Genomic DNA, 115,343 nt, shown 5'->3' on the forward strand with positions numbered 1-115,343 from the left:
CGCGAGGCCGCCGGTCCGACGCCGTGCGCAACGCCGAGAAGGTCTTCGCCGCCGCGCTGGATGTCTGCGCGCGCCGCGGCCTCGACGTCGGTCTGCCCGAGGTGGCCGCCGTCGCCGGCGTCGGCCGCACCACCGTCTACCGCAGCTTCGCCTCCCGCGACGACCTCCTCGCGGCCGTGATGGCGCACAAGCTCGCGGCGCTCGCGACGCGCATTGCGGACGTCAGCCGGCACGAGAACGCCTGGTTGGGCGTCCGCGAGATGATCCTCATGCTGATGGAGGACGTCCGGACCGACCGCCTGCTCGGCGAGGCCCTGCTGCTGCGCACCGACCTGTTCCCGGCCGGCGCTCCCGCCATCGACCGGCTCGGTGCGCTGCTCGAACGCGGCCGCGCGCAGGGAGCGCTCGCACCGGGCCTCACCGGATTCGACCTGCGCCTGCTCGTCGCCGGGGTGAGTCACTCGATGCGCATGAGTGGCGCCACCGATCCCGCGGCGTGGGAGCGGGCCGCCGAGCTGATCGCCGCTGCCGCCCGCGGCCCGGGGCCGCCCCACCCCTGACATCCCCACCACTGAGATCCCCGCCCCGGCGACCACGTGCCGTACCCACCACAAGCCGTACCGATCCCCTGCCGTATCGATCACAGCGGGCCGATCGGAGGATGCGAGAGCCCATGGACGCGTCGCCCCACGACACCGACCGCATCAGCGGCACCCGATCCGCCGGAGCAACGGCGATCAGTACCCGGACGACCGGCGTCCCGTCCGCCGGCACCACCCGCTCGACAGGCGCAGGTACCCCCTCCGCGACCGGCACCCAGAGCGTCACGCGGGCGCTGTCGATCCTGCGCTCCTTCTCCCCCAGCTGCGGCGGGGTGACCGGCCCGCAGATCGCCGAACGGTTCGGCTACTCGCTGCCGACCGCGCACCGGCTGCTGCGAGCGTTGGAAGCCGAACGGTTCCTCGTGCTCGACCCGGTGACGCGCCGGTACCGGCCCGGGCCGGAGTTCCTGCGCCTGTCGGCCGTGATCGTCGACCGCGACGGCGGGGTCGCGCCGGCGTTCGCCGCCCTGCGCCGGCTGCGCGACCGGACCGGCGAGACCGCGACGATGTTCTGGCGGTTCGCCGACGAACGGACCTGCGTGCGCGAGGTTCCCAGCGACCACGCCCATCGCGTCACCCCCGGAGTGGGCCGGCGCTACCCACTGGCCCGGGGCGCAGCGGGTCTGGTGCTGCTCCTCGGCGAGGACGAGCGGGCGGTCCGCGACCGCCTCCGCAATGAGCGGCCCGGGCTGCTGGCCGACCTCTCCGCCGCTCGGGCGCGGGGCTTCGCCGTGACCGTCGGCGAGACGATCCCCGGCGCCGTCGCGGTCGCAGCACCGGTCCCGGGTCTGCGCCGCGGCCTGGTGGCGATCTCCGTCGTGGGCCCGGCGCAGCGATTCGGTCCCGCCGAGGCCGAGGCCGTCGGCGGGCTCGTCGCCGAGGAGGCCCGCCGGCTCACGGCGACCTTCCGCCACTGACCCGACCCGCGTCTGTGAGAAGGGCGGCACGACCATGGGACATCGGACTCCGGTCCGCCCCGCACCGGACACCCCAGCCGTCACGGGTGCCCGCAGCGTGTCACGGGCGCTGGGCATCCTGCAGCTCGTCACCCCGGCGACGCCGGGTATCACCGCGTCCGCGGTGGCCGCCCGGTTCGGGTACTCGCTGCCGACCGCTCACCGGCTCCTGCGAGCACTGGAGGCCGAGGGATTCCTCGTGTTCGACCGCGCTTCACACGAGTTCCGGCCGGGCCCGGAGGTGCTGCGGCTGACCGGCCTGATGCTCGACGACCTCATCCCGCGCGTCTACGCCAGCCTGGCTCGGCTCCGCGATCTGACCGGTGAGTCGGCGACGCTGCACTGGCGACTCGGCGACGCGCGCTCGGCCGTGCACGAGCTGCCGAGCACGCAGCCGCTGCACATCGCGGTCGGGCTGGGCCGCCGCTACCCTCTCACCCGCGGCGCGGCGGGCAAGGCGCTGCTCTCGGTCGCCTCCGACGCCGACGTGCAACGGGTACTCGCCGACCCCGGCACAGTCGCATCGGCAGCAGGCCCCACCGCGCTGCTGGCGGAGCTGCGCGCGGTGCGCCGCGACGGTGTCGCCCGCAGCCAAGGCGAGAACATCCCCGGCGCCGCCTCCGTCGCGGTGCCGATCGAGTGGGTCTACCGGGGCTTCGCCGCGCTCGGTGTGACGGGCCCGGCGGAGCGGTGGGGGCCCGAGCAGCAGGACACGGCTGCCCGGGCGCTACTGGCCGAGGTGCGTGGCCTGCGGGAGTCCACCACGGTCACCTGACCGACCGCGCAACCCCGGACCCCGCCGGCAGGACCGGAGCGCCCGCGGCCGGGCGGATCCCCAGCGCGTTGGCGAGGAACGCGACTAGCCGGTGGTTCCCGACCGACGCCAGCAGCTCCAACACCGTCGGCTCGTCGTGGTGGCGGACGAGTACCGCCCAGGTCCCGGCGCTCACGTCGCAGGTGTCGTAGAGCTCGTCGGCCGCCGCGAGCAACGCGGACTCCGCCTCGCTCCATCGCGGTGCCCACGGCCCGGTCCCGACGTCCTCGACCTCATCGGGGGTCAGACCGGCCGCCGGCGCCGCGGCTCCGTGGTGGGCCCACAGCAACGCGCAACGCGACCGCCATGCCGTCCGCAGGCCCAGCAGGTGCCGCTCGCGGGGGGTGAGCATGCCGTCCTGCAGGAGCTGGTCGAACACGCTCCACGTCCGGTAGATCTCGCGGTGGCGGACCCACGTCCGGTGCAGATCGGTCCCGTCGCCCGACGACGGCCCGGACCCGACACGCTGCTCGTCCCACTCCGCCCAGGGCAGCGGGAGGATCCGCGGCTCACCGGACCCGACACGACCCGGGGCGCGGCTCGCTGCCCCTCCCCGGCCGGTCGGCACGGTGGGCAGCCCGGCCGCGGGCGCGATCCGCGATGCGTTGGTGATGCCGGCGACGAGCCGGTACTGCCCGACGACGGTCAGGATCTCGATCAGCCGTTGCTCGTCGTGGCGACGACGCAGCGCCGCCCAGGTGGTCTCGGTGAGGGTCGAGGCCTCCTCGAGCTCGTCGACCGCCATGAGCAGGGCCACGTCTTCGTCGGCCCATGCCGGGTCCCGCGCCCCGGCCACACGACTGATCTCCTCCTCCGAGAGGCCCTCCCGTCGGGCGAGCGGCACGTGGTAGGCCCACTCGAAGGCGCAGCCGGTCAGCCACGCGACGCGCAGCACCACCAGCTCGCGTTCGCGCGCCGCAAGGCCGCCGTGCAGGACGGTGCGGCCGAACTCGCCCCACACCCGCAGCAGCTCCCGGTGCCGGGCCAGTGTCCGGTACAGGTTGTTGCGGTTGCCCGGTGGCGGCCCGGACCAGTTCTGTCCGATCAGGACACGTTGGCCCTCGTCCCACTCCGTCTCGGGCAGCGGCGGGATGCGCGGACCGCTCACCCGTCGTTCACCACACCGGCACGCCGCAGCTCGGCGATCTCCTCGGCGTCGAACCCGAGCTCGGTCAGCACCTGCGCGGTTTGGCCGCCGAGGCCGGGCGGTGACCGGAAGCCCTCCCCCGGGCTGCGCTCGGACTTCACCGGCGACCCGAGTGTCACGAAGTCGCCGCCGCCGCGGTGTGGGGCGCGCACCACCATGTCGCGGTGCAGCACCTGGGGATCGGCGAAGACGGCGTCGACCGGGTTGATCGGCGCGGCGGGTACCCCGGCGTCCACCAGTGCGCCGTACAGCTCGTCGGCCGTGTGCCTGGCCATCTCCTCCTGCAGCAGCGGGACGAGGTCGTCACGGTGGGCCAGCCGGGCGGCGTTGCCGGCGAAGCGCTCGTCGTCGAGGAGATCCTCGCGACCCAGCACCTGACACAGCGACCGCCACATGCCCTCGGTGTTCGCCGCGATCACGATCTCGCGGCCGTCCTTCGTGACGAAGGTGTTGTAGGTCGGGATCGAGACGTGGGCCTTGCCCTGGTGGCTCGCCACCATCCCACCGGTGAGGTAGTACTGGGCCAGGTAGGACAGCAGGCTGACCTGGCAGTCGAGCATCGAGATGTCGACGTGGGTGCCGCGCCCGGTGGTGCGTAGTGACTGCAACCCGCCGAGGATGCCGATGGCGGCGTAGAGGCCGGCGACGATGTCGCCGATCGGGACGCCGGCCCGCACGCTCGGACCACCCACCGGCCCGGTCACGCTCATGATCCCGCCAAGCGCCTCGACGATGAGGTCGTAGGCGGGTCGGTCGGAGTAGGGACCGTCCGAGCCGAACCCCGTGATCGAGCAGCACACGATCTTCGGGTTGATCCGCTCGAGGTCTTCGAACGACAGCCCGAGCGAGGCCCGTTGCGGGGCCCGCAGGTTGTCCAGCACCACGTCCGACCCCGTGACGAGCCTGCGCAGGATCTCCTGCCCGGCGTCGGTGCGCAGGTCGACGGCGATGGAGTCCTTGTTGCGGTTGACGGCCATGAAGTAGGCGCTGTCGCCCTGGTGGAAGAAGACCGGGTTGCGGCGGATCGAGTCGCCCGAGAGCTGTTCGAGCTTCAGCACCGAGGCGCCCATGTCGGCCAGTACCATCGATCCGAACGGACCAGCGAGGAAGTGGGTGAGGTCCAGGACCCGCACGCCCTCCAGCAGCGAGAGCCGGCGTCCGGGGCCGACGGCGGCCTCGTCGAAGTCGGGCGGCGTGCTCACCTCGCGCCTCCCGTCGTCTCGCCTTGCTGGGCGCCCGGTTCGGCCACCACCGCGAAGCGGACGAGCGTCACCTCGGGCGTGACCGGGTCGAACACGGCCCGTACCGCCGCGCCGATCTCCAGCGCATCGAGCTCGCCGACGATCGCGGCGTACAGGCGGGGACCGGAGTCGAGCTCGACGTACCCGACGGCGTAGGGCACGTCCGCGGCGAACCCCTTGTGGAACGCGCGGTGGTAGACGCAGAAGGTGACCAGCCTACCGGTGGGCTGCACCGGGATCCATGCCGCATCCCTCGACAGGCACTCGGGGCAGACCGGGCCGGGCGGCCAGCGCAGGTAGTCGCACTCCCCGCAGCGCTGCACCCGCACCTCTCCCTCCCGGGTCGCCGCCCAGAACGGTGCGGTGCCCGGATCGTTGACGTCGGGCAGGGGCTTGTCGTAGGTCGTGGCGGTCACGAGTCGTCTCCCGTCGAAAGGACCGTCGCGGCGCCCTTGAAGAAGTCGTGGGTCTGCGAGTGCAGTGCCGTGCGCGCCCCGGCCACCTGCCGGTCCCCGCACTCCCCCCGCAGCTGCCGCACGGCCTCGTACAGGTGCATCCAGTTCCAGGTGTAGGACTCCGAGAGCTGCCCGCCGTGCGTGTTGACCGGCAATGACCCGCCCGGCCGGGTGTGCCCCTCGGCGAGGAACGGGCCCGCCTCTCCCGGCTTGCAGAACCCGAACTGCTCCAGTTGCTGCAGTACCCACACCGACGTCGCGTCCTGGAGGTAGGCGATATCGATGTCCGACGCGCCCACCCCGGCAGCGCGGTAGACCCGGTCGGCGATGTCGGCCATCCACGGGCGCTGGAACCGGTCGGGGTTCTGGTCGTTGCGCAGCGCCGACTGCTGGGCCATGCCGAGCAGGTACACCGGACGGGCCCGGGTGTCGCGGGCGCGCTCGGCCGAGGTGAGCACGACCGCCGTCCCCCCGTCGGAGACCATCGTCAGGTCGTGGCGGCGCAGCGGCGCAACGGTGTACGGGCTGGCCAGGTAGTCCTCGATGGACAGCGGGGAGCGGAAGATCGCGATGGGGTTGCGCTGCGCCCACTCGCGCTGCGCAACGGCAACCCACCCGAGCTGCTCCTCGGTGGTGCCGTAGCGGTGCATGTGCTGCTGGGCGGCCATCGCGGCGGGTCCGGCCACGTGCAGGAATCCGGCCGTCGCCGCCCAGCTCGCGCCGCCGCCGATCGGCACGCCGAAGTTCGCCTTCGCGGACCGCTGGTTCGTCCCGTAGGTCAGCAACACCGTCGTTGCGAGACCGCTCGCGATCGCCATCGCCCCCAGGTGCAGCGAGAACCCGCACGCGCCGTAGTGCAGGGTCGAGCTGAACGTGGGGTTGATCCCGAGCAGCTGACCCATGTCGTCGTCGATGCCGGCGCGTTCGGCCGACAGCGGGGGCGGGCAGGTCACCAGCCCGTCGACGGCGGACTTGTCGATGCCCGCATCGGCCAGCGCCAGTGCGGCCGCCCGCACCGCGATCTCGTTGGCCGACTGACCGGGTATCTCACCCTGCTCCGTCGCACCGACGCCGATGATCGCCGTCCTCGCTCGTGGGGACACGTGCCCCTCCTTGTCCTGTCGTGGTGTCGGATCAGTCGTGTCGGATCAGGTGGAGTCGCTCAGGGGGTCCAGGTCTCGATGAGCCACGGGCTCGGCCGTTGCACGTACGCTCCGGCGCCGCGGACCGTCGTCGACCCGGCCAACGCGCGTGAGCGGGGGCTCGGCCCGGCCCGCCACCGGGTGAACCCCCCGCCGGAGAGCACCTCCGCGGACGCGAGGTCGTAGACGTCCATCCGGTCCGGCTGGGTGAGCCCCTCGGAGCCCGGCACCGGCGTGAGCGGCGGACCCGCCTCGAACCGCTCGCAGTGCAGGAAACCGGGGCAGGACAACAACTCCGGCACCACCTCGCCCTCGACGTGGTGATCGACAGCGGCAACGTGCGCCGGGGCGATGTCGTAGAGCACGACGAACAGCGCCCGCGGCGGAGGGATGCGGTAGGAGATCGCCCCCAACCAGGGGCTCGCCCGGCGCCGCCATCCCGTACGCAGGGCGCGGCTGGGCAGTCCCGTCCCCGCGTGGGCACGGGCCCGCGCCCACGGGCTGCCCTCGTCGAAGGCGTGGCGAGCCGGGGAGGTGAGCGCGTCGAGCGAGTCGACGGCGTGCATGTAGAGGAACTCGGTCCAGCGCGGCAGGTCGTCGCCGGGGACATCGGCTGGGGCATCGACACGGGCGAAGCGCTGGGCCTCCCGCCAGCCCGAGCAGGAGAGCCGGTCGGGGACGTGGTCGAAGTCGTAGAATCGGTGTGCCTCCTCGGCCGTGCCGTGCGCGTGGTCGTGCATCAAGGCGAACAGGGCCGCTCCCGCGCCGCTCATCCGAACCCCCGCAGCCCGGTCGCCGCGTCGGGCCGGCCGGGGCTGGCGATCGCGTGCTCGACCCGCTCCCCTGCCTGCCGCCACGCGAGGTGGCGCACCACGGACGCGCGGAGGTTCTCGGGGCGCTCGAGGTGCATCAGGTGCGGGCCGCCGACGATCTCCAACCGGCTGCGCGGGATCAACCTGTGCAGGCGCTGCCTGCCGTCGAAGCCCGTCGAGCGGTCGTGCATGCCGGCGACGACGGTGACCGGACAGTCGATCGCGGCGACCTGCTGCTCCGTCGGCAGCGGGGACCGCGCGAGCGAGAGCCAGGAGTCGGCCCACGCCGCGGAATCGGTGTCGCGCAGCAGGTTCCGGGCGTACTGCACCCCCGGGTGGTCGGTCCGCACCGCGAGCGGGGTGAACCAGCGCCGCAATGTGTCCTGCTCGACGGCGCCCATCCCGCTGTCGAGGGCAGCGGTCGCGCGCGCCGTCGCGGCCCGCTCGATCGCGGGGGCCCGGACGGGGTCGGCACCGGCGTCGCCGCCGCAGGCCAGTACTGCCGAACGCACCCGGTCCGGGTGCCGGACCAGCAGGTGCAGTCCGACCAGCCCGCCGAGCCCGACCCCGACGACGTCCAGCGGGCCTGCCACCTCGGCGACGACCTCGTCGGCCAGCTCCTGGTGCGTCCATCCGGCGCGCCGCGTCCGGCCGCCGTGGCCCGGGTAGGTGACGACGGCGGCGCCCTCGGCGCCGAACGGGTGCCACGCCCGGTCGTCGGCGGCCAGCGAGTTGAGCAGGACGAGGGTGGCCCCCGGGGCGGGCCGCCACGTCGGTTCCAGCACCAGAGCGCGCGGCACGGTGTGGGCGGCGGTCGGAGCGGCGACGGTGGGCTCCATACGGGTCGGCACGGCAGCCTCAGTCCGCGACGGCGGCGGGGTGGTCGCGCTGCGCGGTCCCACCCACCGCCCCGGCCTGCGGGCTCGGCGTGTCCCGGTTCTCTGTGTCCCGGTTCCGTGAGCCGGTCCATCGCAGCAGCGCGAGTCCGGCCAACCCGAGTACGGCCAGTGCCATCACCAGCAGGCTCAGCGGCGCGGTGCCGGCGGTCCCGCTGAAGGTCAGCGCCACTGCGAGCGGAGGGACGACCGCGCCACCGACGGCGGTGCCGGTCTCGATCCCCACCCCCATCGCCGTGTAGCGGTAGCGCACCGGGAACTCCTCGGCCATGAGCCGGCCGCTCGGGCCGATGAGGGCTGCGATCCCGACGCCGTAGGCGAGCACCAGCCCGACGGCGAAGCCGGCAGGCCAGTCCGGACGGATGAACCACCAGAACAGCGGGAAGGCCATCAGGGCGATCAGCAGCAGGCCACCGGCGAGGATGCCGAAGCGGCCGACGGCGTCCGACAGCCTGCCGAAGACCGGGATCAGCAACGGGTTGACGATCTGCGCGACGAGGACGCCCGCGAACGCGGCCGCCGCTGCCAGCCCGACCTTCCCGACGGCGTGGGAGACGAGGAAGACGATGAGGAAGTAGGCCAGTCCGGTCCGGCTGGCGAACAGCAGCACCGACCCGGTCAACGCACGCGGGTAGCGGCGCAGCGTCTCCCGCAGCGGGGCCCGCGACACCGACGTCGCGTTCACGAACTCCGGGGTCTCGGGCAGGCGGCTGCGGATCCACAACCCGTAGGCCAGTATCGCGCCGCCGATCAGGAACGGGACCCGCCAACCCCAGGCCAGGAACTGCTCGCGGGTGAGCGCGGCCTGCGCCAGCAGCAGGATCAGCGTGCCGGTCAGGGTGCCGAGTCCGCCGCCGAGCCCGGGCAGCGAGCCGAGCAGCCCGCGCCGGTTCGTCGGCGCGAACTCCACCGCGACCAGTGTCGCGCCGCTGTACTCGGCGCTGGCCCCGACGCCCTGCAACACCCGCATGGCGATGAGCAGGGCGGGCGCGAGCGTGCCGATGCTCGCCACCCCGGGGATCAGCCCGATACCCACCGTCGCGACGCCCATCACCATCATCGAGAAGAACAAGAGCTTGCGCCGTCCCAGCCGGTCACCGAGGCTGCCCAGTAGCGCGCCGGAGAACGGCCGGATGACGAAGGCGATCGAGAACGTCGCGATCGAGAGCAAGGTCGCCATGAACGGCGACGCGCCGGCGAAGAAGACGGTCGGGAACACCGTGGCGGCGACGAGACCGAACAGGGTGAAGTCGTAGTACTCGAGCAGGGTGCCGATGAAGGCGGCGCGGCCGGCGCGGCGGCGGTTGCGGGCGTCCTGCTCCGCTGCAGCGGACGGCGGCGCACTCGGGACCGGCGTGGTGGGGGTTGCTGACATGGCGCACTCCATGTGCTCGGGAGGCGTGCTGGGGGCGGGGATGTGGCGCCGGGATCTGGCGCTGGGATCTGGCGCTGGGATCTGGCGCTGGGATCTGGCGCGGATGCGTTGCGCGCGGAGCACTAGCTGGCGTCCTCCGATCCGACGACGCCAGGCGCGACGGGCGCTACCGGCGCCCGGCGCGGAAGCAGTGCCAGCCCGGCCACCCCGAGGGCCGCGACCGCGATCAGCAACAGGCTCAGCGCGGTCGTCCCCGCACCGGGCAGATAGGCCAAATAGACCGCGAGGGGAGGCACGACCGCGCCGCCGACAGCGATCCCCGTCTCGTTGGCCAGACCCATGGCCGAGTACCGGTGTGTCGCGGGGAACAGCTCGGTGATGAGGCGCCCGACCGGGGCGACCATGGCCGCCACCGCGACCCCGTTCCCGATGATCATCGCGAGCACGAGGCCGAACGGCCAGCCCGGCCGGACGAGTGCGAACAGCGGGAATGCCGTCACGGCGACCAGCCCGAGCCCGCCGAGGATCACCGGGATCCGGCCGGCCCGGTCCGACAGTGCCCCGAACGACGGGGTGAGGACGACGTAGACGACGGTCGAGACCAGGTTGGCCACGAGCACGGTGGTGGCCGACAGGCCGACCTGGCGGGCCGCGAACGACACCAGGAACACGAGGAAGAAGTAGGCCAGGCCGGTGCGCGCCAACACGATCAGCATGACGGCGAGGATTGCCCGCAGCCCGGTCCGCAGCGTGTCGCGCAGCGGGGTCCTGGACGTCTCCCCCGCCCGGCGGGCCGGCTCGAACTCCGGGGTCTCCGGCAGCCGGACGCGCAGCCACAAGCCGTAGACCAGGATGACCCCGCCGAACAGGAACGGGACTCGCCAGCCCCACGCGTGGAACTGCTCGGCCGACAGGGTCGTGCTCGCCACCAGCATCGCGAGGGTGCCCACCATGCCGCCGATGCCGTTGCCGGCGGCCGGTAGCGCACCGAGCAGCCCACGTCGGTGCGGGGCCGCGAACTCCATCGCGACGAGCGTCGCGCCGCTGTACTCGGCGCTGGCGCCGACGCCCTGCAGGACCCGCATGGCCAGCAGCGCCAGCGGGGCGGCGCCGCCGATCGTCGAGGCGGCCGGGATGAGCCCGATGACGACGGTCGCGATCCCCATCAGCGTCATCGACAGTACGAGGACCCGGCGCCGCCCGATCCGGTCCCCGAGGCTGCCCAGCAGCGCCCCGCTGAAGGGCCGCACCAGGAACGCGACGGAGAACGTGGCGATCGACGACAGCGTGGCGACGAACGGTGAGGCGCCGGCGAAGAACACGGTCGGGAAGACCGTCGCAGCCGCGAGGCCGAACAGGGTGAAGTCGTAGTACTCGATCGTCGTGCCGATGATCGCGGCACGGGAGGCCCTGGCCGCGGTTCGCCGGTCGACGACGGGTGCGGCAGCGGGCAACGGGCTGGGGGCAGTGGACACGGTCGGGCTCCTCGCCTCGGGACGGGCGTACCGGCGCCGGACCGCGCGGTGCCGGACCGCGCAGTTCTCGGGTGCACAGATGTCCGCCGCGGCGCCGGGGCGGTGCACAGGTGTCCGGCAGCTCAGCCGGTCGCGACGAGTCCGGTCTGCGCCGCAGCACCGGCCTCGACGAGCGCGGCCTCCAGCGCGGCGCGGTCGACACGGTCGGCGAGCTCGCCGGCTCCGGCGACGGCGAGCATGTCGGCCGCACGTTCGGCGAGCGAGGCCAGCGCCCATGGCACGAGGTCGCCATTGGCGACCGGGTCGAACCAGACAAGCGTGTGCGAACCGTCGGCCCGCAGGTAGTGGTAGTGCTGCTTGCCCGCCAGGTCGTCGAAGCGCAGGTGCTCCACACCGGTGGCCGCATCGAAGACGTGGATCGAGATCCCGCCTGCGATCGGCTCGCTCGCGGAGGCCGGCGCGGCGTCGAACCGCTCGGCCATGATCGTGGCGGCGCGCTCGGCGCCGTACACGGCGGCGAGGATCTCCTGGCTCAACGTGCGGTACTCGACACCGATCGACAGCGGTCCCGCGGGGAACAGCAGCGTGTTGGCCGGGAGATGCGGGACGGGCGGGTTCGTGAACTCCTCGCCGTAGCGCAGGCTGGGCACAGGGGCTCCTCTCGGAAGATGAGGTCAGGTCGGGTCCGGTCAGGTTCGGAGGTGGGCCCGAACCTGTTCCAGGACGGCACCCGGGTCCTCCAGGTGCAGCAGATGACCGATCCGCGGCAGGACCGACACGGTCGTGGCCGCGGTCAGCCTGGCGCGGAACAGCTCGGCGTAGACGGGGTCGACGATGCGGTCCTCCGCACCCCACAACAGCAACGTCGGGGCGGTGATCCGGTAGAGCCGCCGCGCCAGGCCCTTCTCGGCAATGGGCCACGAGAACTGGTTGATGCTCGCGGCGTTCAGGTCGGCGTGGAAGAGCGCCTCGTGGTCGGTGACGTCCGGAGCGAGCAGGCCCGGCAGCGGCCGGGTGGGGTCGGCCAGCAGGCGCGACGGCCGGTCCGCCCGCGCGATCGCGTCGATCTCGGCGACCGGGTGGCGGTCGTCCCAGAGCCCCAACGGTGCCAGCAGCGCGAGGCTGGTCACCCGTGCGCGCAGGTGGGCGGCGACCTCCGCCGCGACCATCCCGCCGAACGAGTGCCCGACGAGCGCGGTTGAGGTCAGCCCGAGCTCGTCGAACGCCTCCTCGTAGTGCCCGACGAGGTCCCAGAAGTCGTAGAGCTCCTCGATCCCGGTCGACTCACCGGACCCGACGTGCTCGATCGCGTAGACGGTGTGGTCGGCGGCGAGCCCGTCGTGGAGCTCGCTCCAGTGCAGCCCCTCCAGGCCGTGCAAGTGCACGACCGGAGGGCCTTCCCCGCCGATGGCGACACGGGTCTTCACCGCGCCGTTGCGGGTCTGGATGATCTGTTCGCGGACGCTGGTCACGAGGACGCTCCTGCCGTGGGTCGGGGTTCGACGCCGCTCGGCCACCACTTGTGTTCGTAGCCGTGGCCGTCCCACAGTCCGCGCACCTTGGGGATCACCTTCTCACCGAAGAGCGTGATGTTCTCCCTGGTCAGCTCGTCGGGCATGTTCCCGATGTGCAGGATCGCGAGGAAGTTGCCGATCCGCAGGTCGCTCGAGGCGGTGCGGATGCGGTCGGCGACGGTGTCGGGGCTACCGGCGATGATCAGGCCGTTCTCCACCATGCTGTCCCAGTCCCGGGCGGTGTTGGCCTGGTTGGCGACCGCGGCCATGGTGCCGGACTTGATGGCGAACTCGGCGCTGCGCCGGGTGCGGTAGCCGGGCGTCGAGCGGAAGTGCAGCGGTGTGTGCTGCAGGTTCTCGAAGAAGTACTTCACGTGCGGCTCGTAGCGGCGCCGCGCTTCCTCGTCGGTGTCGGCGACCAGGACGATCTGGCAGTAGCCACCCTGGTAGGGGTTGTACTCCAGACCCATCTGCTCCTGGGTGTCCCAGAAGTCGAGCATGAACTTCTTGCCGGTCTGGAAGCCGAAGAAGCTCGTCCAGCTGTAGACGTAGTCGTTCTTCAGCGCCATCTCGTAGGTCTCGAGGGAACCATTGCCCCCCAACCACACCGGCGGCATGGGCTTCTGGATCGGCTTGGGCCACGGGTTGACGTAGCGCAGCTTGTTGAACCGGCCGTTGTAGGGGAACGGCCCGGGTTGGGTCCACGCCCGCGTGATGAGGTCGTGGGCCTCGGCGTAGCGCGGCCGCGTCTCGCCAGGGGTGATGCCGTAGCAGTGGTTGACGTCCATCGAGGTGCCGACGGGGAATCCGGCGATGAGCCGGCCCTCGCTGAGGCAGTCGAGCATGGCGAACTCCTCGGCCACCCGCAGTGCGGGCTGGTAGAGCACGAGGGTGTTGCCCATCACGCAGATGGCGGTCGAGCTCGAGGTGCGCCGGGCCAGCGCGGACGCCATCAGGTTGGGCGAGCTCATCATCCCGTAGGCGTTCTGGTGGTGCTCGTTCACGCCTAGGCCGTCGAACCCGACGCGGTCGGCCAGCTCGAGCTGGTCGAGGTACTGGTTGTAGTACGTGGCCACCTTTCGCGGGTCGCACAGCTCGTCGTTGGGCGGCGTGACCCAGACGCTGTCGTAGCGGGTGCCGAAATCCGCGGGGAGGTCCTGGTACGGCATGAGGTGGAAGAAGATGAACTTCACGAGCGCTCCCTCGGCGAGCGACGATGCATCAAGCGTGACGCGCGTCTACTGTATGGCTCATTAATGTCATTGGTACCACAGAGTTCATGGCGTGGTCCAGACCCGTTCCAACCTGCGCCAACGGACGGATCTGCGCCGCAACACCTCGGCAGTCCTGCAATACAGTATTGTTGCATACAACACTGATCACCTCGAGAGGAGCATCCGTCGATGGCGAGGCTGGATCTGCAGGGAGCGGCGGCGATCGTGACGGGCGGCGCGTCCGGGCTGGGCGAGGCGAGCGCGCGCCGGCTCGCCGAGCTCGGCGCGCACGTCGTGATCGCCGACCGCCAGGAGGAGCAGGGCAAGCAGGTCGCCGACGACGTGGGCGGCGTGTTCGTCGCCTGCGACGTCACCAGCGAGGACGACGTCGCGACCGCCGTCGCCGCCGCAGGCGAGCTCGGCCCGCTGCGGGCGCTGGTGAACTCGGCCGGGGTGGGTCGGGCCGGGAGAACCGTCGGCCGGGACAACGTCGCGCTCGCGCAGTCGGCCTTCGAGTTCGTCATCCGGGTCAACCTGCTCGGCACGTTCAACGTGCTCCGCCAGGCCGCGGCGGCCATGGCGCTGATCTCTCCGGTCGACGCCGACGGCAACCGCGGCGCCGTCGTCAACGTCGCCTCCGTCGCGGCCTTCGACGGCCAGATCGGCCAGGCCGCCTACTCGGCGTCCAAGGGCGGTATCGTCGGCATGACCCTGCCGATCGCGCGCGACCTCGCCGCCGTCGGGATCCGGGTGAACACGGTGGCCCCCGGACTCGTCGACACCCCCATCTACGGCTCGGGGGCACGCGCCGAGGAGTTCAAGGCCCGCCTCGGGGAATCGGTGCTGTTCCCCCATCGCCTCGGCACGGCCGACGAGCTCGCGTCGATGATCGTCGAGTGCCTGACCAACTCCTACGTCAATGGCGAGGTCGTCCGCGTCGACGGCGGCATCCGCCTCCCCCCGAGGTAGACCATGACGACAACGATCGGAGCCGGGTTGAACTCCGTCCTCATCGAGGCGCGCGGCCCCGTGCTGCTGGTGACGCTGAACCGGCCCGAGGCGCGCAACGCGATCGACGGCGCGCTCGCGCACGGGCTGGCGGTGGCCGTGGCCCAGCTCGACGACGACCCGGAACTCGCGGTGGGCGTGCTCACGGGCGCCGGCCGCGGGTTCTGTGCCGGCATGGACCTCAAGGCGTTCCGACGCCGTGAGGACATCTCGCCCCTGGTCGCCTACCTGCGCAACGGCAGCCGCAAACCGATGATCGCGGCCGTCGAGGGGTTCGCGCTGGCCGGCGGGCTCGAGCTGGCGCTGGCCTGCGACCTGGTCGTCGCTGCGGAGGGGGCGCGGTTCGGCATCCCGGAGGTGACCGTCGGGCTGTTCGCGGCCGGCGGCGGCCTCCTGCGGCTCCCTGGCAGGGTCGGGTACGGCACGGCGATGGAGATGGCCATCACCGGCGACCCGATCACCGCTGAGCGCGCCCACGCCGCCGGCCTCGTCGCCAGGGTCACCGAGCCGGGGGGCGCGGTGGCCGAGGCCCTGCGACTGGCCGAGCAGGTGGCCCGCAACGCACCGCTGGCCGTCGCCACCTCCAAGGGCCTGCTGCGCACCGCGCAGAGCACGTCCGAAGTGGACTTCTGGACCCGGCAGCGGTCCCTCGAGACGGCGGTGTTCACCTCCGACGACGCCAAGGAGGGCGCGCGGGCGTTCGCCGAGAAGCGCCCGCCCCGCTGGACCGGCACCTGAGCGACGGCCGACGGAACCACCCGCTCGTCGGGTGGTCCCGTCGGTACGGGCCCTCGTGGTCAGCAGCGGGCCGATGCCCGTCCGCGAGATCAGCTGGCGAGTGCGTCACTGCGCAGGCGCACGTCGATGAGCGCGGCGACGAGCGCGGCGACGCCCACCGCGACCAGGCCGTGCGCCGCGGCGAACTCCTCGGCGTTGGTCCCGCAGACGAGGTCGGTCCCCTCCGCGGGCACCAGTTCACTGAGCACCGCACCGGGGCGCAGGCCGGCGAGCCGGACGAGATCGACGGCCGCCTCCGCCGGTGCGGGCAGCCCGAGCACCCCGTCGTCGTGCACGCGCACCGCCGGTACGTGGCCGGGCCGGGTGAGGTCCGACGCGTGGGTCGCGGTGTCCACCATGGCCATCGCAGTCAGCGAACGGTCCCGCGCGGAGATGCCGGTGGTGGTCCCATGCACGTAGTCGGCGCTGACGGTCAACGCCGCGGCGCGGCTACCCGGGTCCGGGACCATCATGTCCCGCAGCGCCAGCTCCGCCGTCCGCTGCGCGGGAAGCGCGACCCGCACGAAACCGCCGGTGTGGCGCACCACGAACGCCATGACGTCGGTCGTGGCGTGCTCGGCCGCGACGACCAGCAACCCCGTTCCCGCGCCACGGACGTCGTCGAGCACCACGATCGGCTCCGCACGGCGCAGTGCCGCGACGGCCGCGCGCACCACTCCGGCCTCGGTTGCGGCCTCCAGGCATGCGGTCATGACGTCGTCCTCTCGGTCGGGACGGGCACTGGCCCGTCGAGCAGGTGTCGCTTCTCGGACTGCACATCCACCGGGCGGACCGCTCCGACCGGATCGAGGATCCGGTCGAGGTTGTCGCGAACCCCCTCCGCCGTGACGGCCCCGCCAGGCGGGACCCGCCAGCCCTGCGTCGTGACGCTGAAGGTGTGCGCGACGGTGCCCCCGGCCGCGGTCAGCACCTGACCGTTGACGGAGCAGGCCGCTGACGCCAGGTACACCACGACCGGCGCGACGTACGCCGGATCCAGCCGGGCGGCGTCGACGGCGACGCGGCCTGGTGTGGTGCTGGTCATCGGGGTGCTGGCGAAGGGACTGACCGCGTTGGTGCGGATGCCGTGCGGGGCTCCCTCGACGGCCAGCGCCCGCAGCAGGCCGGCGACGCCGCCCTTGCTGGCGCAGTAGTTCGCACCCAGCCCGTGGCCGTAGATCCCGGCGGAGGAGGTGACGAGCACGATCCGGCCGGACCCCCGCTCGCGCAGCACGGGAAACGCCGCGCGGGTGAGCCACAGCGCGCCCTCCAGGTTGACCGTGAGCACGTCGCGCACGTCGGCAACCGACAGCTCGTCGATCCCGCCACGCCGCACGATCCCGGCGTTGGCGACCACGCCGTCGAGGCCGCCGAACGCATCCATGGCCGCGTCGACGATGGCCGCGGCACCATCCGGGGTGGCGCCGGTGTGCCGGTCTGCGACCGCCCGCCCGCCGTCCTCCCGGATCCGGGCCGCCAGCTGGTCCGCGGTCCAGCCCCCGGCGTCGCGCCCGATGTCGTTAACGACCACAGCCGCGCCGCGCTCGGCGAGCCCGCGGGCATAGCTGGCGCCCAGGCCGGCCCCCGCGCCCGTCACCACGATCACCCGCCCGTCGAGCCGGACCGGCTCTCCTGCTGCCTCCACAGTGACCTCCCGAACGTCGATGTCCTTGTCCCGTAACGGCTGTCGGTGCTGCCCGACCGTCAGTGCTGCGTGACCCGTCAGTGCTGCACGACAGACCCACCGTCGACGTTCCAGGCCTGACCGGTGACCCACGCGCCCTGCTCGGAGCACAGGTAGAGCACCGTCGCGGCCACGTCGTCACCGGTCCCGGCGCGGCCGAGCGGGATGCCCGCAACCGTTCGTTCCCAGGCGTCGCCCCGGCCGACGGCGTCCATCCTGGACGTGTCGATCACGCCGGGGCAGATCGCGTTGACCCGCACCCCGGCGGGCCCGACCTCCTGGGCCATGCACGCGGTGAGCGCGTGGATGCCCGCCTTGGACGCCGCGTAGGCGCCGGCGAAGGGCGAGAGCCGCTTGCCGGCGATCGAGGAGATGTTGACGATGCACCCGCCGCCCCGGCCCACCATGAGCCGGCCGAAGACCTGCGACGCCAGGAAGGTCCCGGTGAGGTTCACGTCGATCACCGTCCGCCAGACCGCCGCATCCAGGTCCACGACCGCACAACGGTCGGCCCCCCGTGCGGCGCCGGCGTTGTTGACGAGGATGTCCACCCGACCGAACTCGTCCACGACCCGATCGGCGAGGCCGGCGACGGCGGCATCGTCGGCCGCGTCGGAGACCAGCGCCAGCGCCCGGCGACCACTGTCGCGGATCTCGTCGGCGACGGATTCCACGTCCCGCCAGCCGGCGGCGCGCTCGTCCTCGGGGTAGGTGTGCGGCGATCGCCCGGTGCCGGTGACGACGACGTCGCACCCGGCCTCGGCCAGCCGCACGGCCACGGTCCGCCCGATCGAGCGCATCCGACCGGCTCCGGTGACGACGGCGACCTTGCCGTCGAAGCCGGTCAGCGGGTATCCCATGGGGTTCTCCTGTGCGGTCATCGGTAGGCCAGCAACTCGTCGACGACGAACGGCTCCCCGGTCGTCACGGCGCCTGCTGCCAGCAGGTCGTCGATCTCGACGGGGCCGAGACCCGCCTCGGTGAGCACCTCCCGGGTGTGTTCGCCGAGGCCGGGCGCGGTGAGCCGGCGGGACTGCGGGGTGCGCCCGAAGTGCGCGATCCGGCCGGGTGTGAGGTAGGGCCGACCGTCGGCGCGGTGGTGCTCCTGGAACGCCTCCGCGGCGCGCAGGGCCGGATCGGAGGGCACCTCGGCCGGGCGGCGGGCCGCCGTTGCGGCGATTCCCCGGCAGCGCAGGAGCGCGACGATCTCGGCGGTCGCGCACTCCCCCGCGAGGAGGCGCTCGACCTCCGGCGCGGCTGACTCCCACTGCTGCGGGGTGGCCTGCACCCGCACCCATCCGTCGCGGGTGCGGTGATGCCGGTCGCCGGTCGCGGGCCCGCGGTAGTCGTCGCCGCCCCGCCGGACCGCCGCGCGTCCGGGGAACTCGACGAGCTCTCCGGACTGCATGAAGACCGACATCGCCGCGAGCGAGCTGCGGATCGCCTGCCCGCCGCCCCCACCGAGCCGGTGTAGCAGCCCCAGGCAGCTCGCCAACGCACCCATGACGGCGGCGGCGATGTCGTTGACGGCGACCGTGAGGAACACCGGCTCCCCGTCGCCACCCTGGGCGGCCATCATCCCGCTCACCGCCTGCAGGATCGGGTCGAATCCGGGACGCCCCGCCAGCGGGCCGCGGTCCCCGAAACCGGTGAGGGAGAACGTCACGACGTCGGGGTTGAGCCCGTGCAGCGTCGCGTGGTCGATGCCGAGGCGCTCGACGACCCCTGGCCGGAAGTTGTCGATCACGACGTCCGCGGTGGCGGCCAGCCGCCGGAAGGCCGCCCGACCGCCCGGCGCGCGCAGGTCGACCGCGAGGCTGCGCATGCCTCGGTTGTAGACGAACCCACGGGTCCGGAACGAGTCCCCCTCCAGTGGTTCGACCTTGACCACGTCGGCGCCGAGCTCGGCGAGCAGGCACCCGGTGAACGGGCCGGCCAGCACCGTTCCCAGGTCGAGGACCCGGACACCGGCCAGTGGGCCCCCGGCCCGCTGCGGCACGAGCGCGGCCGCGGGATCCGACGGTGCGGCCGGGGCCATCGATCCAGGCGGGCGTTCTCGTTCCAACCCGCGCACCGCGGCCGGACTGCCGTCGAGCTCCAGTGCGAGGCCCGGCATCACGACCCGGCCGAGTTCGGGGTCGTCGAGCTCCAGGCGCAGCCCGAGCGCCCGGATCTGCGGATGGTCGAGCCACTCCCCCGGTGCGGCCACCGGTCCGGCCGGGCAGTCCACGGCCTCCAGCAGCTCCAGCCACTGCGCCCGTGGCCGGGCGCGGAAACGGTCGGCAATGCGGTCCCGCACCCACTCCCGGTTGCCGGGCAGCACGATCCGGTCCAGCTGCCCACCCAGCCGCGGATCGTCGGCGAGGTCGGCCAGATCCAGCACGGCCAGCGCGTTGAGCTGGAACTTCGCGGTCAGGCCGCCGAGGAAGAGCCAGGTCCCGTCGCCGCATCGATACCGGGTGTAGAGGGGGTTCGTGCCGCCCGGTCCGGCCGGGGCGGGCACCGGATCGGCGTACGGGTCGATCAGGTAGGTCGCGGTGCCGGTGACCAGCGCCGCATGGGCGCCGGTCACCGTCACGACCTGCCCGTGGCCCGACCTCGTCCGCTCGACGAGTGCGGCCACAGCACATGTCGCCGCCCAGGCGCCGTGCACGTACGCGACGTGCGGGTGCACTGCGTCGACCGGGCCGTCGTGGTGCGAGGACTGGCGCATGGCCAGCCCCATGGCCGCTCCGAGCAGCTCGCTCGACTCGGCTCCACCCACCCACGGGGTGGCCCCGCCGTAGGCCGGCATCACCAGGAAGACGGTGCGCGGGTGGCGCCGGGCCAGCACCTCCGGCGGGTCGGTGAACACGGGGTCACCGGGACCGAGGATGCAGACGTCGGCGGCGGCGAGGAGCGCGTCGAGCACGGCCTGATCCCCGTCGGCGCCGGTGTCGACTTCTGGGACCACCCGCTGCTTGCCGCGATGCCACACGACCACCCCGGGCTCCTGCGCCGGGAGCGGCGGGCCCTGCGGGGCCCAGCGCGTCACGTCGGCCCCGTGGTCGGCCAGCAGCATGCCGGCGACCGCGGAGCCCACGCCGCGTCCGGTCTCGAGGACGGTCACGCCCGCGAGCGGTCCGGCGGCCGGCGCGCTCACCACCGGCCCGCCCAGTCGAGGTGCTCACGGACCGCTGCGGCGAACTCCGCGGGCCGCTCCAGCGGCGCCATGTGCGGGCCCTCGACCGTCGCGAACCGGGCGCCGGGGATGCGCTCGGCCATCGCGCGCCGACCCTTCGGTGACCCGGTGGGATCCTGCGTCGCGTGCAGCACGGTGGTCGGGACGGCCACCGACGGCAGGTCGTCCCACGCGTCGAGCTCGGCGAGTGCCCGCCACGACGCGGCGACCGCACCGGCGCGGCCCGCCAGCAGCCGCTCACGTGCGTAGGAGGGGCCCGGGTGTCCCGAGGCGCCGAGCGCCTCGGGGGTGAACCAGCGTCGGAGGCTCTCCTCCACCGTCGCGGCCACACCAGAGCGCTCGACGTCGTCCGCGCGTGCGCGGAGCACCTCGCGCACCGCCACTCCACCCGTTCCGGAGCAGGCGAGCAGCGCCGAGCGCACCCGGTCCGGGCGCAGCAGCGCCATCCGCAGTGCCACGGCCCCGCCGAGCGACAGGCCGACCAGATCGAGCTCGCCCGACACCGTGTCCAGCACATCGCGGGCGAACGTGTCGAGCGTCAGGCCGTCGCCGGGGTCGGGCCGGTCACCGTGTCCGAGCAGGTCCGGGTGGACCGATCCGGGCGGCATGTCCGCGCCGAGGAACCGCCAGCACGCGCCGTCGAGGGCGATCGGGTGCAGCAGCACGACGGTCACGCGTCGCTCCCTCGTGGCTCGGCGAGCCGGGCGGCGAGCTCGGTGGCCCAGCGCAGGTCCGACTTCCCTGCGGGGGTGCGCCGGACGCCGTCGACGATGTGCAGCGCCTTCGGCACCTTGTAGCGGGCGACGTGCTCGGCGCAGGTCGCGAGCACCGCGTCGGGATCGAGCACGATGCCGGGCCGCGGCTCGACGAGCGCGACGACCTCGCTGCCCCACCGCGCGCTCGGCCGGCCGCAGACAACCGCGTCGGCGACGCCGGGATGGGCCTTGACCGCGGCCTCGACCTCCTCAACGAAGATCTTCTCGCCGCCCGAGTTCACTGTGGTGGCGTCTCGCCCGAGCAGCTCGACGCGGCCGTCGGCGTGCAGCCGGGCCCGGTCACCGGGCACCGTCAGCCGTCGACCGTCCACGACCGGGAAGGTCCGCGCGGTCTTCGCCGCGTCGCCGAGGTATCCCAGCGGGATGCGTCCCCCGGTGGCCAGCCAGCCCGTCCCGGTGTGGCCGGGGGTGAGCGCACCGCGCAGGTCCTCGTCGAGCACCACGGTGCCGGGTCCAGGTGCGAAGGTGCGGGCGGTCGCTCCGTGGTCTGCGGCGGAATCGTCGGCGGAGCGCCCCTGGGTCCCCGACTCCGATGATCCGATCGTCTCGGTCACGGTCAGGTGCGGCAGCGCCGTGGTGAGCCGGCGTCGGTGGATCGTGGACAGCGCGGCGCCGCCGCTGAACAGGTACTGCAACGCCGGCAGGTCGCGGGGCCGGGCCTCGATCGCGTCGGCGAGCGGGCGGGCGAAGGCGTCGCCGACGATGCTGATCATGGTGACTCCGTGCCGGGCCGCGGTGTCCCACGCGTCGTCGGGGTCGAACCGGCGCGGCTGCGACGGCAGCACCACGGTGTTGCCCTCACACAGTGCCTGCAGCGCGAACCACTGCGCGGCACCGTGCATGTAGGGCGCGAGCGGCATGACCCGTTGTGGGCGCCGCGGGATCGCCGCGAGCCGTTCGTCCAGGGCCGTCCATTCTCGGTCCGCACGCCGGTTGCGCACCCCGAGCGCGGCCACGACCACGTCGGCCTGCCGCCAGAGCACACCCTTGGGCATGCCGGTGGTCCCGCCCGTGTAGAGGACGTAGAGGTCATCGGGTGCGACGACGACGTCGACCTGCGGCGACACGCTGCCGAGCGCCTGCTCGTAGTCGACGGCGCCGGGCAGCAGCGGCTCTCCACTGCCGTCCTCGACCTGCAACAGCAGCGGCGCGGTCGGCAGGTCGGTCAGGACCTCGGCCAGTACGGGAGCGAAGCAGGCGTGGAACTGGATCGCGGCCGGGCGGGCGTTGCGCAGCAGGTTCCGCAGCTCGTCGGCGACGTAGCGGTGGTTGACGTTGAACGGCGCGACCCGGCCGCGGAAGGCGCCGATCAGGCCCTCCAGGTACTCGACGCCGTTGTGCAGGTACTGCGCCATCAGGTCCTGGCCGGACTCGTGGCCGGCCAGTTCGGCGCGTTCGCGATGCGCCCCGAGCCCATGGTCGGTGAGATAGCGGGCCAGCCGCCGGGACCGGTCGACCAGCTCCGCGTAGGAGAAGGCCGTCCCGTCAGCGACGATCGCGGGCCGGTCCGGCACCCGTTGCGCTGTCGTCTCGACGAGCGTCGCGATGGAGAACTCGACGCCCGCTGCCGGGGTCTCGACGACGTCCGTGTCGAACGCTGGATCCGCGCGCACCCGCACCTCCGGAAGAGAGTTTGTATGTCTCCATACTGCTTACTGCAACACTGTATGCGCAATAGCGGGCCGCGAAACGCAAAACTGCCCCGCCCGACCTGGTCGGCCGAGCGGGGCAGCGGGTGGCTGAGGGGTGGACGTCTAGGAGTCGAGCACCCTGGCGAGGTTCTCCTGCAGGCGCAGGAGAGTAGCGGCCAGCTGTTGCCGCTCCTCCCGGCCGAGCCCTTGGCGCAGCTCGACCCGCAGCTCGGCCTCGACGTCGGCGACCTGCGCGGCGAGCTTGAGGCCCGCCCTCGTCCCCGAGAGCATCCAGACCCTGCGGTCGGCCGGGTCGGGCGCGCGGACGAGCAGCCCGCGCTTGCTGAGGTTGTCGACGATGGTTCCCGCGGGCGCCCGGCCCATGCCGATGCGCTCGGCGACCTGCGTCTGCGTCAAGGGCCCGTGCTCCACGACGTACGCGAGCAGGCAGGCCTCCGACAGGTTCAGGTCGACCCGCTCGAGCCGGTCGTCGTAGGCGCGCCGGATCTGCCGCGACGTCGCCATCAGCGTGGACTCGAACCGCCGCCATGGCGGTGCGTCGAGCTCATGCTGAGCGTCACCGCCGCCGTCAGCGGCCCCGTCGTCGACACCGCCGCTGGGCGATCCGGGATCGTCCGGCGACACCTCGACCTCAACACTGGGCACCGCAGGCGCCGTCGCCGTGCCCCCCACCCGCCGGCGACCCGACCGCACCGCCATCGACCACTCCCTCGTGCCCGCGCGACGGGTGTCCGTCGCAACTCCCCGTTACGCTTGTCCCATACTGTAACAGCACGGAGCATCGTCACATGGTGACCGACACCTCCCCCAGCAGCGGCGACCGGGGGCACCACCGCGTGGGCCGGCCGTCAGGCGGCGCCCACGGTCGAGCGATCCAGCCACTCGGCAGGCGGTGCGGGGTGACGGTAGAGCGCCGCCGCGGTGCCGAAGGCGATCTTGCGCACCGTATCGGGCGGGAGGTGGCCGAGGTCCTTGGCGATCAGCACCTGCGTCTCCGGCCAGGTCGAGTCCTGGTGCGGATAGTCGGACTCGAGCAGGATGCGGTCCTCCCCGATGAGCTCCAGCATCTTGAACGCCGACGGGTCCTCTATGGAGGTGAACCAGAAGTTCCGGCGGACGAGGTCGTTCGGGTGCGGATCCGACGCCGACCACACGTCCGACGACTCGACGTGGCGGTACCCCCGCGCGAGGCGCTCGCTCATCATCGGCACCCACGACACCCCGGCCTCGGACAACGTGATCTTGATGTCGGGGAAGTCGATCGGGATCCGCGCGTAGAGCCAGTCGACCATCGCCATCAGCCCGTTCACCGGGAACAGGGCGACGGTGACGTCGAGCGGGCTCTCAGCGGAGGGCCGCGCGATCAGCCCGGAGGACCCGACGTGCAGGTTGACGACCGTCTCGGTCTCCTCGCACGCGCGGAAGAACGGCGCCCACCGGCCCGAGTAGATCGACGGGAAGCCCAGCCGGTCGGGGGTCTCGGGGAACGTGACGGCACGGAAGCCCCGGTCGGCGTTGCGGCGGATCTCCGCCGCGGCGACCTCCGGATCGGCGAGCCACGGGAGCTGGCACGGGACGAACCGGTCGGGGTGGGCTCCGCACCAGTCCTCGAGCATCCAGTCGTTGTACGCGCGCAGGCAGGCGAACCCGACCTCCGCGTCGGCCATCATCGAGAACCGCCGCCCCGCGAACCCCCAGATCAGGGAGGGGAAGCAGAGCGAGGCCCAGACGCCGTTGAGGTCCATGTCCCGCACCCGCGCCGTCGGGTCACCGACCCCGGGCCGGAAGTCCTCGAACTTCTGCGCCGAGTTGCCCCACTCGCCGGGTGGACGACCGGCCGACCCGTTGGCGACCACGATCGGGTAGTAGAGCCCGTCCACCCGCCAGAACGGCACCCCGTCCTCGTCCTCGACCAGCATCGGCGCCCGCTCGAGCAGATGCCCAGGGAGGCGCCTCGCGAACAGGTCTCCCGGCTCCAGCACATGGTCATCACCGGAGATGATCGGACACCACAGCTCGCTCGCCGGGGGGTCCGGCAGCAGGGTCGGCGTCCCCCGGGGCCGGAGCCTGCTCGTCACGTCCCCGATCTCCATGGACGCACGCGGTACCCGCGGACGCTCTACAGCTCGCACGGCGGTCATCTACGGCCTCCTTGAACTCCATTATTCCGTCTAGAATATTACTGTAATCTAGAAGACATTACTAGGCGGGCGGGTCGAAGTCACCCGTGTCGGGCCGGCGAGATCGACCATCCGGTCGAGATGCCGGGCGGCACCGCCGAACAGCGCCGCACTCGCCCGCGCCCGCCGGTGGTAGAGGTGCGCGGGGTGCTCCCAGGTGAACCCGATCCCACCGTGCAGATGGATCGCCTGGGCCGACACCGACTCGAAAGCCCGCGAACAACACGCCTTGGCCAGGCTCGCTGCGATGCCGATCTCCACAGCGTCGACCGCTGCGGAGCCGGCGGACTCGGCGTCGGCCACGGCCCAGACGGCGTGGTAGGCCGCCGACGCCGCCTGCTCGACGTCGAGGAGCATGTCCGCACAAGCGTGCTTGACGGCCTGGAAGCTGCCGATCGGCCGCCCGAACTGCTCCCGGACCGCGGCGTAGGCCACGGTGGCCTCAAGGCACCAGCGCGCTCCACCCACCTGCTCGCAGGCGAGCGCGACCACGGCCCGGTCGAGCATGCGCCCGACCGCGCCCGCCGCGCTTCCCGGTTCCCCGATCAGGCGCGCCGGCACGCCGTCGAAACGGAGCCGGGCCTGCCGCCTGGCGAGGTCGACGGTGCGCATCGGCGTGACCTCGTACCCGCCGTCGACGCTCAGCACGGTGAGTCCCTCCGGCGCGCGAGCGACGACCAGCAGCAGGTCGGCGGCCTGCCCGTCGGACACGTAGAGCTTCTCCCCGTGCAGGGTCCAGCCTGTACCCGAGGGCCGGGCCTGCAGCTCGACACCGGCCGGATCCCAGCCGCAGCCCTGCTCCGCCAGCGCGACCGTCGCCACCCGCGAGCCGTCGACCAGCCCGGGGAGGTGTTCTCGGCACGCCGCGTCGTCACCGACCGCGAGCAGCAGGTTCTCCGCGAGCGCGACCGTCGAGAGGAAGGGCAGGCCGACGTTGGCCCGTCCCAGCTCCTCGAACACCACTGCCTGCTCGACGATCCCGTGGCCGGCCCCGCCGTACTCCTCCGGCACACCGATGCCCTGCAGTCCCAGCCCGGCGCCGAGCTCGCGCCACACGCGGGGGTCGTGGCCGAGGTCGTCCTCGACGAACCGGCGCACCTGGGCCTCCGGACAACGGTCGACGAGGAAGCCGCGGACGATCGCGCGCAGCTCCTCCTGCTCGTCGGTGAACACGAATCGCAACGGGCCTCCCGGTCAGGTAACTGCACTCGACATTATAGTAATGTTCAGTACAGTCTCTAGTGCGTCGCAGGAGCACCCGCGGCGATCACACGACGGGAGGAGCCTCGGTGCGCGAGGTACTCATCACCGACGCGACACGATCGCCCTTCGGGCGGCGTCGCGGCAGCCTGGCCGGAATCCACGCGGTGGACCTGCTCGCCCGGATCCAGCAGGCGGTGCTCGAACGCACCAGCCTCGACCCGGGCGCGGTCGACCAGGTCATCACCGGCTGCGTCGGCCAGATCGGGATGCAGGCGATGAACGTCGGCCGCACCGCATGGCTGGTGGCCGGCCTGCCCGCGCACGTGCCGTGCACCACCGTCGACGCACAGTGCGGATCGTCGCAGCAGGCCCTCACGATGGGCCACGCCGCGATCGCCGCCGGTACCGCCGAGGTGGTTCTCGTCTGCGGGGTGGAGGTGATGAGCCGGGTCCCGATCGGCGCGACCGTGCCTGCCGACGGTGCGCTGGGCAAACCGATCACCCGCGCCTACTGGCGGCAGCACGAGTACACCACGCAGTTCGAGGGCGCAGAACGCGTGGCGGAGCGGTGGGGCATCACCCGCGCCGAGGCCGACGCCTACGGCAAGCTCTCCCAAGACCGCGCCGCGGCCGCCCGTGCCGCGGGCCGGTTCGCCGGCCAGATCGTGCCCGCCGCCGCACCCGTGCTCGACGCCGATGGACGTCCGAGCGGCGAGACCCGCACCCTCACCGAGGACGAGTGCATCCGGGAGACCTCGCTCGCGGCCCTCGCCGGACTCACGCCGACCGGCCGCCCCGACGGCGTCCACACCGCAGGCACCTCGTCGCAGATCTCCGACGGGGCCGCGGCAGTGCTCCTGATGTCGACCGAAGCGGCGGATCGCCACGGGATCGCCCCGATGGCCAGCGTCGCCGGCACCACGCTGGTCGGATCCGATCCGGTCCTGATGCTCACCGGCCCGATCCCGGCGACCCAGGCGTTGCTCGAAAGGTCCGGGCTCGCCGTGTCCGATCTGGACGTCGTCGAGATCAACGAGGCCTTCGCCTCCGTCGTGCTCGCGTGGGAACGCGAGTACAAGGTCGACATGGCCACCGTCAACCCGAACGGCGGCGCCATCGCGCTCGGCCACCCGCTCGGTGCCACCGGGTGCGGCCTGGTCGTCAAGGCCGTCCACGAGCTGCGACGGGTCGACGGCGAGCACGCACTGGTCACGATGTGCTGCGGCGGCGGGCTCGGCACCGGAACCCTGCTGCGGAGGGCCGGGTGACACTCACCTCCACCGATCCCGCCGCTACCGGCCCCTCCCCCGCCCCGACCGTCGAGGAGTTCGCCGCCGAGGCCGAGGCGTTCCTCGCCACTCACGCACCCCGCCGCGAGCCGGGTGGGCGTCGCTTCGTGTGGGGCGAGGGCAGCGACGTGGTGGAGCTGTTCAAGACGACCGGGGACGCGGAGATCGCCGCGGCACGCCGCTGGCGCCGCACCCTCTTCGACGGCGGCCTCGGCTGGATCACCGGTCCGGTGGCGCACGGCGGTCGCGGCCTGGGCCGCGCCCACCAGAAGGCCTTCGACGCGTTGGAGAACCGGTTCAACGTCGCCCCGCGAGCGCTCTTCTCCATCAGCCTCGGCTGTGTCGCGCCCACGATCGCCGACTTCGGCTGCGACGCACAGCAGCAGCGCTGGCTGGCTCCGATGCACCGCGGCGACGTACTGGGCTGCCAGCTGTTCTCCGAGCCCGGGGCGGGCTCGGACCTCGCGGGCGTGCGCACCGCCGCAGTCCGCGACGGGGACCACTGGCGACTCACGGGCCAGAAGGTGTGGACCTCGCGGGCCCGCTTCAGCGACGTCGGCCTGCTCCTCGCCCGCACCTCCCCTGGACCACGGCACGGCAACCTGACCATGTTCCTCGTACCCATGGACGCGCCCGGGGTGCTGGTCCGACCGCTGCGCGAGATGACCGGCGGCGAGGAGTTCAACGAGGTCTTCCTCGACAACGTCGTCGTCGAGGACACGCACCGCATCGGCGCCGTCGGAGAGGGCTGGCACGTGGCGCGCGGGACCCTCGCCCACGAACGCAGCGCGACCGGCGGCGGCGGCGCCGGGGGCGGCGGCATCATGCGCATCGACCGGTTGATCGCCCTCATCGAGGAGTTCGGGATGCAGGACGATCCCGAGACCCGTCGGCTCTTCGGCGAGGCCTACCTCGGCCTCGTGACCGCCCGGGTGAGCCGCACCCGCACCGAAGGGGCTCTGCGCCACGGCCGCCCACCCGGCCCCGAGGCATCGGCCGGCAAGCTGGAGATGACCCGCAACCTCGCCCGGATCGCCGACCTCGTCCGCCACGTCCTCGGCGACAGGCTGGTTGCCGACACCGGCGAGTGGGGCACCTACGCCTGGTCGGACATGGTGCTCGGCGTGCCCGGCCTACGGATCGCCGGCGGCACGGACGAGATCCAACGCACGATCATCGCCGAGCGGGTGCTGCACCTGCCCCGGGAATGACGGCGGAGGTCGCACCGGCTCAGTTGTCGAGGAAGCGATCACGGTACGTCTCGTAGGACTCCGTGGGTTCGATGTCGAGCACGGTCGAGATGCGGCCGAGCATCCAGTAGTAGCCGAGCACCTGGAGGAGCTCCACGATCTCGCGCGCCGACAGCTGTGCGCGGACGGTGTCGAAGAGCTCGCCGGACACTGCCGGACCGGCTGTGACGGCCGCCGTGAACTGCCCGACGGCTCGGTCTGCTGCGGACAGCGCGGGGTCGTCGAAGGTGCCGGCGCGGATCGCTGCACGGGTCGGATCGTCGATGCCAGCTGCCACCGAGATCGGGATGTGCTGAGTCCACACGAACGTCGCGTCTGTCGCCTGCGCGAGGGTCAGGATCGCGACTTCGCGGAGTCGGTCGGACAGCGCCAGACCGATGTAGAGGGATCAGGCGAAGTCCAGCAGCGGCTCGATGGTGGTCGACGCGTGGGACAACATGCGGAACATCGGGTCCGGCGGCAGGTTCGCGAGGAGTCGCACGACATCGTCGGGACTGGCTTCGGGTTCGGGTTCGTCCAGTCGCTGCACGGTCATTCCTCTCGATCAGCGCTTGCTCACCAGATGACCGACGAGCTCGACGACGTTCGGTTCGCCATCAAGGTGCTCGACGATCCGCCTGAGCTCGTCGCTCCCGGCCGAACCGAGGATCTCGGCGGTGAGGTCGGTGAACTTCGCGGCGACGGCTTCGGCGCGTCCCGGATTCGCCGGGTGTCCGCGGAATCCGTTCTGCCGGTGTCGGTGGACCCGGCCGTCGGTGAGCACGACCTCGATCTCGGCGCTGAGATTGACGCCGGGGCCGAAGTTCGCGGCGTAGGGGACGACCCGGTCGATGACCTGCCGGATGCGGTCGTCGTCCCAGAGCTCGGCGTTCATGTAGTCGGCGAGGTTCGCGTGGCCGAGGACGAGGAGCAGCCCCACCCCGAAGGCGGTGCTGAACTGCGCGGATATCGCGTCGGTGGGGTGGGTGTTGGAGGCACCGTGGCCCACCGCGATCTGGGGCAGACCGATGCGCACTTCCGCGACGTCGTCCCACTTCAAGCGTGTGGTCTCGAGGATGGTGTCGAGCCCCTCCAGCACGGTGGCCGCGGACCCGATGGTCGGGTACATGCGGAAGATGGTGTCGACGATGTGGAAGTGCTCCCCGATCTCCGTGGTCTCATCCGGGGCCGGGGCGCCCGTGAACAGCCGGTAGAAGCCGCGCTTCCCTTCGAATATCGTGAGCGGCCCGGTCAGCCCGGAGCCGGCGAGCTGCGCGGCCTGGGCGCCGTGGCGCGCGGCCGAGCCGGAGTGCATGCGCTTCACCTCGCCGCCGTTGAACTCGTACTCCATACCCCCGCCCGCGTCACTGCCCGCGATCGCGAGCGCGTGTGCGAGCTGGGTCGGATCGAGGCCGAGCAGCTTCCCGGCCGTGGCCGCGGCACCGAATGTACCGAGGATCTTGGATCCGTGCCATCCGCGACCGACCATGGCATCCACCGAATGGCGACCGGTTACCGATCACCACAGCCTCCTCGCAGTGGATTTCCCGGGCCGCCATCCCGGCCCGGGTGTTCGTCGGCGCGCTCGCCGGCGCTCGTGTCTGCCGACCACACCCCACCCTTCCGCGATACAGGCCGAAACGCCGTCGACGAGGAGCTGGTCAAGGTGGAGCGCCCGCAGCGAAGCGATGACGAACGACCTTGACCAGCGACGAGCGACGGCCACACTCACGGCCACCCGAGGGAAGGACAACCCCACATACCGTCTAAGCGGTGTCCGCGGCGGCAGGGATCTCGTGGACGGTGAGCGCGTCGATGATGCCGTGCTCGCGGGCAGCGCCCATGTCGTGTCGTGCACCGGGCAGCGGTGGGGAGATCCACACCAACCGTCCGATCGGGTCGGCGATGACCTGCACGTTCAACCCATGACACTTGTGCTTGCCGCTGTAGAACGCCCGGTCATATCCCGAGGCCATGCCGACCCGATCGATACGCAACCAGCGTCCCATCCAGGATCACGAACGCCTTGCGCTTCGCGACCTCGATCGCCTGCTCGAGCGTGGGTGCCAGCGTGGCCAGCAGGTCGAGTGCTTCGCGGAGGTAGCGGTAGACCGTCGAGGTCCCGACCCCGAACCCGCAGGCCAGATCGGCGTAGGTCTCGCCTTTGCGCAGGTACGCCACCACCATCAGCGCTTGACGACCAGGCGTCAGCTTGCGCCAGCGGATCGCCCGCTCGTTTCGCCGGGCACGCAACGCGTCGGCGAGCAGGCCGAGGGCGCGATTGGACACGGTCATCCCGGACGGGTAAGACAGCACGTTGAAGCTCCTGGTCAGGCGGATTGATCTCAGCAATCGCCCGTCTACCAGGAGCTTCACCCATTCGAGGTCACGCCACGCCGACAGCCCGCTGACCAGCCCATCCACCAGGTTGGCAAAGGCTCAGTGCTCCTCTACCTGATGGACTGCGACTTCAGCAATCCCAGTTTCCCCTGGTAGCGGGGCACTTTCGTCTATCCGGACGCGGACACGCCGGACCTGTCATGAAGAGCCGGGGTTAGCCACTCCCACCTGCCGAGGACGGATGCACATCTTCGACATGAAGCCGAACCCCGCGCCGCAGTCGGCGGAGCGCCGGTAGTTGTCGTCATCGTAGATGTCGGCGGTGGCACCGTCGATCAACACGTCGAGCTGCTTAGGAGTGTCGCCCTGGCCTGCGGAGTCGGCGATCTGACGTGCGCCGGTCAGCCGGACAAACTGCCATTCGGCGGCGATCGCCGCTGCGATCGCCGGCGTCGTGGGCGGTGCGACGATCAGGCGGTTCAATCCAGGATCTGCGCCGACGAGACCGACGGCGCGGCACGAAATTCGAGATGTGATGTCCATCGGCGGGTGACGTCGTCGATCGAGGCGATGATTTCGGTGGTGCCACCGAGTGGAGCGACATCCACGGGTCAGACCGACCAGTCCAGAACCTTTCGCACCGCACGCCCCAGCATCCATTCCTTCTCCGAGGAGGAGAAGGCACCGCAGTCCAGCAGGTAGTGCAGGCTGTGGGAGTAGGGCGCCGGATGCGGCGAGAGCCCTGCCTTCACCGCCTGGGTGTGGTCGCTGGCCCACAAGATTCGTTCTGCCCCGTAGGAGTCCACAACCTTTCGGAAGTGGGGAATCAGGTCTGGATACGGGTAAGGATCATGGGCGAGACGCTCGACGTGCGACCACTTGAGGTGCAGATTGCCGTATTCAGAGAGTCGGCGGATCTTGTCGAGTCGAGCGTATCGCTCGGTGGGCGCCACATCGAGGTCTGGCCAAGCAATGCCGATATGGTCGATGACGAACACCAGGTCGGGGAACTCCAACAGATAGCGCTCCAGCGTCTCCGAGTGCGGCGTCACCATGATGAAGACCGGCACCCGCGCGTCCTGGCAGGCCGCGAACAGCCGACTGTAGCCACCAGCCTCGAAATCCAGATCCCGCCAGACGTTGCCGTCGAACCCGGAATGCACCCGAATACCGGCGCAGCCGGGTTGCTTGCGCAGCCCCGCAACGACCTCTTCCAGATCGGGATCCTTGTGGTCCACACGGCTCAGCCAGACGAAGCGGTGGGGATACCTGCTGACCGCGAGCTGGGAGAACGGACGCTCGGGACGCCAGGCACCGTTTGAGTGCCGACCACCGGGGAGCATGTGGAACTCCTCGTCGAGCCCGGTGAACTCGTCGATAACGGCGGCATTGACGCCGACGGCGTCCATCGCAACGATGGTTGCGTCCACCGTGCTGTCGAGATCGGAATCGCGCCAGTTCGGCCCGATCTGGTTGGCGTGGAGCTGGCCATCGACGATGTCCACGGAAATCTCCTTGCTGTAGCGAGGAGCGGGTGCGCCTCCTGGGCCGACAGCGGCAGGTTGCCGCGCCGGTCGTCAGCTGTGTGGGCCGCCCGAGAGCCCGGGCATGTGAGCGGTGAGGCCGCCGTCGATGGTCAGCACCTGACCGTTGATGTACGAGCCTGCGTCGCTCGCGAGGAAGGCGACGGACGCGGCGATGTCGGCCGGCCGGCCCGGCCTCTCGATGAAGGCGCCGCTGGATTGGCGAAAGGATTCCTGGCTGGCCGTGTCGTCGCCGACCATGATCACACCAGGGGCGATGGCATTGCAGCGAACGCCCTGGGGGCCGTACGTGGCCGCGATGCTGCGGGTCAGGCCGATCATCCCGGCCTTGGCCGAGGAATAGGCCGTTGCGAAGCCCGCCACGCTGTGCAGTGCGGCGGTCGAGGTCATCATGATCACCGAACCGCTGCGTGCCTCGATCATGCCCGGCAGCACTCGGCGGGTGCCGAGCATCGGACCGCGCAGGTTCGTCGCGAGAATCCGATCCCAGACGTCGAGCGTCGTGTCGAGCAAACCTCCGTCATTGGCGATCGAGGCCTTGAGGGCCGCGTTGTTGACGAGGACCGTGACGGCTCCGAAGCGGTCTCGAACGGTTGCCAGCACCGACTCCCACGCGGCATCGTCGGCCACGTCCAGCGCGTAGGCCTCGGAGATGCCCCCGGCGGTGCGAATGATCTCGGCCGTCTGCCGTACCGAACCAAGGTTGATGTCCGTGGCGACAACGATTGCGCCACATGCCGCGAGCGACTCCGCGCAGCCACGACCGATCCCGGATCCGCCTCCTGTGACGAGCGCGATGCGTCCGCGAAGTGCATTGTCCAGCATCTGCTCTCTCTTCCTGCTCGACCTGCCGACAAGCTGACGCCCGTGGCTCGCAAGGTCCAACACGGTCACAACCGTAGGGTCCCTACGAAAACTACAGTAGGAGCCCTACGGTTATCAAGAGATACCGTAGGGCCCCTACACCTAGCAACGGTGTCGCGTGCCGAGGAGGCCTTCCTGATGTCCCGGATCGACAACTCGGCCGTGCCGTCGGCCCGCAGGCTGCGCGCCGACGCCCAGCGCAACTACGACCGGCTCATCGAGGCGGCGGACCAGGCCTTCGACGAGCACGGCGCGGCGGCTGCACTCGAGGACATCGCTCGACGTGCGGAGGTCAGCATCGCCACGCTGTACCGCCATTTCCCCACCCGGCAGGACCTGCTGGAAGCAGTGTTCCTGCGGATCGCCGACACATTGCGCGATCAGGCACGCGATCTGCTCGCAGCCGACGATCCGTTCGACGGCTTCGTGCGGTGGCTCGAGCTCCATCTCGAGAGCGGCGCCTGCGGTCACGGACTGGCGGCGAGCGTGATGAGCGCCAAGCTCCAGGACGGCAGCGTGGTGAACACCAGCTGTCAGGAGATGAAGGCGGCCGGTGTGGAGCTCATGGCTCGGGCCCAGGAGGCCGGCGTGGTTCGGGCCAGCGTCGACCTGGGGGACCTGCTACTGGTGGTGCACGGCATCGTGCTGATCAACGAGGAGGTGCCGACCGCAACGGATCGGCCGCGACGGATGCTGACGGTCGTCGTTGAGGGCCTGACCCCGTGAACCCGTCGGAGCCGATCGACGGGTGGGAGCACCGGCCCCGCTCAATCCGAGGCCGGAAGCGGCTTAGCGGCTCGTTGCAACAGAGATACTCCGTTGCATGCGACGAGCCCCGGGCCCGGCTTCGTGCAGAGGATCTCGATCCCGACCTCATCGTCGACGTAGCGCTTTCCGAGAACGGTGCCGATACCGTCGGCGCTCGAATGGCCCGCGCGAGGTCGTGCCGCGTCGATCGGCACGAGCCCCGATCCGCTGCAACTGAGCGAAACCTCGCAATGCGACGGGCGTACGACGATGACCTCGGTCGAGCAGTCTGGGCAACCGAGCCGGGTTCCCGGCCTAATCATGGGACTCTCCTCGAAACGTCGTCAGCACGGTACGGATTCAGTGGTCGGTACGCCACCGCAACGGCACCACATCAGGGCCCATCACACCGGCGGCGTGATAGGTGATCTCGGCGCCGGGCAGCAGCTCGTAGTCCGGGATGCGCTTGTGGAACTCCTCGATCGCGATCACCATCTCGATCCTGGCGAGGTGCGAGCCCAAGCAGCGGTGCGGTCCGGCGCCGAACGCCATGTGCCGGTTGGAGATTCGGCCGAAGTCGACCGTGTCAGGGTCGGGGAACTCCGCGGGATCGCGACCCGCGAGCGTCGCGCTCGACAGGACCCGGTCACCCTCCCGCAGGGGGATCCCGTGGAACTCGAAGTCGTGGGTGGCCGTCCGAACGGCATTGACAAAGGAGTGATAGCGCAAGAGCTCCTCGACCGCCCCAGGCACCAACGCCGGGTTCTCCACTAGCTGCCGGCGATGCTCCGGGTTCTGCGCGAGGAACAGGAGCGCGAACGACAGCGCCGTCGTGACGGTGTCGAGACCAGCCAGAAAGAGCAGGAACCCGATGTTGAGGACCTCGTCCCGTGTGACCGGACGACCATCCACCTCACCATGGACCAGCCCGCTCAGCAGGTCACCGTCGATCGGGTCGACAACCCGTTCTTCGATGGCCCGGCCGAGATAGGCCCGCAGCTCCTGGCCGGCAGCGACAGCATCCGCGGGTACCTGCGGATGTCGGAGCATGGCGTGCTCCCACCGCATGAACGTGTCCAGATCGTCCAAGGGCAGGTGCAGGACCTTCGTGAGGAAGACCGCTTGCGGGAACCGCCCGACAAACAGGTCGATCACGTCGCCCTGCCCCGCCGCGACCATGCCGTCGATGAGATCAGCACACAGCGGGCGGATCTCGTCTGCCAGGCGCTTTGCTACGCCCGGAGTGAACCACGGGGCGAGCAACCCGCGGTACTTGCGGTGATCCGGCGGATCCAGCTGCTCCGGTATCAGCAGATCCGGGTAGCCGCTGTAGCCCAGACCGATGTTCCGGTTGGAGAATGAGGCCGGATCCTGGAAGGCATCCCGCATCGCCTGCGCGTTGGTGAGCACCCAGAACCCACCCGACACCGGCGACCAGAAGGGGCGCTCATTGCGGAACGCCAGGTAGGTGTCGGCCGGCGTCGGCGTGTTCTTGGGGTCGCGGGCATAGTCGAACACCCGACGGCGATCCGCCGGAATGTGTGCGGGGCATCCGGGAGGCGCCTCTGCGGTCATCCGAGCCTCTCCTCGTCGTCGAGTGCTGACTTAAAAGCATAATAAGTCAGCTACTTCTGCCTCGCAAGGGGTGCCGCTGATCTCCGTATCGCGATCAGCCTGCTGCGCGGACGTGGACGACGTCGATCATCTGCCGCATGGGACGGGCAGCCACGAAGGCAAGAGCCTCGGCCACCTCGTCGACGCTCATCCCCGCCGCGCCGGCGACCCGCCGGTAGTAGCCGTCCTCCTGCATGGCCGAGCGAGCCCGCTCCCACGAGGGGCCGGTGAAGTTGTCGCGAAACGCGGTTCCCTCGGTGTGCCCCAGGATGCACAGGCAGAAGCGGATGCCGGTGCCGCGCAACTCTCTCGTCATCATCGTGGTGAACGCGTTCAAGCCGGCTTTGCTGGTTCCGTAGAGAATGCCTCCGGGCATCGCGTCGAGCGTCGCCTCCGACGAGACGTTCACAATGGTTCCCCCACCGTCCTGCATCAGCGGCAGCACGGCGCGAGCGGTGTAGATCGGCCCGAGGAGGTTGATCGCGAACACGTAGGCAATGTCCTCGTCGGACAGCTCCCCCAGGCGACCGAGTCGCGAGACGCCAGCGACGTTGAACAGCGCGTCGACCCGCCCCCACCGCTCACCGATCTCGGCGAAGGCGGCCCGAACAGCCGCGGGATCGGCGATGTCAACCGGGACGGCCACTGACGTGCCGCCCACGGACGCCGCCGCCTGTCGCAGCCGAGCGGCGCCGCGTGCCATCATCACCACTACCGCCGCGCCATCCGCGACGAGACGAGCCGCCGTCGCGCGACCGATCCCCGTCGACGCGCCGACCACAACGCATACCGAGCCTGCAAGCGCGCCGTCCGAACCACTGCCGGAACCGTCGTTGATCGCCATGGGCCACCTCCACTGCTCGACCGACAGCCGGCAATGTCGCCCGAGGCGAACTCGGCTCATGCAGGGCTAGTCGAAGAGATCCAGAACGGTGTTGTTGGGGACTTCAGCCAGCGTCGCACGCCGGTTCGCACGGCAGTGAGCCGTCCAGAGCTTCACCCCGGCGTCCGCGTCGCGGGCCTTGATGTGTTCGAGCAGGGCCCGATGCACCTCGTTGGACTTGGTCTGCCAGGCCGGCGGGCGACCCGGAGTCGGCGGCTGCACCGCCGCAACGACGTGGCCATGCGTGAAGATGATCTTCGAGAGCATCCCACCCATCATGGCCAGGGTCTGACTCCCGCACAGTTCGATCAGCGCCGCGTGGAAGGTCGCCGCGACCGCGCTGAACTTCTCGGTGTCACCCAGCGCCGCCTCTTCCTCGTCGAGCAGCCCCTCGAGCCGGGCGATGGCATCGCGGGACCCGTGCTCCGCCAGCCTCTGCACCGCGCCGACCTCGAGCACGGCCTGGGCGCTCAGGACGTCGGAGACCTCGGTTCTGTTGAACTCGAGCAGCAGCCCCGCATAGGTCGCCACGACAGCCGGATCAGGCGAGGTGACCCGGGCTCCACCGCGAGCACCACGTCGCACGACCAGCAGGCCCTCCGCCTCGAGGATGCGAAGTGCCTCGCGCAAGGTGGGCCGCGAGATCCCGAACTGCTTCATCAACTCGGACTCAGGAGGAAGCGCGTCGCCTTCCTTCAGCTCCCCGCGAACGATCCGACGGCGAACGCTTGCGGCGGCAAGCGAGGCCGCCTTCGGCATCTGCAACGTCGGAAACGACTCAGCTCCACCCGTCGTCGCCATGCCACCCTCCCCCGAATATCCCTAAGAAGATTTAACCACGTTCGCGTCTTCAACTGTGGACGATACCGCATGTACAGAGAGTGATCTCGGCAGCACCGACCGCGAGTCCCCTTTTCGCGGTCAGGCGGCGGGGTGGGCGGTGCGGGGGCGTTCAGACCCCGCGCGACCGCAAGTTCCGACAAGACCATCCTCGCCGAACCGGAGGGGCGCGAACGAGCCGCGCTCCCGCCGGTACAAGAGGCCATCATAACGTTAACATAGTTATCGAGTTACTGCTGCAGTTTGACGTAGGGCGGCAAGCTCTGGCGTCCATCGCGGCCCAACCTTGCCCCCGTCAGACACCAGGTCGCCCTTCGGTAGGCGGCGTGGACGGTGGGGAAACAGCCGAATTAACAGTTAGACTATTGAACGTAGCACTCGATTCGGATAGCCTGAGGCCAAGACGAGAGCAGCCCGTGTCCCGATGACGGAGAAGCGGAGCGAACGCCGATGATGCCCTTCGCTGCCCGGAGGCTGGTCCGCGGACTTCTCGTGGTCCTCCTCGCCACGTTCCTGGCGGTTGCCCTGCTGAGCCTTGCCCCCGGTTCGGTCGCCGCCTCCCTGCTCGGCGATCAAGCGACGCCCGAGGCCGTCGCCACGCTCACCACTCGACTCGGCCTCGACCAGCCGATACCCGTCCAGTACTGGCGTTGGCTTACCGGGTTGGCCCGCGGTGACTTCGGCACGTCGGTGCTCACGAACCAGCCCGTCATCGACGCGATACTGCAGCGCCTGCCGGTGACCGTCGAGATCGCCGTGCTCGCCGAGGTGATCGCCCTCGGCGCGGCGGTGCCGGGAGCGATCTGGGCGGCGAGCCGGCCAGGGGATGTCGTCGATCGGCTCTGCGCGGTGATGTCGTCGGCGGCGATGTCGATCCCGGCGTTCGTCGCGGCACCGGTCCTGGTCTACCTCCTGGCCATCAAGGCAGGGATCTTTCCCGTCACCGGCTGGAACCCCATCGAGGACGGGGTCGGCGCCAACCTGCGGAGCGCGCTGCTGCCCGCGTTCGCCGTGGCGCTGCCGGAGTTCGCCGCATTCCAGCGGCTGCTGCGCACCGACCTCGGCACGACCCTTGCCGAGGACTACATCGCAGCCGCCCGCGCGCGCGGGCTCACCGGCTCCTACGTCCTGTGGCGCCACGCCCTGCGGCCGTCGTCGTTATCGCTGCTGACCCTTGCCGGGATCAGCATCGGTCGGCTCCTCGGCGGCACGGTGATCGTCGAGTCCCTGTTCTCCCTTCCGGGTCTCGGGCAGCTGGTCATCCAGTCGATCACCGCGCGCGACGTGATCGTCGTGCAGGGCATCGTGGCCTTCGTCGTGATCGTTTACGTCCTGCTGAACACGCTGGTCGACATCACCTATGGGGCGATCGACCCCCGGGTCCGCCATGAGGTCGCCCGATGACGACGATCGATCCGGCCGCCGCACCGCGTGGATCGGCCGCCGTGCAGCCGAGCGGCCCCCCGTGCGAACCGGCAGATCAGCCGGCGATCGTCCGTTTGTCCCGACGGCCCCCGATCCTCTTCTACGCGGCCCTGTCGTGGGTGCTTCTCGTGGTCGTGCTGGCGGCGCTCGCATCAGCGCTGCCGCTGCCCGACCCCGCGCAGCCCATCGGTCAGCTCCGAGCAGGATCTGATCCGTCATGGGCGGGCCTGCTCGGCACGGACGGGCTCGGCCGCAGCGTCCTCGCCCGCATGATCTTCGGTGCCCGCGTCTCCCTCGTGATCGGCACGGTGGCCGGCCTCGGCGCCTTCGTGATCGGAACCGCCGCCGGCCTGGTGGCCGGGTTCTATCGGGGACCGGTCGACACGGTCATCTCCTACCTGGCCGACGCACTGCTCGCCTTCCCTCCCCTGGTGCTGTTGCTCGCGATGTCCTCGGTTCTACAGCCCAGCGTCACCACGCTGCTGATCGCGCTCGCGGTACTGATGACACCGACTTTCCTGCGACTCGCCCGCGCGAACACGATGAGCTGGGCAACCCGCGAGTTCGTGCAGGCGGCGACGAACCTCGGGGCGCGCCCGTCGCGCCTGATGGTCCGCGAGGTGTTGCCCAACCTGCTTCCGGCGCTCGCCTCCTACCTTCCGATCGTCGTCGCCACGCTGATCATCGCCGAGGGCTCCCTGAGCTTCCTCGGTCTCGGAATCCCGTCCCCCACTCCCAGCTGGGGCGGAATGATCAATGACGGACGCGAGTACATCGCGACGAACCCGGCACTCGTCTTCTACCCCGCTGCCGCCATCTTCCTCACCGTCTTCGCCCTCAACGTCCTCGGCGATCGGCTCAGGGCCCGGTTCAGCCACTCCCGCTGAGCCCGAAGAAGTCGAGACCGGGAAAGGAGTCACGATGCCCCCACTGCTTCACGTGACCGAACTGCGAACCTGGATCGCCACCGACGGCGACCCCGTACGGGCCGTCGACGGTGTCGACCTGGAACTGCGCGCCGGCGAGGCACTGGGAATCGTCGGCGAGTCTGGGTCGGGCAAGTCCGTGCTCGCACGTTCGATCATGGGCCTGCTGCCACCGACCGCGGCGACCTCGGGCCGGGTTCTCCTCGACGGCACCGACGTGCTGACGCTGCCCATGGCGGCCCGCCGGGCGCTGTGGGGAAGGCGCGTCGCCATGATCTTCCAGGACGCCGGCCGGGCACTGAACCCGGTGATCAGGATCGGGCGTCAGATGTGCGAGGCGATGACCCACCACCTCGGCATCTCACGGGCAGAGGCCGTCCGGCGCGCCGTCGGACTACTCGGCGAGGTGGGTGTCCCCGCCCCGGAACGGCGGATGAACAACTACCCGCACCAGCTCTCCGGGGGCATGCGGCAGCGGGTCATGATCGCGATGGCCTTGTCGTGCGAGCCCGCGCTGCTCATCGCGGACGAGCCGACCACAGCGCTCGACGTCACCGTGCAGCGTCAGATCCTCGACCTCCTCGACAGGATCCGCGAGTCGCGCAGCATGGCGATGATCCTCATCAGCCACGACCTGGGTCTGGTGGCCGGGCGGACCGATCGGGTCGCGGTGATGTACGCGGGCCGCATGGTCGAGGTGGGCCCCACCGACGCACTGTTCGCAGCCCCGCGCCACCGGTATACCAGCGCGCTGCTGGCCGCGACGCCGGAGCTGGAGGGCCCGCGCCCGGACCGCATGCCGGTGATCGAGGGTTCACTGCCGGACCCACGGCTGGCGCTGACCGGATGCCGGTTCCGGACGCGATGCGACGTCGCATCGGAGAGCTGCGCGGTGGCGGGAGCCGGGCTGATGGCCGCGGGACCGGCCGACGCGCACGTCCATGCATGTCTGAACCCGGTCGGGTCCACGACCGGAATGGCCACAGTCGGAGCAGGGGCGGGAGCAGGCGATGGCTGGCACCGGTGACGCACACCTCCGGTCGAGGGACGTCGTGCTCTCGGCGCGCGACCTGACCGTCGAATACTCCACCCCGGGCGGCGTCGTGCATGCGGTCAGCGGTGTCAGCTTCGACGTCCGCCGAGGCGAAACCCTCGCGCTCGTCGGCGAGTCCGGATGCGGCAAGTCGACGACCGGACGAGCCGTGCTGCGGCTGGAGAGGATCACCGGTGGCCAGGTCTCCTTTCACGACACGGATCTGACCGCGCTGCGCAGCGGCCCGTTGCGGGCCCTCCGCCGCCGAATGCAGATGATCTTCCAGGACCCGGTCGCCTCGCTGAACCCCCGGCGAACCGTGCGCGAACTCGTTGTCGAAGGGCTCGCGATCGCCAGCGAGTCCGCCGCCACGCGAGCCCACGTCGCAGACCGGGTACTCGCCGAGGTCGGGCTGGACCCCGCCCGCCACGGCGCGATGCGCCCGCGCCAGCTCTCGGGTGGGCAGGCCCAGCGGGTCGCCATCGCCCGTGCCCTGGCCATCCGTCCCGACCTGGTCGTCTGCGACGAACCGGTCTCGGCGCTGGACGTCTCGGTGCAGGCCCAGATCCTGAACCTGATCAAGGATCTGAAGGCGGAGCACGACCTGACGCTGGTGTTCATCAGCCACGACCTCGCCGTCGTCCGTTCCGTCAGCGACCGGGTCATGGTGATGTACCTCGGCCGGATCTGCGAGACAGGCTCGGTCGACGAGGTGTTCGGCAGTCCTGCCCACCCCTACACGCGCGCACTGCTCGACTCGGTACCGCGGCCCCGGCGGTCCTTCAGCGGCCCGGCGCTCTCCGGCGAGGTCCCCAGCCCGCTCGATCCACCGTCGGGGTGCCGGTTCCGCACCCGCTGCCCGGCTGTCATCGCGCAGTGCTCGACCGAGGTGCCCACGATCCGCCGGATCGGGCCCGACCACCACGTGGCCTGTCACGTCGCCGAGGGAGCAGTCGCGGCGGGGGCGATCGGTTTGTCGGTGAGCGGGGCGGAGGGCCCGTAGGGCGGTCCGACGCGAGCTGATGGGGCGGTCGGCCATGACCGACCGACCGCCCGGCGCGCTACCGGTCGAACTCGATGAGGCCGCGGATGTTCTTCCCGGCACGCAGGTCCTCGAAGCCGCGTGCCACGTCGTCCAGACGGTAGCGGGTCGTGATCAGCTCTTCGAGGCGCAGTTCCCCGGCTTGCCAGGCGCGCAGCTGAGCGGGGATGTCGGCCGTGGGTGCGCTGGAGCCGAACAGCGAGCCCTTGATCGTCTTCTCGAACAGGACGAGCTCAGTCAGCGAGATGTCCCCCTCGCGGGTGCGCGCCTCTCCCAGCCCGACCACGACGCAGGTGCCGGCCTTGCGCACGGACCGCACCGCCTGTCCCACGTGCTCACCCGTGACCACACCCACGGACACGATCGTGGCGTCGGCTCCCTGGCCGTTGGTCAGGGTGCGGGCGAGGTCGGTCGCCTCCCGGATGTCGGGCACCCCATGCGTCGCTCCGAACTCGAGCGCCGTCGTTCGCTTGAACGCGACCGGATCGACCGCGATGACCGCACCCGCTCCCGCGCGGGCGGCGCCCTGCACCGCGTTGATGCCGATGCCACCGACGCCCATCACGATCACGACCTGTCCCGGCCGCACGCCGGCGCCGTTGACCGCGGCGCCCCAGCCTGTGCCGACCCCGCAACCGGTCAGGCACGCCACGTCCAGGGGGATCGACGGATCGATCCGGACCGCCGACGCGGTGGAGACCGTCGTGTACTCGCAGAAGGTCGAGACACCGCACATCTGGCCCACCGGTTCCCCGTCCAGCGACAGGCGAAACGATGTGGGGTCCTCCCACCGCGCGTTCGTGCCGAGCGATGCTCCCAGGTCACAGAGATTCTGGTGGCCGGTCGCGCACCACCTGCAGCGGCCGCACGCAGGCACGAACGAGAAGACGACGTGATCGCCCTCCGCGAAACCCCCGGTCCCGGGTCCCACGGCCTCGACGACACCGGCACCTTCGTGGCCCCCGGCCAGCGGAATCCGCCCGGCCGGCACGTCACCGGTCGCCTGATGATCGTCGGAGTGACAGATTCCGGACGCGGCCATCCGTACCCGGATCTCCCCGTGCCTTGGGTCGTCCACGTCGAGCTCGACGACCTCGTACCGTCCGGGCACCTGTGTCAGCACTGCTCCGCGGGTCTTCATCCAGCACTCCGGTATCTCACAGGGAACGGCCACCACGGCGACGGCCGGACGCGCAGCGAACTAGGCCGCGTTGACAAAGTCCTGATCGCGACCTTCGCGCCCAGATCGTCCCTGGCTGCGTTGCCACCACGACCGGTACAACCAGGTACGACGGCTCGCGGCGGCGCCTTGCCAGGAACAATCTGGATCACGAAGGCCATCGATCATCCCCTTGTCAACACGACCTAGCGGCGCTTCGGTGTCCGGGTCCAGCCGCCCTCACGTCTCCCGCCCCCGCGGACGGCGGAACAAGCTCTCCTGGGCAAAGCTCGCGGCCCGATGCCCGTCGGCGTCGCGGATGACGCCCGTGTACAAGCCGCGCCCGGCGCCGGCCGTCACCGGCGTGAGGTCGATCAGGACCCAGTCGTCGACGCGGATCGGGCGGTGGAACCACACGGCGTGGTCGAGGGACGAGCCGCTGACCCAACCGTCGATGTGGAAGGGCGACAGGCCGTTGGACATGTCCGAGATGTAGGCGAGGACGCAGGACTGGACCAACGGATCGTCCGGGAGCCCTGCCGAGCAACGAGCCCATAAACGGGTGGGCGGCACCGCCGTCGGATGCGGCTGAGCCGGCACGTGCGTCTCGATCGACAGGCAGCGGCTCGGTCGGATCGTCTTCGCCATTGCGGGCGGCGGATCGGGCATCGTGCCGAGCCGACCGTCGCGGTCCAGCCCCTCTTCGGGCTCGCAGAACGACGCGGCCATGCTGAAGATGGCGTGCCCGTCCTGACGTGCCACCACCCTGCGCGATGAGTAGCTCCGACCGTCGCGGTCGCGCTCGACCCGGTAGTCGACCGGACGGGCCGGATCACCGCTGCGGAGGAAGTAGCCGTGCAGCGAATGCACCGCACGGCCGGCTGGGATCGTGGACCCGGCCGCGAAGAGTGCCTGCGCGGCAACCTGACCGCCATAGATCGGCCAGTCGGACGCGAAGAGCAAGGTCGACCGGTACGCGTCGCTGCCCGTGTCCTCGAGGACGAGCAGGTCGAGTACAGACGATGTCGCCGCGTCGGGCGAGACTGCGGAAGCACTCATGACAGACTCACCGCCCGTAACGTGCGCCCTGTACGGCGGCGGGATCGAACAGCGCCGCCAGCTCGTCGACGTCGTGGCGGCTCAGGACGACGTGCAGGGCGGCGAGGTTCTCCTTCAAGTAGCTGACGCGCTTCGTTCCCGGGATCGGTGCGGTGGGCACCTCCTGGGCGAGCAACCACGCCAGCGCGATCTGCCCCGAGGTGGCGCCCCTGTCCTCCGCGAAGCTCTTCAGCTGCCCGACCAGCTTGAGGTTCGCGTCGAAGTTCTCGCCGGAGAACTTCGGGATGGTGGTGCGGTAATCGTCCGCGCCGAAGGTCTCCCCCGTGGCGAAGCGACCGGCCAGCATGGCCCGCCCGAGCGGGCTGTAGGGCACCAGCGTGACGCCCAACTCGAGGCAGGCCGGGACGATACGGGCTTCGACACCCCGCTCCCAGAGCGAGTACTCGCTCTGCAGTGCGGCAATCGGATGCACCGCCGCGGCCCGGCGCAGATTGTCCGCGCTCACCTCACTCAGGCCCAGCGCCCGCACCTTGCCGGAGCGGACGAGCTCGCCCATCGCACCGACGGTCTCCTCGATGGGCACGTCGGGGTCGAGACGGTGGTAGTAGTAGAGGTCGATGCGATCGGTACCCAGCCGCCGCAGGCTCGCGTCGCAGGCCTGCGCCACGTATTCGGGACGGCCCGACACGGTCATCCCGCCGTCGGGGGTGAGCAGGGCGGCAAACTTCGTGGCCAGCACGATGTCGTCGCGCCGCCCGCTGATTGCCTCGCCGATCAACGACTCGTTGTGGCCGAACCCGCGCACGGGCTCCTTGTTCCCCCAGGAGGCACCTGCAGCTCCGTAGATGTCGGAGGTGTCGAGCATTCCGGCACCCAGGTCGATAGCCGCCCTGATGGTGGCGATCGACTCGTCGCGGTCCGCGGCACCGTAGGACTGCGACATCCCCATGCAGCCGAGACCGATCGGGGCGATCGCGATGCCCGTGTCACCGAGAGCCACCCGGCGCACGGGCGGCGTCTGCTCTGTCATGAATCCTCCGTCAAGGGGACCGGCAGCCTCGGCGAGGCTGCCGCGATCGGCGTCGGGAACCGGGCGGATCACGACGGCAGGCCCACCATGGCGCGTACCGCGGGCGCGGCGAACGTCTCGGTGACCGCGGAGCTGACGTACCCGCCGTCGACGACGAGGTTCACCCCGTTGACGTGCCCCGCCGCCGGGGTGCACAGGAAGACCAGCGGACCGGCTTGCTGCTCGGGCGTGGCGGCCGCGCCCCCGACCGCATCGCGATAGTCCTTGCCGAACTGCAACCACATGTCGGCGTTCGCCCGCGCCAGCGGGGTATCGGTGGGGCCCGGCAGGATCGCGTTGATCCGGACGCCGGCTGTGGCCAGTGCGCACGCCCGGCGGGCGACGTAGGCACACACCGCCCGCTTCGAGAACGCGTAGGTGTCCTGGTCGGCGTTCTTCTCGATCCACGCCACCGCAGTCGCGAAGTCCGGGGTGTCGAGGTAGTCGCCGAGCACGTCGAGATTCCGCTCCCAGCCGAGCCCGGCCAGCGAGGCGATCATGCCGACCGCGGACCCACGCGGCAGCCGCCCGCTCGCCAGCAGGGATTCGATGAGGTGCCGCTGGCCCGTGAAGTTGACCCGATCCATCCCGGGGGTACCGCCCGCAACTCCCGCGCAGCAGAGCACCACGTCGAAGGCACCCTCGATCCCGCCGAGCGCCTCGTCGATGCTCGCCTGCTCGCGCAGGTCGAGGAGGTGGCTCTCGACGCCGTCGGCCGCGACCGGGCGATGGTCCAGCACCACGACGGATGCGCCCAGCTCAGCCACGATCCGGGCGGCCGCGGCCCCGATACCGGACGCACCACCCACCACCAACGCGCGCTTGCCACCGAGCCCGAACCGCGTGGGCGGTGTCCGATCGTCCATCTTCTGCAGCTCCTTCAGGAGGTCGAGCCGGGGTGGGGCACCCTCAGACCGGGAGGCCGAAGGTCATGGTCTCGAGGTACTGCTCGAATCCCTCCAGGCCGTTCTGGCGGCCGAGGCCGCTGCGCTTGAACCCGCCGAACGGGGAGTCCGGGGCATACCAGTTGCCACCGTTGATGCGCTGCACACCCGTCCGGACCCGTCGGGCCACGCTCATGGCCCGATCGAGGTCAGCTGAGCTGACCGCGCCGCCCAGCCCGTAATGGCTGTCGTTGGCGATCCGGACCGCGTCGTCGTCGTCCGCGAAGGGGATGACCACGAGCACCGGCCCGAAGATCTCCTCCCGCGCCACGCGCATCGAGTTGTCGACATCAGCGAACAACGTCGGCTCGACGAAGTACCCGCGCGGCAAGTGCCGGGGCCGGCTCCCACCGGTGACGAGCCGTGCGCCCTCAGCCTTGCCGGCCTCGATCAGGCCGAGCACGCGGTCGCGCTGGCGCGCGCTCACCACCGGCCCCATCGTGACGGCCGGGTCGAGGGGGTCGCCGTACGGGACGGCCGCCATCTCGGCGGCCGCTGCTTCGACGGCTTCCGCGTAGCGATGTCGCGGGACGAGCAGCCGCGTGGCGATCACGCAACCCTGCCCGGCGTGGGCGCTGACGGCCGCGACCGCACCTCGCGCCGCCGCCGCGAGGTCCGCGTCGTCGAGCACGATGGCGGCCGACTTCCCGCCGAGCTCCAGGAACAGCCGCTTGAGGCTCGGTGCGGCCTTCTCCATGATCCGGCTGCCGGTTGCGGTCGATCCGGTGAACGAGACCATGTCGACCCGGTCGTCGACCACGAGCTGCTCGCCAAGAGCATGATCGGAGGAGGTCACGACGTTCACCACACCAGCCGGGATGTCGGTCTGTTCGACGATCAGCCGGCCCAGGCGCGTGGCGTTGAACGGCGTGTCCGGCGCGGGCTTCAGAACGATCGTGTTGCCCGTCGCGAGGGCCTGGCCGAGCTTGTTGAGGGTGACCTCGAGCGGGTAGTTCCACGGCACGATGGCGCCGACCACCCCGACAGCCACCTTCGCGACGATCCGGCGGCTGGTCTGACCGAGGAACTGCGCGGTGCCGAGGTCGCGCTCCCACCCGAAGAAGTCCATGCACTTCAGGGGCCACGCGATCGCGTCGTCGATCGGGACGTCGACCTGCGTCGCATAGGTGAGCGCCTTCGGCGAACCGGTCTCACCGATGATCTCCGAGCGGTACGCCTCGCGCTCGCGCCCCAGCGCGTCGTGCAGCTGCCGCAGGCAGTGCGCGCGGAAATCGCGGTCAGCGCTCCACGATGTGGTGTCGAAGGCCCGCCGGGCCGCCCCGATCGCGGCGTCCATGTCGCCTGCGACGCCGTCGGCGACCGAGCCGAGCACCTCCTCCGTCGCCGGGTTGACGTTCTCGAACCGCCGACCCGACACGCCTGCGCCGAGCACACCGTCGATCAGCATCCTGGATTCGTGCACGCGGGTTCTCTCCTCCAAGCATGCGGTGGACCCGTGTCCCCGCAACGTGACCCTGCTGGTGATCCGAACGGTCGGCCTGTCAGTTGACGGCGCCCAGCTCCTTGAGAGCGATGATCTGTTCCCAGTCCCGGCCGGTTGCGAGCAACAGTTCCTCCGTTGACGCCCCGAGCTCGGGTGCCGCGCTCAGCGCCGGGGGGTCGGCGTCGAACTGGATCGGCGAGGACACCAGCGAGAACTCCGCGCCCGACGGGTGCACCACCGGCTGCACGTAGCCGTTGGCGATCGCCTGCCGGTCCCGCGCTACATCTCCGGCGGTGTTCACGACATCCCACTGGCCCTCCTGTCCGGCCAGCCGCTCACACCACTCGGCCAACGGGCGGGCCCCGAAGATCTCATCGAGGACCTGCAGGGTCTCCTCGGGATGCGCGGCGCGCGCCGCCCGATCCGCGAAGCGCGCGTCATCGATCAGTTCGGGATGCCCCAGTGCCGTGCAGAAGCCCGCCCAGTAGCGGTCCGACTGCAGGATGCTCAACGCGATGTACCGGCCATCCGCGGTCCGGTAGATGTTCGCCAGGGCGTTGTTCGGATCGCTGCGGGTGCGCTTGGGCAGCTCCGCGGCGCCGGTCAGCTGCGTACCGACGATCGCCGGTGCCATGGCCCACATCCCCGTCGCGAGCAACGAGATGTCGACGACCGTCGGCTCCCCAGTCCGATCACGATGCCCCAACGCCGTTCCGACGCCTCCGGCCAGCATCATGCCCCCCTGGATGTCGCCGAACGCGGGGCCGGGCATCCGCAACGGCCACTCGAGCTCAGCCGGGGTCACCCCCGAGGCCGCCCCCGATCGGAACCAGTAGGAGATGGCGTCGAACCCGCCCTTGTCGGCTTCCGGCCCGAGCGGGCCCTGGCCGCTGCCGCGCGCGTAGATGATCCGTGGGTTGCGGGCGCGGAGATCGTCCGGCTCGATGCCGAGCTTCTGGCGGGCCGGCGGCAGGAAACTGGTGAGGAACACGTCCGCGGTGGCGACGAGGTCCATCAGCACCTCGCGGCCTTCCTGCACGGCGATGTCGATCCCGATCGACCGCTTGCCCCGGTTGAAGATCTCCCACATCGGGGAGACGCCGGTGCCACCGCCGTCGAGCCCGTCCGACGCCAGGCCGCGCATGGGGTCACCGAACACGGGGTGTTCGACCTTGATGACGTCAGCGCCCCAGTCGGCGAGGACCGCCCCGGCGGCGGGCACGAAACCCCACATCGCGACCTCGACGACCCGGATGCCGTGAAGGACTCTCGTCATTGTTGCCGTCCTCTCTCATCGAACCGGTCACTCGGTAGCCGGCACCGGCTCGAACAGCGGGATCGCGACGTCGTCGAGCAGCTCGAAGACGACACGCACGCGCTGCCCGATCGCCACGTCGCGCACAGGACAGTTCACGATGTTCGTGAGCAGCCGCAGACCTAGCTGCTCGTCCAGATCCACGAGCGCTATCACGTACGGATCCGGAGCGGCGCGGGGACTCCACTGCTGGTGGTTGATGGTGAACGACGCGACGACACCGCGTCCTGCCACAGGCTCCGGCTTCGGGTCCACGGCAAGGCAGCGCCGGCACCGACGGCTCGGCGGATGGTTCCACCAGCCACAGGCACCGCAGTGCTGGATCAGCAGTTCGCCGTCGCGACCGCCGGTCCAGAAGCGCTCGTTGACCACTCCGATCAGCGGAGGCACCCGCAGCGGGCCCGTGCGTTCGCGGGCCGCGGGCGCAGGCTCCTGGGACGGTTTCGCGGTCATCGACACCCTCCCGACCGAGTTTTCGCTTCAACAACACAATAAGTCAACTATTAATGGGCCCGCAAGGGCTGCTACGCGGACTCGGACACCGAGATCGCCCGCTCCGGGCACTCCGCAGCACCGGCCCGTGCGGCATCAGCGGCGGCGCTGTCAAGTTCCTCCCGCTCGATGGCGATGTAGCCGTCGTCGTCGAGCGGGAACAACTCGGGATGCAGCGCATTGCAGCGAGCATGCCCCTGGCAACGGCCCGCTGCGACGATGATCTCCATGTCCAACCTCCGTAAACGTTGTTCGCTCAGGCGGAGCTACTGGTCACCTGCGGGACCGTTCCGGCCCGGGTCCGGCGCGTAGCCGAAGAAGGCCTTGAAGCTCGTCTCGTCGAAGGAACGCCTGCTGTTGCGCAGTTCGGCGGCGACGAGCGCATCGATCCGCCGTTGGCACGCGTCGGCACCGGCGTGGTCGCCCGCGGCCCGTAGATCGGCCAACCGGGCGCGCTGCACCCCGATCTCCGCGGTCAGCCGAGCGCCGGCCTCGCCGAAGGTCAACAGGTCGTAGTCGTCCTCGTCCGCCCGCTGCAGCGCCTCATCGCCGTCCATCGGTCCTCGCCTTCCGCAACTCCGTCATCGGCCCCGCCGAGTATCGATCTCGCCGTGCCCGAACTGCGCTATCGACCGGCCCAGACGGGCGCGCGCTTCTCGACGAACGCCGACGCGCCCTCCCGCGCGTCCTCCGACGAGAACACCGGCTCGGTGATCTTGCGTTGCTCGGTCCAGCGTTCCTCATCGGTCCAGTCCGCCGCGATGAGCGCGATGCGCTTCGTCGCCTGGACCGCCAATGGCCCGTTGGCGGCGATGCGCTCGGCCAGCTCGATAGCCTCGGTCAGGGCGGATCCCTCGTCCACGACCGTGTTCACGAGCCCCATCCGGGCTGCGCGCTCGGCGTCGATCGGGTCACCGGTCAGCAGCAGCTCCATCGCCAGCGCCATCGGGAGGCGGGTGGGCAGCCGCAGCGCCGCGCCGGCCGCGGCCACGAGCGATCGCTTGACCTCGGGGACCCCGAACCTCGCCGTCCGGGCCGCGACGACGAGGTCGCAGGCAAGGACCATCTCGAATCCGCCGGCGAGCGCCCAGCCCTCGACCGCGGCGACGAGGGGCTTGCGCGGCGGCCGCTGGGTCAGGCCACCGAGCCCCCGTCCGGGGATCCCCGGGGTGTCGCCTGTGAGAAAGCCCTTGAGGTCCATGCCCGCACAGAACGTGCCGCCCGCCCCCGTCAGGACCCCGACGAACAGGTCAGGGTCCGCGTCGAGCTCGTCGAGCGCTGCCGCGAGCGCCCGCGCAGTGGGGCCGTCCATGGCGTTGCGGACGGCCACCCGGTCAATGGTCATCACGAGGATCTGGCCACACCGCTCGGTTCGCAGGGTCGCCGCCGGGGATCGCTCCTCAGCCATGCGTCCTCCATCTACGGCAACTGCGTCTGTCATAGTTAAATGATACATCTGATAGACGCGTCACGCCAGCACCGCTGATCGGACCGAACGTGCTGCGCACTGCGGACTGCCCCAACTACACCCTCGATCCGCGCCGTCACATTGAGATTACTAGTTAAGCTGTTATTGTCATCCTCGCCGGCCCGGCTTCGTTCGGGCACCGACGTCGCGTCCAGCGGGAACCAGGCATCTGAGGAGCCAGTTGTGGATCTGTCGCTGTCCGTTGAACAGGAGGCGGTGCAGGGCGCCTTCGCGAGCTTCTTCGAGAAGGAGTCCGGCATCAACGTCGTGCGCGCGGCCGAGCCGCTCGGCTTCGACCAGGACCTGTGGGATCGCCTGCGCCCCACCGGAGCGCTCATCATGGGGCTGCCCGCCGACGTCGACGGTGACGACGCCACCGCGCTGGATCTCACCCTCGTTTGCCGGGAGGCGGGTCGCTGCCTCGCACCGGTGCCGCTGGCCGAGTTCTTCGCCGCCGGCAGACTCATCGCCGCTGCCGGAGCGGGTCCGCTCCTCGCCGATGTCGCTGCGGGCCGGCGCCTGCCCACGATCGCGCCGAACGCCGTGAGCGGCGACGTCCTGAGCCTGGTCCCCGCCGGCGCGGTGGCCGACATCGTGCTGGCGCTGCACGAGGGCGTGCTGGTCGCCTTGGTCCGCCACGACGACGGCGCCACCCCGCAAGAGCGACTGTTGCCCAACCTCGGCGATTCACCGATCGCCGACTGGGATCTGGCGCGGGCCGACCGGATCGTGCTGGCCGAGGGCGCGGACGCGGCCCGCCACTTCGCCGCCGGCCGTGCGGATTGGCAGCTGTTCACCGCCGCAGCGCTCGACGGTCTGCGGGCCCGAGCCCTCGAGATCGGCGTCGCCTACGTCAAGGAACGCAAGGCCTTCGACGTGCCAATCGGCTGGTTCCAAGCCATCCAGCACCGCCTCGCCGACGTCGCGGTCGACGGTGACGGCGCGGAGCTCCTCGTCCACGAAGCGGCCTGGGCCCGCGACACCGATCGCCCCGAGGCGACGAAGCTCGCATCGATGGCCTTCCTACACGGCGCTCGCACCGCGTTCCGCACCGCACGGGAGAGCCTGCAGTTCCACGGCGGGTACGGCTACACGCTCGAGTACGACATCCAGCTGTACTTCCGCCGTGCCAAGGCATGGCCGCTCGCGCTGGGCGATCCGCGACATGAGTACCGGCGCCTGGCCGAGCTCGCCTATCCGGCCTGACGGCGCGGTTCCCTCTCGACGCACCTACTGGAGCAACACATGGACTTCGAGATCGTCGACGAGCTCGAGGCGCACCGGAACGCGGCGCGCGCCTGGCTCGACCGGTACTTCGAGCCGCGTTGGGCCGCCGAGCAGAAGAAGACGGGCAGCTACCACACTCCCGAGCTGCACGCCCTGCTCGCCGAGCAGGGCTGGTATGGCGCCGGGTGGCCTGCGGAGTACGGCGGCACCGAGCGCGACCCGGATCTGGCCCGCGCGCTGCTGCAGGAACTGGCCAGGGTGGGTGTGCGCCATGACGGCTGGTCGACGACGAGCCTGGTGCTCAACACGCTGCTGACAGTCGGTACCGACGAGCAGAAGCGCGCCTACATCCCCGCGGGTCTGCGCGGCGAGGTGGTCATCGCGCTCGGCTACACCGAGCCGGACTCCGGCTCGGACGTCGCCGCGGCAAAGACGCGCGTGGTCCGCGACGGTGCCGGCTGGCGGGTCACCGGCCAGAAGATGTTCACCAGCACCGCCGACCATGCGACACACGTGTTCCTACTGGGCCGCACCGACCTCGACGTCGCGAAGCATCGGGGCCTCACGATGTTCCTGGTGTCCACGGACTCCCCCGGCTTCGAGTGCCACCTGGTCGCAACTCTGGGTGGGCAGCGCACCACGGCGACGTTCTACAACGACGTCGCTGTGCCGGACTCCGCCCGGATCGGTGCGGTCGACGGCGGCTGGGCGGTCATGAAGGTGGCGCTCGTGCACGAGCGCGGCGGCGGCAGTGTCGGTGCCCGCCCGCCGTCGAACACGAGCGGGAGCATCGGTGACCCGAAGACCACCCTTCCGCTGAAGGTGGCGGCCTGGGCCCGGTCGACCCGTCGCCCGGACGGCACGCTGGTCTGGGACGACCCGACGGTGGCCGAACGGCTCGCGAACATGGCCGTCGAGAACGAGATCGCGAAGCTGCTCTGGATGCGTCCGGCCTGGGTCGCCCGTACCGGTGAGCTGCCGACCACAGAGGGCTCGGCCGCGAAGCTGTACAGCACCGAGGTGGCGCAACGGCACCAGTCGGACATGCTCGACATCATCGGGGCCGAGGCCGTGATGCACCGCGACGCGGAGGGCGCACCGCTCGGGGCCGCGGTGGAGGAGGCTTTCCGCTACAGCGTCGTCGGCACCATCTACGGCGGATCGAGCGAGATCATGCGCGAGATCATCGCCGAACGGCAGCTGGGCCTGCCCCGGGTCCGCGACGGGAAGCCGGGCGTGTAGGTGCCCCCCTTGATTCCGGGCGCGCGGACCAGCGGGTCGGAGCGCCCGTCCAATGATCTCTCGAACGGAACAGGACGCCGATGACCGAGGCCTATGTCGTTGCTGCTGTGCGCAGCCCCATCACCCGCCGCCGCGGCCCACTGAGCGAGGTGCATCCCGTCGACCTGGCCGCCACGGTTCTCGCGGCCGCGGTCGAGCGCGCTGGCGTCGACCCGGCCGCCGTCGACGACGTGATACTCGGGTGCGTCGGGCAGGTGGGCGCCCAGGCGTACAACATCGCCCGTACCGCCGCGCTGAGCGCGGGTCTTCCCGAGTCGGTGCCCGGGGTGACCGTGGACCGGCAGTGCGGCTCGTCGCAGCAGGCCGTGCAGTTCGCGGCGCAGGCGATCCGCTCCGGCGACCAGGACGTGGTGATCGCGGGTGGCGTCGAGGTGATGAGCCTGGTCAGCATCGGGGCGAGCGGTTCTGTCGAGCTGGGTATGGGGCACCCGCGGGGCGGCCAGGGCTGGGCGGAGCGCTTCGCCGGGCAGGACATCAGCCAGTTCCGCGGGGCGAACACGATGGCCGAGCGCTGGGGCCTGACCCGGGAGGACCTGGAACGGTTCGCCCTGCGCTCGCACCAGCGGGCCGCGACGGCCATCGACGGCGGCCGCTTCGACGACGAGATCGTCGCGATCGGGGACGTGAAGCGCGACAACGGGGCCCGGCCCGACACAACGCTGGAGAAGATGGCCTCGCTTCACCCGGTGGTGCCCGGGGCGATCATCACGGCCGCGGTGTCCAGCCAGATCTCCGACGGTGCCGCCGCGCTTGTCCTCGCCTCCGGCGACGCCGTCGACCGGTTCGGCCTGACTCCGCTGGCCCGCGTCCACGCGACGACGGTGGTCGGGTCGGATCCGGTCGTGATGCTGTCGGGTCCCATCCCGGCCACCGAGCGGGTGTTGCAGCGCACCGGGCTCTCGGTCGACGACATCGACCTGTTCGAGATCAACGAGGCGTTCGCCTCCGTGCCGCTGGCGTGGCAGCGGGAGCTCGGCGTGGATCCGGAAAAGGTGAACGTGCTGGGCGGGGCGATCGCGCTGGGTCACCCGCTCGGTGCCACCGGCGCCCGCCTGATGACGACCATGGTGCACGAGCTGCGCCGCCGCGGCGGCCGGTACGGCCTGCAGACGATCTGCGAGGGCGGCGGCATGGCGAACGCCACGATCATCGAGGCCGTCTGAGCGCAGGCTCGATAGCGCAGCTCGATAGGGCAGGCAGCACCACCGGCGGGCACTTCCTATCGGGAAGGGTCCGCCGGTGTCTTCCCGACCGTGAGCGGACCGCGGCGGCGGGTGGCCTCGACGAGTACCAGCACCAGCGCGCCCAGCAGCGCCGGCAGGTAGAAGGCGACGTCCGGCGTCCCCGCGGCCCCGACAACGGCACCGACAACGGCCAGGGAGCCCGAGATGAACAGGTCGTTTCCCGCGGTCAGGGTGGCCAGCGCGCTCGCCGTGACCTGCGGGCTCGAACGGGCGACCGTCCAGCTGGCGAGCACCGGCCAGGCGAGCGAGTAGGCGAACGCGGCGATGGCCAGCGCCCCGTAGAACGCCGCCGGGATGTGCACGACCAGCGGGAGGCTCGCCATCGAGCCCGCCGTCAGCAGCACCCCGGTCCACAACGATCGGCGGACCCCCCAGCGCTCGGCGGTCCCACCGAGCAGCAGCCGGCTCGCCAGCACGACCAGGCCGAAGACAGCGAGCCCGCGGGCGCCGTCGCCGGTGGCGGCGAGGATCGGCAGGTAGGCCTGCAGCACCCCGTAGCCGACGTTGCCCATGCCGAACAGGACCGCGGGCAGGACGGCCGTGCCGATCACGAACGCGCGCCACGACAGGCGCGAGTCCGGCGCCGCCGGGGGGATCCGCAGCGCGGGATCGCCGGCCGCAACCCGGCGGTAGCTGAGCACGACCACCACGAGGGCTCCAGCCGCGCCACCCACAACGAGGAGCCCGGCCGCTCCCAGGTTGTTCACCCACGGGGCCAGCACCGCACCGATGGCGTACCCGCTCCACGCGCCGGCCCCGAGCAGGCCGAACAGCCTCCCGGTGCCTGGGACGAGGTCGACCACCGCGGCGGCGACGGCGGTGAACAGGAGCGCGACGCCGAAGCCGTGCACACCCCTGGCCAGCCCAAGCAGTGCCGGCCCGTCGGCGAGCAGGTAGGCACCGCCCGATGCGGCGATCAGCCCGATCCCGGCGATCAGGACGGGCCCGCGGCCGAGCCGGTCCGCCAGCATCCCCCCGATGAGGCGGCCGGCGACGGCGGAGAAGAAGAAGATCGACGCCACGACCGAGACGAGCCCGAGGCCACCGCCCCGGTCGAGCACGGCGTGGGGAACGAGCGGGATGACCGACCCCGCGGCGACGTACGTGACGAGAACGGTGAGGACCAGCAGGAACGCGATGACGCTCGCGGGTATTCGCGGCCGTCGGACCCGCTCGGCCACCTGAACCCCGCCAGGTGTGGATCGGTGCGCGATCACCGTGCGGCTGCGGCCACGGACTTCTCGATGCCGTCCAGCAACCCAGGATCATCGAGCATGGGCGCGAGCACCAGCTCGTCGTACCCCGCTTCCTGGTGCCGCTCGAGCAGCATCGGGATGTCGGAGACGCCGAACGTGGGACGCGCCGCTCCGGGCGAGCTGTCGGCCTCGGCGTCGACCGTGAGCATCACGGAGTTCAGCAGCTTCGGCCGGGTGTCACGGCCTGCGTCCGCCCACGCGCGCACGTGAGCGTCCGCCTCGGCCCGCAGGTCCGCCGGGTCGGCGCGAAGCACGGTGCCCTGCCAGCCGTCGGCCCACCGGGCCGCGCGGGCCAGCGAGCGCGGGGCCCGCGCCCCGGTGTAGAGGAGCGGGCCGCCCGGACGAGACGGTGTCGGGCCGACCGGGGCGGGGGCGTCCGGATAGGGCAGTGCGCCGCACCAGAGCTCCTTCACGGTCGCGACGGCCTCGTCGAGCCGCTGCCAGCGCCGCTCCATCGAGCGCTCCGCGGAGCGATAGTCGGATTCCTGGGAACCGGTTCCCGCGCCGATGATCAGCCGGCCCGCGCTGAGCAGGTCGATCGAGGCCATCCGCTTGGCCAGCAGCACCGTCGGGTGGATCGGCACGACCGTCACGTTCGTCATGAGCATGACCCGCTCCGTGACCGCGGCGGCAGCGGCCAGATACGTGATCTGGTCCAGGTTGTCGAACAGAAGTCGTTCACCGGTGGACAGGCTGTGGAACGGGCCCGCGTCGACGCGGCGGAACCACTCCAGCAGCGCCGCCCGGTTAGCGTGCCGCAGGAAGTGACCGGACAGGCCGACCTTCACCCGGCACCGCCGGTATCCGCGTCGGGCAGGTAGTTCCCGGAACAGACCGCAACGGTGCAGTCCTCGGGCGCGAAATGCACGTTCTGCGGGTTACCACCCTCACGGACGGCGTCGATGCTCGCGCGCACCAGCTTCCGCAGCATGATCACCCCCTTGTCGCTGCTGACCAGGTGCTCGTGGGAATGCAGGGTCAGGCGACCGAGACTGGCCTGCGCCTCGTGGTCGCCCGGCGCGTCGCGGCGTGCCTGCTCCGTTCGGTCCTTCCAGGGGGTGCCCATCATCGTCGCGGTCCACGATCCGTCCGCCAGCGCTTCGACGTCCGCACGGGGCAGGCGCATCACGGAGAACGAGCGGACCTGGTAGTCCTCCAGCGGGACCTGCCACGTGACGATCGCCGCGCGACCGGTGTCGGTGAGCACCGGGTTGCCGCCGACGTGCACGCAGGGCAGGAAGTTCTCGTAGACCCGCCGCGACACCCGTCCGTCGGGCAGCACCCGCGTCGCGGTGTACTGCATGCCTGCCGCCGTGAGCTCGTACTCGACGACCGGCTTCGCCATCGCGACACCGCCGTGCTTGGCGCCGCCCATGTTGCCGTGCAGGATCTCGACGTGGGCGGCATCCATGCCGCTCTCGTTCATCTGTAGCCAGTTGTACGCGGACGGGTTCGGCGCGCCGGTCGTGGCCCGGTGCGGGGTGCCGGCGTCGATGAAGATGCCGTAGTCGGGGTCGTCCTCCTCGAGCACGTCGTAGCGGGTCAGCACCGGCTCGAGCTCGGCCGGGCCCATGTAGGTGAACAGCAGGCCGTAGCGCTCCTGCACCGGATACCAGGGCAGGCGGAACTTCGCCAGCCGCTTGCCCTGCGAGTTCTCGGCGGGCTGGTCGAGGCAGTGCCCCGTGACGTCATAGAGCCAGCCGTGGTGGCAGCACCGGATTCCGGCCTGCTCGATCGTCCCGTAGTACAGACTCGTCCCACGGTGCAGGCAGCGCTCCCGAACGAGTCCCGGGCGCCCGGTGCCGTCCCGGAAGGCCACCAGGTGCTCGCCCAGCAACTGGACCTGCACCGGCCGGTCGGTCACCTCGGCCGCGGTCGCGAACGGCAGCCAGTAGCGGCGGAAGAACTCGCCACCCGGCGTTCCGGGGCCCACCCTGGTGAGCTCCTCGTCGGACGTGCCCGGCGCGGCCCCATAGGCGCGGCCCACCGCGTCGTCCGCATCGGGAATGATTGCTGTCATCGTCGCCCACCTTCGCGATCTGGTTGAGTCCGGTTCGTCAGTGCGGTGCTGTCGCCTCTTCGACGGTGAAGTCGCCGAGGTCGATCTGCCGGATCAGGGCGAAGTACTCGTAGTGCTCCCACGGCATGCTCACCGAGCCCTTCCCCTCCTCGACCGCGAAGTAGCCACGGCCGCCCTCCGTGCTCCAGATGATCTTCTTGAACTCCTGGTCGAGCCGCTGGTTGTAGGTCGCGTAGACCTCCGGGCGCACCTCCAGCGAGACGGCCGACCGTTCGACCAGCTCGACGATCCCCTGCGCCACGTACCGGGAGGTGATCTCGGCCCACGAGTGGAAGTTGCCAGCCCGCGGCTGGCCGTTGGGGCCGTACATGATGAACAGATTGGGGAATCCGGGCACGGTCATCCCGAGGTAGGCCCGCGGTCCCCCGTCCCCCCAGACCTCCGACAGCGTCCGGCCGTCGCGCCCGGTGAACACCGCTGGCCACAGGTACTCCTGCACGGCGTATCCCGTTGCGGACACCACGACGTCGAACTCCCGCTCGATCCCGTCCGCGCCGACGATCCCCTTCTGTGTGAAGCGCTCGATGCCGCCGACGACGAGCTCCACGTTGTCGCGCAGCAACGCGTCGTACCAGCCGTTGTCGACCACCATGCGACGGCCGAGCGGCGCGTAGGACGGCACAAGGTGCCGGATCAGCTCCGGGCGGGTTGCCAGCTTCTCCTCGACGTAGCCGGTCAGCCACTCGCGCAGCCGGTCGTTCTGCTCGCTGATGATGCCGCCCCTGGCCTGCCACTCGGGGTCGTAGCGCAGTGCCTCGGAGCTCAGGCGGGAGTCGCCGCCGACGAAGGTCGCGCAGACCTGCCAGTCGCGGTAGTAGGGGATGTTGTCGAGCAGGAACCCGACCTCGTCGGGGATCAGTTTCTTGTAGAGCGGGCTGGGACGGATCCAGCTCGGTGTGCGCACGAACGCGGTGAGCGAGGCCGCGTCCTCGGCCAGCTTCGGCATCACCTGGACCCCTGTCGATCCGTTGCCGATCACGGCGACGCGCTTGCCGGTGATCTCGGTGCCCTTCGCCCATTGCGTCGGGTGGATGAGCTGCCCCTGGTACTGCTCCACACCCGGCAGGTTCGGCATCCTCGCGACGTTGAACAACCCGCACCCGGTCACCACGACGTTGGCGACCAGTACCTCGGGTTCCGCCACGCCCTCGCGACGCACCTCCAGCGTCCACTTCCCGCTCTCCTGGTCCCAGGCCGCCGAGACGAGCTCGCACCCGAACCGGACGTGCGGCGCGACGCCGTACCGCTCCGCGACCATGCCGAGATAGGCCGCCACCTCCTGACGACCCGGGTAGTACTCGCTCCAGCGGAAGTCCTTGACGAACTTGAACTGGTAGCCGGTGCAGGGGGTGTCGACTCTGATGTCGGGGTACCGGTTGCGTTGCCAGGTGCCGCCGATCCCGTGCTGTCGCTCGATGAGCGTGTACGGGATACCGAGCCGCTCCAGCTGGATCCCCATCGTGATCCCGCTGATACCGGCGCCCACCACAACGACGTGGAAGCCGGCGAGCGCAGCGGCCGGCCGCCCGGCCGACCACTCGACTGCGCGCGGGAACTCCTCGAACGCCAGCTCCTCGATGCTCATCGCCAGCTCGTCGGGATGCAGCTCGCGAGCGGCGAGCATGCCGACCAGCTCGGCGGTCTGCTCGCGGGTCGGCGGGGCGGGCTCGACCCACTCGTCGCGGTGGCGCAGGAACTCCGATGCCAGCTCCCGTAGGAGCGCCTGGTCCTCGTCGTTCAGGCGCAGCTCGACGGCTGCCCCGCCGCGGACCTCGACCCGCTGCACCCGCATCCGAGCGAGGGCTGGATTCCCCGTCGCCTGGTAGAGCGCTACGCGTAACGGGTTCGGGTCGGCGGCAGCCAGTGCCGCCGCGACCCGGTCGGCGTCGAACTGCTCCGCCCTGCTGGCGATCGCGGTCATCGTCCTCCTGCCTGACGTGGTGATCGGGGGTTGCGGTTCACGTGATGGGGTCGAGGAGCACCGCGGGCACCGCGCAGAGCAGCCGTTTCGTGTACTCCTCTACCGGTTCGGTCAGCACCCGGTCGGTCGGACCGGACTCGACCACGCGGCCGTCCTTCATGACCACGACGCGGTGCGAGACGGCCCGGGCGACGGCGATGTCATGGGTGATGAACATCAGTGCGAGGCCGCGGGAGTCCTGCAGCTCGCGCAGCAGGTTGAGGATCTGTCCGCGCACAGAGACGTCGGCGCCCGTCAGCGGCTCGTCCGCGATGAGCATCGTGGGCTCCACGGCCAGCGCGCGGGCGATCGCCAGGCGCTGGCGCTGCCCGCCGCTGAACTGGTGAGGGCGGCGCTCCAGCATCTCGCTGCCACTCGAGAGCCCGACCGCCCGGAGGAGCTCCCGGATCCGGTCCGGCATCGCCTCCTCGTCGACGCCGCCCGCAGCCAGCGCCTGCGCCATCGCCGCCCCGATCCGCCTGCGCGGGTTGAAGGACGCCCCGGGGTCCTGGAAGATCGGCTGCATCCGGAGCCGGGTGGCGGTGAGCGGTCGGCCCGAGGCACCCCATATCGAAGTCCCTTGGAAGGTCACCGCACCTTCGTCCGGCGGCAGGAGCCGCAGGACTACCCTGGCGAGCGTCGACTTGCCCGATCCGCTCTCGCCGACGACCGCGACGGTCTCGCCCGGCAGGATGTCCATGCTGACGTCGTCGAGGGCCTGCAGCCGGCCGCCCCGTCCGCGGATCCGGAACGACTTGCCGATGCCGGAGACGGTCAGCAGTGATTCTGTGCCCGCGGGGATGTCCGCGTTCACCGGGACGGCACCAGGTGTCTCAGGCATGCCCGACCACGACCCTGTGATCGACCAGCCAGCATGCCACCTGCTGGCCGCTGCCAGCTTCGAAGCGTGGCGGCGCGACCTCGCACCGCTCCTCGACGGAGACACAGCGCTGCCGGAAGTGACAACCGCGATCGTCCGGGTCCAGGGCTGTCACATCGCCCCCGACCGTGACGAACCTGCCGTCCGGATGGCGTTCCATCCTCGCTGCGGCGAGCAACGCGCGGGTGTAGGGATGTTGCGGCGACCGGAAGATCTCCCCGGTCGGCCCGGACTCCACGATCTTGCCCGCGTACATCACGTTGACCTCCGCGCACACCTGGGAGACCACGGCCAGGTCGTGGCTGATCAACAGCAGGGCCATGTCGAGCTCGGTGACGAGCCGCTCCAGCAGCGCGAGGATCTCCGACTGCGTCGTCACGTCGAGGGCGGTCGTTGGCTCGTCGGCGATGAGCAGCTTCGGCCGGCAGCCCAGTGCCATCGCCATCAGGCACCGTTGCCGCATGCCTCCCGACAGCTCGTGCGGATAGGCGTCGGCGGTACGCGCGGGCAGCTGGACGGAGGCGAGCAGCTCCCGGACGCGAGCGGCGACATCGGTGTGCCCGTCGTGGCGCCGCACCGCCTCCGCGATCTGGAATCCGACGCGCAGAACGGGATTGAGATAGCTGAGTGGATCCTGGAAGACGATCGCCGCCGGGTCGCCCCGCCGGGACTCCCACGTACTGCTGGAGAGGCCGACGATGTCGGTGTCGTCGACGCAGAACCGTCCGGAGTCGATCCGGCAGGTCGTCGGCGACACCAGCCCGACCGCCAGCCGAGCGAACGTGGACTTGCCGGATCCGGACTCGCCGACGAGTCCCACCTTGGCGCCGCGCCCGACCTTCAGATCGACGCCGCGCAGCACGCCCGTGGCGTTGTCACCGTCCAGATAGGAGGCGTGCAGGGCTTCTGCCTCGAGGATGTGTTCGGTCACAGCACCACCACCTCGCGGGGATTCCAGATACGCGCCAGGCCGTCGCCGACGAGGTTGAAGGCCACAACGGTCGCCACGATGGCCGCACCGGGCAGGACTGCCAGCCACCAGGCCGCGAAGCCGGTCTGCTGGCTGTCGGCGAGCATCCCGCCCCAGCTGACCTCGTCGGGGTTGCCGAGCCCGAGGTAGCTCAGTGCCGCCTGCAGCAGGATGGACTGGCCGACGATGAGCGGGATCAGCGCCAGCACGGGGCCGCCTGAGTTCGGCGCGACCTCGTACCAGAGCAATCGCCGCTCCGAGATGCCGAGGCAACGCGCCGAGTCCACGTAGAGCGACCCGCGCAGCTTCAGCACCTGGCCGCGCATGATCCGCGCCGCCTGCGGCCACGCCAACAGCGCGATGACGACGATCGTGCGGGTCAGACCGGGGCCCGCGAGCGCGACGATGAGGGCCGCCATCACGAAGGCCGGGATGATCTGGAAGAACTCGCAGACCCGCATCAGGGCTGAGTCGAGTAGCCCGCCGTAGTACCCGGCGAGGCTTCCGACGAGGATCCCCACGACGGCCGCCGTGAGCGCCGCCGCCACGCCCACGAGCAACGAGAGCCGGATACCGACGGCGAGACGCACCAGGACGTCGCGGCCGAGCTGGTCGGTGCCCAGCGGGTGTCCGGCGCTCAGCGGCGCGACCATCAGGTCGTCGGAGATCTGGTTGGCGTCGTAGCCGACGAGGAGCGGCACGATCAGGGTGGCGAGTACGAGTATCGCGATGAAGCCGGCCCCGATCACGGCTGCCCGATGCCGGAACGCGCCCTTACTTGCCTGCAGCAATGCGATCACCTGCTTTGACCCGAGGATCGATCAGGGCGTACGTCACGTCAGTGACGAGATTGGCGACGACGACGCTGACGGCGGTCAGCAGGAACACGCCCTCGAGCACCGGGTAGTCACGGTTCTGGATGGAGGTGACGAAGAGGCTGCCGATACCCGGCCAGCTGAAGACCGCCTCGACGAGGATGGCGCCTGTCACCGCGTAGCCGAAGTTGTAGCCCACCACCGTCGCCACCGGTATGAGCGCGTTCCGCAGGATGTGCCGGACCAGGATCCGCCGCCGGGGCAGCCCGATCGACCAGGCGGTGAGGATGTAGTCCTCCGCGGAAGACTCGAGGATCGACTGCCGGCTGATCCGCGCCACCATTCCCAGGTAGTACAGCGAGACCGCAATTCCCGGCAGTAACCAGTGGGCGGCGACGTCGAGGACGTCGTCGATCCCGTCAGCCGTGCTACCGAGCGAGCGCATGCCCAGCACCGGGAACCAGCCCAACCCCACGCCGAACACCAGTATCAAGATCTGCGCCAGCCAGAATGCGGGCACGGCGAAGCCGACCATGGTGACGGTCGTGATCGTGTGGTCGACCGCCGTACCACGCCGCGTCGCTGCCACCGCGCCGAGTGCCGTGCCGAGCAGTGCCGAGAGCACCAGTGCCGGGACGAGCAACAGCAGGCTGTTGAGTGCCCGTTGCAGGATCAGGTCCGTGACCGGCTGCTGGTAGGCGAACGAGTAACCGAGGTCGCCGCTCAGGAGGTTGGCGACATACCGGCCGAGCTGCACGAGGACCGGCTGGTCCAGCCCGAACTGATGACGGATCTGCTCGACGTACTCAGGCGGTGCCGGGTACTCCCCCACCAGGCCCTGCACCGGGTCCCCGGGAAGGGTCTGGAGCAGGACGAACATCGTCACCATGATCGCGAGGACGGTCGGCACCGCCACGAAGAGGCGGCGCAGGACGAAGGCCAACACGAGGGTTCCTCCCGATCCGGGTACGGGTGATCCGGGCTGTCTGTCCGACGCGGGCTGGCGTCAGCCGTCGGCGAGCTTCGCCGACGGCCACGTCGGGAAGAAGGTGCCGTCCCACAACCCAGTCAGGGATGCGGAAGCCGCATCGAAGAAGCCGGGCTGGTAAACCGGGAACGAGGGGAGATCGCGCGCGATGATCTGCTGGATCCGGGCATAGGCCGGCCTCGCGGCCGTGTCATCGATGGCCTGCTGCGCCTGCTGGAACAGCTGGTCGACCTCGGGATTCGAGTACTGCGACGCATTCCCGAAGGACTGTCCGATGGAGGAGCTGACGAACTGGCGGGCCACGCCCAGGATCGGGTTCTGATAGGTGCCGTAGCCCTGGACCAGCACGTCGAAATCGAGCTTCTGGAATGCTTCCCCCGGGAAGGCGGCGGCGGGAACGACGGACAGGGTCGCGTCCACCCCGATCGCCTTCCACTGCTGGACCACGACCTGCGCGTAAGAGACGTAGTCCGCCTGCGCTGCGTTGACCAGGATCTTGGCGCTGAACCGCTTGCCGTCCTTGACCGGATAACCGGCCTGGTCGAGCAGTTGCCCGGCCTTCGCCGCATCGAACGGGTACATCGTGCGGTAGTCGACGGCGGGGTCGTAGGCGTTGGCCAGCACCGGTTCGATGGAGCTGATGCCCACCTGCCCACGGTCGTGGAACACGGCCTTGCCGATGTAGTCGCGGTCGATGCCCCGAAACAGCGCCTGTCGCACGGTGGCGTTCTCGAACGGCGTCCGCTTGGTGTTGAACATCAGCAGGTCGTCCGAGCCGCCCGCACGGAACTCGACGAGCTTGAGCGACTTGTCGGCCTCGATGGCGGCGTAGCTCGACGACCGGAAGTAGGCGAAGAAGATGTAGTTGATCTCGTGGCGCTGCAGTGCGGCAACGGCCGTCGACGGGTCCGGGATGATCTTGGCGATCAGCGTGTCGATGTAGGGCTTGCCCGGATCCCAGTAGTGCGGATTGCGGACGAACGTGATCTGGTTGCCGCGCTCGTAGCTCTGCATCATGAAGGGACCGGTGCCCACGGGCTTGGAGGTGACGATCGGGTTCTGCTTGATGTCACCGGCGTTCTCGAGCAGGTGCTTCGGCAGTACCTCGCCGCCGACACCGCACGACAGGCTCGCCAGCATCGGGGAGTACGGGGCCGACAGGTGCAGCACCACTTGGTCGTCGGCAGGCGCCTCCACCGACGTGATCACCTTGGCGGCGCGCGCGAACAACGACGACAGCTTGGAAGTGACGTTCTCGATCGTGTACTTCACATCCGCGGAGGTGAACGGCTTGCCATCCGTCCACTGCGTCTTCTGCAGCTGGAAGGTGTAGGTCAGTCCGTCGGGGCTCACCGTCCACGACCTGGCCAGCGCGGGCAATGGCTCGCCCTTGGCGCCGACGCTCACCAGCCCCTCGTAGACGATGCACCCGTTGAACTGGTTGGCGAGCGACACCGCCGGACTCCAGCCGGTCGGGTCGGCACCGATGGCCATCACGAGCGTGCGAGACTTCCCTGTGCCGGCGGCCCCGGGCCCGCCGGCACAGGCAACGAGTACGAGCAGGGCGGCCACTAAGGTGCTGCACAGGCGCACACCCCGGGATCTACCCAACACGACAGCTGACATGTCGCTACTCCAAAATGCCACGAATCAGAGGGCCGGCCGATTGGCCGAATCGGGTCCATTCCGTCCATGCCGAGGGCTGTGGGTGAGCCCCGACGATGGACGTCTTGCACCGATCGACCGCGCCCCGGAGGGTTGTCCGGAGAATTCGTCGGCCGACGACTAACCGAGGCGTTCGAGGAACGCTGTCGTCATTTCAGGATGAAGGCCTCGACGTCGAAGCACCGCACCAGATCATGGAACTCGTAATGCTCCCAGGGCATGCTGACCGCGCCCATGCCCTTCTCGACCTTGTAGTAGCCACCGGCGGCCTCGGTGCTCCAGATGATCTCGGTGAAGGCCTCGTCCAGCCGGCGGTTGTAGTCATCGAAGACATCGCTGCGCACCTCGATCGAATGCACATCGTTTTCGATCATGTGCACGACAGCGCTCGCGATGTAGCGCGCGAACGTCTCGGCCCAGGAGTGGAAGTTGCCAGCCCGCGGTTGACCGTTCGGTCCCCCCATCATGAAGAGATTCGGGAAGCCAGGCACGGTCATCCCCACGAAGGCGCGCGGACCCTGCGGCCGCCATGTCTCGCTCAGCGTCTGACCATCGCGGCCGACGTAATCGGCCGGCCAGAGATAGCGCATGACGTGATAGCCGGTGGCCGCCACCACGATATCGAACTGCCGCTCGCTCCCGTCGACCGTGACGATTCCCTCGGGAGTGAACCGCTCGATGTCCTCCGTGACCAGTTCGACATTATCGCGCAACAGGGTCGAGTAATAGCCGTTGTCCGCCACCACTCGCCTGCCGAGCGGGGCGTAGGTGGGCACGAGCTTGTCGACGAGCTCGGGGCGCGGCGCCATCCTGGAGGTGATGTAGGACGTCAGATACCGGCGCAGCTTGTCGTTGGCTGCGCTGATGAGCCCGCCGTCGGCCTGCCACGCCCGGTCGTACTTCTGGGCCCCGAGGAAGAGCCTGGAGTCGGCGATGAAACTCGACAAGACGTGCCAGTTCCAGTAGTACGGCAGGGCATCCAGGAGCCAGTGCTCGGCCGGCGACGTGGTCGCCTTGTAGGAGTCCACGGGCACGATCCAGCTGGGGGTGCGCTGAAAGACCGCCATGAACTCGGCGGCCTCACCGACCCGCGGCATCAGCTGGACGCCCGTGGAACCGTTGCCGATGACCGCGACTCGCTTTCCCTGTAGAACTGTCGAGTCCGGCCACGCTGAGGAATGCAGGATAGTCCCACGAAAGGTGTCCATCCCTGGCACGTCCGGAAGCTTGGGCATGTTGAACAGCCCGCACGCCGTGATGACCACATTGGCGACGAGGGAGCCCTGTTCACCCTCGCGATCCGCGAGGGAGACCTCCCAGGTGTTGCATTCCTCATCCCAGCGCGCGGCCGTCACCTCGAGCCCGAATCGGAAGTGTGGTGCAAGATCATATCGTTCGACGACGGTATCCAGGTACTTCAGGATCTCCCCCTGCGAGGGGTAGGGCTCGCTCCACCGGAAATCCTGCATGAACTTGAACTGGTAGCCGACCGAGGGCGAGTCGACCCGCGCGTCTGGGTAGGTATTGCGCCGCCATACCCCGCCGACCGTCGGTTCCCGTTCGACCACCGTGAAGGAAACGCCCAACCGCTTGAGCTGCACCGCTGCGGCGATACCCGAGATCCCGCCGCCGACGACCACGACGTGGAACTCGTCGACCTTTCCCGAAGGACGTCCAGTGGTCCATTCCGCATCGTGGGGATGGGTCGCCATGGCCAGCTCCTCCACGGCCATCGCGAACTCAGCGTCGAGCATCGGACCGCCGACCAACAGCTCCACCAGCCGTCGTTGTTCGGTACGGTCGGGCGGCGGGGGCACCGGGCTCTCCCGGCGGCGCAGGAGGTACTCGGTGGCGAGCGCCTTCACTCTCGGCACATCTGCGGGGGCGACCACCTCTACGAATGCTGCACCGTCGCGCACCTCGCGGCGCTGCAGCCGCATCGCTGCCAGCTCCTCGTTGCCGGTGACCTGGTAGAGGGCGACGCGCAGGGCGTTGATGTCCGCTGTCTCGAGCGCGGCCCCGATCAGTGCCTGCTCGGACGCCGCTGGCTCGGTGTCGGCGATGGGAATGACGTCCTCCAACTGCTTGATCTCCTCACCCTGCTCGGTCTCCTCAGCGCAAATTCCAACGCGGTCAGCCGGACGCGCCGTATTTCGCCAGGTACCGGTGCATCGCGTCGAGCGCGGTCGTGGTGTTGCCCTTGTTCTGCTCGCGACTGAAGTCGAGCAGCGCCTCCTCGTGCTCCACGAGGGCGATCAGTCCCGGAGCCTCGGGGTCGAGCTGGTCGCGAATGGCCGCGAACCTCTCGACGGCCACCGCGAGCTGCGGCTCGAGGTCCTTCCACTGCTGATCCCAGTCCCGATCCAGGAAGAACTGCTTGAACATCGGGTAGCGGTGGTCGGGCTCGGCCGCCATCACGACGCCGTACTCGATCATCACCGGTTTCATGATGTCCCGGGTGGCCTGCTCCACCTGCTGGTGGACGAAGTACACCTCGCGCTCGTAGGGATCCTGGAGTCCCTCGCCGAGCTCGGCGAACATCACCGCCCCGATGACCTCGCCGTCGTAAGCATTCTTCAGACGCTGGAGGAGTTCGGCAGCGGGAGCCGGGTTGTGGGCCATGTCCATCCCTTCGACCGTCGTGCCACCGGACGAGGCGGGAGCCTCATGAGAATAATAGTAGAGCTAGTATGAATTATCTATCTGTTTTATTCAGATCCACCGAGGTAGTGCTCGATCACCTCGGGCCCGGCCTCGCCTGCCGGGCCGGCCCAGCCCACGCGGCCGCGCGACAGGATCGTGCAGTCATCGGCGAAAGTGAGGGCCCGGTGGACGAACTGCTCGATCAGGACGATCGTGATCCCCATGGAGCGGGCCGCCGCCAATCCCGCGAACACGTCGTTGACCAGCAGCGGTGCCAGACCGAGCGACATCTCGTCGGCGACCACGAGCCGTGGGCGCGTCGACAGTGCCCGACCCAGCGCCAGCATCTGCTGCTCGCCACCGGAGAGGCTGCTGGCCAGCTGCTTCTGCCGGCTGCCGAGGATCGGGAACAGCGCGACGGCGCGGTCGATCGCCGCCCGCCGCTCCGACCGGTCCCCGACAACGCGGGCCGCCATCCGCAGGTTGTCGATCACCGAGAGGCCGGGAAAGATGCCCCGCCCCTCAGGAATGTAGGCGAGACCGGCGCGCCGGACCGCATGGGGCGCCACCCCGCGCAACGAGCGGCCGTCGAGCTCGACGACCCCCTCCTGCGCCGGGATCAGCCCGGCAACCGCACGACCGAAGGTGCTCTTCCCCGCACCGTTGGGGCCGAGCACCGCCAGCACCGAACCTGCCCGTACCGAGAGATCCAGCCCGAACAGTGCTTTGGCCGAGCCGTAGCTGACATGGAGATCCTTGACCTCGAGGGCCGCACCCGCAGCACCCTGCCCCGCATCCCCCTGCCCCACCTCGTCTGGGGAACTCCCGCTCATGTGCGCACCTGCGTTCCCGTCGGCACAGCAACGGCGTCGTCTCCCAGGTAGGCGGCGCGCACCTGGGGGTCCGCACGCACCTCGGCCGGGCGTCCGGCGGCGAGCACGACCCCGAAGTCGAGGACGACGACGTGCGCCGACAGGCTCATCACCATGTCGACGTCGTGCTCGACGAGCAGCATCGCGGTGCCTTCGGTATCGACCGTCAGCCGGAGGGCGGCGGCGAGCCGATCGGCCTCCCGCGGGTCGAGCCCGGCCAGCGGCTCATCCAGCAACAGCACGGAAGGATCGCCTGCCAGTGCCCGGCCGACTTCCACCAGACGACAGGTGCCCAGTGGGAGCGAGGCCGCGCGCCGTTCGGCGACCGCGGTGAGGCCGAGCAGCTCGAGCAACGCGTCGACGCGTTCGTTCTCCGCGGCGGGCGATCGGCGTAGTCCCGCACCGGTGAGCATGTCGCGCCACACGCGCGCGCGGTGGTGGCGCAGGCGGTAGGCCAGAACCAGGTGCTCTCGGATCGAGAGCCCCATGAACAGCTCGGGCTGCTGGAAGGTTCGGCCCAACCCGAGCCGAGCCCGCTGCTGTGCGGAGGCACCAGTGACGTCCGCCCCCAGCAGAGCGACCCGTCCGGCCTGGGGCCTGCGCAGTCCCGAAACCACACCGAACAGCGTCGACTTGCCGGCGCCATTGGGGCCGACCAGGCCGGTGATCGCCTTCGGGCGCACCTGCAGGCTCACCCCGTCGAGCGCCTTGACGCCGCCGAACCACACCGAGACGTCGACGACCGTCAGCACCGAGGCTGCCGTCACCGACGCGGAGCGGGCCCCGCCGCGCGCGTGCTGGGTCGTCACCGTGTCACCTCGGATTGGTTCGCAGGAGATTGCGGGATCGCGCGGAAGCGACGCCATCGGGCGGACAGCCCTTGCCACCCCTGGCGCAGGTACCGCTTGTTCTGCGCGAGATAGCCCTCCGGGTTCGAAGCGATGATCGCCGCGCCGACGCCGAACGTGATCGTCGGGATCTGGGCCCACGACTGCGGGAGATACACCAGAACGAGCGCCGGTGTGACGGTCAGAGTGACGCCGGCGACGAGCGCGGCGATGTTCGACTGAGTGCCGGTCGCGATGAGCACCGCGAGCCACACCATGCCGATCAGGGTGGCGTAGGCCGACGGCACGGCCGTCTCGGCGAACGCGGCGAGCATCGCGCCCCCGATCCCGGCCATGAAGGCGGCCAGGCCGGCGACGATGACCTTCGTCTGGACGACGCCCAGACCGATCGTCCGGCTCGCCGCCTCGCTGGATCGGGCTGCGCTCAGGGCCAGTCCCGTGGTCGAGCGCCGCACGTTGATGATGACGATCGACAGGGCCCCGAATACCGTGAGCGCGAGCCAGACGAAGCCGCGGTCGCCGCCCGCGAAGGCAGGCCGGGGCAGGTCCACGCCGATGCCGAGGTTGACGAACCGGTCCAGGGAGAAGAGCAGGTTGTCGGCCAGCAGGCCGAAGCTCAGCGTCACGAGCGCGATGTAGAGGTTGCCCATGCGGGTCGTCAACAGTCCGATCACGACGCCGAAGGGCGCCGCCATCAGCCCACCGACAGCGATCGCGAGCAGCGGTGGCCAGCCGAGCTCGGTGGCCAGCTGCGCCGCGCAGATTCCCCCGATCCCGGCGAAGGCCGCCTGGCACAGCCAGATCATGCCGCCCTGGCCGGTGACCAGTGTCATCGACAGGAAGACGATGCCGAAGGCGACGCCTTGGCCGAGCATGCCGACCCAGAGGTTGGACAGGAGCAGCGGCAGCACCGCGATGATCACGACGGTGCCGAGCGGACCCCACTGGATCACGCCCAGGTCCTTCTTCCCCCGCTCGGCTTCGCGCTCGGCGAACCGGTCACCGGCATGCGCGGCGATCGCCAGGTCCAGGGCCCCGCCTCGGCCCGACGACTCGTTCGCGCCACCCCGGCGGACCATGCTGTAGACGATGAAGACCGCGATCACGACGAACGGGATGCTGGGGACGATGTTACGGGCCAGCGTGCTCGATGCCGGCAGCCAGTACGGGACCAGCGAGGTCAGGATCCCCATCGCGAACGCCACGGTCACCGTGACCGGCAGGCTGCGCAGGCGCGCGGCGATGACGCAGGCGAACGAGGCCACCATGATCAGCGTGTAGCTGTCGGCCCCGAGCCCGACTATGGGCGCGGACAGCACGCCCGCGACGCCGGCGAGGAACACGCTCACGACCCAGACGGCCGCCGACATCGTCCGCGGGTCGGTGCCCGACAGCGAGGTCATCGCGGGCGAGTCCACCAGCGCCCGCACCCGCAACCCGACGTCGGTGAGACGCAGGAGCACCGCGCCGGTCACCACGATGACCACGACCACGATGTAGACGATGAGCTGATCGAGCGTCACCGGAGTGTCGAGGACGTCGTACACGGCCACGGGAACCGGTGCGAGCCCCGGCGAGCGCAGGATCGTCACGTCGCCGAACAGCAGCGTCGCGAGCGGCGGCAGGCACACCGCCAGCCCGATCGTGGCGACAATCTTGATCACGGTGGTGGCGCTGCGGAGGTGGCGGAACAGGCCCGCGTACAGCAGCAGCCCCAATCCCGGCCCGACCACCAGCAACGAGAGCGCCGCCGACCCCACGATGTCCCAGCCGTGTTGAGTGTTGAGGAAGTAGTAGAAGCGCACGACGAAGTAGGCAATCGCGCCCGAACTGAAGTTCAGCACTCCGGACGCACGGTAGGTCACGACCAGGGCCGCCGACGATATCGCGTAGATCCCGCCGAGTACGAGGCCGGCGATGACGTACTGGATCATCTCTATGTCCTCATTCCAGCCGGCCGAGTCCTACCGGACCCGGAGCTCGGCACCCCGGTTCCGGCAAGTTCAGGGCGCACGGACAGACGGGTCAGCTGCCAACCGGAATGTATTTTCCGCAGATCTTCTGACCGTTGTTCAGCGCCTTGAACTGCGCGCCCTGAACCTGGAAGTAGTACTGGCACGGGGTGGGGGGAAGCATCTTCGCCGTGCCGAAGTCCCCGAACCCGACCGCCGTGGCGAGCATGCCCCCGGCGTCGTATCCGCTCACCTTGCGCATGTTCTCGATGAAGCTCGCGGCCGTCGGATCAGGTCCGGCCTTCTGCAGGCCGGTGATCATGAGGTCGGCGCCGACCCAGCCGGTCCAGTGCCCGTAGCTCGGGACGGAGCCCTTCTTGAAGGTCGGGTCGTACTTCGCCAGGGTGTCGATCATCGCCAGGGTCCCGACGCCGGGCTGGGTGAAGTTGACCTGGTTGTCGGCGAACGCGCCCTGTGCGCTCTGGTTGGCGGCACCGGGGTCGAGGATCGCCTGCCCGTAGATGCCGACGAGCGCCACCTTGAGCGAGACACCGGCGTCATGCAGGGTCTGGATGAGCGCGAGGTCGGAGGACTCGACGAAGGAGGTCCGCAGCCCATCGCAGCCGGCCTGCTTGATCTGCAGCGCGATCGCGGTGAAGTCGCTCCCGCCGACCGGCACCGCGTAGTTCTGGTAGCAGCTCGTGATGCCTTCCTGCTCGGCACCGGCGAGGGTGCCGGCCACCTGGGCGACGGACGAGGGCGAGCCTTCGAAGGCGAGTGTGGCGAGCTTGGTGACGCCCTGCTGCTTGAGCATCACGCCGTCGTAGGTGGCGCGGTAGTTCTTGCCGTCCAGCTGACCGAGCACCGGCTCGTAGGCGCTGAACATGTTCGTGTTGGGTTGCTGGATCCATTCCGGACCATCAATGCCCCATCCGGTCACCGGAACGTTCTGGCGCTGCAGGTACTTCGACGCACCGAACACGAATGCGGATTCGGTGATGATCCCGAAGACCTTCTCGTTCTCCACCAGGTGCTGTGCCGCGACGAGGGCCTGAGCCGGGGAGGAAGCGGTGTCGGCGGACACCAGCTCGATCTTCCGTCCATTGACTCCACCTGAGGCGTTCGCCTGCTCGATGCGGGCTTTCGCCGCCTCCAGCCCACCGTCGAAGGACGACGCTGCCGCCCCTGTGAGATCGGCCAGGAAGCCGACCTTCAATGGTGTCGTCGAGGCGGTGGCACCACTGGCGGCAGCGCCGTTTCCGGCACCGTCGCCGCACGCGGCCAGTCCCAACACGACGCAACTGGTCACGGCGATTATCAGGGCTCGCTTCTTCATCGCTCACCTCATTCGTCTGAGTGCCGTAGGGCTCGGTGGATTCGGGGAGACGGACGTATCAGCGGTCCGCCGGAGCGGACAGGCCGTGTGGATCATGGACGAGGACCCCGTCGATCGCGGTCGCCACGACGTCGATCGCGGGCTCGTCGCGCGCCAACTCAACGAGCGGATCCGCCGACAGCACCGCGAAGTCCGCGAGGTAGCCCGCACGCAGCAGGCCCAGCTCGTGTTCACGGAACGCCGCGTAGGCCGATCCCCAGGTGTAGGCGCGGAGCGCATCCGCTGGCTGGATGCGCTCCTGCGGGGTGAGCACCACACCCTTCGCGGTCCGCCGCTGGACTGCGTCGGCCATGCCGAGCAACGGCGCGCCCTTCACCACCGGCCGGTCTGAGCTCGCCGGCAGCACGACACCGGCGTCGAGGAAGCTCTGCTGCCGGTAGCACCCGTCCATCCGCTTCTCCCCCAGCGCGGCGAGCATGCCGTCGCCGATCTCGTGGAGAAAGCGCGCCTGGGGCACCGGTATGACCCCCAGGTCGGCGAGGCGCGCGACGTCGGGCGCGGTGATCAGCCCGCAGTGCTCGATGCGGTGGCGGTGATCGGCCCGCGGGAACCGGCGCAGTGCCTCGGCATAGGCGTCCAGTACCGCACCGACGGCCCGGTCCCCGATCGCGTGCGCGGCGATCTGCCAGCCGGCCTCGTGGACCTTGATGATCGACTCACGGAGCAGGTGCTCCTCGATCTGGAAGTATCCGCGATCGCCGTCGTTCTGGTCCGAGTAGGGCTCCGAGAGGGCTGCCGTCCGGCCGATCAGCGACCCGTCGGCCCAGAGCTTGACCGGTCCGATCCGCAGCCGGTCGTCGCCGAACCCGCTGCGCAGGCCGAGATCGAGGCCGAACGCCTCGGCGCCCACTGCTCCCACGATGTCGTGCAGCTCCTCCAGCACGACCATCAGCGTCGCCCGGACACCGAGCGCCCCCGATGCTAGCGCCGACTGATAGGCGCCGACCTCCACCGGCGTGCGACCGAGGAGACCGCCGCCGACTCCCGCTTCCTGGACGCTGGTGACGCCCTCGGCGAGCAACGCCCGGCTCGCCCGGTCGATGGCCTCGACCAGATCGGCCGTCGGGGTCGGGTACATCAACGGCCGCAGCAACAGCTGAGCCTGCTCCCGGATCAACCCGGTCGGCCGTCCCTCCGCATCGCGGACGACGTCTCCGCCGGGCGGAACGGTGCGGAGGTCGATCCGGTTGAGTACGACGGAGTTGACGACCGCCATGTGGCCGGAGCGGTGCTGCAGCCACACGGGGTGATCGCCTGCCACCCGGTCCAGCGCCGCACGCTGCGGGTGCCCGCCCACCAGACTGTTGTCGTCGTAGCCGGTCCCGCGGATCCACGATCCGGGCGGCCGCTCGGCGGCAACGGCGGCGACCGCCGCGTAGACGTCGTCGACCGAGCGGATCGACGGCGCGCCCAGGTCCAGATCGCGCAGAGCAAGTCCGAACCAGGCCATGTGGTTGTGGGCATCGTGGAAACCCGGGACCACCCAGTTCCCACCCAGGTCGACCGTGCGCGCGGCACTCAGGCCATCGCAGTCGGCACCGACCGCGACGATCCTGGACCCGAGCACCGCGAGGCGGTTCGCGATGCCGCTCCCGTCACCGGGCCGGAAGGCCGCACCGGTGTAGATCACGTCGACGCGCATGCCACACCCCGCTCAGGCCGATGCCGGCGCTGGAGCCGTCCACCGCAGCGGCACCCGGTCCATCCCCATCACGCCACCGGCGTGAAAGGTGATCGGCAGACTCTCGTCGAGCTCGTACTCCGGCAGGACCTCATGGAACGCGGTGAGGGCGATCTGGAGCTGCTTGCGGGCGAGATGCGATCCCAGGCAGCGGTGCGGGCCCGCACCGAACGCGAGGTGTCGGTTCGACGCGCGGTCGAACCGGACCTCCGCGGCGTCCGCGAACTCCCGATCGTCGCGACCGGCCAGCGCTGCTGGAAGCAGCACCCGGTCCCCCGCCCGCAACGTGAGTCCGTGGAACTCCATGTCCTTGGTGCAGGTCCGGACGGGATTCACGAACGCGTGCACGCGCAGCAGCTCCTCGACGGCCGATTCCACCAGAAGCGGGTTCTCGACCAGCTGCCGGCGGTGCTGGGGGTGCCCGGCGAGGAAGTGCAGCGAGAAGGCCAGCGCGGTCGTCACCGTGTCCAGGCCGGCGATGAACAGCAGGGAAGCGATGTTGATCGCCTCGTCCGTCGTCACCGCACGGCCGTCGACCGTCCCCGCGATGATCTCGGACAGGACGTCGCCCTCGACCGGGTTCCGCCGTCGCGCCGGAATCAGCTCGCGCAGGTAGGCCCAGAGCGCGTCGCCGGATCGTTTCGTCAGCGCGGGATCCTCCTGCCGCAGCATCCCGTCCGCCCAGGCGAGGAAGGTGCCCATCTCCTCCAGCGGCAGCTTCAGCAGGTGCTGGAGGAAGATGATGCGCGGCAACGGGCCGGCGAACTCGGCGATGACGTCCGCGCTGCCCCGCGACGCGAACCTCGGCAGCAGGTCGGCGCAGATCTGGTGGATGGCGGGCACGAGCCGGTTCGCCGCGGCTGGGGAGAACGCCGAGGCGAGCAGCCGCCGGTACAGCGCGTGGACGGGCGGATCGAGCTGCAGCGGGATCATCTTCGCGGCGAACGTGGTGTAGTTCAGCCCCGTCGTTCGGCTGGAGAACACGACCCCGTCCTGGTAGGCGTCGCGGATCGAGGCGGCGTCGGTCAGGACGAAGAAGCCTCCGGACACCGGTGACCAGAAGTTGGAGTGATCGCGCAGCGCCATGTAGGCGTCGAACGGCGTGGGCGTCGCGCGAGGATCGGCCTGGTAGTCGAACACGTGGACCGAGGACGGCGGGACATGGGCGGGGCAGCCTTCCCGACCTGTGACCGTCGCGACGTCGTCACCAGACATCCTGCTCCTCCTCATTAGCGCGGATCATCAGCCGCCCGGTGTGCTCGAAACCCTCGGCGACGCGTCATGGGTGCCCGGCATTCCCGTTGTGCGGACCGCGGTGGCGGCAGAGCCTAGGGAGCATTCGCGCACCTGTCAATCTTATCTGTATTCTCTTATTTATCTAACGATATATTGCAGGCATGCGGAGGCTGCTCGCGCCGAGTCGGTTGCGGACCGCTCAGGCGAAGAGATCGAGAACGGTGTTCTTCGGTAGCGCCGCCAACGTGGCACGGTGGTTCGCCCGCGCGTGGGCGAGCCAGAGCTCGCTCGCCCGCCGACCGTCCCGAACGAGGATGAGATCCAGCACCGATCGGTGCACGTCGTGCGAGGTGACCTGCCACCGCGGCGGCCTCGACCCCGTCGGTTGCTGCGCCGCGGCGACGGCGACCCCGTGCCGGCGCACGATGCTCGAGAGCATCCGTGCCATCAGCGCCATCGTCTGGAGCCCGGACTGCTCGACGAGCTCGGCGTGGAAGTTCGCCGAGGCGACGTTGAACCGGGCCGCGTCCCCGAGGGTGTCCTCCTCGGTGTCGAGGAGCTTGCGCAACACCTCGACGGACTCGGCCCCGGCCCGCTCGGCGAGCACGCGCACGGCACCGATCTCCAGCACGGCCTGGGTCTCGTGCACGTCGACGAGCCGCGTGTCGTTGAACTCCAGCAGCACCGCCACGTAATGCGCCGCGCTGTCCGCATCGGGGGCCCGCACCCGCGCTCCGCCGTGCATCCCGCGCTTCACCGAGATGAGCCCCTCGGACTCGAGGATCCGCATCGCCTCCCGCAGCGTCGGCCGCGAGATCCCGAACTGCCGCAACAGCTCGGACTCGGGCGGCAGGAGCTCGTCTGTCCGGAGCTCGCCGCGCACGATGCGCCGCCGGATGCTCTCGGCCGCCAGTACGGCCGCCTTGGGTATCCGCAACGGATCGAAGGACTCGCTCACAGCAGGGAGTGCAGCAGGCCGCCATCGATGGCGATGCTCTGTCCGGTGACGTAGCCCGCCTGTCGCGAACACAGGAACGTGCACAGCGGGCCGAACTCGCCGAGCGCGTTCCCCAGGCGCTTCATGGGCAGGAACGCCGCAGCGGACGCCGTGACGTCATCGAAGCTGCGGCCGCTGCGCTGCGCCTCGGCGCGGTGGATCGCCTCGTTGCGCTCCGTCCTGATGTAACCCGACTGGACGGTGTTCACCGTGATGCCGTCACCGGCGACCTCGCGGACGAGGGCCTTAGCCGTCGCGGTGACCGCCGCCTGGAAGGCGTTGTGCAGTACCTCATCGGGGATCGGCTCCCGTACCCCGACGGAGGTGATCATGATGATGCGCGCCTGGTCGGACGCGCGCAGGTGCGGTAGCGCGGCCCGGACCAGCCGGACGACGCTCATCAGAGTGAGATGGCTGGCGTGTTCCCAGGCATCCTGGTCGACGTCGGCAAACCCGCCGTGCGTAGGGGCGCCGGTGTTGGTGACGAGGATGTCGAGGCCACCCAGCGCCGCGACGGCGGCGGCGACGGTCTGCTCGCCCGCATCGGGGTCCTCGACGCTGGCCGCGTGGAAGCCGGCGGCGCCGAGATGTGCCGCCCGCTTCTCCAGCTCCTCGCTGCCACGGGCGTTGAGGAAGACCCCGGTGCCCTCGGCGGCCAGTGCCGCGGCCACCGAGTACCCGAGGCCTCTGCTCGAGCCCATCACCAGTGCCCGTCGGCCCTGCAGTCCCAGATCCACGACTACTCCTTGTGCATGAGCCAGCAGGCGATCACGTCGTCGCTGGTGCCCACCACTGCGGTGGGCCGGATGCTGCCCGTGAGCATCACATCGGTGTACGAATCCGGGATGGCCGCGACGGCATCCGACGCGACGACCACCGAATAGTTGCGGCTGATCGCCTCGATGCACGCGCCGACGATCCCGACATTGAGCGAGATCCCGGCCACCACCAGCGCCGTCACTCCCAGTCCGCGCAGCACGAAGTCCAGCTCCGTACCCGTGAAGATGCTGGCCCCACGGGAGCGCGGTACCACCAGGTCCGCAGGCTCCGGCCCGAGCGCGGCAATGATGTCCGCATCCGGGGAGCCCGCGGGGGTGCGGTACTCGCCCGTTCGTGCCGACCTCCACCACATGGGGGCGTTGACCGCGGCGCCGCGCCCGTCGGGCCGCTCGACCTTCGGGCAGTGCACCACGGGAACACCCGCGTCACGGGCGGCACCGGCGAGCCGGACGGTCGTCGCGAGCAACCGGTCGACACTCGCGCTGCCGTACAGCGCGCGCTCCTGGTCCCCCAGCAGGACCGTCTGGAGGTCCATCAACACCAGCGCCGTCCGTTCAGGCGCGATCACCGTGCTCAGGTCGAGTGGCATGGAACTCCTTTGTCGGTACAGGCAGCCCGGGCGCAGAACAACGGGGACCGATCAGGACGGCCCGGCCAGATCCATCGAGCCGGAGATGATGTGGCGCATGATCTCGCTGGAGCCGCCGAGGATCCGGCCGACGCGGCTGTCGCGCCAGAGCCGGGCGATCTCGTACTCGTTCATGTAGCCCGCACCACCGAAGAGCTGCAGGCAGGTGTCCATCGCCTCCCACTGGCGCTCGCTGACGAACAGCTTGGTCAGTGCGGCGTCCTCGGACGTCAGCGTGCCGTCGACCAGCTGGCCCACGGCGCGGTCGGTCAGCACCCGGCAGGCGAAGGCGATGGCCGCGACGTCCGCGAGCCGGAACCGGGTGTTCTGCTTGGCACCCAACGGCTCGCCGAAGACCTCACGGCCACGGACGAAGTCGGTGGTCAGCACGATGGCGCGATCGAGCAGCGCGGTCGCGGTGACCGCGCACGCCACCCGTTCCCTGGCGAGCCCGCGCATCAGGTAGGAGAAGCCCTCGTTCTCCTCGCCGAGCCGGTTCGCCTTCGGCACGCGCACGTTGTCGAAGAACAGCTCCCCGGTGTCCTGGCCCCGCTTGCCGATCTTGTCGAGCTTGCGGCCACGCTCGAACCCTGCCATCCCGCGCTCGATGACCAGCAGGCTGATCCCGCGCCGCCCGGCCTCCGGATCGGTCTTGACCGCGACGACCACGATGTCGGCCAGTATCCCGTTCGTGATGTAGGTCTTGGCGCCGTTGACGATGTAGTCGTCGCCGTCGGAGACCGCGGATGTCCGCATCGACTTGAGGTCCGAGCCCGCACCGGGCTCGGTCATCGCCAGCGCGCCGATGGTCTCGCCCGTCACCCAGCGCGGCAACCAGCGGGCCTGCTGCTCCGCATCGGTCAGGTCGATGAGATACGAGGGCAGGACGTCGTTGTGCAGCGCGAAGCCGAACCCCGCTGATCCCGAGGCGATGAACTCTTCAGTCATGATCGCGTTGAACCGGTAGTCGCGGATGCCGGTGCCGCCGTGCTCCACGGGTGCTTCCCAGCCCAGCAGGCCGATCTCGCCGGCCTTGAGCCACACCTCGCGGTCGACCAGTCCCCGGGCCTCCCACTCCGCCGCGTGCGGCGCGCACTCCTTGTCGAAGAAGGATCGGGTCAACCGCCGGAACGCGTCGTGCTCCGGCGTGTACAACGTGCGCCCCATCATCACTCCTGATTCACCCGAGCCTCGATCTAGTTATATGATTGACTTAACTAGATGTTACAGACGATGGCGCGGGCGCTGCCCGATGTCAACCCATCAGAAGGGGATGAGGGAGTTGGCCAAGAACGAACCCGCCGAAACGTTGGCAGAGCTCGCCGCCTTCCCGGTCCATCGGCGGCTGACGACCCGATGGAGCGACAACGACGCGAACGGCCACCTCAACAACGTCGTGTTCTACGCACTGTTCGACTCGGCGGTCACCGGCTGGCTGATGGAGTCGAGCGGAGTCGACATCCGCACGCTGCCGGCGGTCCCCGTGCTCGCCGAGACCTCCTGCCGCTTCCTTCGCGACCTGTCCTTCCCCGACGACGTCACCGTCGGCATCGGAGCCGAGCGCGTAGGCCGCACGAGCGTGACCTACGCGCTGGGACTCTTCCGCGACGAGCCGGCCGGGGCCGCGCCGTCCCTCCGAGCACGCGGCCGCTTCGTCCAGGTCTTCGTCGACGCCGCCACGCGGAGACCCGTGCCGATCCCGGAACCCGTCCGCCGGGCGCTGGCCGGCCTCGGCGCCCGACTCCGGGACTGAGCACGCCTGCTCACCCGCTGGCCACCACGGCCTCCGCCTCGATCTCGACCTTCCACCGGGGGTCGAGCATGCCCGCGACGGCGATCATCGTCGCCACCGGCCGAATCCGCCCGAAGACCTCACGATGGACGTCGCGGACCGCCGGCAGGTCGTCGACGGACATCACGAACATCCGGGTGCGCACCACGTCCGACAGGCTCGCCCCCGCCTCATGCAGCGCCGCCTCCGCGACCTCCCAGCAGCGCCGCGCCTGGAGCACGACATCGTCGGGACACGACCCGTCCGGCCACACCGGCGCAGTTCCCGCGACGAACACGTGCGCGCCCACCCGGACCGCTCGACTGAAGCCGATGAGGTCCTCGAACGGGGACGAGGAGCTCACGTTCAGACGAGGAGTCGTCATCGCTGTCCCCCTCGCCGCGAGACGCTGTCCATGCATTGCCAGTCCCTCAACATAGCTATATTATTAATCTGATGACGAGCCGCTTGTCGAGCCCGCGACCCGGAGGACAACGATGAAGATCGGCCTGGTGGTCGACAACCACGGATCTCACGCGATCGACAACGTGCAGACCTGGCCCGCAGAAGCCGAGCGGCTCGGCTTCCACTCGCTGTGGTTCACCGACCACGTCATCGGCCTCACGAGCTACGCACCGCGGTTCAGCACGACCTGGGCCGAGTCGTTGACGTCGCTGTCCTTCGCGGCGGCCCGGACGTCGACGATCCGCGTGGGCGTCGGGGTCATGGTGGTGCCCTACCGCAACCCCGTGTACGCCGCGAAGGTGCTGGCCACGATCGATCTCCTCAGCGGCGGCCGGCTCGATGTAGGCGTTGGTGTCGGGTGGTCGCGGTCGGAGTACAAGGCCCTCGGCGTCGGTGATCTCTTCGACGTGCGCGGGGCCTACACCGACGAGTCGCTCGACGTCATGCAGCGATGCTGGGCCGGCGGCACGCTCGGCTACCAGGGCACGTGGAACGCCTTTCGCGAGATCGACTTCTCGCCGGCGCCTGCACAACCCGCCGGTCCGCCCCTGTGGGTCGGCGGGCACAGCGGGCCCGCCCTGCGCCGGGCCGCCCGCTTCGCGGCCACCTGGCACCCGATGGGCTTGCAGCCCCTCGAGTTGGCCGCGGCAGGCGACCGGCTCGACGCGATCGCCGGCCGGGAGATCACCCGCACCACGCGGATCCTCGTCCCGGCCTCGATCGGGTCCGCGGAGCTGCAGGACCAGCTCGTCGCCTTCGCCGGTGTGGGTTGCGTCGAGGTGGCGGTGGACATCTCGACCCCCGACGCGGGCGAGTTCCGGGATGCGGCCCAACGGCTGGCCGGGTCGCTGTCCGCGCTCGCCGGAACCTGAGACCGCTCGATCGGTCGGTGGAGCCCGGCGGTGCCGGGCTCCACCGACCGATCAGGACCCGACGAGCCCGGCCAACCGCGAGCCGATGATCTGCTCTGCATCGGCGACGATCCGATGGACGAGCTCCGCGACAGTGGGGATGTCGTGGATGATGCCCTGCACCATCCCGGAGCTCCAGATCCCGGCTTCGGTGTCGCCGGTCTCGAACACCGACCGTCCGCGCTTGCCGGCCACCAGATCGCTGACATCGGCGAACGCGCCGCCGGCAGCCAGTATCCGCACCACGTCAGTGCTCACCGTGTTGCGCGCCACGCGTGCCGTGTTGCGCAGAGAGCGGAAGATCAGGTCAGTGTCGAGTTCGCCGCCCTCGACGATCCGCTCCTTGACCCGCTGGTGGATCGGTGCCTCGGCGGTGCACAGGAACCGGGTTCCCATGTTGATCCCCTCGGCTCCGAGGGCCAGCGCAGCCACCAGCCCGCGGGCGTCGGCGAATCCGCCGGAGGCGAGGATCGGGATCGTCAGCCGCTCCGCCGCCGCCGGCAGCAGGACCAGCCCTGGCACGTCGTCCTCGCCGGGATGGCCTGCGCACTCGAACCCGTCGATGCTCACCGCGTCCACCCCGAGGAGCTGCGCCTTGACGGCGTGCCGCACGCTGGTGCATTTGTGGATCACCTTGATCCCCGCTGCGTGCAGGTGCTCGGTGTGCACGGCCGGATTCGAGCCCGCCGTCTCGACGATCGTGATTCCGGAATCGATGATCGCGGAGCGGTACTCGTCATACGGTGGCTCGTCGATCGTCGGCAGGATCGTGAGGTTGACCCCGAACGGCCGGTCGGTCAGCTCCCGGGTACGGGCGATCTCCTTGACCAGGTCCTCGGGCGTGGGCTGCGTGAGGGCCGCGAGAAAGCCCAGTGCGCCGGCCTCGGCCACAGCCGACACCAGCTCCGCCCGACCGACCCACTGCATGCCCCCTTGGACGATCGGATGCTCGACCCCGAAGGTCTCCGTGAAGCGGGTCGTCAGCACAGCGTCTCCTCTACGACAGTGGCTGGGACAGGGACGGCCCGGCCGGCCGCACGTCCCAGGAAGGTTCTTAACATCTAACCTATTTAGCGTTACCCTGCAACGGGAGGTTCCGTGGAGAAGCAGCGTTACGACGCGTACATCACTGGCGTCGGTCACTCCGAGATCGGTCGCGCGCTGTTCCGCGATCCGCTCGACCTGGCAACCGACGGCTGCCTCGCTGCCATCGCCGACGCCGGCCTGACCCGCGAGGACATCGACGGGATTGCGGCGTTCTCGTCGGGCGCTGGCAGCGTGGGGGCCGTGGAGGTACAGGAGGCACTCGCGATCGACCTGGAGTGGTTCGACACCAGCCTGATCGGCCCCTCTCAGCTCCTGGCACTGTTCAACGCGATCATGGCGGTGCAGACCGGAATCGTGCGGCATGCGGTGGTGTTCCACGCCTCCTGCGAGGGCACCGCGCGCAAACGACTCGGCCGCGGCGGCGCCATCCCCGGCTCCGCCGAGGCGATGCCGTCGCGCGCCACCGGGATGAGGGAGGACTGGCTGCCCTACGGTGCACCCTCCGCCGGCAATCTCATCGCGATGTACGCGCAGCGGCACTTCCACGAGTACGGAACCACCCGTGAGCAGCTGGCCCAGATCCCGCTGGTGCAGCGCGCCAACGCCACGCTCAACCCGCAGGCCGTCTACCGCGACCCGCTGTCGCTGGCGGACTACCTCGGCGCCCGGATGATCACCGAGCCGTTCTGCCTGTACGACTGCGATGTGCCGGTGGACTTCTGCTCAGCCGTGGTGGTGTCTCGCTCTGACAGCCTGTCCGGGCTGACCCACCCGCCGATCGCGGTCACCGCGGCGGGCACGGCCGTGCGGGCCCGCTCGTCCTGGACCCAGTTCGACGACCTCACCACGATGATGCTGCGCGACGCAGCGACCGCGTTGTGGGAGCGCACGGACCTGCGTCCGTCCGATGTCGACATCGCCGAGCTGTATGACGGGTTCAGCTTCATCGCGCTGGCGTGGTTGGAGGCGCTGGGATTCTGCGGCAAGGGCGAGGGCGGCCCCTTCGTCGAGGGCGGTAGCCGTATCTCCCTCGACGGCGAGCTGCCACTGAACACCAACGGGGGACAGCTATCGGCCGGCCGGATGCACGGCTGGGGTTACGTGCCGGAGGCGTGCGTGCAGCTGTGGGGATCCGGCGGCGAGCGGCAGGTACAGGGCGGCCCCGAGGTCGCCGTGGTGGGGGCCGGCGGAGGCATCTATGCGGGTGCGCTGCTGCTGACCCGCGGCTGACCCGCGGCTGACCCACGGTCGACCCGGTCGGGCCCCAGGCCCGAACACATCACTCCACTCCTACTGTGCAGCCTCTTCGGCGTGCTGCGAAGGCGAGGGCACATCCGGTGAACATCACGATGGTGCTGGACATGGCCACCTCGGCCGACCCGGAACGGGTCGTGCTCGGCCGACCCGGCGACGGGATGACCTACTCGGATCTGTACCGGCAGGCCGGTGTCGCGGGCGAACGTCTGCACGCCGACGGCATCCGCCACCTGGCGTTCGTCGGCCCGAACTCCCCTGCGTTCGGTGTCGCGGTCTTCGCCGCGGCGTGGGCGGGAATCCCTCTGCTCCCCCTCAACTACCGACTGCCCGCCGACCAGGTCGTAGGCCTGCTCGACGTGCACGACGACGTGCTGGTGCTGTCGCACCCCACCACGGCCGACGTCGTCCGCGGCTCCCGGCACCCGGTGCTCGACCGCGACGACTGGCTGGCCACGACCGACATCGGGGAGCCGACGGGGACGTGGGCCCAGGACGGCGACGCGATCGCCGTCCTGCTCTACACCAGCGGCACGACGTCGGCGCCGAAGGCCGCGGTTCTGCGGCATCGGCATCTGCTGTCGTACCTGTTCGCCGCCGTGCCGTTCGGCGAGTCCGCCGAGACCGACGCTACCGTCGTGGCGGTACCGCCGTACCACATCGCGGGCGTCGCGAACCTCCTGAGCAACCTCTACTCGGGTCGCCGGATCGTCTACCTGGACGGCTTTACCCCGACGGGCTGGCTCGAGACCGTGCGGAAGGAGGCGGCGACCCATGCGATGGTCGTACCGACCATGCTCGCCCGCATCGTGGCGGAAGCCGACGGCCGGCCGGCCGACACGCCGTCGTTGCGGACCCTCTCCTACGGCGGCGCCAAGATCGCTCCCTCGATCATCGCGCAGGCCCTGGAGATCTTTCCGACCACGGGGTTCGTGAACGCGTACGGGCTCACTGAGACCAGCTCGACGATCGCCGTCCTCGGTCCCGAGGACCACCGCGAGGCCGTGAACAGCGCGGACCCGGCCGTTCGGGCCCGGCTGGGCTCCGCGGGGAAACTGGTACCCGGCACCATCGCCGAGATCCGCGACGACGCCGGTGCGCGCTTCCCGGCTGGAACGTCCGGATCGTTGTGGGTCAAGGGAGATCAGGTCTCCGGCGAGTACCTGGCCGCCGACTCGCCGCTCGACGCGGACGGCTGGTTCCCCACGCGGGACCGCGCGTACTTCGACCAGGCCGGCTACCTGTTCATCGAGGGCCGGAGCGACGACACGATCATCCGGGGCGGAGAGAACACAGCGCCTGCCGAGATCGAGGCGGTCCTGATGCAGCATCCCGCCGTCGGTGACGCAGCGGTCGTCGGGGTACCCGACCCGGAATGGGGACACCGGATCGCGGCCGTGGTCGTAGCGGAAGAAGGCGTCGCACTCGACCTGGAGGAACTACGCGCCTTCGCCAGGGTCCGGCTCCGGACCGCGAAGACCCCGGAGCAGTGGGAGGCCTGGCCTGAGCTGCCTTACACCACCACCGGGAAGCTGCTGCGGCGCGAGGTCCTCGCGCAGCTCCAACAAGCCGACGGCACTCCCCCGCGGCCATGAACCGGACCGGGGGCGGCCCGCGAGCGGCGCCGCCCCCGTCCAGGTCAGGCCGCCCGGTTCAGGCCGTGGTGTCGGCCGTCGCCCACGCGTCGACGAGCGCCGCCACCGTCGTCCGGACGGCGAGAGGCGCGATCGTGTAGGTCAGGACGTCTGCGACGTAGGAGCGCGGCGCCCCGCCGACCGCGTCCCCCGCCACGATGACTTCGTATCCGCAGCTGACGGCATCTGTGCACGCGGCGATGATGCCGACGTTGGCCGAGATCCCGGCCACGACGACCGTGGCGACACCCATGTTGTGCAGGATCTGATCGAGCTCGGTGCCGCCGAAGGCCGTCACGCCGCGCTGTCGCGAGCACACGATGTCCGCCGGCTCGGGCCCCAGCTCCGGGATCACCGCTGCGGCCGCCGAGCCCGGAATGAGCGGATCGAAGCCGAGCCGCACCCGGCGCTTCCACATCGGAGTGTTGAGCGAGCTCCCGCGGCCGTCGGCACGTTCGGTCTTGATGCAGTGCACAACGCGGACGCCCGCAGCGCGGGCCGCGGTGGCGAGCACCGCGCAGCGCTCGATCACCCCGTTCGCCACCGCGTCCACGGCGATCGGAGAATCCCCGGCCAGGCTACCGACCAGCGCGTTCTGCATCTCGGTGAACACGACGGCGGTCGTTGCGGGCGCGGCGGCGAGGCGCAGGTCGATCGGCATGCTGACTCCAGGGTCTGAGCGGAAGGGAAGCGGTCACGCGACGCTCGAGGTCCACGCAGAGCAGACCTCGTCGGCGGTGCTGATCACGGCCATCGGCCGCAGGCTGTGCTGGAGCACCGACCTGCCGTACTCGTGCGGGATGCCGGCCACCGCGTCGGAGGCGACGACGATCTCGTAGCCGCGACTGACGCCCTCGGTACACGTGGTGAGCACGCCGACGTTGAGCGAGACCCCGCTCACCACCAGGGTCTTCACCCCGAGGTTGCGCAGGACCGGATCAAGCTCGGTCCCGGTGAACGGGCTGGCCCCCCGACTGCGCGGTACGACGAGGTCAGACGCCTCGGGCCCGAGCGGTGCGAGCACGGCCGCGCCGGCAGAACCCACCACAAGCCGCTCGGCCCCCGATCGGTGACGCCGGCGCCACAACGGGGTGTTGACCGACGCCCCAGCACCGTCAGCGCGTTCAACCTTGGTGCAGTGCACGACCGGCATGCCGAGCGCACGGGCGGTGCGCGCCAGCCGCTCCGCATTCGCGATCATCTCCTCGACAACGTCGGGGCCGTAATTCTGGCGCTCGGCAGGCCCGAGGAGGCCGTGTTGCAGGTCGACGAGCAGCAGGGCCGTCGTCGCGGGGACGAGCAGTGGCGAGAGGTCAAGCGGCACGGGGCCACCTCCAAAGGAGAGAGATCAGATGCGGGCGGCCGGCACGGGGGCACCCCGCACCACGCCGGGGAGCCGGAAGACACAGCCGCCGAGTGCGGGATCGTCGGTGTTGTCGCCCGTGGTGACGTAGAGATCGGTGCCGTCCGCGCCGCCGAAGCACACGTTCGTCACCAGCGAGGACGGCACGTCGACCCGGTCCACGACCCGGCCGTCCGGATCGAACCGGAGCACGCAGCCGCCGCCGAATACGGCGGCCCAGACGTGGTCCTCCTCGTCGATGGCGACACCGTCGGGTGTCCCGTCCGTGATCGGCGCGGTGTCCCAGAAGGACACCGGCTCGACCCGCTCGGCACCGACGAACCGGCTCACGCGCAACCGCCGGCCACCGCTCTCGGCGTGCACCATGCGCGCGCCGTCCGGCCATACGGCGATGCCGTTGGACACGCCCGCCACGTCGTCGTAGAGCACGACGTGGCGCCGCGCGGCTGTGATCAGCACAAGCTCGCTCGGCACATGCTCACCGGCGGCCATCCGGCCGGATCGCGCCGCCTTCGAGCCCGGATCGGGCGGGATCCGCCGGGTCGGGCCCACCAGTACCCGACCGGACGGGTCGGCGCACAGGTCGTTGAACCCGCCGACGGCGACGCCGTGCACCTCGGGCAGGTCGGCGCGATCGAGAAGAACCCGGCCCACCCCGTCGCGGACGTGCGCGACGTCGCGGCCCGACACCAGGAGCCCGCCGGTCTCGTGGCGGCAGAGCCCGCCGACGCCGCGGCGGCGCGGGATGACGACCTGCACCTCACCACCCGGATCGAGGCGGTGGACACCACCTCCCGGGACGTCGGTGAAGTAGAGGGCCCCGGCGGCGTCGACCACCGGACCCTCAACCACCCCGTAACCAGAAGCGACGACACTCAGGCCACCCACCGGACTCCTTCAGGACTCGGTCTCCCCGCCGTGCGGCACTGCGGGAGCGCCTCCAGCGACGCTTGCTAGCTGTATCATTTAACTCTATTCTTCGCGAACGGTGAAGGGCCGCGACACGCGGCCGCCCGGGATCGTCCGGCGACGACCGCGAGGCGCAGCGCCAGCAGAAGGGCTAACCCATGACCTCGTACGAGACCGTCTCGGTCAAGAAGGAGGGGATGACGGCCGTCGTCACCCTCGACCGGCCGGAGCGCCTCAACGCCTACAACAGGCAGATGATGGACGAGCTCACCACGGTGTGGGCGGACCTCGCCAAGGACGGTGACGTCCGATCGATCGTCATCACCGGCAACGGGCGCGCATTCTGCGCAGGCAACGACCTGCGCGACCCGAACCCGACGCGGGCCGAGCACTGGAAGGTGATCGGCCCGGAGTACCAGGACCCCGGCACCGTGCTCTCCCCCAAGGGCCACCGGCTCTTCAAGCCGGTGATCACCGCGATCAACGGGGTCTGCGCCGGCGGTGGGTTCTACTTCGTCAACGACGCCGACATCGTCATCTGCTCCGATCGAGCCAGCTTCGTCGAGCCGCACACCAGCCACGGGCTCACCGCGGGCGTGGAGATGCAGGGGCTGCGCTGGCGCATCCCCGTGGGCTGGGTGATGCGGATGGCGCTGATGGGCAAGCACGAGCGTGTCCAGCCCGCCACGGCGCTGCAGATCGGCCTGGTCACCGAGGTCGTCGCACACGACGACCTGCTGACCCGTGCGCTTGAGATCGCCGACGCCGTCAACAAGAACTCCCCCATGGCGAACCTGGCCACCGTCGAGGCGATGTGGCGCGGGATGGACATGACGCGCAGCGCCTCGCTGGACTTCGCCTACACGATGGCCACCTACCACAATGACATGAGCCCGGATCTCGAAGAAGGCAACGCCTCGTTCGTCGAAGGGCGGGAGCCGAACTGGGAGCGACTCGGCCGATGAACGCACCCGCCGAGACCGAGCCCGATGCCGTCGACATCGCAGCGCGCTACGCCGCCTTACTCCGGTTCGAACCCGACCACCGGTTGGTGCAGTACCAGGGCGACTGGACGTCAGTCGGCGACGCCGCCGCGCTGGCCGCCGCGCTCGACGCCCGGTTGCGCGGCTGCGGCCTCGCCGAGCCGATCAAGGTCGGCCTGATCACCCGCAACCGCCCCGGCCAGGTACTGACGATCCTGGCCACGCTGCTGGCGCGCCGCTGCCTCGTACCGATCACCTCCATCCAGTCCGACGCCGCAACGATCGCCGAGGTCGACCGCACCAGGATCGGGGTCCTTGTGGCCGATCATGAGGACTGGTCACGAACCGGACTGGTGGAGCACTGCGCCGCCCGCGGGATCCTGGGACTGGAGATGCCCGTGGACCGGAGCGGCCCGCTGACGGTCGTCGCGTCCCCGGAGGCGCCACGACCCGAGACGGTGCCCGCCCCGGACGTCGCGGTGCTGATGCCCACCAGCGGGACGACCGGGCCGCCGAAGCGCATCAGCTACCGATACTCCCACGTCAACGGTGCGCTCGGCAGGATCGCGCGCTACTCCGGAGCCACCGGTCGCACCCTCGGCGGCGAGATACGGCCGCGGGCAGGAGTGGTCGTGGCGGCGCTGCCGCTCGCCCATGTCGCCGGGTTCTGGACGGTCCTGCAGGCACTCGCCGAGGGCCGTTCGATCTCCCTGCTCGACCGCTTCGAGCCGACGACCTGGTCGAATCTGATCAAGGAGCACCGGGTCCGCGTCGCGATGATCCCGCCAACCACGCTCGGAATGGTGCTCGACGCCGACGTCCCGGTCGAGCACCTCAGCACGCTGCGTGCTGTGCTGTGCGGGACCGCTCCGCTAGATCCCGAGCTCCAGCAGGCGTTCACCAGCAGGTACGGCGTGCCGGTCCTCACTGCCTACGGTGCTACCGAGTTCCCCGGCGGCCTCGTGGGCTGGACCCTCGACGACTACCACCGCTTCCACACCGATAAGCCGCGCAGCGCCGGGCGGGCCCGTCCCGGTATCGGTATCAAGATCGTAGATCAGAATGACGGTTCCGATCTCCCCTTCGACCGGGAGGGCCTGGTCGCCGTGCACTCGCCTCAGGCGACGACGTCCACCGTGGACGGCTGGGTGCGCACCAACGACATCGGGCGGATGGACGCCGACGGCTTCCTCTGGATCGTCGGGCGGGCCGACGATGCGATCAATCGCGGCGGCTTCAAGATCGTGCCGCAGGTGGTCGAGGCAGCGCTGCGGGAGCATCCCGCCGTGCGCGAGGCCGCGGTCGTCGGCATCGCCGAGCCACGTCTGGGCCAGGTGCCCGTGGCGGTAGTCACCCTTCGTGTCCCTGTCGAGCCCCAACAGCTGCTGGAATGGGTGCGCGAGAGGCTCACGAAGTACCAAGTGCCGATCTCGGTCCGGGTGGTCGAGGAGTTGCCTCGAACGACGTCGATGAAGGTGAGCAAGGAAGCCGTCAGGCAGCTGTTCGCCTCCGAGTGATCCTCACGTGGTGGCATCCTCCGCTGCGCGGATAGATTGAATAGTCTTACCGTAAATCGTTCGCGGCTGGCCTTGATCGTGCCTCCGCCACGTCGTCGGTCGGGCGTCCCGTCTGTTGTGCCGTCCGACCGATCACGCCACAAATTCCTGTTGCCGCAGGGCTTTGGGCCGCCAGCGCCAGCCGCGGCGATGTTCACATCCGCGCGTCACATCGCGGTGGGAGCCTTGCTCTTAAATAGATGACTATGTTAGCTTTATTGGAGAGTTTGAGGCCGAGGAGGCACTCGTTGGACGACTACTCCGCTTTTCCGGACCTCCTGGTCGAGCGAGCCGGGAAGAACAGTGACGTCTTCGTCGTCACGATCAACAAGCCGGACCGGCTGAATGCGATCACTCCGCAGATGCACACGCAGCTGGGGCGGATCTGGCGAACGCTCGACCGTGACGACGACTGCCGCGTCATCGTCCTGACCGGAGCCGGTCGCGCGTTCTGCGCCGGTGTCGACTTCAAGGGCGAGGAGACCACGGCGATCATTGAGACCGCCAAGCCGCACTACCGACGGCTGCGGGCCCGACCGGGGGCATCGAAGATTCTCGACTACATCCTCGAGGTCGAGAAGCCGATCATCTCGATGATCAACGGGCCCGCTGTCGGACTCGGGCTGATCCTCGCGCTGGCCGCCGACATCACCGTGGCGAGCACGGACGCAAAACTGGGCGACACCCACATCAACATCGGGCTGACGCCCGGGGACGGCGGCGTCCTGCTCCTCCCGTTGCTGGTCGGTATGAACGTCGCCAAGGAGCTGATGATGACCGGCGACCTCATCGACGGCGCGGAGGCCGCGCGCATCGGGCTGGTCAATCACGCGGTCGAACCGAACGAACTGAAGGACTACACGTTCGCGCTCGCCGACAAGCTTGCGAGCAAGGCGCCTTATGCGATCAAGACGACGAAGGCGTCGATCAACATGATCCTGCGCCGCCGGGCGCTCGACGTGATGGATCTGAGCCACCTCTACGAGCAGCTCGCCATGCGGACCGATGACCACCGCGAGGGGATCCGGTCGGTGTGGGAGCAGCGCGAGCCGAAGTACACCGGTCGCTGACGGGTGGCGCCGCTCGTGGCGGCGGTCACCCCTGAGCCCCGACAGCAGTCGGTGCTCACCGGCTCCCACGAGATCGATCGAGGTCCTGATGACGTACGAGCTCTCAGAAGAGCAACAGCAGCTCGCCCGGATGGTGGGTGAGCTCGGGGCCGCCCGCAGTCAGGGGCGACGCTCGATGGACGGTGGTCCGCCGGTGGACATCGAGCTGTGGAAGCAGCTCGTCGAGCTGGAGCTTGTCGCCATGGCCATGCCCGAGCGGCTCGGCGGTGCCGGCGGGTCCACGATGGACGAGGTACTGCTCGTCGAGCAGCTCGCATCGGTGAGTGCCGCCGTCCCGATGATCACTACGTCGTGCGCTGCGGACGTGCTGTCCCGGCTCGTCGACAGTGGATCCGTCGAGGCCGCGGACCTCGCATCCGAGGCGGCCCGGATGGGCCGCGTCGTCGCGGCGGGTATCTCGGCGTCCGCCGGGCTAGCCCTGGACGTCAGCGCCACCCGCAGCGACGACCGGTGGGTGGTTTCCGGGTCCGTCCCGGACCTGCTCGAGGCCGCAGCGGCCGCGGTGCTGCTTCTGCCGGCAGTCACGTCTGAGGGCGACGCGTGGTTCGCGGTGGAGATCGATCCCGATCGGCCCTGCGTGCGTGACCAGCCCTCACTCGACCAGATGCAGCGCCTCGGCGCCGTCGACCTCGATGATCACCCTGCGACGCTGCTCGGGTTCGTACCTCAGGACGGCGACCTGAATGCTGTTGTGCTGGCGCATGCCCGACTTCTCCTCGCGGCACAGGCACTCGGATCCGCGGCGAAGGCCTTGGACATGACCGTCGCCTACGCCAAGCAGCGCTCGGCCTTCGGCCAGCCCATCGGCCGGTTCCAGGCGGTCAAGCACACGCTCGCGGAGATGTTGGTCCAGGTCGAGAACGCTCGCTCGGCGGTCTATGACGGCGCCTGGGCGGTGGATGAGGGCCGCGCAGACTCGGTGCTGGCGGTGCACATGGCGAAGGCGCTCGGCACCGAGAACTCCGTCCATGTGATCCACTCCGCGATCCAGCTCCACGGTGGGATCGGATTCACCTGGGAGCACGATCTGCACCTGCTGCTGCGGCGCGCGAAGACTGCCGAGCTGGTGCTCGGCCAGCCGGACGAGCATTTCGACGCGATCGGCACCGCCCTCGTGTCCCAGGGTGCGGAGCGGAGCAGGGCGACGAGCGTCGCCGCCGGGTCCATAGCGGACCGCGAATTCCAGGAGGAGCTGCGTTCCTGGCTCGACGAGAACCTGCCAGCGGGCTGGGGTACTCCACACTTCCGGCTGCCACCCGAGCCGGCCGAACGCCGTGCGTTCCTGCGCGACCTGCAGGCGATCTTCGCTACGGGCGGCTGGGTCGGAATCCACTGGCCGAAGGAGTTCGGCGGGCGCAGCGCCACGCTGCCGCAACAGCTGATCTTCAATTCCGAACTGGTCGACCGCGCCGTCCCCCAGATGCCGGGCCACCGCGGTCTCACCATCGTCGGCCCTACGCTGATCAAACACGGCACCGACGAACAACGCGTGCGCTTCCTCGAGCGGATCCGTTGCGGCGCGGACCTGTGGGCCGGCGGGTTCTCCGAGCCGGAAGCCGGATCCGACCTGGCCGGCCTGCGAACCCAGGCAATGATCGACGGCGACAGGGTCATCGTCAACGGCCAGAAGATCTGGACATCGGGTGCGCACTTCTGTGACTGGATCTACACACTCGTCCGCACGGACCCGCGCAGGCCGCGCCACGAGGGCATCAGCGTGGTCGCCATCCCGCTCGACACACCCGGCATCCGCATCCAGCCGATCCGCCAAATGAACGGGGTGTCGGGGTTCAACGAGGTCTTCTTCGACGATGTCGAGGTGCCCCTCGACAACATCATCGGCGACGTGAACGCAGGTTGGCGCGTGAACCGGACGACGCTGTCGCACGAGCACTTCACGTTGTTCATCGGCTCACAGGCCCGCTTCGCGCGAAGCCTCGACGACATCATCGGGCTCGCGACCAGCACCCGCGCCACGAACGGCGCCCCGCGCTCCGACGATCTCCACGTGCGCAACAGGCTGGCCCGGGCATGGACGGACTCCCGCCTGATCCGGATCAACGGCATGCGCAACGTCGCACGGGTCCAGGCCGGTGCCGCACCCGGCCCGGAGGGGTCGATCGCGAAGGTGTTCGGGCAGGAGGCCGAGAAGCGCCTGTTCGAGCTGGCGATCGACGTCACCGGGCCAGCGGGCGTGCTCGATCGGGGCGCGGTGGCAGCCGTCGGACGGGGCAAGTGGCAGTTCGGCTATCTCGGTGCACGCGCAGCCACCATCGGTGGCGGCACCAGCGAGATCCACAAGAACAAGATCAGTGAAGGGATCCTGGGTTTGCCGCGCGACCTCGGCGTCGACGCGACCGAGGCCAGATGACGGGTCGGAGAACAGGGAGGCACGCGACATGCCGCTGCAGGACCATCACCAGATCATGTCTGTAGATGATCATCTCATCGAGCATCCACGGGTCTGGCAGGATCGGCTCCCGGCCAAGTGGCTCTCCGCCGCCCCGAAGATCATCGAGGACGAGAACCGCCATCACCAGTGGGAGTTCGAGGGCAGGCTCTTTCCGCAGATCGGACTCAACGCGGTAGCTGGCAAGGATCCCCGGGACTACGGGATGGAGCCCGTCCGCTACGAGGACATGATCCCGGGATGCTATGACGCAGGCGCCCGGATCCAGGACATGGATCTCGACGGCGTGCATGCCGCGATGTGCTATCCGTCCTTTCCCGGCTTCGCCGGTCGAGTCTTCCACCAGGCCGCGGACAAGGACCTGGCGCAGCTCTGCGTGGAGGCCTGGAACGACTTCAGCACGGACGAGTGGGCGGCGTCCGCGCCGGGACGGCTCATCCCCCTGGCGATGGTCCCGCTGTGGGACACCGCACTGGCGGTAAAGGAGATCCAGCGCACAGCCACGAAAGGCGCACGCGGTATCACCTTTCCGGAGAACCCGACCCCGCTGGGGCTGCCGAGCTTCCACACCACCCATTGGGACACCGTGTTCTCGGCGCTCGAGGATGCCGGGATGCCGTTGTGCCTGCATTTCGGCTCGTCGTCGCACGTCCCTGGCTTCGCAGACGATGCGCCGTGGGCCGTATCGATCTCGATGTACGCCACCAACCTCATGTGGACGACCTCTGACCTGCTGTTCTCAGGCATACTTCAGCGTCACCCCCGACTGAAGGTGGTCCTCGCAGAGGGCGGTATCGGCTGGATCCCCTACGTCCTCGAGCGCTGTGACTACACGTGGGAACGCCACCGCTGGTACCAGGACATCGACAAGAACGTCAGGCCCTCCGAACTATTCGCCAAGCACTTCTACGGATGCTTCATCGATGACGACCATGGCGTGACGAACCGCGAAGGGATCGGCATCGACCGCATCACCTTCGAGGTGGACTACCCCCATTCGGACTCCAACTGGCCGAACACCCGCAAGCGGGCCGCCGAGGTCTTCGTCGACGTGCCGGACGAGGAAGTGCACAAGATCGTCGAACTGAACTTCCGCGAGCTGTTCAACGTCCGCTGAGAAACGTCCATTGAGAAACCTCCATTGGCAATTGAGGCGGGCATCGCCCGGAGTCGCATTTCGTGCTCCGACGCTAGGACCCGCCGGGAACGGAGCACGATGCTGCAGGACCTTCAGGGAAGTGTCGCTGTCGTCACCGGCGGTGCCGGTGGCCTGGGCGAGGCCACCGTTCGCGCACTCGTCGCGGCAGGCGCCACGGTCGGGATCCTTGACCTGGACGCCGAGCGTGGCAAGGCACTCGCCCACGAGTTGGGCGATCAGGTCGCGTTCTACCGCACGGACGTCACCAGCGAGGAGGATGTGACTGCCGCCCTGACCGCAGCGGCCGAGCTCGGGCCACTGCGCTACGCGGTGGTCTGCCACGGGGCAGGCGGCGGCGGGACCCGCACGGTCAAGTCGGACGGCACGCCGCACGACCTGGCCGCGTACAAGCGCACGATCGACATCTACTTGACGGGCACCTTCAATGTCCTGCGGCTCGCCGGTGCGGCGATCACGAAGACCGAGCCGAATGCGGAGGGCGAACGTGGTGCGATCGTACTCACGGCCTCGATCGCCGGCTATGAAGGCACGATCGGGCAGATCGCGTACGCGTCGGCGAAGGGCGGCGTCATCGGTATGACCATCGTCGCAGCGCGGGATCTCGCGATCTCGGGAATCCGGGTGGCAACCATCGCACCCGGCACGTTCCTGACGCCCGCCTACCCGCAACCGCCGGAGCAGTTGGAAGCGGCGTGGGGCCCGCGGGTGCCGTTCCCGCAGCGCATGGGCCGAACAACCGAGTTCGCCGACCTGGCACTGAGCATCCTCGGCAACCCGTACATCAACGGTGAGGTCATCCGCATCGACGGCGCTCTACGCTTCCAGCCCCGGTACTCCAGCAACCGCGCCTGACCCTCAGTCGATCCGACCGGCCGGGTCGCACCAGGGCCGAACAGGCTCGGCAGTCACTCGCCCTCGTCGGGACCGAGCAGGACCGCGCCCGCGGTGAAGTTCTCGCGCAGGTACTCGACCCGCTTGGTCCCGGGGATCGGGACGAGCGGCAACGGCTGTGCCAGCAACCACGCCAGCGGGAGCTGACCGACGGTGCAGCTGCACTCCGAGATCGACCCCTGCCCGCAGTGTTGGCGCAGAGGTCGCCCGCTCCGCATGGCAGCAGGACTGGGACATCCCCTTGCACCCCAGTCCGATGGTGTACATCACGATGTCGGTGCGCCCGATCCTGACGGGGGTGGCAGTATTGTCGTCGGACGGAATCTCGTCCTCCGTGGTTGCTGCGAGTGTCCACGATGCACCTTACGGCGCTTCCTCTCAGCTGTCGGCCGTGTGCAACCGCGCCAGCCGCAGCCCCTCCTCGCGGGTTCCGGTGCGCACATCCCAGGATCCGCAGGAGCAGTGGCAGGCGTAGTGATCGCCGGCATCAAGGATGGACTGGCCCAGGCAGTACCCTCCCTCCTCGGCCCCTTCCGCGTCGGCCAAGCCGGACAGGAACTCCATCGGGGAGTCCAGCATCATGTTGTCGTCGTCCACAGCAGCCCTCCGAGTGCGGTCCGGAATTCGTCTCAGCCGATCACACCGTCGGCGCGCAGTTCGTCGATCTGTGCCTGTTCGATCCCGAGTTCCTCGAGCACGGCGTCGGTGTGCTGACCCAGACCGCATCCGGCTAGGGACTGCGTGGCCGAACGGGAGAAGGACACGAGCGGCCCCACGCGCGGGTACTCGTCGAAGAACGGGCTGACGACATCGGTGACGTAACCCGACCGGCGCCCGAGCTCGCCCAGCAGCGCGGCCGGCATGGAGGTCTCCTCCACCACGACGCACCCGACGTCCGCGGCAAGGAGCCGACTCTCCCATTCTCGGGCACCACGGGTCGCGAAGAGGTCCTCGAGCCGCATGGCGAGCGTCTCCTCGTCTTCGGCCAGTCCCTCCAGCAACACGTCCGGAGCAAGCAGGGCCATCGCCGTGACCAGCTTGGTCCAGTCCCGCTTCCCCGGTACCGCCAGGAAAACCCAACCCTGAGCCGTCTCGTAGAGTCGGTACCGCGCGCCGAGTCCGAGATGGTGTTGATCGACGCGCCGCGGGCTGGTTCGCCCCTCGAACTCCACCATCTCCTCGGAGAGGGCGTGTGCGGTGCTGAGAAGCATGGTGGTCATCAGCTCGCGACCGCGGTCACCCCGGCGCTGCGCGAAGGCGGCGAGGCACAGCGCCGTCCCGACGACGAGCGCGCCGATGCCATCGGGTTGAGTGCTGCCGCTGTTGCCGGCTGTGGTGAGTGCGACCGATGCGAGCCGGATCTGCTCCATCGACATGCCTTGCCTGTCGGGGAACTCCCCCATGTTGCGCATGGCAACTCCGGTGCCGGCTGAGATCGTCGCGGCGAAGGCAGCGCGCCTGCCGTAGGGACCGTCGACGCCGTATCCTGGGCAGTTGAGGTACATCAGGTCCGGGTTCACCGTGTGCAGAGCGGCAGCATCCAGGCCGAGCCGCTCTGCGACGCCGGCGCGGAAGGAACACAGCACCAGGTCCGCCCGTCGAGCGAGGTCGAGGACGATCTCGCGGCCCGCCGGCATGCCCAGGTCGACGGCCACGCTCTCCTTGCCCTGCAACACCTTTGCGGCCCCGGTCTCCGGGAACGGCTGGATGAGCCGGAGCGGGTCGCCGTCGAGTGGCTCGATCTTGATCACTCGGGCGCCCAGGTCGGTCAGCAGCGCCGAGCCGTACGGCCCGGCGTAGAAGGTGGCGATCTCCAGCACGGTGACACCCTCGAGCGGCAGGGCACCCCACGGCGCGTCCCCTGCGGGCAGGGTGGGACGCTCCGCCCATGCCAGGACAGCACTCCGGTCCGCGTCGAGAAGGGGTGCCGGGCCCAATGCCGGCGACGGGCCGTCCAGGAACCGCACCGCGGCCGCGGGCTGAAGGGTGCGGCCGTGTGTGGGATCGTCGATGTGGATCGCCTGCTGATCGTGCTCGATCTGGGGATGATGCAGGAGGTCCGAACCAACCCGGAAGAGCTCGGCGAACACGTCGGGATCATTGTCGAACACCTCCTGCCACTGCGCGAGCGTCCTCTTGCGCACCGCCTCGAGCAGGATGATGTTGGCCTCGCCGATGCGGGTGCGGTCCTGGAAGGTGAACACGGACGCCCATTCGGGGTCCTCGACCATGCCCTCCAGGTCGATGGTGCGCATAAACGCGCGGAACAGCTTCGGCTGCACGAGCGCGAATTGCAACCATCGGCCGTCCGCTGTCAACGCCACAAGCAACCGCAGCGAGAAGTCAGTGTTCGAGGACTTGTTCTCGTCGAAGGGACCCGCCGCGGTGAACGCCTCGGAATAGCGCTCGCGAATGACATGCACCACCTGGTTCCACGGATCCAGGGCGCCGATGGCCAGGGCCAGGCTCGTCTCGACGTGTTGACCGTGGCCGCTGAACTCGCGTTCGTACAGCGCTGAGATGATGCCCTGCAGCGCTGCTTGGGTGGCACTCACCGAACCGTAGGGCACGGACACGAAGGCCGGACCCGGACGGTCCGCCATCGGTCCGTAGGCGTGCAGTCCGCCCATCTTGGCCATCACGAGTGCCTCGTACCCTGGGACGTCGGCATGGGGGCTCTGCCGGCCCCATCCACTCACCGATGCGTGGACCAGCCCGGGATTGTCCACGGACAATCCCTCGAAGCCCAGGCCGAGACGGTCGCTGACCCCGGGGCGGAACGACTCCACCACAACGTCGGCACCTCGGATGATCCTGCGTGCGCTCGCGAGACCCTCGGGGCACGCGAGGTCGAGCTCGACGCTCAGCTTTCCCCTGCCCCACAGGGGGAAGGACGGATGGCTGCGCAGCGGCGTGCCACCGGGCGGCTCGATCTGGACGACCTCAGCGCCGAAGTCCGCCAGGAACTGACCGATCTGCGCGCCGGTGAGCGAATTGCAGAGTTCCACCACCCGGATACCACGCAGGACGTCAGGACGGGTCACGACGGCCTCCCAGATCCGGCTGTTCCCCCTCGGGCAGTGCCGCGGCCAGCCCGACGACGTCCTGCAGTGCTCGCAGCGCATCGTTGAGATGGGTGCAGGTGCTGACGCCGACCAACTCGAGTCGCACGGACCGGCGCAGTTGCGAGATCGTCCGGCCGCGCAGCCGCTGCGCGCTCACCGCCGCGCTTGGGCACTCCATCCACGGCAGCACGCGGGGTTCTGCGTGGATGTCGATGACGATCATCGACACAGGATCGACCCGCGCGTCGAGCGTGTACTCGTGGATGATCGTCTCGACCCCGTCGGGCTCGACGAATGAGTCGCGGAACATCGAGCTCACGACGAGCTCGCCGGTGGCGTCGCGGGCGAGATCGAGCCTTCGGCGACGACGCATCGAGCCGGGCTCGATGGCCTCGATCCGGTGCCATCCGTCGGGATCGTCGGCGTCGATGGCCGGAGCGACCGGACCGACGGACTGCGGTACGCTGGACTCGGCAGCGATGTGGTTCATGATTGTGGCGCCCCGCGCCCATCCGGCGCACACATCCGCCCTCGCCAAGGTGGCGCCGAGGTCCCGGCCGGCGCCGCGGGAGGACCAGTAGTCCGCGTCCGGTGGCCGTGCGCTGGCGAGCGCATGACCGGCGATCATCGCGACGACCGGGAAGTCGTCGAGCATCGAGAACAGTGGATCGTCGGCATCGCGGTGCTGCGGCACGGCGCTGTCCAACCTGCCGCGGAACCCGGGCCCCACAACGGTTCCAAAAAGCGTCTGGACCCCCACCACTGCCGGGCTGGTCTCGATCCGCCGCAGGAGGCGACCGCCGAGGAAGTCGACGACGGCATCGACAACCCCTTCCGCGAGACCGATCACCGTCCCGTCTTCGGCGGTGTTGATGTCGCGGGCTCGTCCCCTCAGCCGGAGCGGGCCCGGCATCCCGTCGGGCCAGACCATGTCGATGCTGCTGGTCCGGCGCACGGACCCGCGAGCGCGGATCAGCGAGGTGGTCGTGGGGCAGTGCGGGCCCCGCCGCTCGTCGATCGGGTTCACGGTTGCACCGGCGTCCAGGCGGTGTCGACCATGCCGTCCTCCTGCAGCTCGTTGTGCTCACGTGCAACGCGCTGTAGGTACGGCTCGGCGTTCGGGAACACCCAGAACCTCTCACTCTGCACGGCATCCAGGATCAGTGCTGCCGCGTACGCTGCCGGCATACCCTTGTCCACCGTCGCCCTGAGCTCGTCGAGCACTCGCTGCGCAGCATCGGGCAGCACCTCCCGCCCGGCATAGTGACCCTCTTGCTTGACCATGATCGGTGTCGAGACCGGCCCCGGGCACACCACCGACACCCGCACTCGCGCATCGACGGCGGCGAGTTCGGCGCGCAGGCACTGCGACAGACCGACGAGTGCATGCTTGGCCGCTGTGTACGGAGCCTTGAACTCCACTGCGTGCAGTCCGGCCATCGATGCCACGTTGATCACGTGTCCCTCGCTGCCGTCGACGATCATGCGCGGGAGAAACGCCCGGCAGCCGTGCACGGCGCCCATCAGGTTGACCGACCACACCCTCGACCAGTCGGCGATTGGACCTTCCCAGATGGCACCCGCCGACGAGATGCCCGCGTTGTTGCAGAGCACGTGGACCGCGCCGAACCGATCGAACGCCGCGTCGGCCAACGCCGCGACCGACGACTCGTCCGCGACGTCCGCCGTGACCGGCAGGAAGTCTGCTGCGGGGTTCGCCGCATGCAATTCCTTAGCTGTGGCCTCGACACCTGCCGTGTCGATATCGGCCAGCACGACGTGCGATCCGCGCACGGCGAGTGCGGCCGACAGGGCCTTCCCGATGCCGGATGCAGCCCCCGTGACGACGGAGACACGTCCCCTGAAGTCCTTCATCGTTCCTCCGGTGCAGAAGTCGTGTCCGGCAGCCGAGTGACGGCCGCCGCAGGACCCGCGGCGTTGCTCCAGTCCAGCCAGCGCAGGGCGTTCCCGCCGAGCAGCGCGCGCTTGGTCTCCTCGTCGAAGGCCGCGGAGTCCTTGAGGAAGTGCAGCGCCTCGGCGTAGGTGTGCCTGCCCGGCGTTGCGGCCCCGGTGGCCGCATGGATCCCCGACCGGAATCCCTCGAACCGGAACTGCATCCGGCACCGTTGGATATCGCTACCCCACAGGAGTCGTTGTGGCCCGAAGGCGGCCAGCACCTCGCACAGCGGGCCGATCACATCCGGAAAGGGATAGGGCTGGGTCGACAACGTGGGCACGCCACTGACCTTCACAGCCACGCCAGGGAACTCGGCCAGCGCCAGCAGTTCGTCGAGCCGCCGGAACGGCGGGGTGTCGCACTGGCTGGGTGGATCGAAGATGGCGAGCGGCTGCAGCAGCCCCAGGTGGTCGATGACGAGTGTCAGTCCGGGAAACCGCTCGCACACCGCCTTCAGATCCGGTAGGTGGCCGGAGGCGTACACGCAGGCCGGGACTCCCTGTGCGGCTGCTGCGGCGAAGATCGGGTCGAAGTCCCCGCGTCGCAGCTTCTCGATGCCCTCCGCAGGTGCGTCTGTGAGCCGCCGCTGCGGCGGCGTGGCAACGCGGACGCGCAACCCGACAGCGGTGCGGTCCTCCCGGACCGCACGCACGCGCCCTTCCGGATCGGGATCACCGGGCTGCAGATCGACGAGGTGTCCGAACCTTTCGGGAAAAGCCCGGCAGGCATGATCCACGAACTCCGCACGCGCCGACGTGACCACCGCCCGGTCGACCCCGGCCGCATCCATCGAGGCGACCAGCACCTCCGTCGCGACGGCAGGGTCCTGTTCGGAGCCCGTCGAGTGGGCGGGGACCGGTTCGTGCACCTGCGCGTCAATGATCACCGGAAGCTCCGGGCTCCCGGCGTGGACGGAAGTGCGGAACCGCAATTCCCTCAGCCACCGGGGCGAAAGCCACCTCGACAGGCATTCCACAGCGCAGCGACTTCCGGCCAACCCCTACAACCCAGCTGAGGATGCGGATCGGGTCGCCCCGGGTGTCGTCCAGCTCGACGACCGCCAGGTTGTAGAGGTCGACTCCTGCGGCCCGGGCGTCGGCCCAGGTGAACGTGTAGACCTCGCCGTAGCCGCTGGTCCCGGCCCAGGTCCAGGCCTGCGAGTGGCAGTGGTGGCAGACCTCGACGGGTTCCCAACGGTGGGTGTTGCAAGCGGAGCACTGCTGTACGACCAGCCTGCCCTCCGCTGCGGCCTCCCAGTAGGGCCGGGTCAGCTCGCTCCAGCCCGGCATCGGCAGGATCTCGATGGCGGCGGCGACCGCCGCGGCCGTCGCGGTGGTCATGCGGCGCGCCCCTCGTGCTTGGTGATGATCAGCGAACCCGACGGAGCCGGACTCGCCCCGCCGACGACGAGCGCGACCTCGGCCCCGTCGACCTGGTTCGGCGAGGTGCCGCGGATCTGCCGAACCGCCTCGAACACGTGGGTCATGCCATGGGCGTAGACCTCGGAATGGTTACCGCCATGTGTGTTCACCGGCAGGGAGCCGGTCCTGCGAATGTTCCCCTCCGCCACGAACGGGCCCGACTCGCCGCGCGGCACGAACCCGTAGTCCTCGAGCGACAGGAGGACCATCGGCGTGAAGTGGTCGTAGATCAGCGCGACGTCCACCTCGGAGGGGCCGATGCCGGCATCTCGGTAGAGCCGCTGCGCGATGGTGCGGTGCCCGGCCGAGGTGAAGTCCGCCGGCGACATCTGGTAGCCCGTACCGCCGCCCTCCGCCATCCAGAAATGCGCACCGCCCCAGCGGCGCGGCGCGCCCGTCGCCGCGGCGGCGACATAGGCGGGTGGGTTGGGAAGATCGCGGGCTCGTTCCGCAGTCGTAACGATGCAACACGCGCCGACGTCTGACTCCAGGCAGAAGTCCAGTAGCCGCAGCGGGTCTGCGATCATCCGAGAATTGCGATGGTCGTCGAGCGTGATCGGTTCCCGGAAACGCGCGTCCGGGTTGGTCACGGCGTTGCGCCGGTTGTTGACCGCGATCTCCCCGAAGTGCTCCTCCGTGGTGCCGAACTCGTGCATGTGCCGGCGCGCAGCGAGCGCGAACGCCTGACCGGGTGAACTCAGCACGGGGAACGCTCCCCTGGGCACGCCATCGCGCCGGAAGGAGGGCACCGTGCCGTAGCGGCCGCCGAGGGGTTGCACCACACCGCGGGTCACCGCCACGAAATTCGCCTGGCCGGTGGCGACCGCCATGGCGGCGCTGAGGAACGCGCCGGCCATCCCGCCGCCACCACCACCCCACGCCATGGAGGTGAACCGGAGCTCGTTCGATCCGATTGCCAGCGCCAGCCTCCCGGCGTTGGCGGGGTCGTTCGAATAGGAGCAGAACCCGTCGACCTCTCGCGGGGAGATGCCCGCATCTGCGCACGCCTTCAGCAGCGCTTCCAGGACCAGCGGGAACGATCCGTTCGCCGACAGCTCACCGCGTCTGCCGTAACGGGTGTGGCCGAATCCGGCGATCGCCGCCTTGGAGCGCAGCCAGCGGGAATCCTCGCTCACGTCGTCGTGCTTGCGGGCGGTGGAGCGGTGTCGGGGAAGAGCTCCTGGAAGGCCCCGACGGTGATGCGGTCACGGACCTGGTCCGGCACGCCGTCGAACAGGTCCCGCAGGGTGTCCTGGGTGTGCCCGAACGTTCCCTCGAGGTGCGGGTAGTCGCTGCCGAACATCACGTTCTGGTAGCCCTCCGCGGTCAACGCCGAGACTGCCGACGCGTCGTGCTGGAAGGAGGCCCACACCTGCGTGTAGAGGATCTCCTTCGGTGAACGGGACAACTTCGGCCGCACCGCCATGGCGTGCTGGCGGTAGCCCTCCAACATACGATCGCCCAAGAACGGCACCCACGAGGCGCCACCTTCGGAGATCAGGACCTTCAGGTCAGGGTGGCGGTCCAGCGCCCCGGAGGCGACCAGCTTCATCGCCGCCCGCTGGCCGGAGAACGTGGTCTCCGTGTAGTTCAGCACCGCTCCGCCCGGACCGCGATACGTGATGCCAACCCGCTCGTTGGTCTGGTCGATGGGATCGGTGCCGATGTGGAAGGCCAGCACCATGTTCGCCTCCTCGGCCGCCGCCCAGAACGGCTCCCAGGAGGCCTGGTGGTAGTCGTCCTGTCGAGGATGGGGCTTCGTCGGCATGAAGACACACCGGAAACCCATGCCTGCGGCGCGCTGCAGCTCCGAGACCGCGTCCTCGATGCTCAGCGTCGAGACCTGGGCTGTCGGAACCAGGCGAGGTGACTTCTCCATGATGTTGTCGACCGCCCAATCATTGCTGACCTGCATGGCGGCGTGGAGGACCTCGGGCGTGCGGAACGTGGCGGCCCAGAGACCGAGCGACGGGAACACGACCTCGTTCCAGATCCCTTCCGCATCCAGGTCCTTCAGCCGAAGTCCGGCGTCGCGCGCGCCCGGTGGCCGGTTGCCGGCCTCCCGGAACTCGCTCTGGATCTGGGACGGCAGCCGCCGCCGGAAGGACTGGCCGTCGACATGGACTGTCTCCCACCGGCCGTCGGGATCCTTCTCCGCCCGCGGGACCAGCTCGGCCAGACGCCGCGGCAGGTTGCTCCGCCAAAGGTCATCCGGCTCCAAGAAGTGCGAGTCCCCGGAGTTCGCCCAGATCTTGGCCATGGGTACCACCATCTTCGTGAGTCATCGGAGCCCACCATCACACTTATTAGGTTAGATAGTTGTTCTCGATCAGTACCGCTGTCAACCCCGCCCAGGGCGCGTTCTCGGCGACCCTCGAACGCGAGGTGCACCTCGCGCAACCGTCGCCTCCAAGCTCAGTAAGATTAGGTTGTACAATTTAGCTGTTACGTCTACGGTGAGCCCCCTTACATCAGGAAGCCGCGCACAGCCCCACCCGGCGGCCGAGCCACCCGCCCTGGACCTGCGACCGACGGCCCAGCGCGAGGGAGTTCTTCGGACATGCGACCGCAGCAGCAGGTCGCTCCTCACGCGCTCGGGGACGCGCGTCGCACAGAGAGGTGCCACCTTGTTCACCCGAACTCATGCATGGGTGTCAACGGCGGGAGCCGTGCTCGCCGTCGCCGTGCTCGCCGCCTGCGGTAGCGGGCCGACACCCACCGGGGCAACACCCGGGCAGCCGCAACCAGGCGGGTCGGCCACCTACCTGACCCTCTCCGAGCCACGCACGCTCGACCCTGCCGCACTGGTCAATTCCGGGCCGTCCGACGGCGTCGTCGGCAACGCGATCTACGGCGAACTGATCACCGATGACCCCAAGACCGGAGCCGTGGTTCCGGCCGAGGCGGCGAGTATGAGCTCGCCGGATGGGCTACAGTGGACTGTCAAGCTGCGAACCGGGCTCAAGTTCTCCGATGGAACCGCATTCGACGCGGAGGCGCTCCAGTTCAACTGGAATCGACATAAGGATCCGGCAGTGGCGTCCCGATCGGCCGCCGCAGCCGCGCTCATCGCCTCCACGACGGTCAGCAATCCCACAACGCTCACCTTCACGCTGACCCAGCCCAACGGTCAGTTCGCCAAGTCGGTCGTGAACTCAGCACTCAACTGGGTCGCCTCACCCACCGCACTGAAGGCGGGACCGACCGCTTTCGATGCCAAGCCGGCTGGCGCCGGTCCGTTCGTGCTGGGCACCTGGGCCCGCGGCGACCGTCTGACGCTCATCAAGAATTCTGAGTACTGGGACGCACCGCGGCCCTACGTGGACAAGCTCGTGATCAAAGCGGTCTCCGACACGCAACAACGGACACAGACGCTGATCTCCGGCGGTGCCGATCTTGCGCAGGTGACCTCACCGCAGTACGTCGCGCAGGCCCAACAGTCGGGCCAGCGCGTCGCCGACTACCCGCTCAACGGTGCCTACCTGATCTGGCTGAACCAGCGGCAGGCCCCGTTCAACGACATCCGGGCCCGTCAGGCCGTCGCAGCAGCGATCGACATGAAGGCGGTCAACGAGGCGGTCTACGGCCCGTCCGGGACCGTGCCGACCACGCTGTTCGACCCATCCTCACCGTTCTACGACGCGTCACAGACGCTGTACACCCCCGACCGCGCCAAGGCCCAGGCCCTCTTCTCCCAGCTGGCCGCCGAGGGCAAACCGGTCAACTTCGCCATGGTGGTCTTCAACGCCTCCGAGTCCATCAAGACCGCCCAGGCGGTGCAGGCACAGCTCAGCGGGTACCGGAACGTCACTGTGCAGCTGCAGACCCTCGACTTCGCGGGCGCCAACGCCAAGCTCGGATCGAAGGACTTCCAGGCCGCCATCAACTCGATGACCTTCTCCGATCCTGAGCCTCAGCTGTTCCAGTCGATGTCCTCGACGAGCCCGCAGAACTTCTCCGGAGTCTCCGACCCGGCGCTCGACGCTGCATTACTGAAAGGACGAACGAGCCAGGATCTCGAAGCACGCAAGGGCGCTTACGAGACCGTCCAGCAGCGTATCCGCGAACTCATTCCAGCGCTGTACTGGACGGTTCCGGAGGCCTCCGTCGTCACGCAGGCCAGCATCGGCGGCATGTCGTTCTACGGTAATGCCTCGCCGCGGGTCGACACGTTCTGGACGGCCAAATCGTCCTGATCGGAGTGTGAACGTGGTTGCGTCGGCTGGTCCGACGCAACCCACGTTCGTGCGCCGTTCGTCCTCGGAAAAGCCCTTGGCGACGAACACATGCCAGAACAGATCCGCGAAGCACTCCACGACGGCGACGCCGCAGCCGCCCGCGAACGCATGGAGCACCACATCGTCGGCACCGTGGCGGTCATCCACTCCGAACGCGACGCAGCGGCCCCCTGACCTCGCGCGAGAGTTCGCCGCCACGGCGAGTGGACTAGGTGGGCCGGATGCGCTTGACCTCGCGGGGGTCTCGGTCTGGGCGTAGACCTCGCCACGAGGGACGACGGAACGCGCCGTCGCGGGTTCCGGCCACGCCAGCCCTGGACCAGTGATCCGGTGACGGGCGGGGTGTCGCGGGCCAACGGTCGCAGGTCCTGGAGCAACGCTCGGCGAGCTGCGTCGGTAAACCCGATGCCGACGTCGCCGACGTGGACCAGCTGACCGTCCTCGTCGTGGGCGGCCAGCAGCAGCGACCCCAGGACGTGCTCGGCGCCGGTTGCGGAGTACCAGCCATCACTCGCTGACCGGTCATGCGCTGCCACCACGACCTCCCGCGCCGGCCCTGATCAAAGCCGGCACAGGAGGTGCTGCGATCCGCGCGGATCGCACCGCCTCTTCCTGCCCAACATCGCAGGCCGCCCGCCACCGCGCGGCCGTCACCAGATCCGTCACCGGTGTTTGAGGAGAGCGCATGAGCACCCACGGACCTGGAGCATCACCACTCCGCCACGTCAAGGTCGGCGATGGATCTGTGTGGCGATCTGGGCTGTCTCTGCGCCAATGATCATCATTGCGGCCTTCACGTTGCTCTGACTACTGCCATCGAGCGGACTGTCGCTTCCTCTGCTCGCAGAGGGCAATCCTCACACCGGCGCCAACCGCAACACCGACGGCAAACCTGTCGTCGACGCCGGATAGGGCAACGGACCGAACTGGGCCTCAATCGGGTTCGCCCACGACGCGCTGGTCGGGGTGAAACACAGCTCGACGTTGTGGCAGGCAGCCCACCGGCGGATCGCCGGGGTCTTGTTCGCCGACAGGTTGTCCATGATCACGTAGATGGGTGCGCCGTCGGGTCGGGCCGCTCGGATCGACTTCAACGCGGAAAGGGTGTGATCACCACCCTTGCGGTGCCGGTTGACACTCCACAGCTGATCATCGCCAAGGCTGTAGCAGCCGTGGAAGTACCGGATCCCGTGCGTACGGGTGTAGGTCGCGCGCAGCCGCACCGGGCGCGATTCTCGTGCCCAACTGCTGGCGTGACACGGGCGGATCGACAGCGGCCCGAACTGGTCGAACGCGAAACACCGGTTCGGGAACCTGCTGGTCACCTCCTCGATCCGGTCAAGCTTGTGTCAACGGACAGCGGGACTTGGCTCTGGCGCAAAGTTCGTGACGGCCCCTGGTGATCACCGGTTCGGCCGGGTGGTTGATCATGTCCGCCACACCTCCGCCACTACTACGCCTCACTGCTCATCCGCCACTGCGAGTCCATCAAGACCGTCCAACGCCGCCTCGGGCACGCCACCGCCGCCGAGACCCTCGACACCTACGCACACCTGTGGCCGGACTCCGAGGACCGCACCCGAAGCGCGATCGACTCGGTCCTGAAGCCGGGCAGACAGACACGCAGCGTCACGACTCGTGGGTCAAGCAGCCAGCAGCCCGAACCCACACTTTGATCTTGAGCAAAGCTACTGGCGAGTACATGTGCCCTAAATGTGCCCTAAGAACGATCACCTAGACTGTTTTCGCAGGTCAGAGGGTTAACACGGACGAGCTGGCCTGTAAGCCGGATCCTGTTCCCGGGCACCTTGCGGTGCACCGTTCGGCGACCATCCATCTAGGCCCACCGTTGCCGGTGGGCTCGAGCGACCTACCCGCAGGCTCGGGCGGGCAGCCCTCGAACGCCTGCGCAGCTCCCGTCCGGAGACGGGAACCTCTTGGTCTTGCTCCGGGTGGGGTTTACCTAGCCACCCCGGTCACCCGGGGTGCTGGTGGTCTCTTACACCACCGTTTCACCCTTACCCCGGCCCCGACGATCATTGGGGCGCGGGGCGGTCTGTTCTCTGTGGCACTGTCCCGCGGGTCGCCCCGGGTTGCCGTTGACAACCACCCTGCCCTACGGAGTCCGGACTTTCCTCGACGTCGGGCTCGAGAGCCGTCGATCGCGGTCGCCCGGCCAGCTCGTCCGCCCGGTCAGCGTACGCGGTGCCGCATCGCCAGCACGGGCCGGGACCGCTCGGCATCGCACCGCACTCCGGACACAGCTCGGAGAGCCAGCAGACCGGATCGCCCCCGAGGTCCTCGCCGAGGGTGTCGCGGCCGCGCTCCTGTTCGTCGGGCATGCCCCCATCCTCCCCCTCGGGTGGGGAAGCTCGCACGTGACGGCGCGCGGCTCGGCGCGCCGGGACACCGGCGCCGGGATACCGTGCCGGTCGTGATCGACACGTCGCCGGGTGCGCTGGCGTTCCTGCTCATCGCCGGGCTGCTGGCCGGTGGGGTGAACGCGGTGGCCGGGGGTGGGTCGCTGCTCGTCTTCCCCGCGCTGCTCGCCGTCGGCTTCCCGCCGTTGACGGCGAACGTCACCAACTCGGTCGCGCAGTGGCCCGGCTACGTCGGGCTGGTGATCGGCGCGCGCGAGGACCTGAAGGGGCAGCGGCGCCGGATCCTGCTGACCTCGGCCGTCGCGGTCGTGGGCTCGGCTGTCGGGTGCGGGTTGCTGCTGGTCCTGCCCGGCGCGGTCTTCGACACCATCGTGCCGGTGCTCGTGCTGCTGGCCAGCGCGATGATGGCGCTGGGCCCGACGATCAAGAAGTGGATCGGGACACCCGAGCCCGGCGCCCCGGACCGGACGGCGGTGCTGCTGCCCGCTGTGTTCCTCGCCGCGGTCTACGGCGGCTACTTCGGTGGCGCGCTGGGCGTCGTCCTGATCGCCACCCTGTCGCTGTGCACCCACGAGAAGCTCGTGCGGCTCAACGCGCTCAAGGGGTGGCTGTCGCTGGTCATCGCGTCGGTCACGGTCGCGATCTTCTCGTTGGGCGCGCCGGTGAACTGGCTGGCCGTCGCCCTGCTCGCCCCGACCACGCTGGTCGGTGGGTTCCTCGGCGCCAAGGTCGCCCGCAGGCTGCCCGAGAACGTGCTGCGCTGGTCGGTCGTCGTGCTGGGCGTGGCCGTGGGTATCTACCTGTTGCTGCGCTGATGGCGCTCGCCGTCTCGATCGCGCTGCTGGCAGCGGTGCTGGTCGCCGCGGTCGCGCGCCCGCGCGGCCTGCCGGAGGCCGTCGTCGCGGTGCCCGCCGCCGCGCTCGTCGTGCTGCTGGGCCTGCTGCCCCTCGACGCCGCGCTGACCGAGCTCGCCGACCTCGCACCGACCGTCGGCTTCCTGGCCGCGATCCTGCTGCTGGGCCACCTCGCCGACGCCGAGGGGGTCTTCGCCTGGCTGGGCGCGCGGCTGGCCGTCGCCGCAGCCGGCCGGCCGCAGCGGCTGCTGGTGCTGGTCTTCGTCGCCGCGGCGGGCACCACCGCCGTGCTGAGCCTCGACGCCACGGTCGTGCTGCTCACCCCCGTCGTCCTGACGACCGCGGCGCGGCTGCGCGTGCCCGCCCGCCCGCACGTCTACGCGTGCGGGCACCTGTCGAACTCGGCCTCGACGATCCTGCCGGTGTCGAACCTGACCAACCTGCTGGCCTTCGCCGCCTCGGGGTTGTCGTTCACCGGGTTCGCCGGTCTGATGGTGCTGCCCTGGATCGCCGCCGTCGCCGTCGAGTACGGGGTGTTGCGCTGGTTCTTCCGCGCCGACCTGGCCGTCGCGGTGGCCCCCGCCGAGCGCGACGGGCGGCCGGCACCCCGGTTCGCGCTGGTCGTGCTCGCGCTGACGCTGGCCGGGTTCGGGGTGTCGTCCCCGTTGGGCGTCGAGCCGGTGTGGGTGGCTGCGGCGGGCGCCGCGGTGCTCGCCGTGCGGGCGCTGGCGCGGCGCGAGATCACGCCGGTGGCGATCGTGCGCGCGGCGTCGCCGCTGTTCTGCGTGTTCGTGCTCGCGCTGGGCGTGGTGGTGGCCACGGTCGGAGCGGCCGGGCTGACGTCCGCGCTCGCGGCGTTCGTGCCCGACACCCCGACGCTCCTCGGCCTGCTGGCGACGGCCGGGATCGCGGCGCTGCTGGCCAACATCGTCAACAACCTGCCCGCCACGCTCATCCTGCTCGGCGTGCTGGGCCCAGGCGCGCATCCCGCGCTCGTGCTCGCCATGCTGCTGGGGGTCAACATCGGCCCGAACCTGACCTACGTCGGCTCGCTGGCGACGCTGCTGTGGCGCCAGGTCCTCACCGCCCGCGACGCGCCACCGTCGGCGGGCGAGTTCACCCGCGTCGGGCTCCTCACCACGCCGTTGGCACTTGCGGCAGCCACCGCGGCACTGTGGTGCGCGTCGGTGCTGGTCGGCTGATCAGCGCGGGTGGTGGTTGGTGTCGTTCACCAGCCGGACGCTCGCGCCGCCGTCGGGGTAGATGTCGACGATCGAGAGCGACGCCAGGTCCAGGTGCAGCCGGTACAGGATGGACGGGCCGCCCTGCAGCGCCTCGCGCAGCACCATCTTGATCGGCGTGACGTGGCTGACCAGCACGATCGTGGCGCCAGGATACGTGGCGACGGCGGCGGCGAGCTCCGCGTGGACGCGCTCCCCCACCGCGGCGAAGCTCTCCCCACCCGGCGGGGCGACGTCCTCGGAGCCCAGCCATTGCCCGTGCAGCTCCGGGTCGCGCTCGCGCGCCTCGCGGAACGTCAGGCCCTCCCAACCGCCGAAGTCGGTCTCGATCAGGCCGGAGCGCACGACGAGCGGCGCTCCCGTGGCAGCGGCGACGCCCTCGGCGGTCTGCCGAGCCCGTCGCAGCGGTGACGTCAACACCGCGGCGATCTTCGGCCCGGCACCCAGCCGCTCCGCCGCCCCGGCGGCCTGCGCCAGCCCCAGCTCGGTGAGCTCGGGGTCGCCGTGGCCGGAGTAGCGCCGCTCCACCGACAGCGCCGTCTGGCCGTGGCGCAGCAGCAGGATCTTCGTCGGCTCGCCCACCTGGCCCGTCCACGACGTGGAGGCCGGGGCGTTCGCCGAGGTCATCGGCCCGCCTGATCGTCCATCGCCTGGTTGGCGAGCGCGTCGGCGCGGGCGTTGCGGGCCCGCGGGATCCACCCGAAGGACACGCTGGTGAGCTCGCGCACGAGCTCTCCGGCCTCCTGCGCGAGCGGCTTCATCGCCGGGTGCTTGATCTTCCAGCGGCCCGTCATCTGCTCCACGACGAGCTTGGAGTCCATCCGCACCTCGACGTCGGTGGCGCCCACCGCGATCGCGGCGCGCAGGCCCGCGATGAGGCCCTGGTACTCCGCGACGTTGTTGCTGGCGATCCCGATGCCCTCGGCGCGCTCGGCGAGCACCTCCTCGGTGGCGGCGTCGAGCACGACCGCGCCGTAGCCTGCCGGGCCCGGGTTGCCGCGCGACCCGCCGTCGGCCTCGACGATGACCTTCACCGGTACGCGCTCACAGGCCCGACTCCTTGGTGCGGATCAGGATCACGCCGCACTCCTCGCAGTTCACGACCTCGTCGGCGGGCGCGGCCTTCAGCTCCGAGATGGCGGTGCGGTCCAGGTCGAGGCGGCAGGCCTGGCAGCGGCGGGCGAGCAGCAGTGCGGCGCCGACCCCCTGCTGCTCGCGGCGCTTGTCGTAGGCGGTGAGCAGATCGACGGGCAGCGTCTTCACGGCCTCCTCGCGTGCCCGACGCCTGCCGATCTCGCCGGCGTCGATGTCGGCCAGCGCGGTGTCGCGGCGCTCGATGATCGCCTTGACGGACTCCTCGGCGGTGGCCAGCACCACGCGGGAGTGCTCCAGGTCGGCGCCGAGCGCCTCGCGCTGCTCCATCACCTCCAGCTGCTCGTCCTCCAGGACGGTCTGGCGGCGGGCGAGCGTCTCCAGCTCGTGCTGCAGGTCGGCGGCCGCCTTGGCGGCGATGCCGGACCCGGTGAGCAGCTGGTTGTCGCGGTCGGTGCGCGTCCGCACGCCCTCCACGTCGCGCTCGATGCGCCGGATGTCGCGGTCGAGGTCGCCCGCGGCCGTCTCGACCTCCACGAGCTTGTCCTTGGCAGTGCGCACGGCGGCTTCGGCCGACTCCAGCTCCGCGATCTCGGGGAGGGTGCGGCGGCGGTGCGCGAACCGGGACAGCTCGGCGTCGACCTCAGCGAGGTCGAGCAGCCGCCGCTGGACGGCGGGGTCGGCCTTCATGCAGCCATCCTTCTCACGTCGGTGTCGGGCAACGATCGGGGTGGGCGTCCGGACGGCACGCTTCCACCACCGGTTCGCGACCCCCGACGCTACCGTCCGGCGCGCGGCACCGCGTCGGCCGCCTGCGATGTGGCGGATGTGTCGCCGTACAGGTGTGGTCGCCGGTCGGCGAAGGCGTGGTTGTGCGGCCCCAGCGCCTTGTCCCGGGCCGCCGCCACGTCCAGATCCGCGACCACCACCACCTCCCGCGGCTGCTCCCCCGTCGCGGTGGCAGGACCGGCGCGCAGGTAGCCGTCGCTGCCGCAGACCAGGCTGCCGCCGACCCAGTCGACACCGCGCTCGCGCCCGCACCGGTCGGCGACGACGACGTGGACGCGGTAGGTTCCCGCACCCGCCTGGGCCTTGATCACCTCGAGCGCGCGTTCCCCGTCCGGGCGGGGTTCCCGTGGCCAGTTGACCGGCGCCGCGACGATCTCGGCGCCGGCCTGCGCGGCGAGCCGCACCCACTCCGGGAACTCGAGGTCGTAGCAGATCAGCACGGCGATCCGCCCGGCCGCGGTGGCAACGGCGGCCGGTGGCTCCGTGCCGGGGCTGAACAACTCCGGCTCGCTGCCCCACAGGTGCACCTTGCGGTAGCAGGCCACCACCGCACCGGCCTCGACCAGCACCGCGGAGTTGTACACGCAGCCGTCGTCACCGAGCTCGGCGAAGCCGCCGACGATCACGCACCCCAGCTCGGCGGAGAGCGACCGCAGCAGCGTGGCGGTCGGACCGTCGAGCCGCTGGGCGGCGGCGCGCGCCTCGGCGGCGTCGCGGAAGACGTACCCGCACTCGGCGAGCTCGGGCAGCACGACCAGCCGCGCTCCCCGAGCCGCAGCGGAGCGAACGGCGCGCTCGAGGGCGCCAGGAGAACGGGCCGGGATCTGACACGCAGCGACGATCACACGCACCCTTCCCGCTCGCACACACCGCCGGGGCACCGCACACACCTCCTACGGTGTGTGCGGTGCCTCGCGGGTGTGTGCCAGCTCAGTCGTCCTCGGTGGCGGCGGCCAGCACCGCCGCGGGCGCCACGTAGCCGTTCGCGTCCAGGACCTGCCCCGCGGCTCGCGCGGCCGCCACCACTTCGGGCGCCCACTCCAGCACCGTGCGCGCGTCGCCGCTGTTGACGACGAGCAGCTCGCCGGTGCCGTCGGGCCCGGCCTCGCGCAGCTCGAACGAGCGCCAGGCCCCCGCAGGCACAGACAGGGAGTCGAGCCTGCCGAGCTCGACGACGCTCTCCGCGGACCCGGTGTTGATCCGCACCGCCCAGCGGCCGGACCGGGCGGTGAGCACCTGCGCCTCACCGTGGCGGTGGGTGAGCACTCCCTCCCCGACCGGTGCGCGCAGCCAGGCCAGGTCGAAGCCGTGCGGCTCGTGCTGCCACGGGACGGCGCGGCGGTCCTCGCTCATGCCGTAGCCGATCATCGGGCTCAGCTCGGCGCCGCCGCCGGGTAGCCCCGAGCACAGGAACGGCCGGGGCAGCCAGGTGCGGTCGCCCGCGTGCGCGACGCGGGTGCGGAACGCGGCGACGGAGTAGGCGTCGAGCTTGTCGATCTCCTCCTGCGCCATGGGCCGCACGAGGGTCGCGCCGGCGGGCACCTGCTCGCCCTGCACGGTGTCGACCAGCTGGTTGTCGGAGGTGAGGTAGAGCCCGTGACCGGCCGCCTCCGCCAGCACCGACGGCCCCCAGATGATGCCGCCGTTGTCGTCGTGGCCCAGCACCGTGAGCAGGATGCCCTCGTCGTCGCCGACGTTGGTGAAGCCGCGGAAGATCCAGGTGGGCACCGAGACGACGTCGCCGTCGACGCTGCGGTACTCGCCCTGGCGGCCGTCGGCGCCCCAGCGCAGCTGGTAGTCGCCGCCGAAGTTGATGAACACCTCGGCCGTGAAGTGCAGGTGCAGGCTGTTGGTGGTGCCGTGCGGCATCCCGGCCGCGCCCAGGTTGAACCCGTGCGGCTCGCGCAGGTTGACGAACTGCTCGGCGTTCTGCGAGACGCCGGGCCCGATGAACGAGTAGTTGTCCTTGCGGTCCGAGCCGGGCGTGCGGCAGTCGATGAAGGCGGCCTTGCAGGGGACCCAGTCCTGCCGGCGCACGGTGCGGCGAGCGATCTCGCCGGGGGTGACGACGGTGTCGGGCATCTCGGGGAGTCCTTAGTAGATGTTGGTGTCGGTGAACTCGCCGGCACCGCGGGTGGCGTTGATCTGCGCGCGCAGTGCGATCTCGTCGAACACGCGCATCTCGCGGACGATCCGGCCGCCCTGCACCAGGAACTGCGACACGCCCAGCAGGTCGACCGGGGAGTTGGTCAGCGGTCCGAACGCGGGCGTGCCGTGGTAGGTGCCGTGCATCGTCCACAGCACGGCGATGCGCAGCCCCGCGTAGCGCTCGGCGTGGTGGGTCTGCACGTCGCGGACCTCGAAGCGGGCGTCGGGGAACGGCGCGACCAGGCTCAACAGATCACGCTGGTAGCCGTCCGGACGCACGATCGTCTGGTCGCCCACGGTGTGCAGGAACAGGTCCCGCACCATGTAGGCGGGCACCTTGTTGAGGCGGCGCTGGTTCCACACCTCGTCGAGGAACTCCAGCACCATCTCGCACTCGGGGCGGAAGTCGTCGGGGCGCGGCCCG

Annotated in this window: 107 protein-coding genes, 1 other RNA gene and 3 pseudogenes (2 of these 111 only partly in view); 29 read left to right on the plus strand and 82 right to left on the minus strand. The window is 70.0% G+C overall.

Annotated elements, in window-relative coordinates:
- From ACFPFQ_RS12160 to ACFPFQ_RS12170, 3 genes are all read left to right on the plus strand, one after another.
- Positions 1-560, plus strand: partial view of a TetR/AcrR family transcriptional regulator gene (locus ACFPFQ_RS12160; RefSeq protein ID WP_379617954.1) — the 3' portion only. 40 nt of this gene lie to the left of the window's left edge; only the last 560 of its 600 coding nucleotides appear in the window; its start codon lies off the left edge, out of view; its stop codon occupies positions 558-560.
- A 113-nt stretch (positions 561-673) separates the two neighbouring features.
- Complete coding sequence (locus tag ACFPFQ_RS12165; protein WP_379617956.1) at positions 674-1,519, plus strand: IclR family transcriptional regulator; 846 nt, start codon at positions 674-676, stop codon at positions 1,517-1,519.
- Positions 1,520-1,616: 97 nt separating this feature from the next.
- Positions 1,617-2,333 (plus strand): IclR family transcriptional regulator, encoded by a 717-nt coding sequence (locus ACFPFQ_RS12170; RefSeq protein ID WP_379617958.1) that lies wholly within the window; start codon positions 1,617-1,619, stop codon positions 2,331-2,333.
- Here ACFPFQ_RS12170 and ACFPFQ_RS12175 read toward each other — a convergent pair.
- The 11 genes from ACFPFQ_RS12175 to ACFPFQ_RS12225 all read right to left on the minus strand — a co-directional run bounded on the left by ACFPFQ_RS12175 (position 2,326) and on the right by ACFPFQ_RS12225 (position 13,622).
- Complete coding sequence (locus ACFPFQ_RS12175; RefSeq protein ID WP_379617960.1) at positions 2,326-3,480, minus strand: carboxymuconolactone decarboxylase family protein; 1,155 nt, start codon at positions 3,478-3,480, stop codon at positions 2,326-2,328. The genes ACFPFQ_RS12170 and ACFPFQ_RS12175 overlap by 8 nt on opposite strands.
- Positions 3,477-4,721, minus strand: a complete 1,245-nt coding sequence (locus ACFPFQ_RS12180; protein WP_379617962.1) for a CaiB/BaiF CoA transferase family protein — start codon at positions 4,719-4,721, stop codon at positions 3,477-3,479. The genes ACFPFQ_RS12175 and ACFPFQ_RS12180 overlap by 4 nt, the downstream gene beginning before the upstream one ends.
- Complete coding sequence (locus ACFPFQ_RS12185; RefSeq protein WP_379617964.1) at positions 4,718-5,176, minus strand: Zn-ribbon domain-containing OB-fold protein; 459 nt, start codon at positions 5,174-5,176, stop codon at positions 4,718-4,720. Before ACFPFQ_RS12185 ends, ACFPFQ_RS12180 begins: the two co-directional genes overlap by 4 nt.
- Positions 5,173-6,318: a thiolase C-terminal domain-containing protein gene (locus ACFPFQ_RS12190; protein ID WP_379617966.1), complete on the minus strand. Its 1,146-nt coding sequence runs from the start codon at positions 6,316-6,318 to the stop codon at positions 5,173-5,175. Before ACFPFQ_RS12190 ends, ACFPFQ_RS12185 begins: the two co-directional genes overlap by 4 nt.
- A 59-nt stretch (positions 6,319-6,377) precedes the next feature.
- The gene (locus ACFPFQ_RS12195) at positions 6,378-7,130 is read right to left on the minus strand and encodes a hypothetical protein (protein WP_379617968.1); all 753 of its coding nucleotides are present in this window, start codon (positions 7,128-7,130) and stop codon (positions 6,378-6,380) included.
- Positions 7,127-8,020, minus strand: a complete 894-nt coding sequence (locus tag ACFPFQ_RS12200; protein WP_379617970.1) for an alpha/beta fold hydrolase — start codon at positions 8,018-8,020, stop codon at positions 7,127-7,129. The genes ACFPFQ_RS12195 and ACFPFQ_RS12200 overlap by 4 nt, the downstream gene beginning before the upstream one ends.
- Before the next feature lie 7 nt (positions 8,021-8,027).
- Entirely contained in the window at positions 8,028-9,440 is a 1,413-nt protein-coding gene (locus ACFPFQ_RS12205; RefSeq protein WP_379617972.1) for an MFS transporter, read from the minus strand.
- Positions 9,441-9,562: 122 nt separating this feature from the next.
- Positions 9,563-10,915 carry an MFS transporter gene (locus ACFPFQ_RS12210; protein WP_379617974.1) on the minus strand — a complete coding sequence of 451 codons (1,353 nt, stop codon included), beginning with the start codon at positions 10,913-10,915 and terminating at the stop codon, positions 9,563-9,565.
- Between the two features lie 122 nt (positions 10,916-11,037).
- On the minus strand, positions 11,038-11,565 hold the full coding sequence (locus tag ACFPFQ_RS12215; RefSeq protein WP_379617975.1) for a DUF7700 domain-containing protein: 528 nt from the start codon (positions 11,563-11,565) through the stop codon (positions 11,038-11,040).
- Between the two features lie 39 nt (positions 11,566-11,604).
- The gene (locus ACFPFQ_RS12220) at positions 11,605-12,387 is read right to left on the minus strand and encodes an alpha/beta fold hydrolase (RefSeq protein WP_379617977.1); all 783 of its coding nucleotides are present in this window, start codon (positions 12,385-12,387) and stop codon (positions 11,605-11,607) included.
- On the minus strand, positions 12,384-13,622 hold the full coding sequence (locus tag ACFPFQ_RS12225) for an LLM class flavin-dependent oxidoreductase (RefSeq protein ID WP_379617979.1): 1,239 nt from the start codon (positions 13,620-13,622) through the stop codon (positions 12,384-12,386). The genes ACFPFQ_RS12220 and ACFPFQ_RS12225 overlap by 4 nt, the downstream gene beginning before the upstream one ends.
- 219 nt (positions 13,623-13,841) lie before the next feature.
- Here ACFPFQ_RS12225 and ACFPFQ_RS12230 point away from each other — a divergent pair, with 219 nt between their 5' ends.
- Both ACFPFQ_RS12230 and ACFPFQ_RS12235 read left to right on the plus strand, forming a co-directional pair.
- Positions 13,842-14,612, plus strand: a complete 771-nt coding sequence (locus ACFPFQ_RS12230; protein ID WP_379618164.1) for an SDR family NAD(P)-dependent oxidoreductase — start codon at positions 13,842-13,844, stop codon at positions 14,610-14,612.
- Between the two features lie 3 nt (positions 14,613-14,615).
- Positions 14,616-15,389 (plus strand): crotonase/enoyl-CoA hydratase family protein, encoded by a 774-nt coding sequence (locus tag ACFPFQ_RS12235; RefSeq protein WP_379617980.1) that lies wholly within the window; start codon positions 14,616-14,618, stop codon positions 15,387-15,389.
- 89 nt (positions 15,390-15,478) lie between these two features.
- Here the strand turns inward: ACFPFQ_RS12235 and ACFPFQ_RS12240 are convergent, their stop codons facing one another.
- The 9 genes from ACFPFQ_RS12240 to ACFPFQ_RS12280 all read right to left on the minus strand — a co-directional run bounded on the left by ACFPFQ_RS12240 (position 15,479) and on the right by ACFPFQ_RS12280 (position 26,074).
- On the minus strand, positions 15,479-16,141 hold the full coding sequence (locus tag ACFPFQ_RS12240) for a 3,4-dihydroxy-2-butanone-4-phosphate synthase (protein ID WP_379617982.1): 663 nt from the start codon (positions 16,139-16,141) through the stop codon (positions 15,479-15,481).
- Positions 16,138-17,073, minus strand: coding sequence for an SDR family NAD(P)-dependent oxidoreductase (locus ACFPFQ_RS12245; RefSeq protein WP_379617984.1), 936 nt, complete (start codon positions 17,071-17,073; stop codon positions 16,138-16,140). The genes ACFPFQ_RS12240 and ACFPFQ_RS12245 overlap by 4 nt, the downstream gene beginning before the upstream one ends.
- A gap of 77 nt (positions 17,074-17,150) precedes the next feature.
- Entirely contained in the window at positions 17,151-17,972 is an 822-nt protein-coding gene (locus tag ACFPFQ_RS12250) for an SDR family NAD(P)-dependent oxidoreductase (protein WP_379617985.1), read from the minus strand.
- Positions 17,973-17,989: 17 nt separating this feature from the next.
- Positions 17,990-20,221: a CoA transferase gene (locus ACFPFQ_RS12255; protein WP_379617987.1), complete on the minus strand. Its 2,232-nt coding sequence runs from the start codon at positions 20,219-20,221 to the stop codon at positions 17,990-17,992.
- A gap of 29 nt (positions 20,222-20,250) precedes the next feature.
- A complete protein-coding gene (locus ACFPFQ_RS12260) occupies positions 20,251-20,967 on the minus strand; it encodes an alpha/beta fold hydrolase (RefSeq protein ID WP_379617989.1) in 717 nt (238 codons plus the stop codon).
- Positions 20,964-22,682: an AMP-binding protein gene (locus ACFPFQ_RS12265; RefSeq protein ID WP_379617991.1), complete on the minus strand. Its 1,719-nt coding sequence runs from the start codon at positions 22,680-22,682 to the stop codon at positions 20,964-20,966. Before ACFPFQ_RS12265 ends, ACFPFQ_RS12260 begins: the two co-directional genes overlap by 4 nt.
- Before the next feature lie 141 nt (positions 22,683-22,823).
- Positions 22,824-23,420, minus strand: coding sequence for a MarR family winged helix-turn-helix transcriptional regulator (locus ACFPFQ_RS12270; protein ID WP_379617993.1), 597 nt, complete (start codon positions 23,418-23,420; stop codon positions 22,824-22,826).
- 149 nt (positions 23,421-23,569) lie between these two features.
- Positions 23,570-24,799, minus strand: coding sequence for an amidohydrolase family protein (locus tag ACFPFQ_RS12275; RefSeq protein ID WP_379617995.1), 1,230 nt, complete (start codon positions 24,797-24,799; stop codon positions 23,570-23,572).
- Between the two features lie 111 nt (positions 24,800-24,910).
- A complete protein-coding gene (locus ACFPFQ_RS12280) occupies positions 24,911-26,074 on the minus strand; it encodes an acyl-CoA dehydrogenase family protein (RefSeq protein WP_379618166.1) in 1,164 nt (387 codons plus the stop codon).
- Positions 26,075-26,190: 116 nt separating this feature from the next.
- Here ACFPFQ_RS12280 and ACFPFQ_RS12285 point away from each other — a divergent pair, with 116 nt between their 5' ends.
- Together ACFPFQ_RS12285 and ACFPFQ_RS12290 are read left to right on the plus strand one after the other, a co-directional pair.
- Positions 26,191-27,372 (plus strand): acetyl-CoA C-acyltransferase, encoded by a 1,182-nt coding sequence (locus tag ACFPFQ_RS12285; RefSeq protein ID WP_379617997.1) that lies wholly within the window; start codon positions 26,191-26,193, stop codon positions 27,370-27,372.
- Complete coding sequence (locus ACFPFQ_RS12290) at positions 27,369-28,604, plus strand: acyl-CoA dehydrogenase family protein (protein ID WP_379617998.1); 1,236 nt, start codon at positions 27,369-27,371, stop codon at positions 28,602-28,604. Before ACFPFQ_RS12285 ends, ACFPFQ_RS12290 begins: the two co-directional genes overlap by 4 nt.
- A gap of 19 nt (positions 28,605-28,623) precedes the next feature.
- On the opposite strand, the gene ACFPFQ_RS12295 is transcribed toward ACFPFQ_RS12290, so the two are convergent.
- From ACFPFQ_RS12295 to ACFPFQ_RS12325, 7 genes and pseudogenes are all read right to left on the minus strand, one after another.
- Positions 28,624-28,920 (minus strand): carboxymuconolactone decarboxylase family protein, encoded by a 297-nt coding sequence (locus ACFPFQ_RS12295; protein ID WP_379618000.1) that lies wholly within the window; start codon positions 28,918-28,920, stop codon positions 28,624-28,626.
- 111 nt (positions 28,921-29,031) lie between these two features.
- Positions 29,032-29,178 (minus strand): hypothetical protein, encoded by a 147-nt coding sequence (locus tag ACFPFQ_RS12300; RefSeq protein ID WP_379618002.1) that lies wholly within the window; start codon positions 29,176-29,178, stop codon positions 29,032-29,034.
- Positions 29,179-29,187: 9 nt separating this feature from the next.
- On the minus strand, positions 29,188-30,111 hold the full coding sequence (locus tag ACFPFQ_RS12305) for an MmgE/PrpD family protein (RefSeq protein WP_379618004.1): 924 nt from the start codon (positions 30,109-30,111) through the stop codon (positions 29,188-29,190).
- A gap of 286 nt (positions 30,112-30,397) precedes the next feature.
- A pseudogene (locus tag ACFPFQ_RS12310) lies at positions 30,398-30,938 on the minus strand (transposase family protein); the annotation flags it as partial.
- A gap of 222 nt (positions 30,939-31,160) precedes the next feature.
- Positions 31,161-31,505, minus strand: a complete 345-nt coding sequence (locus tag ACFPFQ_RS12315) for a hypothetical protein (protein WP_379618006.1) — start codon at positions 31,503-31,505, stop codon at positions 31,161-31,163.
- 68 nt (positions 31,506-31,573) lie between these two features.
- Complete coding sequence (locus ACFPFQ_RS12320) at positions 31,574-32,467, minus strand: amidohydrolase family protein (RefSeq protein WP_379618008.1); 894 nt, start codon at positions 32,465-32,467, stop codon at positions 31,574-31,576.
- A 72-nt stretch (positions 32,468-32,539) separates the two neighbouring features.
- A complete protein-coding gene (locus ACFPFQ_RS12325) occupies positions 32,540-33,331 on the minus strand; it encodes an SDR family NAD(P)-dependent oxidoreductase (RefSeq protein WP_379618010.1) in 792 nt (263 codons plus the stop codon).
- Between the two features lie 177 nt (positions 33,332-33,508).
- On the opposite strand from ACFPFQ_RS12325, the gene ACFPFQ_RS12330 reads away from it, so the two are divergent.
- Positions 33,509-34,096: a TetR/AcrR family transcriptional regulator gene (locus tag ACFPFQ_RS12330; protein WP_379618012.1), complete on the plus strand. Its 588-nt coding sequence runs from the start codon at positions 33,509-33,511 to the stop codon at positions 34,094-34,096.
- Positions 34,097-34,477: 381 nt separating this feature from the next.
- Here ACFPFQ_RS12330 and ACFPFQ_RS12335 read toward each other — a convergent pair whose 3' ends face one another.
- The 3 genes from ACFPFQ_RS12335 to ACFPFQ_RS12345 form a co-directional block, all read right to left on the minus strand.
- Positions 34,478-35,692 carry a cytochrome P450 gene (locus tag ACFPFQ_RS12335; RefSeq protein ID WP_379618014.1) on the minus strand — a complete coding sequence of 405 codons (1,215 nt, stop codon included), beginning with the start codon at positions 35,690-35,692 and terminating at the stop codon, positions 34,478-34,480.
- A 94-nt stretch (positions 35,693-35,786) separates the two neighbouring features.
- Positions 35,787-36,575, minus strand: coding sequence for an SDR family oxidoreductase (locus ACFPFQ_RS12340; RefSeq protein WP_379618016.1), 789 nt, complete (start codon positions 36,573-36,575; stop codon positions 35,787-35,789).
- Between the two features lie 66 nt (positions 36,576-36,641).
- Entirely contained in the window at positions 36,642-37,415 is a 774-nt protein-coding gene (locus ACFPFQ_RS12345) for a FadR/GntR family transcriptional regulator (protein WP_379618018.1), read from the minus strand.
- A gap of 489 nt (positions 37,416-37,904) precedes the next feature.
- Here ACFPFQ_RS12345 and ACFPFQ_RS12350 point away from each other — a divergent pair, with 489 nt between their 5' ends.
- From ACFPFQ_RS12350 to ACFPFQ_RS12365, 4 genes are read left to right on the plus strand one after another with little or no spacing between them, the layout of a single operon-like run.
- Entirely contained in the window at positions 37,905-38,858 is a 954-nt protein-coding gene (locus ACFPFQ_RS12350) for an ABC transporter permease (RefSeq protein WP_379618020.1), read from the plus strand.
- On the plus strand, positions 38,855-39,766 hold the full coding sequence (locus ACFPFQ_RS12355) for an ABC transporter permease (RefSeq protein WP_379618022.1): 912 nt from the start codon (positions 38,855-38,857) through the stop codon (positions 39,764-39,766). Before ACFPFQ_RS12350 ends, ACFPFQ_RS12355 begins: the two co-directional genes overlap by 4 nt.
- 34 nt (positions 39,767-39,800) lie before the next feature.
- Positions 39,801-40,832, plus strand: coding sequence for an ABC transporter ATP-binding protein (locus ACFPFQ_RS12360; protein ID WP_379618024.1), 1,032 nt, complete (start codon positions 39,801-39,803; stop codon positions 40,830-40,832).
- Positions 40,816-41,841, plus strand: coding sequence for an ABC transporter ATP-binding protein (locus tag ACFPFQ_RS12365; protein ID WP_379618026.1), 1,026 nt, complete (start codon positions 40,816-40,818; stop codon positions 41,839-41,841). Before ACFPFQ_RS12360 ends, ACFPFQ_RS12365 begins: the two co-directional genes overlap by 17 nt.
- Before the next feature lie 58 nt (positions 41,842-41,899).
- On the opposite strand, the gene ACFPFQ_RS12370 is transcribed toward ACFPFQ_RS12365, so the two are convergent.
- From ACFPFQ_RS12370 to ACFPFQ_RS12415, 10 genes are all read right to left on the minus strand, one after another.
- Positions 41,900-43,021: an NDMA-dependent alcohol dehydrogenase gene (locus tag ACFPFQ_RS12370; RefSeq protein ID WP_379618028.1), complete on the minus strand. Its 1,122-nt coding sequence runs from the start codon at positions 43,019-43,021 to the stop codon at positions 41,900-41,902.
- 258 nt (positions 43,022-43,279) lie between these two features.
- Entirely contained in the window at positions 43,280-44,098 is an 819-nt protein-coding gene (locus ACFPFQ_RS12375; RefSeq protein ID WP_379618030.1) for an acyl-CoA thioesterase, read from the minus strand.
- 7 nt (positions 44,099-44,105) lie between these two features.
- On the minus strand, positions 44,106-45,128 hold the full coding sequence (locus ACFPFQ_RS12380; RefSeq protein WP_379618032.1) for an aldo/keto reductase: 1,023 nt from the start codon (positions 45,126-45,128) through the stop codon (positions 44,106-44,108).
- Between the two features lie 68 nt (positions 45,129-45,196).
- A complete protein-coding gene (locus ACFPFQ_RS12385; RefSeq protein WP_379618034.1) occupies positions 45,197-46,033 on the minus strand; it encodes an SDR family oxidoreductase in 837 nt (278 codons plus the stop codon).
- 43 nt (positions 46,034-46,076) lie between these two features.
- Positions 46,077-47,534 carry an aldehyde dehydrogenase family protein gene (locus tag ACFPFQ_RS12390; protein WP_379618036.1) on the minus strand — a complete coding sequence of 486 codons (1,458 nt, stop codon included), beginning with the start codon at positions 47,532-47,534 and terminating at the stop codon, positions 46,077-46,079.
- Between the two features lie 79 nt (positions 47,535-47,613).
- The gene (locus ACFPFQ_RS12395; RefSeq protein WP_379618038.1) at positions 47,614-48,831 is read right to left on the minus strand and encodes a CaiB/BaiF CoA transferase family protein; all 1,218 of its coding nucleotides are present in this window, start codon (positions 48,829-48,831) and stop codon (positions 47,614-47,616) included.
- A gap of 27 nt (positions 48,832-48,858) precedes the next feature.
- Positions 48,859-49,323: a Zn-ribbon domain-containing OB-fold protein gene (locus ACFPFQ_RS12400; protein WP_379618040.1), complete on the minus strand. Its 465-nt coding sequence runs from the start codon at positions 49,321-49,323 to the stop codon at positions 48,859-48,861.
- A gap of 71 nt (positions 49,324-49,394) precedes the next feature.
- Positions 49,395-49,592 (minus strand): ferredoxin, encoded by a 198-nt coding sequence (locus ACFPFQ_RS12405; RefSeq protein ID WP_379618042.1) that lies wholly within the window; start codon positions 49,590-49,592, stop codon positions 49,395-49,397.
- Positions 49,593-49,628: 36 nt separating this feature from the next.
- The gene (locus tag ACFPFQ_RS12410; protein ID WP_379618044.1) at positions 49,629-49,919 is read right to left on the minus strand and encodes a hypothetical protein; all 291 of its coding nucleotides are present in this window, start codon (positions 49,917-49,919) and stop codon (positions 49,629-49,631) included.
- A 68-nt stretch (positions 49,920-49,987) separates the two neighbouring features.
- Positions 49,988-50,770 carry a crotonase/enoyl-CoA hydratase family protein gene (locus ACFPFQ_RS12415; protein ID WP_379618046.1) on the minus strand — a complete coding sequence of 261 codons (783 nt, stop codon included), beginning with the start codon at positions 50,768-50,770 and terminating at the stop codon, positions 49,988-49,990.
- A 243-nt stretch (positions 50,771-51,013) separates the two neighbouring features.
- Here ACFPFQ_RS12415 and ACFPFQ_RS12420 point away from each other — a divergent pair, with 243 nt between their 5' ends.
- The 3 genes from ACFPFQ_RS12420 to ACFPFQ_RS12430 all read left to right on the plus strand — a co-directional run bounded on the left by ACFPFQ_RS12420 (position 51,014) and on the right by ACFPFQ_RS12430 (position 54,522).
- The gene (locus tag ACFPFQ_RS12420; RefSeq protein WP_379618048.1) at positions 51,014-52,036 is read left to right on the plus strand and encodes an acyl-CoA dehydrogenase family protein; all 1,023 of its coding nucleotides are present in this window, start codon (positions 51,014-51,016) and stop codon (positions 52,034-52,036) included.
- A 39-nt stretch (positions 52,037-52,075) separates the two neighbouring features.
- Positions 52,076-53,299, plus strand: a complete 1,224-nt coding sequence (locus ACFPFQ_RS12425) for an acyl-CoA dehydrogenase family protein (protein WP_379618050.1) — start codon at positions 52,076-52,078, stop codon at positions 53,297-53,299.
- Between the two features lie 80 nt (positions 53,300-53,379).
- Complete coding sequence (locus tag ACFPFQ_RS12430; RefSeq protein WP_379618052.1) at positions 53,380-54,522, plus strand: acetyl-CoA C-acyltransferase; 1,143 nt, start codon at positions 53,380-53,382, stop codon at positions 54,520-54,522.
- Between the two features lie 56 nt (positions 54,523-54,578).
- Here the strand turns inward: ACFPFQ_RS12430 and ACFPFQ_RS12435 are convergent, their stop codons facing one another.
- The 21 genes from ACFPFQ_RS12435 to ACFPFQ_RS12535 all read right to left on the minus strand — a co-directional run bounded on the left by ACFPFQ_RS12435 (position 54,579) and on the right by ACFPFQ_RS12535 (position 79,417).
- Positions 54,579-55,784, minus strand: coding sequence for an MFS transporter (locus tag ACFPFQ_RS12435; protein WP_379618054.1), 1,206 nt, complete (start codon positions 55,782-55,784; stop codon positions 54,579-54,581).
- A 32-nt stretch (positions 55,785-55,816) separates the two neighbouring features.
- On the minus strand, positions 55,817-56,647 hold the full coding sequence (locus ACFPFQ_RS12440; protein WP_379618056.1) for an LLM class flavin-dependent oxidoreductase: 831 nt from the start codon (positions 56,645-56,647) through the stop codon (positions 55,817-55,819).
- Positions 56,644-57,879: a Rieske 2Fe-2S domain-containing protein gene (locus ACFPFQ_RS12445; RefSeq protein WP_379618058.1), complete on the minus strand. Its 1,236-nt coding sequence runs from the start codon at positions 57,877-57,879 to the stop codon at positions 56,644-56,646. Before ACFPFQ_RS12445 ends, ACFPFQ_RS12440 begins: the two co-directional genes overlap by 4 nt.
- A 37-nt stretch (positions 57,880-57,916) precedes the next feature.
- Positions 57,917-59,860 (minus strand): flavin-containing monooxygenase, encoded by a 1,944-nt coding sequence (locus ACFPFQ_RS12450; protein ID WP_379618060.1) that lies wholly within the window; start codon positions 59,858-59,860, stop codon positions 57,917-57,919.
- Between the two features lie 37 nt (positions 59,861-59,897).
- Entirely contained in the window at positions 59,898-60,740 is an 843-nt protein-coding gene (locus tag ACFPFQ_RS12455) for an ABC transporter ATP-binding protein (RefSeq protein WP_379618061.1), read from the minus strand.
- The gene (locus ACFPFQ_RS12460) at positions 60,733-61,710 is read right to left on the minus strand and encodes an ABC transporter ATP-binding protein (protein WP_379618063.1); all 978 of its coding nucleotides are present in this window, start codon (positions 61,708-61,710) and stop codon (positions 60,733-60,735) included. Before ACFPFQ_RS12460 ends, ACFPFQ_RS12455 begins: the two co-directional genes overlap by 8 nt.
- On the minus strand, positions 61,707-62,549 hold the full coding sequence (locus tag ACFPFQ_RS12465) for an ABC transporter permease (RefSeq protein ID WP_379618065.1): 843 nt from the start codon (positions 62,547-62,549) through the stop codon (positions 61,707-61,709). Before ACFPFQ_RS12465 ends, ACFPFQ_RS12460 begins: the two co-directional genes overlap by 4 nt.
- The gene (locus ACFPFQ_RS12470; RefSeq protein WP_379618067.1) at positions 62,524-63,510 is read right to left on the minus strand and encodes an ABC transporter permease; all 987 of its coding nucleotides are present in this window, start codon (positions 63,508-63,510) and stop codon (positions 62,524-62,526) included. Before ACFPFQ_RS12470 ends, ACFPFQ_RS12465 begins: the two co-directional genes overlap by 26 nt.
- Positions 63,511-63,570: 60 nt before the next feature.
- Positions 63,571-65,178 carry an ABC transporter substrate-binding protein gene (locus ACFPFQ_RS12475; RefSeq protein WP_379618069.1) on the minus strand — a complete coding sequence of 536 codons (1,608 nt, stop codon included), beginning with the start codon at positions 65,176-65,178 and terminating at the stop codon, positions 63,571-63,573.
- Between the two features lie 188 nt (positions 65,179-65,366).
- Positions 65,367-67,298 carry a flavin-containing monooxygenase gene (locus tag ACFPFQ_RS12480; protein WP_379618071.1) on the minus strand — a complete coding sequence of 644 codons (1,932 nt, stop codon included), beginning with the start codon at positions 67,296-67,298 and terminating at the stop codon, positions 65,367-65,369.
- Positions 67,299-67,350: 52 nt separating this feature from the next.
- Complete coding sequence (locus ACFPFQ_RS12485) at positions 67,351-67,845, minus strand: hypothetical protein (protein WP_379618073.1); 495 nt, start codon at positions 67,843-67,845, stop codon at positions 67,351-67,353.
- Positions 67,846-67,925: 80 nt separating this feature from the next.
- On the minus strand, positions 67,926-68,693 hold the full coding sequence (locus tag ACFPFQ_RS12490; RefSeq protein WP_379618075.1) for an ABC transporter ATP-binding protein: 768 nt from the start codon (positions 68,691-68,693) through the stop codon (positions 67,926-67,928).
- On the minus strand, positions 68,690-69,541 hold the full coding sequence (locus ACFPFQ_RS12495; RefSeq protein WP_379618077.1) for an ABC transporter ATP-binding protein: 852 nt from the start codon (positions 69,539-69,541) through the stop codon (positions 68,690-68,692). The genes ACFPFQ_RS12490 and ACFPFQ_RS12495 overlap by 4 nt, the downstream gene beginning before the upstream one ends.
- A complete protein-coding gene (locus ACFPFQ_RS12500; protein ID WP_379618079.1) occupies positions 69,538-71,514 on the minus strand; it encodes an ABC transporter permease in 1,977 nt (658 codons plus the stop codon). Before ACFPFQ_RS12500 ends, ACFPFQ_RS12495 begins: the two co-directional genes overlap by 4 nt.
- A 91-nt stretch (positions 71,515-71,605) precedes the next feature.
- On the minus strand, positions 71,606-72,868 hold the full coding sequence (locus ACFPFQ_RS12505; protein ID WP_379618081.1) for an ABC transporter substrate-binding protein: 1,263 nt from the start codon (positions 72,866-72,868) through the stop codon (positions 71,606-71,608).
- Positions 72,869-72,926: 58 nt separating this feature from the next.
- Positions 72,927-74,570 carry an amidohydrolase gene (locus tag ACFPFQ_RS12510; RefSeq protein ID WP_379618082.1) on the minus strand — a complete coding sequence of 548 codons (1,644 nt, stop codon included), beginning with the start codon at positions 74,568-74,570 and terminating at the stop codon, positions 72,927-72,929.
- A 12-nt stretch (positions 74,571-74,582) separates the two neighbouring features.
- Entirely contained in the window at positions 74,583-75,824 is a 1,242-nt protein-coding gene (locus tag ACFPFQ_RS12515; protein WP_379618084.1) for a cytochrome P450, read from the minus strand.
- Positions 75,825-76,044: 220 nt separating this feature from the next.
- A complete protein-coding gene (locus tag ACFPFQ_RS12520; protein WP_379618086.1) occupies positions 76,045-76,803 on the minus strand; it encodes a FadR/GntR family transcriptional regulator in 759 nt (252 codons plus the stop codon).
- Positions 76,800-77,579, minus strand: a complete 780-nt coding sequence (locus ACFPFQ_RS12525; protein WP_379618088.1) for an SDR family oxidoreductase — start codon at positions 77,577-77,579, stop codon at positions 76,800-76,802. The genes ACFPFQ_RS12520 and ACFPFQ_RS12525 overlap by 4 nt, the downstream gene beginning before the upstream one ends.
- 2 nt (positions 77,580-77,581) lie before the next feature.
- The gene (locus tag ACFPFQ_RS12530) at positions 77,582-78,211 is read right to left on the minus strand and encodes an isochorismatase family cysteine hydrolase (RefSeq protein WP_379618090.1); all 630 of its coding nucleotides are present in this window, start codon (positions 78,209-78,211) and stop codon (positions 77,582-77,584) included.
- A 51-nt stretch (positions 78,212-78,262) separates the two neighbouring features.
- On the minus strand, positions 78,263-79,417 hold the full coding sequence (locus ACFPFQ_RS12535; RefSeq protein WP_379618092.1) for an acyl-CoA dehydrogenase family protein: 1,155 nt from the start codon (positions 79,415-79,417) through the stop codon (positions 78,263-78,265).
- Between the two features lie 106 nt (positions 79,418-79,523).
- Between ACFPFQ_RS12535 and ACFPFQ_RS12540 the strand changes: the two genes are divergently transcribed.
- The gene (locus tag ACFPFQ_RS12540) at positions 79,524-80,003 is read left to right on the plus strand and encodes an acyl-CoA thioesterase (protein ID WP_379618094.1); all 480 of its coding nucleotides are present in this window, start codon (positions 79,524-79,526) and stop codon (positions 80,001-80,003) included.
- A 10-nt stretch (positions 80,004-80,013) separates the two neighbouring features.
- Here ACFPFQ_RS12540 and ACFPFQ_RS12545 read toward each other — a convergent pair whose 3' ends face one another.
- Positions 80,014-80,385 carry a RidA family protein gene (locus ACFPFQ_RS12545; protein WP_379618096.1) on the minus strand — a complete coding sequence of 124 codons (372 nt, stop codon included), beginning with the start codon at positions 80,383-80,385 and terminating at the stop codon, positions 80,014-80,016.
- 133 nt (positions 80,386-80,518) lie between these two features.
- On the opposite strand from ACFPFQ_RS12545, the gene ACFPFQ_RS12550 reads away from it, so the two are divergent.
- A complete protein-coding gene (locus ACFPFQ_RS12550; RefSeq protein ID WP_379618098.1) occupies positions 80,519-81,358 on the plus strand; it encodes a TIGR03619 family F420-dependent LLM class oxidoreductase in 840 nt (279 codons plus the stop codon).
- A 51-nt stretch (positions 81,359-81,409) separates the two neighbouring features.
- Here ACFPFQ_RS12550 and ACFPFQ_RS12555 read toward each other — a convergent pair whose 3' ends face one another.
- The gene (locus ACFPFQ_RS12555; protein WP_379618100.1) at positions 81,410-82,384 is read right to left on the minus strand and encodes an NAD(P)H-dependent flavin oxidoreductase; all 975 of its coding nucleotides are present in this window, start codon (positions 82,382-82,384) and stop codon (positions 81,410-81,412) included.
- Positions 82,385-82,495: 111 nt separating this feature from the next.
- On the opposite strand from ACFPFQ_RS12555, the gene ACFPFQ_RS12560 reads away from it, so the two are divergent.
- Entirely contained in the window at positions 82,496-83,674 is a 1,179-nt protein-coding gene (locus ACFPFQ_RS12560; RefSeq protein WP_379618102.1) for a thiolase family protein, read from the plus strand.
- Between the two features lie 107 nt (positions 83,675-83,781).
- On the plus strand, positions 83,782-85,293 hold the full coding sequence (locus ACFPFQ_RS12565) for a class I adenylate-forming enzyme family protein (protein WP_379618104.1): 1,512 nt from the start codon (positions 83,782-83,784) through the stop codon (positions 85,291-85,293).
- A gap of 58 nt (positions 85,294-85,351) precedes the next feature.
- Here the strand turns inward: ACFPFQ_RS12565 and ACFPFQ_RS12570 are convergent, their stop codons facing one another.
- The 3 genes from ACFPFQ_RS12570 to ACFPFQ_RS12580 are packed head-to-tail and all read right to left on the minus strand — an operon-like array spanning position 85,352 to position 87,547.
- A complete protein-coding gene (locus tag ACFPFQ_RS12570; protein WP_379618106.1) occupies positions 85,352-85,993 on the minus strand; it encodes a cysteine hydrolase family protein in 642 nt (213 codons plus the stop codon).
- 33 nt (positions 85,994-86,026) lie between these two features.
- Positions 86,027-86,656 (minus strand): cysteine hydrolase family protein, encoded by a 630-nt coding sequence (locus ACFPFQ_RS12575; RefSeq protein ID WP_379618107.1) that lies wholly within the window; start codon positions 86,654-86,656, stop codon positions 86,027-86,029.
- 24 nt (positions 86,657-86,680) lie between these two features.
- Positions 86,681-87,547 carry an SMP-30/gluconolactonase/LRE family protein gene (locus ACFPFQ_RS12580; protein ID WP_379618109.1) on the minus strand — a complete coding sequence of 289 codons (867 nt, stop codon included), beginning with the start codon at positions 87,545-87,547 and terminating at the stop codon, positions 86,681-86,683.
- Between the two features lie 215 nt (positions 87,548-87,762).
- Between ACFPFQ_RS12580 and ACFPFQ_RS12585 the strand changes: the two genes are divergently transcribed.
- From ACFPFQ_RS12585 to ACFPFQ_RS12610, 6 genes are all read left to right on the plus strand, one after another.
- Complete coding sequence (locus tag ACFPFQ_RS12585) at positions 87,763-88,569, plus strand: enoyl-CoA hydratase/isomerase family protein (RefSeq protein WP_379618111.1); 807 nt, start codon at positions 87,763-87,765, stop codon at positions 88,567-88,569.
- A complete protein-coding gene (locus ACFPFQ_RS12590) occupies positions 88,566-90,104 on the plus strand; it encodes a class I adenylate-forming enzyme family protein (protein ID WP_379618113.1) in 1,539 nt (512 codons plus the stop codon). Before ACFPFQ_RS12585 ends, ACFPFQ_RS12590 begins: the two co-directional genes overlap by 4 nt.
- A 287-nt stretch (positions 90,105-90,391) precedes the next feature.
- A complete protein-coding gene (locus ACFPFQ_RS12595; RefSeq protein ID WP_379618115.1) occupies positions 90,392-91,213 on the plus strand; it encodes an enoyl-CoA hydratase/isomerase family protein in 822 nt (273 codons plus the stop codon).
- Entirely contained in the window at positions 91,149-93,644 is a 2,496-nt protein-coding gene (locus tag ACFPFQ_RS12600; protein WP_379618117.1) for an acyl-CoA dehydrogenase, read from the plus strand. Before ACFPFQ_RS12595 ends, ACFPFQ_RS12600 begins: the two co-directional genes overlap by 65 nt.
- Before the next feature lie 28 nt (positions 93,645-93,672).
- The gene (locus tag ACFPFQ_RS12605; RefSeq protein WP_379618119.1) at positions 93,673-94,800 is read left to right on the plus strand and encodes an amidohydrolase family protein; all 1,128 of its coding nucleotides are present in this window, start codon (positions 93,673-93,675) and stop codon (positions 94,798-94,800) included.
- Positions 94,801-94,899: 99 nt separating this feature from the next.
- On the plus strand, positions 94,900-95,694 hold the full coding sequence (locus ACFPFQ_RS12610) for an SDR family NAD(P)-dependent oxidoreductase (RefSeq protein WP_379618121.1): 795 nt from the start codon (positions 94,900-94,902) through the stop codon (positions 95,692-95,694).
- Positions 95,695-96,111: 417 nt separating this feature from the next.
- On the opposite strand, the gene ACFPFQ_RS12615 is transcribed toward ACFPFQ_RS12610, so the two are convergent.
- The 8 genes from ACFPFQ_RS12615 to ACFPFQ_RS12650 form a co-directional block, all read right to left on the minus strand.
- The gene (locus ACFPFQ_RS12615) at positions 96,112-96,330 is read right to left on the minus strand and encodes a hypothetical protein (protein WP_379618123.1); all 219 of its coding nucleotides are present in this window, start codon (positions 96,328-96,330) and stop codon (positions 96,112-96,114) included.
- A 32-nt stretch (positions 96,331-96,362) separates the two neighbouring features.
- The gene (locus tag ACFPFQ_RS12620) at positions 96,363-98,777 is read right to left on the minus strand and encodes a CaiB/BaiF CoA transferase family protein (protein WP_379618125.1); all 2,415 of its coding nucleotides are present in this window, start codon (positions 98,775-98,777) and stop codon (positions 96,363-96,365) included.
- Complete coding sequence (locus ACFPFQ_RS12625; RefSeq protein WP_379618127.1) at positions 98,764-99,825, minus strand: DUF2889 domain-containing protein; 1,062 nt, start codon at positions 99,823-99,825, stop codon at positions 98,764-98,766. The genes ACFPFQ_RS12620 and ACFPFQ_RS12625 overlap by 14 nt, the downstream gene beginning before the upstream one ends.
- Positions 99,822-100,673 carry an SDR family NAD(P)-dependent oxidoreductase gene (locus ACFPFQ_RS12630; RefSeq protein WP_379618129.1) on the minus strand — a complete coding sequence of 284 codons (852 nt, stop codon included), beginning with the start codon at positions 100,671-100,673 and terminating at the stop codon, positions 99,822-99,824. Before ACFPFQ_RS12630 ends, ACFPFQ_RS12625 begins: the two co-directional genes overlap by 4 nt.
- Positions 100,670-101,641, minus strand: coding sequence for an amidohydrolase family protein (locus ACFPFQ_RS12635; protein ID WP_379618131.1), 972 nt, complete (start codon positions 101,639-101,641; stop codon positions 100,670-100,672). The genes ACFPFQ_RS12630 and ACFPFQ_RS12635 overlap by 4 nt, the downstream gene beginning before the upstream one ends.
- Positions 101,631-102,095: a Zn-ribbon domain-containing OB-fold protein gene (locus ACFPFQ_RS12640; protein WP_379618133.1), complete on the minus strand. Its 465-nt coding sequence runs from the start codon at positions 102,093-102,095 to the stop codon at positions 101,631-101,633. The genes ACFPFQ_RS12635 and ACFPFQ_RS12640 overlap by 11 nt, the downstream gene beginning before the upstream one ends.
- The gene (locus ACFPFQ_RS12645) at positions 102,092-103,033 is read right to left on the minus strand and encodes a thiolase C-terminal domain-containing protein (protein ID WP_379618134.1); all 942 of its coding nucleotides are present in this window, start codon (positions 103,031-103,033) and stop codon (positions 102,092-102,094) included. Before ACFPFQ_RS12645 ends, ACFPFQ_RS12640 begins: the two co-directional genes overlap by 4 nt.
- Before the next feature lie 275 nt (positions 103,034-103,308).
- Positions 103,309-104,436: an amidohydrolase family protein gene (locus ACFPFQ_RS12650; RefSeq protein WP_379618136.1), complete on the minus strand. Its 1,128-nt coding sequence runs from the start codon at positions 104,434-104,436 to the stop codon at positions 103,309-103,311.
- A gap of 409 nt (positions 104,437-104,845) precedes the next feature.
- On the opposite strand from ACFPFQ_RS12650, the gene ACFPFQ_RS12655 reads away from it, so the two are divergent.
- Positions 104,846-106,372 carry an ABC transporter substrate-binding protein gene (locus ACFPFQ_RS12655; protein ID WP_379618138.1) on the plus strand — a complete coding sequence of 509 codons (1,527 nt, stop codon included), beginning with the start codon at positions 104,846-104,848 and terminating at the stop codon, positions 106,370-106,372.
- Between the two features lie 90 nt (positions 106,373-106,462).
- Positions 106,463-106,588, plus strand: a complete 126-nt coding sequence (locus tag ACFPFQ_RS12660) for a hypothetical protein (protein WP_379618170.1) — start codon at positions 106,463-106,465, stop codon at positions 106,586-106,588.
- A gap of 161 nt (positions 106,589-106,749) precedes the next feature.
- Here ACFPFQ_RS12660 and ACFPFQ_RS12665 read toward each other — a convergent pair.
- The 3 genes and pseudogenes from ACFPFQ_RS12665 to rnpB all read right to left on the minus strand — a co-directional run.
- A pseudogene (locus tag ACFPFQ_RS12665) lies at positions 106,750-106,953 on the minus strand (hypothetical protein); the annotation flags it as partial.
- A 318-nt stretch (positions 106,954-107,271) separates the two neighbouring features.
- A complete protein-coding gene (locus ACFPFQ_RS12670) occupies positions 107,272-107,739 on the minus strand; it encodes a transposase (RefSeq protein ID WP_379618140.1) in 468 nt (155 codons plus the stop codon).
- 441 nt (positions 107,740-108,180) lie between these two features.
- Positions 108,181-108,598, minus strand: an RNA gene (gene rnpB, locus ACFPFQ_RS12675) — RNase P RNA component class A.
- 250 nt (positions 108,599-108,848) lie between these two features.
- On the opposite strand from rnpB, the gene ACFPFQ_RS12680 reads away from it, so the two are divergent.
- Together ACFPFQ_RS12680 and ACFPFQ_RS12685 are read left to right on the plus strand one after the other, a co-directional pair.
- Positions 108,849-109,610: a sulfite exporter TauE/SafE family protein gene (locus ACFPFQ_RS12680; RefSeq protein ID WP_379618142.1), complete on the plus strand. Its 762-nt coding sequence runs from the start codon at positions 108,849-108,851 to the stop codon at positions 109,608-109,610.
- Positions 109,610-110,851, plus strand: coding sequence for an ArsB/NhaD family transporter (locus ACFPFQ_RS12685; protein WP_379618144.1), 1,242 nt, complete (start codon positions 109,610-109,612; stop codon positions 110,849-110,851). Before ACFPFQ_RS12680 ends, ACFPFQ_RS12685 begins: the two co-directional genes overlap by 1 nt.
- Here the strand turns inward: ACFPFQ_RS12685 and ACFPFQ_RS12690 are convergent.
- The 5 genes and pseudogenes from ACFPFQ_RS12690 to ACFPFQ_RS12710 form a co-directional block, all read right to left on the minus strand.
- Positions 110,852-111,924 (minus strand): annotated as a pseudogene (locus ACFPFQ_RS12690) (bifunctional RNase H/acid phosphatase).
- A 10-nt stretch (positions 111,925-111,934) separates the two neighbouring features.
- Positions 111,935-112,672: a zinc ribbon domain-containing protein gene (locus tag ACFPFQ_RS12695; RefSeq protein WP_379618146.1), complete on the minus strand. Its 738-nt coding sequence runs from the start codon at positions 112,670-112,672 to the stop codon at positions 111,935-111,937.
- An 89-nt stretch (positions 112,673-112,761) separates the two neighbouring features.
- Entirely contained in the window at positions 112,762-113,661 is a 900-nt protein-coding gene (locus ACFPFQ_RS12700) for a nitrilase-related carbon-nitrogen hydrolase (protein ID WP_379618148.1), read from the minus strand.
- A 40-nt stretch (positions 113,662-113,701) separates the two neighbouring features.
- The gene (locus ACFPFQ_RS12705) at positions 113,702-114,853 is read right to left on the minus strand and encodes a hypothetical protein (protein WP_379618150.1); all 1,152 of its coding nucleotides are present in this window, start codon (positions 114,851-114,853) and stop codon (positions 113,702-113,704) included.
- 12 nt (positions 114,854-114,865) lie between these two features.
- Positions 114,866-115,343: the final stretch of an ester cyclase gene (locus tag ACFPFQ_RS12710; protein WP_379618152.1), read on the minus strand. The gene runs 521 nt beyond the window's last position; the window shows 478 of its 999 coding nt (coding positions 522-999); its start codon lies off the right edge, out of view; the stop codon is at positions 114,866-114,868.

Source organism: Pseudonocardia sp. GCM10023141, from assembly GCF_042653605.1.

Bases quoted from the DNA above. Each gene is read 5' to 3' on its own strand.
- ACFPFQ_RS12165 (WP_379617956.1), top strand. From the start codon at position 674: ATGGACGCGTCGCCCCACGACACCGACCGCATCAGCGGCACCCGATCC.
- ACFPFQ_RS12195 (WP_379617968.1), bottom strand. From the start codon at position 7,130: ATGAGCGGCGCGGGAGCGGCCCTGTTCGCCTTGATGCACGACCACGCG.
- ACFPFQ_RS12205 (WP_379617972.1), bottom strand. From the start codon at position 9,440: ATGTCAGCAACCCCCACCACGCCGGTCCCGAGTGCGCCGCCGTCCGCT.
- ACFPFQ_RS12235 (WP_379617980.1), top strand. From the start codon at position 14,616: ATGACGACAACGATCGGAGCCGGGTTGAACTCCGTCCTCATCGAGGCG.
- ACFPFQ_RS12240 (WP_379617982.1), bottom strand. From the start codon at position 16,141: ATGACCGCATGCCTGGAGGCCGCAACCGAGGCCGGAGTGGTGCGCGCG.
- ACFPFQ_RS12250 (WP_379617985.1), bottom strand. From the start codon at position 17,972: ATGGGATACCCGCTGACCGGCTTCGACGGCAAGGTCGCCGTCGTCACC.
- ACFPFQ_RS12270 (WP_379617993.1), bottom strand. From the start codon at position 23,420: ATGGCGGTGCGGTCGGGTCGCCGGCGGGTGGGGGGCACGGCGACGGCG.
- ACFPFQ_RS12300 (WP_379618002.1), bottom strand. From the start codon at position 29,178: ATGACCGTGCAGCGACTGGACGAACCCGAACCCGAAGCCAGTCCCGAC.
- ACFPFQ_RS12305 (WP_379618004.1), bottom strand. From the start codon at position 30,111: ATGGTCGGTCGCGGATGGCACGGATCCAAGATCCTCGGTACATTCGGT.
- ACFPFQ_RS12315 (WP_379618006.1), bottom strand. From the start codon at position 31,505: ATGGACATCACATCTCGAATTTCGTGCCGCGCCGTCGGTCTCGTCGGC.
- ACFPFQ_RS12325 (WP_379618010.1), bottom strand. From the start codon at position 33,331: ATGCTGGACAATGCACTTCGCGGACGCATCGCGCTCGTCACAGGAGGC.
- ACFPFQ_RS12330 (WP_379618012.1), top strand. From the start codon at position 33,509: ATGTCCCGGATCGACAACTCGGCCGTGCCGTCGGCCCGCAGGCTGCGC.
- ACFPFQ_RS12335 (WP_379618014.1), bottom strand. From the start codon at position 35,692: ATGACCGCAGAGGCGCCTCCCGGATGCCCCGCACACATTCCGGCGGAT.
- ACFPFQ_RS12340 (WP_379618016.1), bottom strand. From the start codon at position 36,575: ATGGCGATCAACGACGGTTCCGGCAGTGGTTCGGACGGCGCGCTTGCA.
- ACFPFQ_RS12345 (WP_379618018.1), bottom strand. From the start codon at position 37,415: ATGGCGACGACGGGTGGAGCTGAGTCGTTTCCGACGTTGCAGATGCCG.
- ACFPFQ_RS12350 (WP_379618020.1), top strand. From the start codon at position 37,905: ATGATGCCCTTCGCTGCCCGGAGGCTGGTCCGCGGACTTCTCGTGGTC.
- ACFPFQ_RS12355 (WP_379618022.1), top strand. From the start codon at position 38,855: ATGACGACGATCGATCCGGCCGCCGCACCGCGTGGATCGGCCGCCGTG.
- ACFPFQ_RS12360 (WP_379618024.1), top strand. From the start codon at position 39,801: ATGCCCCCACTGCTTCACGTGACCGAACTGCGAACCTGGATCGCCACC.
- ACFPFQ_RS12365 (WP_379618026.1), top strand. From the start codon at position 40,816: ATGGCTGGCACCGGTGACGCACACCTCCGGTCGAGGGACGTCGTGCTC.
- ACFPFQ_RS12370 (WP_379618028.1), bottom strand. From the start codon at position 43,021: ATGAAGACCCGCGGAGCAGTGCTGACACAGGTGCCCGGACGGTACGAG.
- ACFPFQ_RS12375 (WP_379618030.1), bottom strand. From the start codon at position 44,098: ATGAGTGCTTCCGCAGTCTCGCCCGACGCGGCGACATCGTCTGTACTC.
- ACFPFQ_RS12380 (WP_379618032.1), bottom strand. From the start codon at position 45,128: ATGACAGAGCAGACGCCGCCCGTGCGCCGGGTGGCTCTCGGTGACACG.
- ACFPFQ_RS12385 (WP_379618034.1), bottom strand. From the start codon at position 46,033: ATGGACGATCGGACACCGCCCACGCGGTTCGGGCTCGGTGGCAAGCGC.
- ACFPFQ_RS12395 (WP_379618038.1), bottom strand. From the start codon at position 48,831: ATGACGAGAGTCCTTCACGGCATCCGGGTCGTCGAGGTCGCGATGTGG.
- ACFPFQ_RS12400 (WP_379618040.1), bottom strand. From the start codon at position 49,323: ATGACCGCGAAACCGTCCCAGGAGCCTGCGCCCGCGGCCCGCGAACGC.
- ACFPFQ_RS12405 (WP_379618042.1), bottom strand. From the start codon at position 49,592: ATGGAGATCATCGTCGCAGCGGGCCGTTGCCAGGGGCATGCTCGCTGC.
- ACFPFQ_RS12410 (WP_379618044.1), bottom strand. From the start codon at position 49,919: ATGGACGGCGATGAGGCGCTGCAGCGGGCGGACGAGGACGACTACGAC.
- ACFPFQ_RS12415 (WP_379618046.1), bottom strand. From the start codon at position 50,770: ATGGCTGAGGAGCGATCCCCGGCGGCGACCCTGCGAACCGAGCGGTGT.
- ACFPFQ_RS12425 (WP_379618050.1), top strand. From the start codon at position 52,076: ATGGACTTCGAGATCGTCGACGAGCTCGAGGCGCACCGGAACGCGGCG.
- ACFPFQ_RS12430 (WP_379618052.1), top strand. From the start codon at position 53,380: ATGACCGAGGCCTATGTCGTTGCTGCTGTGCGCAGCCCCATCACCCGC.
- ACFPFQ_RS12445 (WP_379618058.1), bottom strand. From the start codon at position 57,879: ATGACAGCAATCATTCCCGATGCGGACGACGCGGTGGGCCGCGCCTAT.
- ACFPFQ_RS12450 (WP_379618060.1), bottom strand. From the start codon at position 59,860: ATGACCGCGATCGCCAGCAGGGCGGAGCAGTTCGACGCCGACCGGGTC.
- ACFPFQ_RS12455 (WP_379618061.1), bottom strand. From the start codon at position 60,740: ATGCCTGAGACACCTGGTGCCGTCCCGGTGAACGCGGACATCCCCGCG.
- ACFPFQ_RS12475 (WP_379618069.1), bottom strand. From the start codon at position 65,178: ATGTCAGCTGTCGTGTTGGGTAGATCCCGGGGTGTGCGCCTGTGCAGC.
- ACFPFQ_RS12485 (WP_379618073.1), bottom strand. From the start codon at position 67,845: ATGGACATGGCCCACAACCCGGCTCCCGCTGCCGAACTCCTCCAGCGT.
- ACFPFQ_RS12490 (WP_379618075.1), bottom strand. From the start codon at position 68,693: ATGAGCGGGAGTTCCCCAGACGAGGTGGGGCAGGGGGATGCGGGGCAG.
- ACFPFQ_RS12500 (WP_379618079.1), bottom strand. From the start codon at position 71,514: ATGATCCAGTACGTCATCGCCGGCCTCGTACTCGGCGGGATCTACGCG.
- ACFPFQ_RS12505 (WP_379618081.1), bottom strand. From the start codon at position 72,868: ATGAAGAAGCGAGCCCTGATAATCGCCGTGACCAGTTGCGTCGTGTTG.
- ACFPFQ_RS12510 (WP_379618082.1), bottom strand. From the start codon at position 74,570: ATGCGCGTCGACGTGATCTACACCGGTGCGGCCTTCCGGCCCGGTGAC.
- ACFPFQ_RS12515 (WP_379618084.1), bottom strand. From the start codon at position 75,824: ATGTCTGGTGACGACGTCGCGACGGTCACAGGTCGGGAAGGCTGCCCC.
- ACFPFQ_RS12530 (WP_379618090.1), bottom strand. From the start codon at position 78,211: ATGCCACTCGACCTGAGCACGGTGATCGCGCCTGAACGGACGGCGCTG.
- ACFPFQ_RS12535 (WP_379618092.1), bottom strand. From the start codon at position 79,417: ATGGGGCGCACGTTGTACACGCCGGAGCACGACGCGTTCCGGCGGTTG.
- ACFPFQ_RS12540 (WP_379618094.1), top strand. From the start codon at position 79,524: ATGAGGGAGTTGGCCAAGAACGAACCCGCCGAAACGTTGGCAGAGCTC.
- ACFPFQ_RS12550 (WP_379618098.1), top strand. From the start codon at position 80,519: ATGAAGATCGGCCTGGTGGTCGACAACCACGGATCTCACGCGATCGAC.
- ACFPFQ_RS12570 (WP_379618106.1), bottom strand. From the start codon at position 85,993: ATGCCGATCGACCTGCGCCTCGCCGCCGCGCCCGCAACGACCGCCGTC.
- ACFPFQ_RS12585 (WP_379618111.1), top strand. From the start codon at position 87,763: ATGACCTCGTACGAGACCGTCTCGGTCAAGAAGGAGGGGATGACGGCC.
- ACFPFQ_RS12590 (WP_379618113.1), top strand. From the start codon at position 88,566: ATGAACGCACCCGCCGAGACCGAGCCCGATGCCGTCGACATCGCAGCG.
- ACFPFQ_RS12600 (WP_379618117.1), top strand. From the start codon at position 91,149: ATGACCACCGCGAGGGGATCCGGTCGGTGTGGGAGCAGCGCGAGCCGA.
- ACFPFQ_RS12605 (WP_379618119.1), top strand. From the start codon at position 93,673: ATGCCGCTGCAGGACCATCACCAGATCATGTCTGTAGATGATCATCTC.
- ACFPFQ_RS12610 (WP_379618121.1), top strand. From the start codon at position 94,900: ATGCTGCAGGACCTTCAGGGAAGTGTCGCTGTCGTCACCGGCGGTGCC.
- ACFPFQ_RS12630 (WP_379618129.1), bottom strand. From the start codon at position 100,673: ATGAAGGACTTCAGGGGACGTGTCTCCGTCGTCACGGGGGCTGCATCC.
- ACFPFQ_RS12640 (WP_379618133.1), bottom strand. From the start codon at position 102,095: ATGACCACCGCGACGGCCGCGGCGGTCGCCGCCGCCATCGAGATCCTG.
- ACFPFQ_RS12645 (WP_379618134.1), bottom strand. From the start codon at position 103,033: ATGGCCGGCGCGTTCCTCAGCGCCGCCATGGCGGTCGCCACCGGCCAG.
- ACFPFQ_RS12650 (WP_379618136.1), bottom strand. From the start codon at position 104,436: ATGGCCAAGATCTGGGCGAACTCCGGGGACTCGCACTTCTTGGAGCCG.
- ACFPFQ_RS12660 (WP_379618170.1), top strand. From the start codon at position 106,463: ATGCCAGAACAGATCCGCGAAGCACTCCACGACGGCGACGCCGCAGCC.
- ACFPFQ_RS12685 (WP_379618144.1), top strand. From the start codon at position 109,610: ATGGCGCTCGCCGTCTCGATCGCGCTGCTGGCAGCGGTGCTGGTCGCC.
- ACFPFQ_RS12695 (WP_379618146.1), bottom strand. From the start codon at position 112,672: ATGAAGGCCGACCCCGCCGTCCAGCGGCGGCTGCTCGACCTCGCTGAG.
- ACFPFQ_RS12705 (WP_379618150.1), bottom strand. From the start codon at position 114,853: ATGCCCGACACCGTCGTCACCCCCGGCGAGATCGCTCGCCGCACCGTG.